This window comes from Pseudomaricurvus alkylphenolicus, from assembly GCF_011683955.1.
Classification (GTDB): domain Bacteria; phylum Pseudomonadota; class Gammaproteobacteria; order Pseudomonadales; family Cellvibrionaceae; genus Pseudomaricurvus; species Pseudomaricurvus alkylphenolicus.
On record NZ_JAAQPI010000012.1, the window covers coordinates 57,672 to 173,014 of the forward strand.

Annotated in this window: 92 protein-coding genes and 1 tRNA gene (2 of these 93 cut by a window edge); 41 read left to right on the forward strand and 52 right to left on the reverse strand. The window is 53.8% G+C overall.

Features of this window, described 5'->3' with window-relative positions:
• Positions 1-1,144, forward strand: partial view of an elongation factor G gene (fusA, locus tag HBA55_RS25660; protein WP_166997343.1) — the 3' portion only. The gene continues 944 nt to the left of window position 1, outside the view; only the last 1,144 of its 2,088 coding nucleotides appear in the window; its start codon lies off the left edge, out of view; the stop codon is at positions 1,142-1,144.
• A gap of 296 nt (positions 1,145-1,440) precedes the next feature.
• On the opposite strand, the gene HBA55_RS25665 is transcribed toward fusA, so the two are convergent.
• The 3 genes from HBA55_RS25665 to HBA55_RS25675 all read right to left on the reverse strand — a co-directional run bounded on the left by HBA55_RS25665 (position 1,441) and on the right by HBA55_RS25675 (position 5,767).
• The gene (locus HBA55_RS25665) at positions 1,441-3,576 is read right to left on the reverse strand and encodes a molybdopterin-dependent oxidoreductase (protein ID WP_166997345.1); all 2,136 of its coding nucleotides are present in this window, start codon (positions 3,574-3,576) and stop codon (positions 1,441-1,443) included.
• Between the two features lie 138 nt (positions 3,577-3,714).
• On the reverse strand, positions 3,715-4,446 hold the full coding sequence (locus HBA55_RS25670; RefSeq protein ID WP_240946294.1) for a crotonase/enoyl-CoA hydratase family protein: 732 nt from the start codon (positions 4,444-4,446) through the stop codon (positions 3,715-3,717).
• A gap of 172 nt (positions 4,447-4,618) precedes the next feature.
• A complete protein-coding gene (locus HBA55_RS25675; protein WP_166997347.1) occupies positions 4,619-5,767 on the reverse strand; it encodes an acyl-CoA dehydrogenase family protein in 1,149 nt (382 codons plus the stop codon).
• A gap of 179 nt (positions 5,768-5,946) precedes the next feature.
• On the opposite strand from HBA55_RS25675, the gene HBA55_RS25680 reads away from it, so the two are divergent.
• On the forward strand, positions 5,947-6,972 hold the full coding sequence (locus HBA55_RS25680) for an AraC family transcriptional regulator (RefSeq protein WP_166997349.1): 1,026 nt from the start codon (positions 5,947-5,949) through the stop codon (positions 6,970-6,972).
• 11 nt (positions 6,973-6,983) lie between these two features.
• On the opposite strand, the gene HBA55_RS25685 is transcribed toward HBA55_RS25680, so the two are convergent.
• From HBA55_RS25685 to HBA55_RS25705, 5 genes are all read right to left on the reverse strand, one after another.
• Positions 6,984-8,981, reverse strand: coding sequence for an alkyl/aryl-sulfatase (locus tag HBA55_RS25685; RefSeq protein ID WP_166997351.1), 1,998 nt, complete (start codon positions 8,979-8,981; stop codon positions 6,984-6,986).
• A gap of 504 nt (positions 8,982-9,485) precedes the next feature.
• Positions 9,486-10,802, reverse strand: coding sequence for a sodium ion-translocating decarboxylase subunit beta (locus HBA55_RS25690; protein ID WP_166997353.1), 1,317 nt, complete (start codon positions 10,800-10,802; stop codon positions 9,486-9,488).
• An 18-nt stretch (positions 10,803-10,820) separates the two neighbouring features.
• Positions 10,821-12,611 (reverse strand): sodium-extruding oxaloacetate decarboxylase subunit alpha, encoded by a 1,791-nt coding sequence (gene oadA, locus HBA55_RS25695; RefSeq protein WP_166997355.1) that lies wholly within the window; start codon positions 12,609-12,611, stop codon positions 10,821-10,823.
• Between the two features lie 65 nt (positions 12,612-12,676).
• Complete coding sequence (locus tag HBA55_RS25700) at positions 12,677-12,928, reverse strand: OadG family protein (RefSeq protein WP_166997357.1); 252 nt, start codon at positions 12,926-12,928, stop codon at positions 12,677-12,679.
• 350 nt (positions 12,929-13,278) lie between these two features.
• Positions 13,279-13,671, reverse strand: a complete 393-nt coding sequence (locus tag HBA55_RS25705) for a response regulator (protein ID WP_166997359.1) — start codon at positions 13,669-13,671, stop codon at positions 13,279-13,281.
• Between the two features lie 214 nt (positions 13,672-13,885).
• Here HBA55_RS25705 and HBA55_RS25710 point away from each other — a divergent pair, with 214 nt between their 5' ends.
• The 3 genes from HBA55_RS25710 (at position 13,886) to HBA55_RS25720 (ending at position 17,488) form a co-directional block, all read left to right on the forward strand.
• Entirely contained in the window at positions 13,886-14,854 is a 969-nt protein-coding gene (locus HBA55_RS25710; RefSeq protein WP_166997361.1) for a tRNA-dihydrouridine synthase, read from the forward strand.
• Positions 14,855-14,918: 64 nt separating this feature from the next.
• A complete protein-coding gene (locus HBA55_RS25715) occupies positions 14,919-15,437 on the forward strand; it encodes a YfiR family protein (RefSeq protein WP_166997363.1) in 519 nt (172 codons plus the stop codon).
• Positions 15,437-17,488: a putative bifunctional diguanylate cyclase/phosphodiesterase gene (locus HBA55_RS25720; RefSeq protein WP_166997365.1), complete on the forward strand. Its 2,052-nt coding sequence runs from the start codon at positions 15,437-15,439 to the stop codon at positions 17,486-17,488. The genes HBA55_RS25715 and HBA55_RS25720 overlap by 1 nt, the downstream gene beginning before the upstream one ends.
• A 734-nt stretch (positions 17,489-18,222) precedes the next feature.
• Here the strand turns inward: HBA55_RS25720 and HBA55_RS37900 are convergent.
• Positions 18,223-18,945, reverse strand: coding sequence for an acyltransferase (locus tag HBA55_RS37900; RefSeq protein ID WP_338109457.1), 723 nt, complete (start codon positions 18,943-18,945; stop codon positions 18,223-18,225).
• A 139-nt stretch (positions 18,946-19,084) separates the two neighbouring features.
• On the opposite strand from HBA55_RS37900, the gene HBA55_RS25730 reads away from it, so the two are divergent.
• Positions 19,085-19,723: a class I SAM-dependent methyltransferase gene (locus HBA55_RS25730; protein WP_166997634.1), complete on the forward strand. Its 639-nt coding sequence runs from the start codon at positions 19,085-19,087 to the stop codon at positions 19,721-19,723.
• A 33-nt stretch (positions 19,724-19,756) separates the two neighbouring features.
• Here the strand turns inward: HBA55_RS25730 and HBA55_RS25735 are convergent, their stop codons facing one another.
• Genes HBA55_RS25735 through HBA55_RS25745 form a run of 3 tightly spaced genes read right to left on the reverse strand, consistent with a single transcriptional unit; the run spans position 19,757 to position 22,930 of the window.
• Positions 19,757-20,845 (reverse strand): prenyltransferase/squalene oxidase repeat-containing protein, encoded by a 1,089-nt coding sequence (locus tag HBA55_RS25735; protein ID WP_166997367.1) that lies wholly within the window; start codon positions 20,843-20,845, stop codon positions 19,757-19,759.
• Positions 20,838-21,593, reverse strand: coding sequence for a class I SAM-dependent methyltransferase (locus tag HBA55_RS25740; protein WP_166997369.1), 756 nt, complete (start codon positions 21,591-21,593; stop codon positions 20,838-20,840). The genes HBA55_RS25735 and HBA55_RS25740 overlap by 8 nt, the downstream gene beginning before the upstream one ends.
• Positions 21,594-21,601: 8 nt before the next feature.
• Positions 21,602-22,930: a glycosyltransferase family 4 protein gene (locus HBA55_RS25745; RefSeq protein WP_338109458.1), complete on the reverse strand. Its 1,329-nt coding sequence runs from the start codon at positions 22,928-22,930 to the stop codon at positions 21,602-21,604.
• A 59-nt stretch (positions 22,931-22,989) separates the two neighbouring features.
• On the opposite strand from HBA55_RS25745, the gene HBA55_RS25750 reads away from it, so the two are divergent.
• Positions 22,990-23,832: a helix-turn-helix domain-containing protein gene (locus HBA55_RS25750; RefSeq protein ID WP_166997371.1), complete on the forward strand. Its 843-nt coding sequence runs from the start codon at positions 22,990-22,992 to the stop codon at positions 23,830-23,832.
• Positions 23,833-24,832: 1,000 nt separating this feature from the next.
• Here the strand turns inward: HBA55_RS25750 and pyk are convergent.
• From pyk to zwf, 6 genes are all read right to left on the reverse strand, one after another.
• Positions 24,833-26,278: a pyruvate kinase gene (pyk, locus tag HBA55_RS25755; protein WP_166997373.1), complete on the reverse strand. Its 1,446-nt coding sequence runs from the start codon at positions 26,276-26,278 to the stop codon at positions 24,833-24,835.
• 48 nt (positions 26,279-26,326) lie between these two features.
• A complete protein-coding gene (gene gap / locus HBA55_RS25760; protein ID WP_166997375.1) occupies positions 26,327-27,337 on the reverse strand; it encodes a type I glyceraldehyde-3-phosphate dehydrogenase in 1,011 nt (336 codons plus the stop codon).
• 229 nt (positions 27,338-27,566) lie between these two features.
• Positions 27,567-28,196 (reverse strand): bifunctional 4-hydroxy-2-oxoglutarate aldolase/2-dehydro-3-deoxy-phosphogluconate aldolase, encoded by a 630-nt coding sequence (locus HBA55_RS25765; RefSeq protein WP_166997377.1) that lies wholly within the window; start codon positions 28,194-28,196, stop codon positions 27,567-27,569.
• 133 nt (positions 28,197-28,329) lie between these two features.
• On the reverse strand, positions 28,330-30,159 hold the full coding sequence (gene edd, locus HBA55_RS25770; RefSeq protein WP_166997380.1) for a phosphogluconate dehydratase: 1,830 nt from the start codon (positions 30,157-30,159) through the stop codon (positions 28,330-28,332).
• A gap of 28 nt (positions 30,160-30,187) precedes the next feature.
• Positions 30,188-30,895 (reverse strand): 6-phosphogluconolactonase, encoded by a 708-nt coding sequence (pgl, locus tag HBA55_RS25775; RefSeq protein ID WP_166997382.1) that lies wholly within the window; start codon positions 30,893-30,895, stop codon positions 30,188-30,190.
• Complete coding sequence (zwf, locus tag HBA55_RS25780; protein WP_166997384.1) at positions 30,892-32,373, reverse strand: glucose-6-phosphate dehydrogenase; 1,482 nt, start codon at positions 32,371-32,373, stop codon at positions 30,892-30,894. The genes pgl and zwf overlap by 4 nt, the downstream gene beginning before the upstream one ends.
• Before the next feature lie 364 nt (positions 32,374-32,737).
• Between zwf and hexR the strand changes: the two genes are divergently transcribed.
• The gene (hexR, locus tag HBA55_RS25785; RefSeq protein WP_166997386.1) at positions 32,738-33,583 is read left to right on the forward strand and encodes a transcriptional regulator HexR; all 846 of its coding nucleotides are present in this window, start codon (positions 32,738-32,740) and stop codon (positions 33,581-33,583) included.
• Between the two features lie 601 nt (positions 33,584-34,184).
• Here hexR and panP read toward each other — a convergent pair.
• The 3 genes from panP to HBA55_RS25800 all read right to left on the reverse strand — a co-directional run bounded on the left by panP (position 34,185) and on the right by HBA55_RS25800 (position 37,873).
• Positions 34,185-35,816 (reverse strand): pyridoxal-dependent aspartate 1-decarboxylase PanP, encoded by a 1,632-nt coding sequence (gene panP / locus HBA55_RS25790; RefSeq protein ID WP_240946296.1) that lies wholly within the window; start codon positions 35,814-35,816, stop codon positions 34,185-34,187.
• Positions 35,817-35,900: 84 nt separating this feature from the next.
• The gene (fghA, locus tag HBA55_RS25795) at positions 35,901-36,749 is read right to left on the reverse strand and encodes an S-formylglutathione hydrolase (protein ID WP_206019973.1); all 849 of its coding nucleotides are present in this window, start codon (positions 36,747-36,749) and stop codon (positions 35,901-35,903) included.
• 17 nt (positions 36,750-36,766) lie between these two features.
• A complete protein-coding gene (locus tag HBA55_RS25800) occupies positions 36,767-37,873 on the reverse strand; it encodes an S-(hydroxymethyl)glutathione dehydrogenase/class III alcohol dehydrogenase (protein WP_166997390.1) in 1,107 nt (368 codons plus the stop codon).
• Between the two features lie 267 nt (positions 37,874-38,140).
• Here HBA55_RS25800 and HBA55_RS25805 point away from each other — a divergent pair, with 267 nt between their 5' ends.
• The 3 genes from HBA55_RS25805 to HBA55_RS25815 all read left to right on the forward strand — a co-directional run bounded on the left by HBA55_RS25805 (position 38,141) and on the right by HBA55_RS25815 (position 40,765).
• The gene (locus HBA55_RS25805) at positions 38,141-39,028 is read left to right on the forward strand and encodes a LysR substrate-binding domain-containing protein (protein WP_166997392.1); all 888 of its coding nucleotides are present in this window, start codon (positions 38,141-38,143) and stop codon (positions 39,026-39,028) included.
• Positions 39,029-39,050: 22 nt separating this feature from the next.
• Complete coding sequence (locus tag HBA55_RS25810; protein ID WP_166997394.1) at positions 39,051-40,055, forward strand: CobW family GTP-binding protein; 1,005 nt, start codon at positions 39,051-39,053, stop codon at positions 40,053-40,055.
• A gap of 119 nt (positions 40,056-40,174) precedes the next feature.
• Positions 40,175-40,765: a DUF4124 domain-containing protein gene (locus HBA55_RS25815; protein ID WP_166997396.1), complete on the forward strand. Its 591-nt coding sequence runs from the start codon at positions 40,175-40,177 to the stop codon at positions 40,763-40,765.
• Between the two features lie 21 nt (positions 40,766-40,786).
• Here the strand turns inward: HBA55_RS25815 and gcvH are convergent, their stop codons facing one another.
• From gcvH to HBA55_RS25860, 9 genes are all read right to left on the reverse strand, one after another.
• Positions 40,787-41,182: a glycine cleavage system protein GcvH gene (gcvH, locus tag HBA55_RS25820; protein ID WP_166997398.1), complete on the reverse strand. Its 396-nt coding sequence runs from the start codon at positions 41,180-41,182 to the stop codon at positions 40,787-40,789.
• 47 nt (positions 41,183-41,229) lie between these two features.
• Positions 41,230-42,630, reverse strand: a complete 1,401-nt coding sequence (locus HBA55_RS25825) for an L-serine ammonia-lyase (RefSeq protein WP_166997400.1) — start codon at positions 42,628-42,630, stop codon at positions 41,230-41,232.
• Positions 42,631-42,706: 76 nt separating this feature from the next.
• Positions 42,707-43,471, reverse strand: coding sequence for a hypothetical protein (locus tag HBA55_RS25830; RefSeq protein ID WP_166997402.1), 765 nt, complete (start codon positions 43,469-43,471; stop codon positions 42,707-42,709).
• Complete coding sequence (locus HBA55_RS25835) at positions 43,449-43,991, reverse strand: DUF2878 domain-containing protein (protein ID WP_166997404.1); 543 nt, start codon at positions 43,989-43,991, stop codon at positions 43,449-43,451. Before HBA55_RS25835 ends, HBA55_RS25830 begins: the two co-directional genes overlap by 23 nt.
• Positions 43,951-45,240 carry an SAM-dependent methyltransferase gene (locus HBA55_RS25840; protein WP_166997406.1) on the reverse strand — a complete coding sequence of 430 codons (1,290 nt, stop codon included), beginning with the start codon at positions 45,238-45,240 and terminating at the stop codon, positions 43,951-43,953. The genes HBA55_RS25835 and HBA55_RS25840 overlap by 41 nt, the downstream gene beginning before the upstream one ends.
• Before the next feature lie 30 nt (positions 45,241-45,270).
• A complete protein-coding gene (locus HBA55_RS25845) occupies positions 45,271-46,047 on the reverse strand; it encodes a DUF1365 domain-containing protein (protein ID WP_338109459.1) in 777 nt (258 codons plus the stop codon).
• The gene (locus tag HBA55_RS25850; protein ID WP_166997408.1) at positions 46,044-47,294 is read right to left on the reverse strand and encodes an NAD(P)/FAD-dependent oxidoreductase; all 1,251 of its coding nucleotides are present in this window, start codon (positions 47,292-47,294) and stop codon (positions 46,044-46,046) included. The genes HBA55_RS25845 and HBA55_RS25850 overlap by 4 nt, the downstream gene beginning before the upstream one ends.
• Positions 47,291-48,085, reverse strand: coding sequence for an SDR family NAD(P)-dependent oxidoreductase (locus HBA55_RS25855; RefSeq protein ID WP_166997410.1), 795 nt, complete (start codon positions 48,083-48,085; stop codon positions 47,291-47,293). Before HBA55_RS25855 ends, HBA55_RS25850 begins: the two co-directional genes overlap by 4 nt.
• Positions 48,086-48,098: 13 nt before the next feature.
• Positions 48,099-48,590 carry a nuclear transport factor 2 family protein gene (locus tag HBA55_RS25860; RefSeq protein ID WP_206019974.1) on the reverse strand — a complete coding sequence of 164 codons (492 nt, stop codon included), beginning with the start codon at positions 48,588-48,590 and terminating at the stop codon, positions 48,099-48,101.
• 109 nt (positions 48,591-48,699) lie between these two features.
• Between HBA55_RS25860 and HBA55_RS25865 the strand changes: the two genes are divergently transcribed.
• Both HBA55_RS25865 and HBA55_RS25870 read left to right on the forward strand, forming a co-directional pair.
• A complete protein-coding gene (locus tag HBA55_RS25865) occupies positions 48,700-49,284 on the forward strand; it encodes a sigma-70 family RNA polymerase sigma factor (RefSeq protein WP_166997412.1) in 585 nt (194 codons plus the stop codon).
• The gene (locus tag HBA55_RS25870) at positions 49,281-49,949 is read left to right on the forward strand and encodes a ChrR family anti-sigma-E factor (RefSeq protein WP_166997414.1); all 669 of its coding nucleotides are present in this window, start codon (positions 49,281-49,283) and stop codon (positions 49,947-49,949) included. Before HBA55_RS25865 ends, HBA55_RS25870 begins: the two co-directional genes overlap by 4 nt.
• 39 nt (positions 49,950-49,988) lie before the next feature.
• On the opposite strand, the gene HBA55_RS25875 is transcribed toward HBA55_RS25870, so the two are convergent.
• The 5 genes from HBA55_RS25875 to HBA55_RS25895 all read right to left on the reverse strand — a co-directional run bounded on the left by HBA55_RS25875 (position 49,989) and on the right by HBA55_RS25895 (position 57,662).
• Positions 49,989-51,647 carry a class I adenylate-forming enzyme family protein gene (locus HBA55_RS25875; protein ID WP_166997416.1) on the reverse strand — a complete coding sequence of 553 codons (1,659 nt, stop codon included), beginning with the start codon at positions 51,645-51,647 and terminating at the stop codon, positions 49,989-49,991.
• An 11-nt stretch (positions 51,648-51,658) separates the two neighbouring features.
• A complete protein-coding gene (locus HBA55_RS25880) occupies positions 51,659-53,899 on the reverse strand; it encodes a TonB-dependent receptor (protein WP_166997418.1) in 2,241 nt (746 codons plus the stop codon).
• A gap of 155 nt (positions 53,900-54,054) precedes the next feature.
• Complete coding sequence (locus tag HBA55_RS25885; RefSeq protein WP_166997421.1) at positions 54,055-54,699, reverse strand: hypothetical protein; 645 nt, start codon at positions 54,697-54,699, stop codon at positions 54,055-54,057.
• 5 nt (positions 54,700-54,704) lie between these two features.
• Positions 54,705-56,327 (reverse strand): carboxypeptidase regulatory-like domain-containing protein, encoded by a 1,623-nt coding sequence (locus HBA55_RS25890; RefSeq protein ID WP_166997423.1) that lies wholly within the window; start codon positions 56,325-56,327, stop codon positions 54,705-54,707.
• A 102-nt stretch (positions 56,328-56,429) separates the two neighbouring features.
• Positions 56,430-57,662 (reverse strand): FAD-dependent monooxygenase, encoded by a 1,233-nt coding sequence (locus HBA55_RS25895; protein WP_166997425.1) that lies wholly within the window; start codon positions 57,660-57,662, stop codon positions 56,430-56,432.
• A 254-nt stretch (positions 57,663-57,916) separates the two neighbouring features.
• Between HBA55_RS25895 and HBA55_RS25900 the strand changes: the two genes are divergently transcribed.
• On the forward strand, positions 57,917-58,543 hold the full coding sequence (locus HBA55_RS25900) for a TetR/AcrR family transcriptional regulator (RefSeq protein ID WP_166997428.1): 627 nt from the start codon (positions 57,917-57,919) through the stop codon (positions 58,541-58,543).
• 10 nt (positions 58,544-58,553) lie between these two features.
• On the opposite strand, the gene oxlT is transcribed toward HBA55_RS25900, so the two are convergent.
• Both oxlT and HBA55_RS25910 read right to left on the reverse strand, forming a co-directional pair.
• Positions 58,554-59,855 carry an oxalate/formate MFS antiporter gene (gene oxlT / locus HBA55_RS25905; protein WP_166997430.1) on the reverse strand — a complete coding sequence of 434 codons (1,302 nt, stop codon included), beginning with the start codon at positions 59,853-59,855 and terminating at the stop codon, positions 58,554-58,556.
• Positions 59,856-59,863: 8 nt separating this feature from the next.
• Complete coding sequence (locus HBA55_RS25910; protein ID WP_166997432.1) at positions 59,864-60,955, reverse strand: LLM class flavin-dependent oxidoreductase; 1,092 nt, start codon at positions 60,953-60,955, stop codon at positions 59,864-59,866.
• A 209-nt stretch (positions 60,956-61,164) separates the two neighbouring features.
• Between HBA55_RS25910 and HBA55_RS25915 the strand changes: the two genes are divergently transcribed.
• The gene (locus tag HBA55_RS25915; RefSeq protein ID WP_166997434.1) at positions 61,165-62,400 is read left to right on the forward strand and encodes an amidohydrolase family protein; all 1,236 of its coding nucleotides are present in this window, start codon (positions 61,165-61,167) and stop codon (positions 62,398-62,400) included.
• 9 nt (positions 62,401-62,409) lie between these two features.
• Here HBA55_RS25915 and HBA55_RS25920 read toward each other — a convergent pair whose 3' ends face one another.
• On the reverse strand, positions 62,410-63,321 hold the full coding sequence (locus HBA55_RS25920; RefSeq protein ID WP_166997436.1) for a LysR family transcriptional regulator: 912 nt from the start codon (positions 63,319-63,321) through the stop codon (positions 62,410-62,412).
• A gap of 112 nt (positions 63,322-63,433) precedes the next feature.
• On the opposite strand from HBA55_RS25920, the gene HBA55_RS25925 reads away from it, so the two are divergent.
• Genes HBA55_RS25925 through HBA55_RS25935 form a run of 3 tightly spaced genes read left to right on the forward strand, consistent with a single transcriptional unit; the run spans position 63,434 to position 65,363 of the window.
• Positions 63,434-63,940: a flavin reductase family protein gene (locus tag HBA55_RS25925; RefSeq protein ID WP_166997439.1), complete on the forward strand. Its 507-nt coding sequence runs from the start codon at positions 63,434-63,436 to the stop codon at positions 63,938-63,940.
• 24 nt (positions 63,941-63,964) lie between these two features.
• Entirely contained in the window at positions 63,965-64,750 is a 786-nt protein-coding gene (locus HBA55_RS25930; RefSeq protein ID WP_166997444.1) for an alpha/beta fold hydrolase, read from the forward strand.
• Positions 64,743-65,363: a carboxymuconolactone decarboxylase family protein gene (locus tag HBA55_RS25935; RefSeq protein ID WP_166997446.1), complete on the forward strand. Its 621-nt coding sequence runs from the start codon at positions 64,743-64,745 to the stop codon at positions 65,361-65,363. Before HBA55_RS25930 ends, HBA55_RS25935 begins: the two co-directional genes overlap by 8 nt.
• Here HBA55_RS25935 and HBA55_RS25940 read toward each other — a convergent pair.
• Complete coding sequence (locus tag HBA55_RS25940; protein ID WP_166997448.1) at positions 65,360-66,256, reverse strand: LysR substrate-binding domain-containing protein; 897 nt, start codon at positions 66,254-66,256, stop codon at positions 65,360-65,362. The two genes, HBA55_RS25935 and HBA55_RS25940, sit on opposite strands and share 4 nt — an antisense overlap.
• A 123-nt stretch (positions 66,257-66,379) precedes the next feature.
• Between HBA55_RS25940 and gorA the strand changes: the two genes are divergently transcribed.
• From gorA to HBA55_RS25975, 7 genes are all read left to right on the forward strand, one after another.
• Positions 66,380-67,747 carry a glutathione-disulfide reductase gene (gene gorA / locus HBA55_RS25945; RefSeq protein WP_166997450.1) on the forward strand — a complete coding sequence of 456 codons (1,368 nt, stop codon included), beginning with the start codon at positions 66,380-66,382 and terminating at the stop codon, positions 67,745-67,747.
• A gap of 15 nt (positions 67,748-67,762) precedes the next feature.
• Complete coding sequence (locus HBA55_RS25950) at positions 67,763-68,161, forward strand: hypothetical protein (protein WP_166997453.1); 399 nt, start codon at positions 67,763-67,765, stop codon at positions 68,159-68,161.
• 278 nt (positions 68,162-68,439) lie between these two features.
• The gene (locus tag HBA55_RS25955) at positions 68,440-69,945 is read left to right on the forward strand and encodes a circularly permuted type 2 ATP-grasp protein (protein ID WP_476704293.1); all 1,506 of its coding nucleotides are present in this window, start codon (positions 68,440-68,442) and stop codon (positions 69,943-69,945) included.
• Positions 69,946-69,947: 2 nt separating this feature from the next.
• Entirely contained in the window at positions 69,948-70,883 is a 936-nt protein-coding gene (locus tag HBA55_RS25960; protein ID WP_166997455.1) for an alpha-E domain-containing protein, read from the forward strand.
• Positions 70,884-70,952: 69 nt separating this feature from the next.
• The gene (locus tag HBA55_RS25965; protein WP_166997456.1) at positions 70,953-74,432 is read left to right on the forward strand and encodes a transglutaminase family protein; all 3,480 of its coding nucleotides are present in this window, start codon (positions 70,953-70,955) and stop codon (positions 74,430-74,432) included.
• 125 nt (positions 74,433-74,557) lie between these two features.
• On the forward strand, positions 74,558-77,125 hold the full coding sequence (locus tag HBA55_RS25970) for a circularly permuted type 2 ATP-grasp protein (RefSeq protein WP_166997458.1): 2,568 nt from the start codon (positions 74,558-74,560) through the stop codon (positions 77,123-77,125).
• 4 nt (positions 77,126-77,129) lie between these two features.
• Positions 77,130-78,008: a transglutaminase family protein gene (locus HBA55_RS25975; RefSeq protein WP_166997460.1), complete on the forward strand. Its 879-nt coding sequence runs from the start codon at positions 77,130-77,132 to the stop codon at positions 78,006-78,008.
• Positions 78,009-78,038: 30 nt separating this feature from the next.
• Here the strand turns inward: HBA55_RS25975 and HBA55_RS25980 are convergent, their stop codons facing one another.
• Positions 78,039-79,397: a UDP-glucose dehydrogenase family protein gene (locus HBA55_RS25980; protein WP_166997462.1), complete on the reverse strand. Its 1,359-nt coding sequence runs from the start codon at positions 79,395-79,397 to the stop codon at positions 78,039-78,041.
• Positions 79,398-79,439: 42 nt separating this feature from the next.
• The gene (locus HBA55_RS25985; RefSeq protein WP_166997464.1) at positions 79,440-80,336 is read right to left on the reverse strand and encodes a LysR family transcriptional regulator; all 897 of its coding nucleotides are present in this window, start codon (positions 80,334-80,336) and stop codon (positions 79,440-79,442) included.
• A 178-nt stretch (positions 80,337-80,514) separates the two neighbouring features.
• On the opposite strand from HBA55_RS25985, the gene HBA55_RS25990 reads away from it, so the two are divergent.
• From HBA55_RS25990 to HBA55_RS26035, 10 genes are all read left to right on the forward strand, one after another.
• Positions 80,515-81,738 carry an acyl-CoA dehydrogenase family protein gene (locus tag HBA55_RS25990; RefSeq protein WP_166997466.1) on the forward strand — a complete coding sequence of 408 codons (1,224 nt, stop codon included), beginning with the start codon at positions 80,515-80,517 and terminating at the stop codon, positions 81,736-81,738.
• 14 nt (positions 81,739-81,752) lie between these two features.
• Positions 81,753-82,781 carry a phosphotransferase family protein gene (locus HBA55_RS25995; RefSeq protein WP_166997468.1) on the forward strand — a complete coding sequence of 343 codons (1,029 nt, stop codon included), beginning with the start codon at positions 81,753-81,755 and terminating at the stop codon, positions 82,779-82,781.
• A gap of 77 nt (positions 82,782-82,858) precedes the next feature.
• A complete protein-coding gene (locus HBA55_RS26000; protein WP_166997470.1) occupies positions 82,859-83,623 on the forward strand; it encodes a glucose 1-dehydrogenase in 765 nt (254 codons plus the stop codon).
• Positions 83,624-83,705: 82 nt separating this feature from the next.
• On the forward strand, positions 83,706-85,445 hold the full coding sequence (locus HBA55_RS26005) for an SLC13 family permease (RefSeq protein ID WP_166997472.1): 1,740 nt from the start codon (positions 83,706-83,708) through the stop codon (positions 85,443-85,445).
• 105 nt (positions 85,446-85,550) lie between these two features.
• Positions 85,551-87,257, forward strand: a complete 1,707-nt coding sequence (locus HBA55_RS26010) for a bifunctional sulfate adenylyltransferase/adenylylsulfate kinase (protein WP_166997474.1) — start codon at positions 85,551-85,553, stop codon at positions 87,255-87,257.
• A 110-nt stretch (positions 87,258-87,367) separates the two neighbouring features.
• Positions 87,368-88,945: an AMP-binding protein gene (locus HBA55_RS26015; RefSeq protein WP_166997476.1), complete on the forward strand. Its 1,578-nt coding sequence runs from the start codon at positions 87,368-87,370 to the stop codon at positions 88,943-88,945.
• Positions 88,935-90,863: a methylaspartate mutase subunit E gene (locus HBA55_RS26020; RefSeq protein ID WP_166997478.1), complete on the forward strand. Its 1,929-nt coding sequence runs from the start codon at positions 88,935-88,937 to the stop codon at positions 90,861-90,863. The genes HBA55_RS26015 and HBA55_RS26020 overlap by 11 nt, the downstream gene beginning before the upstream one ends.
• A 24-nt stretch (positions 90,864-90,887) precedes the next feature.
• Entirely contained in the window at positions 90,888-91,136 is a 249-nt protein-coding gene (locus HBA55_RS26025; RefSeq protein WP_166997480.1) for an acyl carrier protein, read from the forward strand.
• A complete protein-coding gene (locus HBA55_RS26030; protein WP_166997482.1) occupies positions 91,133-92,005 on the forward strand; it encodes a hydrolase 2, exosortase A system-associated in 873 nt (290 codons plus the stop codon). Before HBA55_RS26025 ends, HBA55_RS26030 begins: the two co-directional genes overlap by 4 nt.
• The gene (locus tag HBA55_RS26035; RefSeq protein WP_166997484.1) at positions 92,002-92,886 is read left to right on the forward strand and encodes a hydrolase 1, exosortase A system-associated; all 885 of its coding nucleotides are present in this window, start codon (positions 92,002-92,004) and stop codon (positions 92,884-92,886) included. The genes HBA55_RS26030 and HBA55_RS26035 overlap by 4 nt, the downstream gene beginning before the upstream one ends.
• Before the next feature lie 183 nt (positions 92,887-93,069).
• Here HBA55_RS26035 and HBA55_RS26040 read toward each other — a convergent pair whose 3' ends face one another.
• On the reverse strand, positions 93,070-93,762 hold the full coding sequence (locus HBA55_RS26040) for a hypothetical protein (RefSeq protein WP_166997486.1): 693 nt from the start codon (positions 93,760-93,762) through the stop codon (positions 93,070-93,072).
• Between the two features lie 1,224 nt (positions 93,763-94,986).
• Here HBA55_RS26040 and HBA55_RS26045 point away from each other — a divergent pair.
• The 5 genes from HBA55_RS26045 (at position 94,987) to HBA55_RS26070 (ending at position 102,177) form a co-directional block, all read left to right on the forward strand.
• Complete coding sequence (locus tag HBA55_RS26045; RefSeq protein ID WP_166997488.1) at positions 94,987-96,228, forward strand: site-specific integrase; 1,242 nt, start codon at positions 94,987-94,989, stop codon at positions 96,226-96,228.
• 352 nt (positions 96,229-96,580) lie between these two features.
• The gene (locus HBA55_RS26050) at positions 96,581-97,432 is read left to right on the forward strand and encodes a hypothetical protein (RefSeq protein WP_166997490.1); all 852 of its coding nucleotides are present in this window, start codon (positions 96,581-96,583) and stop codon (positions 97,430-97,432) included.
• Between the two features lie 104 nt (positions 97,433-97,536).
• Positions 97,537-99,378, forward strand: coding sequence for a DUF927 domain-containing protein (locus tag HBA55_RS26055; RefSeq protein ID WP_166997492.1), 1,842 nt, complete (start codon positions 97,537-97,539; stop codon positions 99,376-99,378).
• 215 nt (positions 99,379-99,593) lie between these two features.
• Positions 99,594-99,836 carry a hypothetical protein gene (locus HBA55_RS26060; RefSeq protein WP_166997494.1) on the forward strand — a complete coding sequence of 81 codons (243 nt, stop codon included), beginning with the start codon at positions 99,594-99,596 and terminating at the stop codon, positions 99,834-99,836.
• A gap of 1,315 nt (positions 99,837-101,151) precedes the next feature.
• Positions 101,152-102,177 carry a DNA (cytosine-5-)-methyltransferase gene (locus tag HBA55_RS26070; RefSeq protein WP_166997498.1) on the forward strand — a complete coding sequence of 342 codons (1,026 nt, stop codon included), beginning with the start codon at positions 101,152-101,154 and terminating at the stop codon, positions 102,175-102,177.
• Here the strand turns inward: HBA55_RS26070 and HBA55_RS26075 are convergent.
• The 10 genes from HBA55_RS26075 to HBA55_RS26120 all read right to left on the reverse strand — a co-directional run bounded on the left by HBA55_RS26075 (position 102,167) and on the right by HBA55_RS26120 (position 114,342).
• On the reverse strand, positions 102,167-102,838 hold the full coding sequence (locus HBA55_RS26075) for an MAE_28990/MAE_18760 family HEPN-like nuclease (RefSeq protein WP_166997500.1): 672 nt from the start codon (positions 102,836-102,838) through the stop codon (positions 102,167-102,169). The genes HBA55_RS26070 and HBA55_RS26075 overlap by 11 nt on opposite strands.
• 4 nt (positions 102,839-102,842) lie before the next feature.
• A complete protein-coding gene (locus tag HBA55_RS26080) occupies positions 102,843-103,994 on the reverse strand; it encodes a DUF262 domain-containing protein (protein ID WP_166997502.1) in 1,152 nt (383 codons plus the stop codon).
• Between the two features lie 598 nt (positions 103,995-104,592).
• Positions 104,593-104,668 (reverse strand) — tRNA-Ala (locus tag HBA55_RS26085).
• A 135-nt stretch (positions 104,669-104,803) separates the two neighbouring features.
• On the reverse strand, positions 104,804-105,781 hold the full coding sequence (locus tag HBA55_RS26090) for a hypothetical protein (protein WP_166997504.1): 978 nt from the start codon (positions 105,779-105,781) through the stop codon (positions 104,804-104,806).
• A gap of 331 nt (positions 105,782-106,112) precedes the next feature.
• Positions 106,113-106,922 carry a hypothetical protein gene (locus HBA55_RS26095; protein WP_166997506.1) on the reverse strand — a complete coding sequence of 270 codons (810 nt, stop codon included), beginning with the start codon at positions 106,920-106,922 and terminating at the stop codon, positions 106,113-106,115.
• A 404-nt stretch (positions 106,923-107,326) separates the two neighbouring features.
• Positions 107,327-108,820 (reverse strand): glutamate--tRNA ligase, encoded by a 1,494-nt coding sequence (gene gltX, locus HBA55_RS26100; RefSeq protein WP_166997508.1) that lies wholly within the window; start codon positions 108,818-108,820, stop codon positions 107,327-107,329.
• A gap of 150 nt (positions 108,821-108,970) precedes the next feature.
• Entirely contained in the window at positions 108,971-109,252 is a 282-nt protein-coding gene (locus HBA55_RS26105; protein ID WP_206019976.1) for a holo-ACP synthase, read from the reverse strand.
• A 57-nt stretch (positions 109,253-109,309) separates the two neighbouring features.
• Positions 109,310-109,573 (reverse strand): hypothetical protein, encoded by a 264-nt coding sequence (locus HBA55_RS26110; protein ID WP_166997510.1) that lies wholly within the window; start codon positions 109,571-109,573, stop codon positions 109,310-109,312.
• A gap of 186 nt (positions 109,574-109,759) precedes the next feature.
• On the reverse strand, positions 109,760-111,211 hold the full coding sequence (locus HBA55_RS26115; RefSeq protein WP_166997512.1) for a hypothetical protein: 1,452 nt from the start codon (positions 111,209-111,211) through the stop codon (positions 109,760-109,762).
• A 26-nt stretch (positions 111,212-111,237) separates the two neighbouring features.
• Positions 111,238-114,342 carry a right-handed parallel beta-helix repeat-containing protein gene (locus HBA55_RS26120; protein ID WP_166997514.1) on the reverse strand — a complete coding sequence of 1,035 codons (3,105 nt, stop codon included), beginning with the start codon at positions 114,340-114,342 and terminating at the stop codon, positions 111,238-111,240.
• Between the two features lie 295 nt (positions 114,343-114,637).
• On the opposite strand from HBA55_RS26120, the gene HBA55_RS26125 reads away from it, so the two are divergent.
• Positions 114,638-115,343: the beginning of an acyl-CoA ligase (AMP-forming), exosortase A system-associated gene (locus HBA55_RS26125; RefSeq protein ID WP_166997516.1), read on the forward strand. It continues 896 nt past the right edge of the window; only the first 706 of its 1,602 coding nucleotides appear in the window; it begins with the start codon at positions 114,638-114,640; the stop codon falls past the right edge of the window.

Below are 115,343 nucleotides of genomic sequence, written 5' to 3' on the forward strand. Positions count from 1 at the left end.
CATGGACGACCGTTTCGGCGCCCTGACCTTTATCCGTATTTACTCTGGTGTTCTGGAAAAAGGCATGACCATCCTGAACTCCTACACCGGCAAGACCGAGCGCGTTGGCCGTATGGTTGAGATGCATGCGGACGAGCGTACCGAACTGGATCGCGCCCAGGCCGGTGACATCATCGCCGTGGTTGGCATGAAGAACGTTCAAACCGGTCACACCCTGTGTGATCCGAACAACCCATGTACTCTGGAACCCATGATCTTCCCAGAGCCAGTGATCTCCATCGCTGTGTCTCCGAAAGACAAAGGCTCCACCGAGAAGATGGGTGTTGCCATCGGTAAGATGGTTGCCGAAGATCCTTCTTTCGTCGTTGAAACTGACGAAGACTCCGGTGAAACCATCCTCAAAGGTATGGGTGAACTGCACCTGGACATTAAAGTCGACATTCTCAAGCGTACCTACGGCGTTGAGCTGGAAGTGGGCGAGCCTCAGGTAGCCTACCGCGAGACCATCACCCAGCCTCTGGAAGACAGCTACACCCACAAGAAGCAGTCCGGTGGTTCCGGTCAGTTCGGTAAGATCGACTACCGCATCCGTCCGAATGAGCCTGGTACCGGCTTCACCTTCGAGTCCACCGTTGTGGGCGGTAACGTTCCCAAGGAATTCTTCCCAGCTATTGAGAAGGGCTTCAAGAACATGATGGACGAAGGTCCTCTGGCCGGCTTCCCGATGCTGGACGTTCACGTTGAGCTGTACGACGGTGGCTACCACGCCGTTGACTCCTCTGCGGTAGCCTTCGAAATCGCTGCCAAAGGCGCTTACCGTCAGTCTATGCCTAAGGCCGGTCCTCAGCTGATCGAACCCATCATGAAGGTTGACGTGTTCACTCCGGAAGACAACGTGGGTGACGTCATCGGTGACCTGAACCGTCGTCGTGGCATGATCAAAGATCAGGAAGCCGGCACCACTGGTGTTCGCATCAAGGCCGACGTACCTCTTTCCGAGATGTTCGGCTACATTGGTCACCTGCGTACCATCACTTCCGGTCGTGGTCAGTTCTCCATGGAGTTCAGCCACTACCTGCCGTGCCCGCAGACTGTCGCCGAGAAGGTTATCGAAGAAGCCAAAGAGCGCAAGGCTGCCAAGTAAGCCTTTAGCGACTTAACTTCTAAAAAACCCGGTTGCGCAAGCAACCGGGTTTTTTTATGCCTCAACTCAAACCTAACAATGAGGCAGAAAACTCAGTGTACCGCGGAGCTAGCGGAGGCTGGGGGTGCCGTTTTCCGGGCATAAAAGAGGGCGCCGAAGGAGTAAAAAAGACAGGCGCTTTTTGCTTGGCTTTTTTGGGACTGAGGGAAGGCCGGAGGGCCGCCCGACAGCTCGGAAAACGGCACCCCCAGCCTCCACTTGAGGCACGAAACTAGAAGCCCCTGAACTAAACCAACTCAGGCCGCCCCAACGGTAACAACGACACCATTCAAAGCCGCATTACCGGTAACCCGATCATAAAACTTCTCATCGGTAATATCGTTACAACTGACACCCGCCTGCTCAGACGCAATGCCCAATTGAACGCCATCACGCTGATGCCCCCAGCCATGAGGCAGACTCACCACTCCAGGCATCATCTCATCTGTGGCGACCACCGTGGTAACCACCTCACCAACCCGAGACTGAACCCGAACCTCAGACTGATCCTCCAACCCACGCGCTCGCAGATCATCCGGGTGCATCAACAACTGCCAGCGGGGTTTACCCTTCACCAGACGCTGATAATTGTGCATCCATGAATTACAACTGCGCACATGACGGCGTCCGATCAACAACAACTCCCGCTCATCGAGATCCACCCTGCTGGCCTGCAAACGCTCCACATCCGCCAGCACAAAATCCACCGCCAGATGAATCTTGCCATCCTCCGTACACAACCGCGCAGCCATTCCCGGCTGCAAAGGGCCAAGATCCAGGCCGTGAGGGTGCTCCCTGATCTTATCCAAAGTCAGCGCCAACTCGTGATCACCCTGACTGCCGTAATGACCATATTGAATTCCCATATCCAACATCTGTGCAGGCGCAGGCAATGGCTTTAACTCACGATCCTTCAAGTGGGCAATCTCCACCGACAACTGATTGAGAATCTGCCAATCGTGAAGCGAATCTTCGGCCGGCTCAAATACCGGCTCGTTGTAGCGAGCCGTGTTGTGAACCGCCAGCCGATGAAAAGCGATATCGTAATGGTCGTGCTCCAAAGGCCCCGTGGGCGGCAAAATAATATCCGCATGGCGAGTGGTCTCATTGATATAAATATCAATCGCCACCATAAACTCCAGGCCGTCCAGTGCCTGATCCAATTGGCGGCCATTGGGCGCCGACAACACCGGATTGCCGGCGATCGTCATCAAACCGCGAATCTGCCCTTCGCCTTCGGTCAACATCTCTTCGGCCATCACCGAGGTTGGCAACTCACCGCTGAATTCCGGCAACCCACTCACACGGCTTTGCCAGCGGCCAAAGTTTCCAGCGCCGGTCTCGCCCGGTTTTACATAACCCATCGCCGGCGACGTCAACAGCCCCCCCCCGCGGGAATCAGTCGCACCGATCAATACATTAATAACCTGAATCGCCCACTGGCACAGAGTGCCAAACGACTGCACCGAAACACCCATGCGCCCATAGCAAACCGCTCTCTGAGTATTCGCCAACTCGCGGGCCAATTCACGAATACGATCCGCATCGATACCGGTCTGCTGCTGGGCCAGCTCCGGAGTGAAGCTCGCACAAGCTTTTTGGACGTCGTCCAAACCATCAACTACAGATGTCAGGTGACCCGGATTGACAAGATCCTCTTCAAACAAAGTCTGAATAACTGCCATCAACAAAAACGCATCAGTACCCGGACGGATAAACAGATGCTCGTCGGCAATCTCCGCCGTCTCGCTGCGACGGGGATCAATCACTAAAAAGCGGCCGCCCCGCTTCTGAATAGCCTTCAAGCGTTTGGTCACATCAGGCACAGTCATCAGACTGCCATTGGAGGCCAGGGGATTACCGCCGATGATCACCATAAAATCCGTGTGATCGATGTCGGGGATTGGAATCATAAACTGGTGGCCATACATGGCCATGCCCATCAGCTGGTGAGGCAACTGATCCAGAGAAGTGGCGGAAAAGTTGTTCTTACTGCCCACCGCTTTGCGGATAATACCGGCGTGCGTCATTGTGCCGTAGTTATGCACGCCGGGGTTACCACCATAAACAGCCACGGCATCATTGCCATGCTCCAGCTGGATAGCCGCAATCCGCTCAGACACCTCACTCAGGGCTTCATCCCAGCCTATGGCCTGCCATTCGCCATCCACCTTTTTCACCGGTTGGCGCAGCCGATCCGGGTCCTCATGCAAGTCCTGTAAGGCGGTTGCCTTGGGGCAGATATGGCCCCGGCTCAGGGGGTCACTCTTGTCCCCTTTGATCGAAAGGATCTGTTCGCCCCGGGTCTTGATCTCCAGACCACAAATGGCTTCGCACAGATGGCAGGCTCGGTAGTGGATTTTGGTAGGTTCGTCTATTTGTTGTTCGGACATGGCTAATCACTCGTCTTTGTTATGACTTTATGTAACCACAATCACAAATCGGCAACGAGTTTATTTGCGTGATTGCGCTGTATCACGCCCGATGATAGGGCTCATAGAGGTATCTGCTCTTGTGTCGTCTCGATCAGCTTATCCAGCCAACGCCTCCAAGGCTTCCATTTGAGTCTTGTAGTCTTCCTCAATGGCCCAATCCAGCCTCTCCAGCCATTGTGCCCGCGCCTTCAGCTTTGTCGCCAGGTGAGCTGGCATATTGAGGCCCTTCAGGCGAGTTGCCTCAGCAGTTGCCGCCTGCATGATCTCTTGCGCCGGAACCACTTTATCGAGGAAGCCAGCGACCACCGCAGTAGCGGGATCATACATTTCACCATTGACGACTGAGCGATTGAAAAATGCGGGCGTCAATCGGCCACGGGGCAGTTCAATACCAACATGGTGCATGGTCATACCGATTTGGACCTCATTAAGGCCCAGGTTAAAAGGTCCGTCCACACCAATGCGATAGTCACAGGCCATCAGGGTAAAGCAGCCCTGGGCAATGGAGTGGCCGGTGCAGACACCGACAACCGGATACGGGAATGCCAACAGTCGACGACACAGCCGTGAACCGGCGGTCACCATCTCCACGCCCTCGCGTGCGTCCCTCTGAAACACCTTCAGGTCAAAACCGCCGGAGAAGATACCCGGTTGACCTACCAGCATGACGACCGCTTTATCGGCCTCAGCCTTATCCAAGGCACCATTGATCGCCTGAATATGTTCCGGCGACATCGCATTCACCTTACCGTTTTGCATGGTAATGGTGGCGATACCGTCATTTAATTCGTAGTTCACCAAATCGGTCATGGGTTGTTCATCTCTCATTGTTCTGATTCAGTTCCATTATTGTACAGGCGGATGGGCTCTGACAGTGGCCAAAAACAGCAACCTGACTAACGAAAAAATCCACACCCAAAACGACAAAACCGGATCGATGCCTGCACCTCGATCCGGTTTGTTGCAATATTCAGGTTTTTTAAAGAGCCCTAAATAACCCTTAACGCCCCAGAATCCCCCGGGAAATCACTTCTTTCATAATCTCAGAAGTACCTGCATAGATTGTCTGAATACGGGCATCCACATAGAAACGGGAAATCGGGTATTCCGTGGTGTAGCCGTAGCCGCCAAACAATTGCAGACATTCGTTCACCGCACGCAGCTGCATCTCAGTCGTCGTCAGCTTGAGAATCGCGGCATCCTCCACCGTCATGGTGCCCTGCTTGAATTTGGCCATATTTTGGTCCAGAAGCGCCTTGCTCAAGGCGATGTCGGACTTGACCTCGGCCAGCTTAAAGCGGGTATTCTGGAACTGAGAAATGGGCTGACCAAAGGCCTTGCGTTCTTGGACATAGGCCACCGCCAGATCCAGAGCCCCCTGAGCCTGAGCCACCGCCTGAGTCGCACAACCAAGGCGCTCGCGGGGCAACTCCTCCATCAGGTGCACAAAGCCCTTGTTCTCCCCGCCCAGCAGGGCTGAGGCAGGCACTCTCAGGTTATCGAAAAACAGCTCAGCGGTATCGCTGGTGTGCTGCCCGATTTTCTCGATCTTCTGCCCCTTGGAGAAACCGGGCAAGGATGCATCTACCAGGAACAGGGAGATTCCCTTGGAACCGGCATTGGGGTCAGTCTTTGCACAGACGATCACCACATCAGCGTGAATACCGTTGGTGATAAACACCTTGGAACCGTTGATTATGTAATCATCACCGTCACGTACCGCACTGGTGCGCATGCCGGCCAAGTCACTGCCGGCACCGGGTTCGGTCATGGCAATGGCACCTACAGCTTCACCCGTGACCATTTTAGGCAGCCATTCGTCTTTCTGAGACTCAGTACCGAGATTAAAGATATAAGGCGCCACAATGTTGGCATGAATGTTATAACCACTGCCCAGGCCACCGTAACCCAGACGTGACAATTCCCACTCAATCATCTGGTTGACTTCAAAAGAGGCACCGGCCGAACCGTACTGTTCCGGCATGTCGACACACAGAAGACCAGCGGCACCCATGGTGTTCCACAGCTCCCGTGGCACCATATGGTCCTTCTCCCACTGCTCGAAGTGAGGTTCTACTTCCTGCTCAAAGAAACGCAGGACCATATCGCGGAACAATTCCAGTTCTTCAAAATTTTCGGCAGCCGTCATCGCCAGACCTCATAAATGTGGGCGGTTTAGAGAAGGCATAATTCTTGGTCAAAATTCACTGCTGGACAATGATCAATGCTGCCATATAATTAGCATTTTCGGACAGCGACTTTTTGAGAAATGGCTGTCTACCTACAGATATAGCACTAATAGCAAAGATTATTACCAGAATCGGACACATGACAAACACTCATGACTTTAACCACACGGTGGCCAGCTACTTTGCCAGAGCCCACCTCGCCGCCGGGGTACGGATCGGTCTGGACGAGTCTGAACTGCTGCAGTTTGCCGCCATATCACCGAAGCTGCTGAATCAGCCAGCCTCACGCCTGGCCCCCAAGCAGCTGGCCCGTTTGATGGTAAAGATCATGCAACAGGCCGACGATGAATTTCTGGGGCTGACCCGCCAACCTGCTCGCTTTGGACTCTTCATACTGCTTGCCGAACGACTGATCTTGAGCAACAACCTTAGAGACGCCATGCTGGAAACCAAGCGTTTTTATGACTTGGTGAGCCCCGCACTGAGTTTTGAAATCCAAGAGCAAGGTGACGAAGTCAGCATCACCATAAAATTAACTGATCCGGAACTGGATCCTGACAACACTCTGATCGAATTCCTGCTGTTGGTGTGGCACCGCTTCCCCTCCTGGCTGATCGGTCAGGTCATCCCCATGAAAAAAGTGCAATTTATGCACGCACCACCCGGTCACGTAGAGGAGTACCGCCTGCTGTATCCGTCCGCCCGGGAATTCCACCAGCCACGCTATGCACTGGTGTGGCCCCGTGAGGTTCTGGACCTGCCCATTCATCGTAACGCCGATCAACTGCGGCGCTATATCTCCCAGGTGCCCCTGCAGTGGTTTCGCAAGCCCCGCTTTGCCGACTTTCAGACTGAGCGGGTCATGCAGATCCTCGAACAGTCCTCCAACCCGCATCTCACCACGCTGGAAGATGTCGCCGAACAGCTGCATATGACATCCCGAACCTTGAGGCGCAAACTGACTGCCGAAGGCAGCCGGTTCCAACAAATGAAAGACGACCTGCGTCGGGATCAGGCCATCTACTGGTTAAGCCAGGACAATGTGTCCATCAACGAAGCTGGCGAGCGGGTCGGCTACACCGAAACCGCTTCCTTTATTCGCGCCTTTAAGAGCTGGACGGGCATGTCACCTGGTCAATACAAAAAGGGATTGCATGAACGTTGATGCAGGTGACCTTAAGGAGTGACAATATTGAAGTTGCCAACAGTCGGGTCAAACATCGAGAAAAACGACAACAACTCCATCTTACTGCCGTTCACAGACAGCTGATCGCTAAACAGCGTATCTTTCATCCCCGCCTGCCCCGTTACCAGCTGCAAAAACAATTCACGTGTAATCTCAATGCCCGCATCAGCAGCCGGATCCAACTCCCGCTGCTTGTGGTGCAGCACGGCATTCTCGATCCAGAGCACGTAATTTTCGTCCGTATCTGTCATGCGGACATTGATTACATGGTCCGCGCCATCGGCTTTTTCACCATTAAGACTGGCAGCCATATTGTCAAAAAACAGCGGTGTTGGCACTTCGGCAATCAACTCCTCGGCATCCGACAGATCCACCCCGCTTTGCGGAGCGCCGTGTCGCAATTCGTAGGCGGCCGTCAAATACACATCCCGCCAGGGACCGGATTCCGCCTGATAACCCAATTGATCATAGGTCTTGGCAAGCAGCGCTTTCGCCTGACGATTGTCCGGCTCCGCAAACACCAGGTGATTAAGCACTTCAGCCACCCAGCGGTAATCACCGTCATCGAACGACGCCTGAGCCTTTTGCAACAGCGCCTCAGCACCACCCATAAATTCCACATAACGCCTGCCTGACTCACTGGGCGTGTGAGGATTTAGATTAGCGGGATTGCCGTCGTACCAGCCAAAATACCACTGATAAACCGCCTTGGCGTTATGGCTCAAAGTGCCATAGTAACCGCGATTGCCAAAAGAATTGCGAAGACTGCTCGGCAACTCCAGCTGCTCGGAGATCTCTCTTGGTGTATAACCCTGATTGGCAAGACGCAACGTCTGATCATGAATAAACTTATAGGTATCCCGCTGCTTTTTCAGGTAATCGACAATTTCATCGGTGCCCCACAAAGGCCAATGGTGACTGGCGAAATAAACATCTGCCTGACGCCCAAACAGATCAATCGCCTCATCAATATACCCACTCCAGGCCAAGGCGTTACGCACCTTGGCGCCTCGCAGGGTATACACATTATGCATATTGCGGGACATTACCTCCGCCCCACAGAACGCCCGATGCTTTGGCAGATAGAAAGTAAACTCGGCCGGCGCCTCGGAGCCCGGCGCGTACTGAAACACCATCTCGACACCATCAACAATCAAGGTATCACCCGTGTTCCCCACAATATGCGTCGGTTCCAAAATCCCGATGCGCCCGCCTTTGGCAGGCTCCTTACCCAGTCCGGTATCGACATGACCGCGCTCGGAAATCGGCAGATTGCGTCCATACATAAACGTGGCGCGACGCTGCATCGCCACTCCTGCCATCAGGTTTTCACTCACCGCTTCTTCCATAAAACCCTTGGGCGCGATGACCTGAAGATCGTCCAGCTCGGATTCCCGCAGCGCCCCCAACACCCCACCAAAGTGATCCACATGGCTGTGAGTAAATACTACTGCTTTAACAAGCTTGTCACCCAGGTGCTCCCGGGCAAACGCCATGGCGCGACGAGCAGTATCTTCAGTGGTCAACGGATCGACCAGAATCCAGCCGTTGTCAGTGTCTATCAATGTGACGTTGGCCAGATCAAAGCCCCGTAGCTGATAAATACCCTTGGAGACTTCAAACAGCCCGTGAATACCGTTGAGCTGCGCCTGACGCCAGAGACTTGGATTGACAGACTGGGGTGCCTCGCCTTCGATAAAATCGTAAGCATTTTGATCCCAGGCCAGATCACCTTCCGGCGTCTGCACCCGCAGGGACGAAGGACGAGCGATCAGCCCCCGGCGCGCCAGCTCAAAATCCATCTGATCAGACAAGGGTAAACTGCCGGCAACATTCTGATTATGCTTGCCGGTTAACTCTGAAGGCGCCGTAAACCCGTTGTCATCGGCGCCAGGAGCCAATGTCAGGGAGTCAGTGCGGTCGCAGCCCGAGAGCGCCAGTAACAACGAACCCGCTAACAAGGAAGAAAGAAAAAGCCGTGTATTCATCTGAAATTCGCCGAAGTTTGGATACCTTTAGTTATACAGCAGCAGACGGAGAACAACTTGTCTTTGAACGACAATCACCGTGGTAAGGTGGCAAAAACGGCTTCGTGCCATAACCGGAAGTTCATAATCCTGGTTCAGGGCACCATGGGCGTTCGATAATGTCTGCAACGACCGCACGACGTAGGGTGGATTAGAAGCGCTTTGCGCTTCGTAATCCACCGATCCGCCGAAGGTTTAAATTGGCGGCGGCCGTGTACAAATCACCTGTTGCAGGCACATTCAAGGGTGTTAAAAACCGGGCCGAAGCCAACGAACATCTCCGGCAGAACCGGCGGATTACGGCGCAAGCGCCTAATCCGCCCTACGCATAAACAACGCCGTCAGAGTACCAATCCTGCGAATTTCTAAGACCGGTTATGGCACTTCAGCGACTTTCAGAACCACAAACAAAAACCCCCCGACGTTTCCGCCGAGGGGTTTTCAAAGCACTTTCGCGATTGGCGATTAACCACCCATAGACTGCACCATAGAGATCATCACGCCCGCCGCAACCGCAGAACCAATCACACCGGCCACGTTCGGCCCCATCGCATGCATCAACAGGAAGTTCTGGGGATTGGCCTCCAGACCGACCTTGTTAGAAACACGGGCAGCCATAGGCACCGCAGACACTCCAGCGGAACCAATCAGTGGGTTGATCTTCTGCTCACTGAACTTATTCATGATCTTGGCCATCACCACACCCATGGCAGTACCAATTCCAAAGGCCACAATACCCAGTGCCAGAATACCCAGCGTCTTGGGGTCCAGGAACTTGTCAGCGGCCAGCTTGGAGCCCACAGACAGACCCAGGAAAATCGTGGTCACATTGATCAGCGCATTCTGGGCGGTATCCGACAGACGATCCACCACTCCACACTCTTTCATCAGGTTGCCGAAGCAGAACATACCCAACAGCGGCGCAGCCGAAGGCAGGAACAGGGCCACCGCAATCAGCACAATCACGGGAAAGGCAATCTTCTCACGCTTGGACACAGGACGCAGCTGAGTCATGGTGATCTTGCGCTCTTCCTCGGTGGTCAATGCCTTCATGATCGGGGGTTGGATCATAGGTACCAGCGCCATGTAAGAGTACGCAGCAACCGCAATCGCACCCAACAACTCAGGCGCCAGCAGAGAAGACACATAGATCGCCGTAGGACCATCCGCACCACCGATAATGCCAATAGCGGCTGCATCAGCGATGGTAAAGTCCATAATACCCATGGCACTCAGACCGACAGCACCCAAGACGGTGGCAAAGATACCAAACTGTGCCGCCGCACCCAGGAACATGGTCTTGGGGTTCGCCAGCAGCGGACCGAAGTCGGTCATGGCACCCACGCCCATAAAGATCACCAGCGGCGCGATGGTCGAACCAATGGCCACCGAGTAAAACTTATAGAGCATGCCACTGTCGTAGCCGGCATTGGCCGCCACCTGATTGGCCGCGAACAACTGTTCCGCCGAGGCATTGGGCAACGCCGCCTTGATATCCGCATAGGTCTCGTAGGCAGCAAGGTTAAGCGCCTTGGCCATAGCCGACAACACCTCTGGCCCGCCGGAAAGCAGTGCGTTTTCCACCGCCGAATAAGCCAGGCCAGCGCCGGGAATATTCGCCAGAATGCCACCGAAGCCGATGGGTACCAGCAACAGGGGTTCAAAGTTTTTGTTGATCGCCAGATACAATAGACCCAAACCGATCAGGATCATCGATATCTGACCCGGACCAGTAAACTGGGCCAGACCAGAGTCGTTCCAAAGTCCGATTAAACTTTCCATTTAGATAAGCCTCCGGACTCAAGCGATAGTCAGCAGAGTGTCGCCAACGGCAACGGAGTCGCCCTCTTTGACGTTGACGCTACCGATAGTGCCGGTCTTGGGTGAGCGCACTTCGGTTTCCATCTTCATGGCTTCCAGCACGATGATCAGGTCGCCTTCCTGTACCGCCTGGCCGGGAGCCGCGTGTACCTTGAAGATGTTACCGGCCAAAGGCGCAGGCAGAGGCTCACCGCCCGTTACAGGAGCAGCCCCGCCAGCGGCAGGAGCCGCAGCTGCTGCACCACCCACCGGTGCGATACCGGTCAGGTCGCCACCGTCGGAAACGGTTACAGTGTAAGAAGCACCCTCAACGGTCACCGTGTAGACCTCTTCACCGGCATCGTTGGTAACCTTGGAGCTTTCTTTGCCAGTTGGCACGGGCTCAAAGGCGTCTGGGTTACCGCGGTTCTGCAGGAACTTCAGGCCGATCTGTGGGAACAGTGCGTAAGTCAGAACATCGTCGATTTCCTGCTCACCGGCAGCCAGCTTGATGCCCTTCTCCGCGGCCAGCTTCTTCAGCTCCTCGGCCAACTTGTCCATTTCCGGCTCAATCAGATCGGCCGGACGACAGGTAATGGCTTCAGCACCGTCAAGTACGCGAGCCTGCAGCTCTTTATTGCAAGGCGCAGGCGCCGCACCGTACTCTCCCTTGAGCACACCCTGGGTCTCTTTGGAGATAGACTTGTAACGCTCGCCGGTCAGTACGTTCAAAACTGCCTGGGTTCCAACAATCTGAGAGGTTGGAGTTACCAGAGGGATAAAGCCCAGGTCTTCACGAACGCGAGGGATCTCAGCCAAAACCTCACCGAACTTGTCTTCGGCGCCCTGGTCACGCAACTGGTTTTCCATATTGGTGAGCATGCCACCAGGCACCTGAGCGGTCAGGATACGGCCGTCGATACCGCGCAGAGAACCTTCAAACTTGGCGTATTTCTTACGCACTTCACGGAAGTAGTTGGCGATCTCTTCCAGCTTCTCCAGATCCAGACCGGTATCGCGGTCGGTGTCCTGCAGAATGGCAACCACGGATTCGGTGGGGCTGTGACCATAGGTCATGGACATGGAAGAGATAGCGGTGTCGATATTGTCGATACCGGCCTCGACACACTTCAGCGCGGTGGCGGTAGACAGGCCCGTAGTGGCGTGACACTGCATATGAATGGGGATATCACAAGCGGCTTTCAGCTTGGTGACCAGCTCGTAGCCGGTGTAAGGCTTCAACAGACCCGCCATGTCTTTAATGGCGATGGAGTCGGCACCCATATCTTCGATGCGCTTGCCCTGCTCTACCCACATATCAATGGTGTGCACCGGGCTTAGAGTATAGGAGATAGTACCCTGGGCGTGTTTGCCCTGCTTTTTAACAGCCTTAAGAGCCGTGTCAATATTGCGCATGTCGTTCATGGCGTCGAACACGCGGAAGACGTCAACACCGTTGGTGGCGCAACGCTCTACAAACTTTTCAACCACGTCATCAGCATAGTGACGGTAGCCGAGGATATTCTGGCCACGGAACAGCATCTGCATCTGAGTCTTGGGCATGGCCTTTTTCAGTTCGCGAATGCGATCCCAGGGATCTTCACCCAGGTAACGGATACAGGCGTCAAAGGTGGCTCCACCCCAGGTCTCCAACGACCAGAAACCAATCTCGTCAAGTTGGGCGGCGATGGGCAGCATATCGTCGATACGCAGGCGGGTGGCAAACAGGGACTGGTGCGCGTCGCGCAGCACAACGTCGGTAATACCTAATGGTTTTTTGTTCTCAGTCATGAGAAACCCCTTGGATTGTCAAATCGGTAATTCTGAAAGCTCAATGGCTTGGCGTTATCAACAGCTTATTTGTGCTTGGCACGGTGTTGGTCCACCGCGGCCTTGATAATGGCCAACAGCTTCGGGTCGGTGACACCGGTGGGCGCAGCTGCAGCGGGTGCGGCAGTGGGCTCGGGTGCCGGCGCTTCGGGGAGGAAACGCTGTACGAACGAAGACATGATCGTGGTAGCGATCACCAGTACGGTCAGGAACACAAATACAGTGCCCATTCCGAAGAGCATCAGATCGACGCCCTGTGACATGATATCTTGTTGCATGGGTAGTCTAGCCTCCTAGTCCAGGCCACGGGGTCTCCGTGGCGCCTGTTCTCGTCAATTGCACGTCGACGGGCCGGTAAGCCCTGACACCTCTATTTATTTCACCAGTAGTTAAACCTTTTTATCAGCCAACTCTTTTTTACTATCAAACTGGCCGATCTGGCTTGAAACTCAACCAAATTGCCGTCAAAAGCCCGGTTATTGGCTGGTTCAATGGGTGTTTTACGCACTGCCCCCGTATAGGGGACGTGCAATGTAACTGGAACTTTTTTTGTAGGCAAATTTTCTTCACTACTACAAAATTAGTTGCAAGAGCCACAAATACTTATAGCTTTCAAGCACTTACAAGACTACAACTGCTCTAAACGAGCACTCAGCTCTGACAAATCCGGAAGTGGCTTATAGATGACGCTCTGCTCGCCCACACCCAAAGCCAGCAGATCCACCGATGGAAGGTACTCCAACGAGCCCGTATGTATGAGGAACTTCAGGGTCGGATAACACCGGGACGATTGGCGGATAAATTCTTCTCCCCCCATGCCCGGCAGACGCATATCGACAATCACGGCATGATAATCCGGCATTCCGGTGTCGTCCCCAATGGCGGCATCCAGCAATTTCTTGCCCTCTTCCGCCGACGCCGCTGCGTCCACCAGATAACCTTCGTCCTCAAGATAGGCTCTCAGGTTCTGGCGTACGGCCAATTCATCATCAACCAGTAAAACCCTGCGCTGGGGCGTCATAAACGATCTCCTCGGTCAGACTGAGCCTTGAGATCCTCCTACCGACGCCCTCGTGCTTACCTCCTGCAAGCTCAAATTTTCCATGACCTGGAATACTAGGCCCCGGAGCGCCGATTTTCCAGCAAAAGCTATCCGCGGCCCTCACGCCCCGCACTCGAAACAAAATCGTTTCTTTTTGTTACAATGCGCCCCCTTTTCTTACCCGACTGACCTTATGCGATTGTTCCTGGCCCCGATGGAGGGTGTCGTTGATCATCACGTTCGCGCCATGCTGTCCGCCGTTGGCGGCATTGATGTATGTGTCACCGAATTTGTGCGTGTCAGCTGCCATCAACGACTGCCGGAACGGGTGTTCAAACGTCTCTGCCCGGAGCTGGACAGCGCCAGCCGGACCCCTACGGGTACTGAGGTGCGACTGCAGCTGTTGGGTGGGCATCCCGGCTCGCTCGCTTTTAATGCCCGCAAAGCCGCAGCCCTCGGCGCGGCAGCCATTGATTTGAATTTCGGCTGCCCGGCCAAGACCGTCAACAAGAACGACGGCGGCGCCAGCCTCCTGCGCGAACCCGAACGTCTGCACGCCATCGTCGCCGCAGTACGTGAGGCTGTGCCCGTCGAGGTGCCGGTAACTGCCAAGATCCGGCTTGGATTTGAGGATCGCAGCCTTTATATGGACAACGCATTGGCAGCCTGCGAAGCCGGCGCCAATGAGCTGGTGGTACACGCCCGCTCCAAAACCGATGGCTACAAACCCCCGGCCTATTGGGACTACATCGGCCGCATCCGCGAACACATCGACATTCCACTTATTGCCAATGGCGAGGTCTGGTCCTGGCAGGATTATCTGGAATGTCGCCGTCAGTCTGGATGTGATGATGTCATGCTCGGTCGCGGCCTGCTGGCACAACCGGATCTGGCCCGGGAAATCAAGGCCCGACTGGCCGGGGACGAGTATCTGCCCCTGAGCTGGCCCCAGGTAGCTGCCCTTCTGTTCGACTACTACCTGATCACCAAAGACCTTTACCCCAGCCGCTTTCTCGGCAACCGGGTCAAGCAATGGCTCGCCTACATGCGCCTGCGCTACCCTGAAGCCGGGCTGATGTTTGAGCAGATCAAGCGACTCACCGCAGCGTCAGATCTGGAGCGGGCCTTCTCGCAGCATATGGCGTTCGCTGAAACCGCCTGATGTGCCCATCGACCGCGCTGGTCTATACTCTGAGTTGAATTGTCACTGGAATCAACCATCAGCGATGCCCCTGTCCTTTAGTCGTGCGTCTTTTTACTGCTCACCGCTGGTGCTGCTGGCGCTACTGATGTGGCCGGCTATTGGCGCGGCCAACGATCTGAGCCGCATAAATGCCCTCAAAATTGCCTATGTGTACAACTTCACCAAATTCATTAGCTGGAAAAATCCGCGTGCCGAGACCTTTAACATCTGCCTGTTAAGCCAGAATCGCGCCATGCGGGCTGGATTTTTGGCACTGGCCCGCAAATCGGTCCAGGAAATCCCCGTCAATATTCTGAATGTTGACCCATCAGCGCACGTTGACAGCTGCCAGGTACTGTTTGTTGGAGACCGCACAGCCGATCTATCCGGGCTCGACACCACGGGCGCACTGGTTATCACCGACCAGGATCATATCGATGCCCAGATACACTTCAAGATCATCAGCAATAAACTGAGGTTTAATATCCACCGCGCCGAGATGGAAGCCAAGGGGTTGGGTATTTCCTCAAAGCTGTTGCGACTGGCCTATGAGGTGTACTGATGTTTTCGCGCCTCAACACAATTAAGCAGAAGATCATCGCCGTCTCCATGGTCAGCACCAGCAGCGCGATTCTGCTGGCAACTCTGGCCTTTGCCTACGAATACATTAACACCCTGCACGACGACCTGGAACGCCGCATCGAGATCGAGACCGCAGCCCTGGCGCAAAACATCAGCGCATCACTGGTGTTCGATGACACTGACGCGGCGCGGGAAATACTCTCGTCATTTTCTGTTGACGAGGCAGTCCTGGCTGCTACCGTCAGAGATACTGACAAGCAAGTGTTTGTGGAATACTACGCAAGCAAACTCGGCGAGGAAGGTAGAGCCCTCGGCGAACAGGGCATTGCCTTCATCAGCCGCAAAATTGTTTTGGATAAGGAAGAACTCGGCGAAGTCACCGTCTTGATCACTCATGAGCAATTAAACCGCAAGATTCAAAGGGTGTTCGGCTTGGCGGCGTTGATTTTTGCGCTGGCGGTGGTCACCGCTTTTATTATTTCCAGCCGTCTGCAACGGGCCATTTCACAACCGATATTAAGTCTCAGCAATCTGGCCAACCTGATCGCCGCCCACAGCAACTATAGCTCTCGCGTCGACATACACAGCCGCGACGAAATCGGAGAATTGGCCAAGGCCTTCAATCACATGCTGGAACAGATCGAGCACCGCGACAGCCACCTGGAAAAGCAGGTTCGCCAGCGAACTGCGGAACTGGAAAAACTGGCGGAAGAGTTTCGGCATCGGGCTTTCCACGATGCATTAACAGGCTTACCCAATCGCGCCCAATTAAACGAGCGCTTCTCTTCATTTACCTCCCACGCCAGACGAACGAAAACCTCAGTTGGTCTTCTGCTGCTGGATCTCGATAATTTCAAAACCATAAACGATACTCTGGGACACGACTTTGGCGACGAACTGCTAAAACTGATTGCCCACCGAGTACAGGCGGTCATTCGTGGCGAAGACATTGTCAGCCGTGTTGGCGGCGACGAATTCGTAATAATGGTGCAGGACATCGATTCAGATCAGGACCTGAACGCCATCGCGGACAATGTATTGGAAGTGCTCCGCGACGACATCGTGCTACTCAACCAGCGCATCAAGAGTTCCGTCAGTATTGGCGGCGCACTCTACCCCAAAGACGGTGGCGACTTACTGACCCTGAAACGCAACGCCGACCTGGCCATGTACAGTGCCAAAGAAGCCGGCAAGAATCAGTATCGCTTGTTCAACCAGAACATGACCGACAGCTCCACACAGCGCCTGATTGTGCAGAACGACCTGCAAACCGCTATCGAGCGGGGAGAGCTGGAAATCTACTATCAGCCCAAGATCAACCTGCGTACGGGGCTGGCGAATGGCAGCGAAGCGCTGATTCGCTGGCATCACCCGCAGGAAGGCTTTCTCAACCCCAACGAATTTATTCCCTTCGCGGAAGAAAACGGTTTGATCCTGCCCATGGATCACTTTGTAATTCGTTCCGTTTGCTACCAGATCGCCCTTTGGAAACAAAAGGGCAACACGAGCCTGCCGGTCGCGATCAACCTCTCCGGACTGCACTTTCAAAGCGAGGAAATCTTGCGTGTTCTGCGTGGCGCACTCAAGGATTCGGGCATTGCCAGCCATTTGCTGGAAGTAGAGCTCACAGAAGCGTTTCTGATCGAAGACCCGGATCGGGCATTATCCATTCTCAAGAAGATCCGCCGCCTCGGCATCAAGGTCAATCTGGATGACTTCGGCACCGGCTATTCCTCCCTGAGCTATTTACGTTCACTACCGATCGATATCGTTAAGCTGGACAAATCGTTTATCGACCGGATCTGCCACGATCCGCAGGACAAAGCCATCACCCAGGGCATTATTACACTTGCCCGGGACTTAAAACTGGGCATTGTTGCCGAGGGCGTCGAATTGCAGGAACAAATCGACCTACTTACCGCCATGGGCTGCGAAACGGTGCAGGGATATTTCTATAAGCCGCCCTGCCCGGCGCCTGAGTTCGAAAGCTGGCTCGAAACCTTCAATCAGCAAGTGGTTATTGATCGTTAAAGCATTTGGGTCTGCAGGAAAAATTGTGAGCTTTTTGGGTTCAGACAATGTCGGTAGAGTGCCAAAAGCTGCCGTTCGAGACAACAGGATTTTCTTCCCGCGTAGGTCGGATTAGCTCCGCTTCGCGGAGCGTAATCCGACGGTTCCGCTGGAGCTGTTCGTTGGCTGCGGTCCGGTTTTTAACACTTTGGGGGGTTGCTGCAACAGGTGGTTTATAAACGGCCGCCGCCAATTGAAACCTTTGGTGGAACGGCGGATTACGGCTTCGCCTAATCCGCCCTACATTCGTGCGGCCGTTGCAGACAGTTGCGGCACCCCATTATCAACGCTTTGAAGTTGCGATGATAGGACGATGAAGTCGGGGTACCTCGATCTAAAGGGTGGCTGGGTGTCCGTTGTGGCACAAAATCACCAGCCCCTTTCGCCCTATCCGCAAAGTAAAGACCTGGGGAAAACACCTACTTCCAATGGCCGGTTATGATGCAAAGAGACGGTGCCAATCCGGTCGCGCTCGGAGCGCGCTGCTACACACGAAGATAAATTGCGCCACGCCGAAGGTCAGCTTCTGGCAATTGCTGCCCATCCGATCACGCCCAATGCTTGTTGCAAGTCGTGTTCAAATAGAAAAGTTCGATCTTCAACATGACAGCAGAAATTTTGGTCAGCCATCATTCCAGGCAAATTAAACCCGCGATTTCTGCAGAGCAAGCAAACGTTTTTTCAACGAAGTGGATTCAGTCACTGCGGGTGGGGAACAGCTTTGAGCGAACCCAGCCCCACAGTGTATTTTGACTCAACACATAGCGATCCAGATCGCGCTGATTCTGCAGATAAAACTCCCCCTGTTCGAACAGCTTCTCGCGTTTGAGCATACGGCGACTGGGATTAATAGACTTTATGACTTTCGCCGGGTTGCCACCAACAACCACATTGTCCGGCACGTCTTTAACCACCACCGCACCCGCAGCAACCACACTGTTTTCTCCGATGGTGACGCCCTTGCCCACCTTGGCGCCGTGACCGATCCAGACATTGTCTTTCAATACAATCGGCTTGGTACAGCGAAACGGCCGGGTACGATTGTAAAGACCATGCCAATCACTATCCGCAATATAACAACTGGCAGCAAACATACAGTTATCACCAATAGTAATCGAATCGGCGGCGGTAATAGTGGTACCCGGCGACATCAAACAATAATTGCCGACGGAGATTTTTCCATCCATGCCTTTTCCACTCCAGGTGGTCAGGCGCACTGGATTGTCTCGAGAACTGATCAAGTGCAGATAACTGCCCACCTCAATATTACGACCAAAAACCTCGGCGCTCATCGGACTGACCACCATAGGATTTTCTCCCAGACCATCAAAATTTTTTACAAAAAAATGATTGACCAGAAAGTCATTCCAATAGCCCTGAAGCCGTTTAATAAAATAGGGACTGTGGTTTTTTCTCACAAAAAAATCCTGCTTTGTGGCATTACCCGTTAACCAGAGTTGAGCCGCTTTTTTGGCTTGCGTTTCGCGCAGTCGACCGATACTGTGTCAGCCTGTTTGCACAAAAATGTTCACTCCGAGAATCCTCATGTCCAATGCTATGAACGATCAAAACACCCTCCCCTCCCCCGAACTGCCTCTCGACATCGACAGCATCAAAGGGTTTCTGGCAGCTGATGAAGGCGCAACGCTCTATCACTATGCCCTGGAGGCATCGAAGCTTGGACCCTGCCTGGAAATCGGCAGCTACTGCGGCAAATCCACCGTTTATCTGGGCAGCGCCTGTCAACAAAACCAATCCACCCTGTTTGCTCTGGACCATCACCGCGGCTCCGAGGAGCATCAGCTGGGTGAGGAATATCACGATCCAGACCTCTACGACAGCGGAATTGCGTTGATGGACAGCTTTCGCACCTTCCGCACCACCATGCGCGAAGCCAATCTCGACAACACCGTTGTGCCTGTAGTCTCTTCCTCCGCCACGGCTTCCCGCCACTGGGCCACACCTTTGGGTATGGTATTTATCGATGGCGGACACAGTGAAGAAGCCGCACAAACCGACTACCGCAGCTGGTCCACATTTATCAGACCCGGCGGCATTCTGGCCATTCACGATATTTTTCCGAACCCGGAAGACGGCGGCCAGGCGCCCTACAACATCTGGAAGCTGGCCAAGGCCTCTGGCCTTTTCGACGAACTGCCCACCGTTAACACACTGGGTTTATTCCGACGTCGATGATGGTTCTACGTTAGCAATGAGAGGCAGTTTGTATTAAACGACTGCCTCGGCTTCCTCAATTTCCGTCCACTTTTCTTCGTGATCGGGCAACAACGCGTTTTCCAGAAACAACCTGCTCGCTGGTGTGTGTTCGGTAATCGCATCCGCCGCTAACATAATGGCTCCAGCCGTCCAGGTGGTTTTCTCCTCAGGCCAGATCACATCTTCGACATATTGGTACCCGGTCCAGTAACCGCCGTCTTCACCGTCGCGCCACTGATGCAACCAGCCGTAAAGCATAATCGCCTTGGCGTGCTCACCGGCCGCCAGCAGCGCCATGGTCAGTTCGCAAGACTCCGCCACTGTTACCCAGGGTTCGTCACTGACACAAACGCAACCCATATCCTTTCGGACAAAGGTTTCCCAACGCTCCTGAATTCTGGCCTTGGCATCACCGCCTCGATAAACGCCTGCAAGAATCGGATAAAACCAATCCATAGAATAGCGCTCTTTGCTTTCCCAGGTGCGATCAAAACACTCTGGATGAAAACGCAGAGCTTCACCCAGGCGATGATAAGCCCGACGCCAGTGACTGCAATCATGCTCCAAAGTGGTGGCAATATTAATCGCACACTCCAGACTTTTATAAATGGAAGAACAGCCCGTTATCAGTGCGTCCTTCATGGGTTCACCATCTTCGCTGACAGCCCAATAAATTTCGCCGGAAGGTGACTGCTGACGCAGTACGAATTCAATCGCCCGCTCCACCATCGGAAAACAATCAGCCAGAAACGCCCTATTGGAGGTAATCAGATAATGGTGCCAGACGCCGGTTGCCACATAAGCCACGAAATTAGTTTCACGCTTATCACAATACAATGGCTTGCCATCCTGATAGTTGGCATACCAGCTGCCATCGGCTAGCTGCTCCTGAAGCAACCACTGGTAGGCGCTCTCCGCCGCCGTGTACTCCCCGGCGATACTCAAACCCATAGCCGCTTCAGTGTGATCCCAGGGATCGGCCTTACCGCCAGCAAACCAGGGAATGCAGCCATCCTCCTGTTGAACCGATAAAATATAATCGACGGTTTTACTTAAAAACGCCTGCGGGTAAATACCTTTGCTCAGCAACAAACTATCCATGGGCGGGGCTCTCCTTATCGACGTCTGCCGCAATTTTGTGGGCAGGCTCGCGCTGAAAATACATCACCACGCTTTTACCCATAATGGGGTCGAGTAACTTCTCCAAGGTGCGGGTTATCCAGGGTTGTTGCATCAGATCCCAGACTAAAAAGCGGTGGTACTGTTTGACCAGCCAGGCGTCGTCATTGCCCCAGTTCCAACACTTCAACCACCAGAAAGGCGAGTGCAGCGCATGAGCCCAGTGGCGAGCGTAACGGCGCCAGCCAATGTCCTCCACATCGTGTCGCAATTGCGTCGCGTTAAAGATACGAATATGGCCGCCTTCCACCTGGCGATAAGGCCTGCTCAGCCTCCAGCAGATCTCCTCGGGCCAGGCGCGGGGCACACTTACGGCCAACAACCCGTTGGGCTTGAGAACCCGATCTATTTCCTGCAAAACCCCCTTGTAGTCGGGGATATGTTCCAGCACCTCGGAACACACAACCTTATCGAAACTGTTATCGTCAAAGGGCAATTTCAGTGCATTGGCCCTTTGAAACTGCACGCTCTTGCGTGGATTGTCTTTTTCCTCAAAGTCGTCGAAGCGTTCTTGAGCGGTCTGCAGATCGTTTTCACTGAGGTCGATGCCAATGGCTTCCACCTCAGCGCTAAGATAAGCGCCAATAGTGTGTCTGCCCTCGCCACAGCCCACGTCCAGAATACGATCGCCATTACGAAGTTGAAGGCGTTTAAAATCGATGGTTTGCATAACGTTGACTAGCGCCCTAACACTTGATTGTAGTAGTGAGTAAATTCCCGGGCGGCCACCTTCCAGCAGAAACGTTCCAAAATACGCTGACGACCTTTACGACCCAACTCACGACGCTGTTCGGGATCCCCCAGCAGTTTTTGCAAAGCCCGCTGTAGAGCATGGCTGTCCCCAGCAGGCACCACCACACCGGCATCGCCCACCACCTCTGGAAGCGCACCACCATCCGATGAAATCACAGCGCAACCACACGCCATCGCTTCTCCGGCGGGCAAACCAAAACCTTCGTAGAGTGAAGGAGATACCACCACCGCGGCCTCATTGTAAAAATCAACGAGTTCGTCAGTACTGATACCCGACACAAAACGCACACTGTCTTGCAATTGTAACTTCTGCAACTGGCGTTCCGTTTGTCCGCCCTCTTTCAGCTTGCCAACCACCAACAGCTCAATCTCGGGGTATTCGGGTTTGAGCGCCGCAATCGCCTGCAACAGATACCTCAACCCCTTAAGCGGCTGATCGGCCGACGCGGTAGTCATCACACGAAAAGGTTTTGTGGCAATATGAGGCCGGGGAATAAAGGTTTCTGTATCAATACCGTTGTAAACCAGGCTGATGTCATTTTCATCACGGTCAAACGCTTCAGAGATATCCTTGCGTGACTGTTCAGAGACCGTCACCACATGATTTAACTGTTGGGCGACCTTCTTTTGCATTCCCAAAAACGAATGCCAGCGTCGCACCAACAGACGGTGTTTCCAATTTGGTGCCGCATCCAGGGCCAGCTGGCGGTCCCGGGTAATCGGGTGATGAATGGTGGCAACAGTCGGCAAGCCACGCTTTTGCAGCGTCAGCAAACCCCAGCCCAGGCACTGATTATCGTGCACCAAATCGTACTTATGGCCATTGGTCTTCAGATATTTTGCGACGCGTCGACTGAAGGTGTACGGCTCGGCGAAACCGCCGGTTAACATGCTCCACCATTCAAAAAAATCAGACCAACTGGTCAAGTGCCGCGGGCGCAGCGCCGTGACATGATTATCCACCGCAAACAAATCCAGACTGGGCTGCCTAATCAGCGTGACTCTCGGGTCAAGCTCTGGATAGGGAGGGCCGGAAATCACATCCACCGTATGGCCGGCATCGACCAACGCTTTACTCAAATACTTGAGATACACCCCTTGTCCACCGACAAACGGATGACTGCGATAACCCAGCAGACAAATCCGCAGGGGATCGGCGGCCGTGAACATCAACGGATCTGGAAATTTTTCCTGTGCGGTCATAGTGCGACGATTGAACCATAGCCAGCTTACAATTGAGCCTGAGTCTGACACAGCCTATAATCCACCTCAATTACCTCACAGGGAATGCCAAAGGCACACCCCCGACGTCTATGTCAAACTCGAAACACACCTCCCCCAGCTCATTTGGCCAACTGCTGCGATTTTGGCGCAACGCACTCAAACTCAGCCAGGCGCAACTGGCCGAACGCGTCGAAGCGGCACCCAGGCACCTCAGTTTTCTCGAGACCGGTCGATCCAACCCAACGCGTGAAATGGTGCTGCGTCTCGCACACGAATTGGACCTGGGGCAGCGGGAAACCGGCATCCTGTTAATGTCGGCGGGTTTCACACGGCTGGCCGAACAACTGGACGTGCACTCGCCGGTCAATGGCGTGTTAAAAAACACGCTGGTCATGCAGCTGAAAAAGAACGAACCCTACCCCTCGGTGCTGATCAACAGCATCGGCGATATCCAGATGTGTAACCGGGGCTGGCTGGCGATGATGCACAGCCTGGGATTGCAGGAGCAATACCAGCGCCCTGTGGTCAATCTGTTCGACCTGTATTTCTCCCAGGAAGGCATGAAGGAACGAATGGAAAACTGGTCTGGTCTGGCCTGCTTTCTGCTCCTTAACATCAAGGAGCAACAATTGCTGGGCAATAATGAAAAGCTCAAAGAGCTCACCGACTGGCTCGAAGCCTACCCCGGTTTGCCCGAAGACTGGGCCATACGCGCCAGAGGCACTCGCGTCGCTTCTTGTTATGACATCGGCTTCGACCACCCCTTGGGCTCATTGAAGAGCCGCGGACTGGTCACCGGTATCGAGCCGGAACGATATGACATTGCCTCAAGATTGGAACTGCACAGCTTCTTCCCCCTCGATGAAGCCACTGAGGAGGCCTGGGCCAAGCTTCAGGAATTCACACTGGACGCTCATCCGCTGCTTTATTAGAAAACGAAGGGCTTCGCGAAGGAAACACGATTGTGCTCAGGAGTTCTGCAACTTCTCTTTTGTGCCATAACCGGTCTTAGAAATTCGCAGGATTGGTACTCTGACGGCGTTGTTTATGCGTAGGGCGGATTAGGCGCTTGCGCCGTAATCCGCCGGTTCTGCCGGTTCTGCCGGAGATGTTCGTTGGCTTCGGCCCGGTTTTTAACACCCTTGAATGTGCCTGCAACAGGTGATTTGTACACGGCCGCCGCCAATTTAAACCTTCGGCGGATCGGTGGATTACGAAGCGCAAAGCGCTTCTAATCCACCCTACGTCGTGCGGCCGTTGCGGACATTATCGAACGCCCATGGTGCCCTGAACCAGGATTATGAACTTCCGGTTATGGCACTAATCTGACCATCAACACTGCACGGCACCTCGATTCACGGGGCCCAGAATAGAAAAAGGCCGATCAGGTTACCCCAACCGGCCTTTTCAGACAGTTTTCAAGATGTCAGCAATCAGAACCAGTAGCTACCGGACCGCTCGCCCTCCACATCCATAAAACCAATCAACTTACCTTTGGATACTACACGGTGATTCAAAACCACCAATTTAACCAGTCGACGCATAAGAGCCCCCTGTAATACTAGAATCAGGTACTACTGCCCTACAACTGCACCTGTTTGCACTCCCCACAATCACGTGCAATTCAGGCGTATCCGTGGCTGAACACGATAATTCTGTTTCCCCAACGTACATTTTTCGTACATAAAAAAAGCCCATCGATAAAATCGACGAGCTTTTTATTATTCGTACCGCTAAATCAGGCCTCAACGTGTCAACAGCGCTAATCGTTCGCCGCGACCCCGTGTCAACTGGATATCTGTATGAAAATCAACCAGTTACTGCCTGCTTTACGGTCACATTCATTGTTCAGCCGAGCGGCATCATACAGCATTTGGCATCAAAATCAAATTTCAGCCAGAGCGATCAGTTAACACCCAATCAAATCAAAGGTTAACGAATATCCTCCCCAACGCGGACAATCTTCATGGTATTGGTACCCCCATGGACATTCATAAAATCGCCCTTGGAGATAATCACCAGATCCCCCGTCTGCAGCACCTCACGGCGGACCAACTCCTCCACCACAGCCTGATTCATCTCCTCGGGTGAGTACTGGGAAGTATCAAACGTCACCGGCACAACACCACGATACAGGGCCACACGGTCTTCCGTGCGCTTGTGATCCGTGAACGCAAACACCGGCAGGCCGGAGTCGATGCGAGTCATGTAGAGCGGCGTGCGGCCGGTTTCCGTAAAGCTGATGATCGCCTTCACGCCCCCCAAATGGTTGGCAGTGTACATGGTCGCCATGGCAATAGACTCATCCACACTCTCAAAATTCTCGTGCAGACGATGGCTGGAGATCATGGACTGGGGCTGACGCTCCGCCCCCATGATAATGCGATTCATAGCCTCGACCGCCTCCACCGGGAAGCTTCCCGCCGCCGTTTCGGCACTGAGCATGACCGCATCGGTACCATCCAATACCGCATTGGCCACATCGAACACCTCCGCCCGGGTGGGCAGTGGACTTTCGATCATGGACTCCATCATCTGAGTCGCCGTGATCACCGGCTTGTTCAGCGACTGGGCGCGGGAAATCATCAGCTTCTGCACAGCAATCAGCTCGGCATCACCGATCTCCACACCCAGATCACCACGGGCCACCATCACCGCGTCTGAGGCCCGGATAATATCGTCCAGCACCTCAGGCTCAACCGCTTCAGCTCGTTCCACTTTGGCCACCAGGCCCGCATCGCCACCGGCCTGCTTCAGCAAATCACGGGCCTGTTGCAGATCCTTGCCGGACCGTACAAAAGATACCGCCAGGTAATCCACGCCGATCTCCGCAGCCAGCTCAATATCGCGAAAATCCTTCTGCGTCAGCGCATCGGCGGACAGTCCGCCGCCCTGGCGATTGATGCCCTTATTGTTGGACAGACGCCCGCCAACCACCACCTCAGTGGCAATACGGGGGCCCTCAACGGCGGTCACTTCCAAAACAACGCGACCGTCATCCAGCAACAGCTTATCGCCCGCGCTTACGTCTTCGGGTAATTGCGGATAATCGATACCCACTTCAAGTTGGTTTCCGGCATCTCTTTCCAGAGAGGCGTCCAGGAAAAACTCATCACCCACGGCTAACTGAATCGGGCCGTCGGCAAATCGGGACACACGAATTTTGGGACCCTGCAGATCGCCCAAAATTGCCACACTGCACTGGTTTTTAGCCGCCAGCTCCCGCACCAGTCGGGCGCGATTGATGTGGTCTTCCGGACTACCGTGTGAAAAATTCAATCGAACCACATTCACACCCGTGTGAATAAGGCGCTCGACCACCTCGGGAGAATCCGTTGCCGGCCCCAGGGTTGCAACAATTTTGGTACGTCTAATCAAAACAATTCCTTATCAGCTCATGCTGATGGATAAAAAGTTGGATGACAATCAGCTGGCCTTCATCAGGGCCAGAGTGTTGTCCAGCATGCGATTGGAGAAACCCCACTCATTGTCGTACCAGGCCATCACTTTAACCATGCGGCCATTGACGCGGGTCTGGGTGGCATCGAAGCTGGATGAAGCCGGGTGGTGGTTAAAGTCCACACTCACCAGAGGCTCTTCGCTGTAGTGCAGAACACCCTGCAGCGGTGCCTTGGAGGCCGCTTCGCAAATCAACTCGTTAACCTCTTCGACGCTGGTCTCGCGAGAGGCGATAAAGTGAAAATCCACCAAAGACACATTGGCCGTTGGGATACGTACCGCCATACCGTCCAGCTTACCGTCGAGTTCCGGCAGTACCAGACCTACCGCCTGAGCAGCACCAGTCTTGGTTGGAATCACAGACTGAGTGGCGGCGCGGGCACGGTATATATCGGAATGATAAACATCGTGCAGCTTCTGGTCGTTGGTATAGGCGTGCACGGTGGTCATGGCGCCCTGCTCAATACCCAGACCGTCGTTCAGCACTTTGGCCACCGGTGCAAGGCAGTTAGTGGTACAGGAGGCGTTGGAAATCACCTGACTGTCGGCTGTCAGCACATCGTGGTTGACGCCATAAACAACAGTGGCGTCAACGTCCTTGGCAGGCGCCGAAACGATCACTTTCTTGGCGCCGGCTTCCAGATGGGCAGCGGCTTTTTCGCGACAGGTAAACAGACCGGTACACTCATACACCACGTCCACGTCGAGATTTCCCCAAGGCAGTTGACGGGGGTCGCGCTCGCTGACGGTCAGAATGCGGTCTCCGTTAATCACCAGGGCATCGTTATCAACGCTTACCTCGGCGGCAAAGCGACCGTGCACGGAATCGTACTTGGTCAGGTGTGCATTGAATTCTGTATCACCCAGATCATTGATGGCGACGATCTTGATGTGCTCTCGCTGGCCGGACTCGTAAAGTGCCCGAAGTACATTGCGACCGATACGGCCATACCCGTTAATTGCTACTCGAATTGTCATAGTCATCACCCTATTACAGTTATCAGTGAGTTTGTCTCTTGCACCTTGTCCTAGGGCGAGCCGTTATATTCAGCTCTTTTTATAATGCAGATTCGGGAACAGCCTGTCCCCGGCACTGTTTGCCTGCTCGACTTTCTTTACTACGGGAATCGATGCGACGAATGCCGGTTTTAACCGGCGGCACCACCCTCCTGGCGGTGCCTTGGATTTTCTACGAGATGGGGGCGAATTACCCCTTGAGCGCGGCAGCTTCAGCGGCGCGCTTTTCAATTTCTTCCCAGTTGCCTGCCGTTACCAGATCGGCCGGCGCCATCCAGGAGCCACCCACACAGGCAACGTTTTTCAGCGCCAGATAATCAGCAGCGTTGCCAGGGTTCACACCACCGGTGGGGCAGAAGGTAATTTGCGGAAGTGGACCGGCAATGGACTTCAGCATGGGGATACCCCCTGCCGCTTCAGCCGGGAAAAATTTCATGGCCGTGATGCCTTTTTCCAGCAGTGCCATGGCTTCACTTGGGGTATTGATACCGGGCAGAAGAGGCACACCGCTTTCAAGTGCGGCGTCCACCAGTGTGGGAGTGGTACCCGGAGTCACTATAAATTCTGAGCCTGCGTCAATCGCATCTTTCAAATTCTGTGGATTAATCACTGTACCGGCACCCACAATCGCATCGGGCACCGCTTCTTTGATAGCGCTGATCGCCGCCAGTCCTGCTTCGGTGCGAAGTGTAATTTCCAGTACTTTCAGGCCGCCCTTTACCAACGCATCGGCCAGAGGCACAGCATCGGCGATATTCTCAATCACCATCACCGGGACAACCGGAGAGGTTTGCATAATTTCTTTAATCGTTACGGTCATATTGGCTTCCGTTAAATTCAGTTTTTTGGACGGTATGTTTTCGTTTTTAGTCTGCAGTCTGCACCCGTCTCAATCGGCTGTTGATACAGCCAATCATGATTATCTTCTTTATCAAGCGACACTCTTATGGGCATCACTCGTCATTAAACAGTGAGCAGGCGCCATTTTCGGACGAAGACGCTGCGCTTCGAAACACGCCGAACAACTCGCGACCCATGCCGTGGTGGTGATCACCAGCGGTGGATGCCAGCGGAATACGGCTGCCAAATTCGGCTTCGTCCACCAGCACTTTCAGTTCGCCGGTGTTGGCATTCAGGCGAACCAGGTCGCCGGTTTTGACGCGCGCCAGTGGGCCGCCAGACGCACACTCAGGGCTCAAGTGGATCGCCGCCGGTACTTTGCCGGAAGCACCGGACATACGCCCGTCAGTTACCAGCGCCACTTTAAAACCACGGTCCTGCAACACACCCAGTGGCGGAGTCAGTTTATGCAGCTCTGGCATTCCGTTGGCCTTGGGGCCCTGGTAGCGTACCACTGCGACGAAATCCTGCTCGAGTTTGCCGGCTTTAAACGCGGCAACCAGATCGTTCTGGTCATCAAACACGATCGCAGGCGCTTCCACGATACGGTGTTCTTCAGCAACGGCAGATACCTTGATCACGCCTCGGCCCAGATTGCCGTCCAACACATGCAGACCGCCGCTGGCGGAGAAAGGTTCGTCACAGCCTCTCAGCACATCGGCATCCAGAGATTCTGTGGGGCAGTCCTGCCACACCAGTTCGCCGTCACGCAGAGCCGGCTCGCGATTATAGGAGGTCATGCCACGATCATCCGCAACTGTCAGGATATCGGCATGCAACAGCCCGGCCTGCAGCAGCTTGTCGATCAACACGCCCATACCACCGGCGGCCTGGAAGTGATTGATGTCCGCCTGGCCATTGGGGTAGATACGGGTCAGCAACGGAACGACTTTTGAAAGCTCATCAAAATCGTCCCAGTTGATCTTCACGCCCGCCGCTCGTGCAATGGCAATCAAGTGAATGGTGTGATTGGTGGAACCACCGGTTGCCAGCAAACCCACAATCGCGTTCACAATCGCCTTTTCGTTAATGGCGTGGCCAATGGGGCGGAAGTCCTCGCCCTGTGCAGTAAATTTCAATACCTGCTTGGCCGCAGCTTTGGTCAGTTCGTCACGCAGCGGCGTATAAGGATTAATAAAGGAGCTGCCTGGCAGGTGCAGCCCCATAATTTCAACCATCATTTGATTGCTGTTGGCAGTACCGTAGAAAGTACAGGTGCCGGGGCTGTGATAAGAAGCGGACTCAGCTTCAAGCAGCTCGTCGCGACCGATCTTGCCCTCAGCGTAAAGCTGACGGATACGTACCTTTTCTTTGTTCGACATGCCGGTGGTCATTGGGCCTGCCGGTACAAATACGGCCGGTAAATGCCCAAACGTCAGCGCACCGATCAGCAACCCCGGAACAATCTTATCGCAGACACCCAGGTACAGGGCACCGTCAAACATATTATGGCTAAGGGCCACCGCGGTGGCCTGGGCAATCACGTCGCGACTGAACAGCGACAGCTCCATACCCGGCTGCCCCTGGGTCACACCGTCACACATTGCCGGGACACCACCGGCAAACTGAGCCACACCGCCGGCTTCGCTGACGGCCTGTTTGATCATCTGTGGAGCGTGCTCAAAGGGTTGGTGCGCGGAGAGCATATCGTTGTAGGAAGAAACGATCGCGATATTGGCTTTGACATCGCCGGCGAGGTCTTTTTTCTCCTCGGCGCTACAAGCGGCGAATCCGTGAGCAAGGTTGCCACAGGCCAGCTGGCCGCGGTGCGGGCCTTTGGTGAGCGCCTCATCCACCCGCTGCATATACTGCTGACGAGTGTCGCGACTGCGTTCGATGATGCGCTCGGTGACTCTTTGGAGTTCTGTATTTAAGCTGCTCATGGTTGTTCTCAATACCTCAATTGTTATCTCAGGGTGCCCAGTAAACTTCTACCGGCACCTGCTCCTGCTGCAGAAACAGGCTCACCGGCGTGTCTTCTACAGAGGTGTTATTCTTGGCTTCCTGGTACACCTGCCATTTATCCTCTCCGGTGATCAGCAACACCAGCGCCTGACTTTGCAACAAGCTCCAAGGCGTCATGGTCATGCGTTCGGTATAGTCTCCCGTCACTTTGGAAGGGATGGCAGTAATAGCCGCACAATGTTGCTGAGCATCCAATGCGCGGGCCAGACCTTGGGCGTGAGGGAACAGAGAGGCTGTGTGGCCATCGGGTCCCATTCCCAGGAGGCTCAGGCTGTAGGGCGCGGGTAAGGTGGCGCACTGAGCATTACACTCAACCTCACCCGCTAAAGCAGTTTCGGCAGGATTCTTCATGCCGCTGAAGCCAACATCGCTGGCACGGTTTTGCACCAGTGTTTCACGCAGCAGCCGCTCGTTACTGGCCTGGTGATCACTCTCAACCCAGCGCTCGTCAACCAGACCCACGCTGATGTTGTGCCAGGGCAGATCCGCTTGTGACAGCTGACGATACAAAGGCCCCGGTGTGGAGCCACCGGATAGCAACAGGCTGGCCTTGCCGCTTTGCTGCAGATCGTTTTCCAGCGCTGCACTGATACGATCAAACAGACTGGCCAGCAGTGCTTGGCGATCTTCGAAACGATGCTCAATGATCGTCATAGTTTACGACCTCGCTGACTGCCACCGTTGTTATGCCAGGCACGCTTGTCGCTGTGCAACAGCGCGGCCGATGCGTCTGGGCCCCAACTGCCGGCCTCGTAGGCCTGCACCGGCGTACCGCACTCTTTCCAGGCGCTAATAATGGGATCCACCCAGGCCCAGGCCAGATCCGCCTCATCGCGGTGGGCAAACAGGCTCAGGTCATTTTGGATCACGTTCAGCAACAGACGCTGGTAGGCGTCACTGTGAATATTGGAGAAGGTCTCAGCGAAGTTCAGATTCAACGGTACCTGCTGCAGGCGCATATCAAACTGGTTCAGCTCTTTGGCCATGACCGTCAACTGGATACCTTCGTCCGGCTGCAAACGCATCACCAGCCGGTTGGCTGACAAGTGGCCGGTGCTGTTGTCGAACACATTGTGGCTCAGCGGCTTAAACTGAATCACAATTTCAGCGCAACGCTGGCGCAGACGCTTACCGGTGCGGAAGTAGAAAGGCACACCGCTCCAGCGCCAGTTGTCGATGTGAGCCTTGATAGCGACAAATGTTTCCGTTTGACTGTCGCGACCCAGCTCATCCAGATAACCGGGTACCGACTCGCCCTTCATCATGCCTTCGACGTATTGGCCACGTACCGTGTGGCTCTGCACCTCATAACCGGTAATGGGTCGCATTGCTTGCAATACTTTGAGTTTTTCCGTGCGAATACTGTCCGCCTGCATTTTGTGTGGCGGCTCCATGGCCACCAGACACAACAACTGCAACAAGTGATTCTGAATCATATCGCGCATGGCGCCGGCCTGATCATAAAACGCCGTGCGCCCTTCCAGACCCACCTCTTCAGACAGACTGATCTGCACGTGATCGATGTACTTGCCATTCCAGAGAGGCTCGAACAGGATGTTGGCAAATCGCAGCGCCAACAGGTTCTGAACCGTCTCTTTACCCAGGTAATGATCGATTCGGAAAATGTGGTCTTCCGGGAAGTATTGAGCCACCAGTGCGTTGATCTCGTCGGCGGACTCACGGTCATAACCGAGCGGCTTTTCCAGCACCACGCGGGAGTTATCCGAAATCAACCCAAAGCCACTCAACTGCTCACAGGTGGCACCGTAGAGACTGGGCGGCATCGCCAGATAAAAGACCCGGTCACGCTCTGGGCATTCGCTCAATGGATTCGCCAACTGCTCCCAGGCCTGGTCCGCCTGAGTCACGTCCAGGGCAACCACACTGATACGCTTACTGAACACCTGCCAGTGGGACTCGGCACTTTCGCCGTCCTTTAGCTGGTTGTGGAGCCAATCGTGAATTTTGGCCTTCTCCAACTCTTCAACTTCGGCGGAGCGGGCGGTTAAAAAGATACGTGCGGATTCGGGAAGATGGCCGGCGACTTCTGAACGATACAACGCCGGCAGCAATTTGCGGAGGGACAGGTCTCCCAGACCGCCAAAGATGACAATGTCGAAATCCTGAGTCATACGAAAGTTCTCACTGTCTTATTGGGCTTCGAACAGCAGCACTCTGTTCACCGATTACTACATCTATATTCAATAATAGCTGTTCAATTTTTGATCATACGCCAGACTGTGTGGATGCTGGCGCCCTTCTGTCGAGGGGAATCAAATGGCTATTACAGCGTGCTTCTGAAGCCTCATATTTAATTGAGTTAAATTATAACCCCCTAAATCCGACAAAAACAACGGTGTAATTTTAATTTAATTAAATTTTTTGCTAAATTTCATGTTACTGAACGCCGATGGTAAAGTTTCGGCATATTTTGGCCGGATTAGGCGCATCCCCAGGGTGCAACCTGGCCAATAACACTTATATATAAGGCTATATATGCTTTTAACCCGTCTGAAACACGAACTGGACAGCCTCAGTAAATCCGAACGCCGCATCGCCGAGGTGATTCTGGCCGACCCGGAAGCCGCAGTGCATGCCACCACCGCCGAAATCGCCCGCCAGGCCCAGGTCAGCGACCCCATGATCTCCCGCCTGTGCAGGGGCCTGGGCTGTAAGGGATTCCCTGAATTTAAGGTACAACTGGCCCAGAGCCTGGCCAAAGACACCTCCTATGTGACCCGATCAGTGTCGATTAACGACAATGCCGATACCTACGTGAATAAATTGATCAGCGCCAACCAGGGGGCTTTGGAGTACCTGCGCAAGGAGCTGGATACGGAGAGCATCGAAGCAGCGGTTGACGTCCTCGATGCCGCCAAGCGGATTGAGATCTTTGGCATGGGAGGCTGTTCCTCTATTGCCCAGGATGCCCAGCACAAATTATTTCGCCTCGGCACCCCCTGCATCGCCTACGAAGACAATCTGAAACAGCGTATGGCCGCTGCTGCTGCCGATACCGATACCGTGGTTCTGTTTATCTCCTTTACCGGCCGCACCCACGCCACAGTGGAAACCGCCGAGACCGCCAAAGCCGCCGGTGCCAAGGTGGTGGCCATTACAGACCCAAAATCGCCACTGGCCAATATTTGCGATCTGGTCATTACCTCCGGCAGTGAACTGGAAGACACCACCATCTATGTGCCAATGACCACCCGGATCATGATTCTGACCATCGTCGATATCCTGGCAACGGGACTGGCCCTGCGCCGCAGCCCGGAGATTGATGAACACCTTAAGAAGATTAAGGAAAGCCTGGATAACACCAAGGCTGAGAAGAAATAACCCCCCACCAAAGCGTTTTGGCTTCAAATTAACATTGAGGCAAATAACTCCGTATACCGCGGTGTTGGCGGTGGTCGGGGCCTTGTTTTCGGAGCATCAAAGAGGAGCGCCGAAAGAGCCCAAAAGACCGGCGTTTTTTGCCGGGCTTTTGGGTGACTGAGGGAACCCCGGAGGGGCGCCCGACAGCTCCGAAAACAAGGCCCCGGCCGCCGCATGTGGCACCGACCCCTTCGACAACTTCAAGAATATCGACCAGCCCAGCTAGTCCAAGACTCATAAATCACAAACAAAAAAAAGGCGCCTCCCCAAAGGGCGGCGCCGGAAGCCACAAATTTACAGGACTGTAAACAGTGCAGAGACAAGAACATCGGTTGCGTCGCCCGCCCAAGCCGTGAATCCCGGGCCGACGAACTGGTGGATCGTCACTACCCACCGCAATTCGCTCAGTTAAATCAAGCCAGATAAGCAAGCAATCACAATTTAACTGAGTTAAATACTACCCCACGACAAACCCTTTTGTCACCCCCTAAATTTAATTTAATTAAATATTCACAAAGAAAAGTGCGACCCCGACAAAGCATCGGGTCACAACAGATCAAACTCAGAGACTATCGATATCCGCCAGCAAGGCCTGAATTTCCGGGTGTTCAGCCAACTCCAGCTGCTGCTCCAGCACCTGATCCAACACCTCATGGTCCGTCAACGGGTTCGCCAACACCACCCGAAACACAGTGATCACCTCATCACCATAACGATGGCAGTCCACCCGCGTACGAGACACAAATGTCTTACCCGCCGCACGCTGAGCTTTCTGGATACGACTGGTTATGCGATCCAGCACCGCATTGATCTTCTGCTTCACCTCAGGGAGCTCAGCCTGCAAGCGCTGCTGCAAAGACGCGGGGCAATAGCGATACCCCAGGATGTTCAACCTGGGTTCCACCACCAACTCGAAATCCGGATGGGCATCAATCGCTGCCGCAAAATACGCCGCCTTGTCCATCCCCTGGTCTATCAGCAGCTCATAACCCTTGCGGCCAATAATATTGAGCCCCGCATGCACCAACAGCGCCATACCGGGGCGCGAACCCTCCAGCGTATGACTGCCCAGATCCTTGGAGCCCTTACGGATAATGTACTCCGCATGATGCTCAATACTGTTGAGCGTGCCCGGCTCCTTGAACAGCACCATGCCGGCACCCATGGGAACATAAAACTGCTTGTGTGCGTCGATGGTGACAGAATCAGCCCGTTCGATCCCCTTCAGCAATGACCGGTGCTTATCCGAAAACAGCGTCGCACCACCCCAGGCCGCGTCCACATGAAAATGCGCTCCGAGCTCTTCACTCAAATCGGCCAGCTCATCCAGAGGGTCGACACTGCCGGTTTCCGTAGCGCCGGCAAGACCGACAACCGACAGAATACCCATCCCCTCTTCCTGCAGCTGCGCAGCGCGTTCCCTCATCGCCAGCATGTTGACTCGATAATCCCCATCGGTATCGATGGCGATCAAGTTATCCCGACCAACACCCAGCAGATCCGCGGCTTTGGCGAGCGAATAATGTCCACGGCGGGATACCAGAATAGCCAGCCCCTTGAGGTTGGCCTGCTGCAAAGCACCAAAGAGCCCTTTGCGGGCGATGTTACCTTCGCCCAGCAAGCGGTTACGGGCCGACCAAAGTGCCGTGATATTGGCCACAGTACCACCGGAACAAAAGGCCCCTAACGCGTATTCTGAATCATGCAACCACTGCTGATAAAAGCCGTCTTCGGCCTGAAAAATCAGGCGATGCAGCATACCCAGCACCTGGCGTTCCAGCGGCGTAAACGCCTTTGAGGTTTCCACCTTTACCAGGTTCTGGTTAAGGGCCGTCACAATCTTCGACAGCGGCAACATAAAGTACGGCAGCGCCGAGGTCATATGGCCCACAAATCCTGGCGAGGAGGTATGCACCGACTGGGACACCAGATCCTTGAGGATAAAGTCCGTGTAATCAGAGACGTAATAAGGCTGCTCGGGGATGACGGCACTGTTGAACGCCGTCTCGATCTCAGACAGATCTTTCTCTATCGCCACAATATGCTGACGCAGAAAGCCGTCAAGATTATTGGAGATGGCCGCATCGATCTGGGCCAGGGTGGCACCGCTGGATTCGGGAATGGTGAAGATACGCTGCAGGCTTTCCAGATTGGCCTGCGCCTGAGCCATGGTCGGCCCTGATTGTTCTGCCATGGGTGCACTCGCCCTTCACATCGGGTCGGGCATAATACTGACTTGTCGGTGGGCGGTGCAACCACTGACTGATCCCCGCGGGAATCAGCCGGCTAAATGAGAGGCATGAAACTCAATGTGTTCGCCGATAAAACTGGCCATAAAGAAATAGCTGTGGTCGTAACCCGGCTGCATTCTCAAGGTCAGTTCGTATTCAGCCAAGGCACAGGCCTGCTGCAGCAGTTCCGGTTTCAGCTGCTCCTGCAGAAACTGGTCCGCATCCCCCTGATCTACCAGAATCGGCTGTTGACGAGTGGCATTTTTACGGATCAATTCACAGGTATCATACTGACGCCAGTTTTCTTGATCATCCCCCAGGTAATTGGACAGCGCCTTTTCTCCCCAGGGACAGTTCATAGGCGACACAATCGGCGCAAACGCGGAAATGGTCTTGAACTTGTCCTGATTCTTGAGACCGATTGTCAGCGCACCATGGCCACCCATGGAATGCCCAAAGATACCACAACGATCCGAGTCCACGGGGAACTCAGCCTCCACCAGCGCCGGCAGCTCCTCGCGAATGTAGTCGTACATGCGATAGTGTTCGCTCCAGGGCGCCTGGGTGGCATTGACGTAGAATCCCGCCCCCAGACCAAAATCGTAGGCACCTTCAGGGTCGTCAGGCACACCCTCGCCCCGGGGGCTGGTGTCCGGAGCCACAATAGCGACACCGTGTTTGGCGGCATACTGCTGAGCGCCAGCCTTCTGCACAAAGTTTTCGTCGGTACAGGTCAACCCGGACAACCAATAGAGCACCGGCACTTTTGTCCCTTCTCCCGCCGCCTGAGGCGGCAGGAAGATGGAAAAGCGCATATCACAGCCCAGACTGGTAGAGGCATGGCTGTACTGCAGCTGGCGGCCCCCAAAGCACTTGTTTTCGGCAAGTAATTCCATGTTCATTCTCACCCGGATCAGTACAGAACCACTGAGCGAATGCTCTCGCCCGAGTGCATCAGATCAAAGCCCTTGTTGATGTCTTCCAGCGGCATGGTGTGGGTGATCAAGTCATCGATATTGATCTTGCCATCCATGTACCAATCGACGATCTTGGGTACATCGGTACGGCCACGGGCACCACCGAAGGCGGTTCCGCGCCAAACGCGACCAGTCACCAGCTGGAACGGACGGGTAGAGATTTCCTGACCGGCACCGGCGACACCGATAATCACGGATTCACCCCAGCCCTTGTGGCAGCACTCCAGTGCCTGGCGCATGGTATTGACGTTACCAATACACTCGAAGCTGTAATCGGCGCCGCCGTCTGTCATGTCAACCAGAGCTTCAACCACATCATCGACGTCTTTCGGGTTGAGGAAATGGGTCATGCCAAACTTCTTGGCCAGTTCCACCTTGCTGGGGTTCAGATCAACACCAATGATCTTGTTGGCTCCCGCCAGGCGAGCCCCCTGGATAACATTGAGACCAATGCCGCCGAGACCAAATACCACCACGTTTGAACCAGGCTCGACCTTGGCATCGAAAACGACCGCGCCGATACCCGTAGTCACGCCACAGCCGATGTAGCAGACCTTGTCAAAGGGTGCGTCCTCGCGAATCTTGGCCACCGCGATCTCGGGCAGCACGGTGTAATTGGAGAAAGTGGAGCAACCCATATAGTGCTTGATGGGTTTGCCGTCCAGCGAGAAGCGGCTGGTGCCATCGGGCATGACGCCTGCACCCTGGGTGCTACGAATCGCCTGACAGAGGTTGGTCTTGGGATTGAGGCAGTATTCACACTGGCGACACTCTGGCGTATACAGGGGAATCACTGTGTCACCGGGTTTCACCGAAGTGACACCGGCGCCTACTTCCACCACAATGCCGGCGCCTTCGTGGCCGAGAATCGCAGGGAATTCACCTTCGGGGTCGTCCCCGGACAGGGTAAAAGCATCGGTATGACAGATACCGGTGGCCTTAAGCTCGATCATGACTTCACCGGCTTTGGGACCTTCCAGGTCCACATCCACCACTTCCAAAGGTTTTCCGGCGCCAAAGGCCACCGCTGCGCGAGTTTTCATGTTGAGACTCCTGGGTCGTCACTCATTGTTGGGGTTTTATCGCCGTCCCGGACAATGCAGCAGACGGCGCGAAGCAATTATGGTTTAGCAATGAGGGAGAACTATATATTGTTCCCTGAAAAATGATAACCGCATAAAAAGGCAACTCATTGTTGCACACAGAAAACAATAACCTTGCTAAACTGGAGCTCTGAACGGGCACCCCTTTCCCTTTACTTGAGAAGTTCTGATTAACCCCAGGAACTCGATAATGCGCCAGGAACCGAGATGAACCGCTGGGATAGTACCGAAATACTGGTCAAGGTCGTCGACAGCGGCAGTTTTTCTGCTGCCGCAGAGCAGTTGGGGCTATCCAAATCCCATGTCAGTCGCCAGATCAGTCAATTGGAAAACCGCCTGGGCGTGCAGCTACTCAACCGCACCACCCGGCGCCTGTCGCTCACGGAAACCGGCCAGGCATACTACCAGCGCTGTCGCAGCATCCTGAGTCAGTTGGAAGAGGCCGAGCAGGCAGTGCTCGACCTTCAGGCCAAACCCCGGGGTACCCTGCGATTAACCGTGGCCGGCGCTTTTGGCGAACGATATATCGCTCCCGCGGCCGCAGAGTTTATGCAGAAGCACCCCCACGTTCACATTCATCTGGACTTTACCAGCCGTAATGTGGACTTACTGGAAGAAGGCTATGACCTGGCTATTCGGGCCGGAACGCTCAAGGATTCGTCTCTGATCGCCAGGCGCATAGCTTCACGCAAACTGATTATCTGTGGCAGCCGGGATTATCTGGATCGATACGGCCGACCTGAAACCATCCAGAGCCTGAAAAAACACAATTGCCTGGTGGGTTCAGTGGCCACCTGGCGCTTTCGAGAGGCGAACGGCCATCACGCCGATGTCAAAGTGGAAGGCAGCTGGCATAGCAACAATGGCCATGCTCTGCTGGCCGCTGCCGAAGCCGGCCTGGGTCTGGTGCAGCTGCCGAGATTTTATGTGCATCGTGAGCTGGAAGCGGGTCGCCTGATAGAGGTGATGAACGACTTTCAGCCAACCGATACCGCCGTTTGGGCGGTTTATCCAAGCAATCGCCATTTGTCACCGAAAGTGCGCTTGTTTGTCGAACACATGGTGGAACGATTTGCCGCCATCGATTATTTGTAACCCGATAGAAGCTGTCAGACTGATGATATCCATTCTTAATTCTATTCCCACCAACATCATTACCGGCTTTCTGGGCGCCGGCAAAACCACAGCAATCCGCCACCTGCTGAAAACCAAACCCAACGATGAAAAATGGGCGGTGCTGGTGAACGAATTCGGTGAGGTTGGAATCGATGGAGCGCTGCTGAGTGCTGACGGCATTGCTGTCAAAGAAGTGCCCGGTGGATGTATGTGCTGTGCCGTGGGGCTGCCCTCAAAGGCGGCCTTGAACGAGCTGATTCAAACCCACCATCCGGATCGTATTCTGATTGAACCCACCGGACTGGCTCACCCTCAGCAGGTAGTGAAACAGTTCTCCGGTCCCGAATACCAATCCCTGCTCGATATGCAGGCGGTGATTTGTCTGATCGACCCCTGGAGCCTGAGTCAGGAAAAATTTCTGGAATTGCCGGCGTTTCACAGCCAGATCGAACTGGCGGATATTCTTATTGCGACCAAGGCCGATATGGCCACTGAGGAGCAGCTGGCTCGATTTGAAAGCTTTTGCCAGCAATTGCAACCTGCAAAAGCACACACCGGGGTCGTGAGCCACGGTCAGCTCGACTGGCGCTGGTTGAGTCGGCCGCACAATGGTGTGCAACCCAGCGGCCAACCCACAAAACGCTCGCATGCTCACACCGGGGTTGTCCAGAGCCCAGAGCCTGATCAATCCCCTGTATCCAAGTTGGAGCGGCGGGAAAACCAGGCGGAGTTCGGATATAGCTGCGGCTGGCTCATGCCGGAACACTATGTGTTTGATCACCAGGCCCTGATCTCACTGCTGGAGTGCCTGCCCGTACCCCGGATTAAAGGGGTTCTACGTACCCAGAATGGCTGGCATATTGTCAATCGCATGCGCGCCACGGTCTCGGTGGAGCGGCTAGAGAATGGCAGAGATTCGGACGCTCGCCTGGAAATGATTCACACCGAACCCTGTCACTGGGAACAAATTGAGGCTCAGTTACTGCAGGTTTTGCAAACTGCGTAACGCCATCACCTGATTCCATGGGCTAAACTCTGTTGCGGGAGTGGCGTTCCAATTATTCGCATTTGCGGTATAGTCTGGAAAGCTGAGTAACTGATGTTCGGGGAATCAGGCGATCACCTATGAGTAAACTGCGGCGCGGCAGCTATCACCAAGCCATGGCGGCTGTGGCAATAACGGCGTTTCTGTTTGCTGGCAGCGTTGATGCCAGAATTTATCGCTGGGTGGACGAAAACGGCAAAGTCCAGTTCAGTGACAAGCCTCCTCCCGGCGCTACCATGAAGCAGGACGACGTTATCAGCGACCTGCAGCCGGCGGCGACCGAGACCGGCCAAACCGTTGAAACACCTCAGCCAGCCGCAACCGTTACGGATCAAACCAGCACAGAACAAGTGCCCGAAGCGCCTGCCTCTGAGCCGCAGCAAGCGCCCCAGACTCAGGCCACTCAACCCACGGCCGCGGGGACCGACAAGGTGGTCGAGAACGACGTCCTCCCCAGTACTGGCAACAATGCTGACACTTCTGCTTCCCTGCAAAGAGCCAAGAAGCTCCAACGCAAGCATGAACGCTGTGCCAAAGCCCGTAATCGACTGGATCAAACCGTAATAAAGTGGAACAAGCGACAACAGCGGGCAACGCCGGAGGAAACCCGGCGCTATTACCTGCAGCTGATCGAAAAACGCCAGGCAGACGTTAACGCCAGTTGCGGTTAAGCCCTGCTGATCGGCTCTGCACTATTCTGCGTGTGACTGGTATTCACCTTCACTCATCAGCCCCTCGAGCTGCTCCAGCGATGACACCTTAAGCTTAAAAATCCAACCGGCACCCAGCGCATCTTCATTCACGGTTTCCGGAGATTCCGCCAGGGGTTCATTGACCTCAATCACCTCACCGTCAATCGGGCTGTTGATTTCCCCAGCAGCCTTAACGGATTCGATTACCGCCACTTCGTCGCCTTTACTGATGTTTTCTCCGACTTCCGGCAACTCCAGGTAAACCACATCCCCCAGTGACTGCTGTGCAAAATCCGTGATACCCACGGTAATGACGTAGCCGCCCTCAGCCGGGGCAACTGCCAGCCATTCGTGGGATTCGGTGTATTTGTATTCAGACGGGTTCAGACCAGACATAGGCGCTCCTTCCAGTTAATCAGGAATCAAAAAAACAAATGGGAATATCAACACTCGATAATATTGACCGGGACTTCGATCACGTTGACAGCGAGGCCACCGCGGGCGGTTTCTTTGTACTTGTCCTGCATGTCACGGCCGGTTTCACGCATGGTGCGAATCACTTTATCGAGCGAGACAAAATGAGAGCCATCGCCCCGCAAGGCCATCCGAGCGGCCGTGATCGCTTTGACTGCCGCCATGGCATTACGCTCAATGCAGGGCACCTGCACCAACCCCCCAATGGGGTCGCAGGTTAAGCCGAGATTATGTTCCATGGCGATTTCCGCCGCGTTTTCCACTTGCTGGGGCGAACCACCCAGAACCTCGGTCAATCCTGCTGCGGCCATAGAACAGGCCGAACCCACCTCTCCCTGACAACCCACTTCCGCACCGCTGATAGATGCATTGCGCTTGTAGAGGATGCCGATGGCAGCGGCTGCGAGCAGGAATCGCACCACGCCATCTTCGTTGGCACCGGGAACAAAGTGATGGTAGTAATGCAGTACAGCGGGAACAATGCCGGCGGCGCCATTGGTGGGAGCGGTGACAATGCGACCACCTCCGGCATTTTCTTCGTTGACGGCCAGAGCGTAGAGCGTGACCCAGTCCATCGCCGTCAGCGGATCCGATTTTGAGGCATCCGGCACCGCTAACAGCTTGCGGTGCAGCTGTGCTGCCCGGCGTTTGACCTTGAGCCCCCCCGGCAAGATACCTTCAGCACGGATGCCCTTATCGACACAATCGCGCATCACCTTCCAGATTGCCAACAGGCCATCGCGAGTCTCAGCCTCCGGGCGCCAGGCCGACTCATTTTGCAGCATAACGGTTGAAATACTGAGGCCAGTGTCCTGACAGATTTTTAACAGCTGCGCTCCGCTGTCGAAATCCCTGAGCAGCTGTCGGGGATCTTCAACCAACCGGTTCTCGCCGGCCTCGGTCTCATTGAGAACAAAACCCCCACCAACGGAATAGTAAATTCGGGAAACCAGCTCAACGCCATCATGGCCCAAAGCACTGAATTTCATACCGTTGGGATGCAGGGGCAACTCTTCCTGACGGTGCAGCACCAGATCCCGCTGCCGTACAAACTCGACGGATTTTTGCCCCAGCAGGTTAAGGCTCTGCTGCTGCCCGATGGCTTCCACCCTGGCCGCCATATAGTCGATATCCACCGTTTCGGGCAGCGCACCTTCCAGGCCCAGCAACACGGCCTTAGGCGTACCATGGCCAATGCCTGTGGCGCCCAGAGAACCAAACATCTCGGCTCTGACGCCACCAACGTCTCCCCAGCAGGGTTGCTCCCGCAGCCAATTGGCAAATTGGCAGGCCGCCAGCATAGGGCCCACGGTGTGTGAGCTGGAGGGGCCGATCCCCACCTTGAACAAATCAAACGCGCTGATGGCCATGGACGCAGTCGCTCTCCCAACCCGGTTAACTTAAGGATAAGGGAGCATGCTAGAGCGGGCGGGCAAATATGTTAAATTAATAGTTGCTATGCGTGGATAAGAAATTATTATGCAGATTTTCAGACGCGCCTTGATAGCGATAGGTGATATCCACCTCCAACGCCCTCCCCTTTGCATCGCTGATGTTGCTCACTCCGGTAAAACGCTGCAGCTGCTTGTCCCTGTACTCCAGGTTGATCGGCTCCAGTAGCAGCCTGAGCAATGGATTAGCCGCCTTGACCTGCAGGCAAAGCATGGATCCATCGTTCCGCCCCGGGCAGGGTTGTCGCTGCATTTTCAAAGGCACCCATTGCTGCCGAGTCAGCGCCAGGAAGTCAAAGTCCAGGGTTTTTCCTGCCAGTAACGGCTGCCAATGCTGACGCACAAATTCATCAAACCCCGCATCGATGACACTGTCCCGGCTCATCACCAATCTGGCCTCGCGCAGTGGACGCTGAGCGTCGGGTCGATAACTCATGGCCAGGCTGTCTCGATCACGTCTGACCTCGATCTCCCGACCGGAGACCCAATTGCGTTGTTGCAGTGATGGCTGGGTCGAGGCGCCGTTATAGTCAAGTTGTTTTTGCGCCAGGAGGCCCCCATCGGGCAGGCGGTATTCAACCCTTCGTCGAGTGTTTTCTATAAAGTGCAATTCCCTGTACAGCAACCTGCCATCGTCAAGGGCGTAGGCCTCACCGATGACCTGTGGCGCCCGCGCTTCAGCGTGTAAAGCCAACAACAGGCCGCAAATCACCAATATAAACTTGCGCGACGGTGCGTCACGCTGACTGTTTGAAAACACAACCCGCACTCCACACTAGCAATGGCATCAATAACGCCCAGATTCCGGCGAAAACCAACAGGCTGATCCAGACTGAAAAACCGAAGGCCATGGAACCCAGCTGCACGCCGCTCCAATAGGACAAAGGCGCAAAAACAGCACCCAACAGCGACGCCCAAAAGAGACGCTCGTGCAGCCAGGAAAACACATGACTCAGACAGGAGGCGAACATCAGCCATATGCAGGCTAACCAGAGTGGCAGATAGGCATTGCCGTTGGCATTGACCAATACACCCGCCGCTATAAGCAAGCTGTCAATGACTATCCCTATTGCCGCGGCAGCCAGCAAAAATAGCCAACCCCTGGCATCGCGGCAAAACCACCACCCGTAGCAGATCAACATCGGCATCAATGCCATCAAGCCTGGCAGGTCTCCGCCCAACACCGCAGCCAGCCAACCGAGCTGGAACAGAGTTGCATATACCAATTTGGCAATGACGCTAGCCTCTGACCGGCAATTGGCGCGCTTGTGGTTTGGCAAAGACCATCTGCACCGTACTGATAGCCCGCTCACGAAACCCTCCTTCGCAATAGGCGAGGTAGAAATCCCACATGCGGCAGAACACATCGTCAAAGCCCTGCCGCTGCACTTCACACATACGGCGGTGAAAACGCTGTCGCCATTCAAACAACGTATAGGCATAATCGAGGCCGATATCGTGAAGATCGACGGCCACCATATCCGTTACACGCCGCAGGCTGGTGGCCATGCGTTCCACAGAAGGTAACCCGCCGCCGGGGAAGATGTACTTTTGAATAAAGTCCACGGAACTGCGAGCGGCGTCATAACGTTGATCGGGAATGGTGATCGCCTGGATCAGCATCAGGCCATCACTTTTGAGCAGCTCACTGCAACGGTGAAAATAAGTGTCGTAATATTCGTGCCCCACCGCCTCGATCATTTCGATGGATACCAGCTTGTCGTATTGCCCCTCAAGCTCGCGATAATCCTGCAACAGTACCGTGATTCGATCTTCCAGACCTTCGCGAATTACCGCTTCGCGTGCGTGCTGCCACTGCTGCTTGGACAGTGTCGTTGTGGTCACGCGACAACCGTAGTGACGAGCCGCGTGCAGTGCCAGCCCCCCCCAGCCGGTACCGATTTCCAGAAGATGATCACCCGGTGTTAAACACAGTTTTGTACAGACTTGCTCAAGCTTGTGTCGCGAAGCCTGCTCCAGGGTCGCGGAGGGATCTGGATAGATGGCCGCCGAATACATCAGCTGCGGATCCAGAAACAATTGAAAAAAGTCGTTACCCAGATCGTAGTGAGCGGCGATATTTTTGCGAGATCCACTCAAACTGTTGGCATTAAAACGATGCAGGATTTTATTGAGTAAACGCCTGAACAAAGGCCATTGACGATCCATGCGATTGAGCAGGGCGATATTGCGGGCCATCACCTGCACCACGCTCACCAGGCAGGGACTGCCCCAGTCGCCGTGCATAAAACTCTCACCCGCCCCGATGGAGCCGCCCATCAGGATCTGCCGATAGGCCCTTGAGCGATGCACAACCATGTGCCCCAGTAATTCAGCGTCGGCGTCGCCAAAAGTGAATACCCCATCAGCATCTTCGATGACCAGGCGACCTTCGCGCAAGTGTTTAAGACTGGCAAACAGAATCCGTCGCGACAGAACATCCAACGCTTTTGCAGGTGCGTCTACAACTGGTAAATGGCCCACTGCCGCACCTGTCGTCTTGCCGTTGTTGATACTGGTTTCCTTCATGGGTATGGGTCCTGTTCCTGTGGTGGGATCTTAAACGGGTTTTGATAGTCCATTGTTGGGGTAAAAAGGCACTCGTTTCAGCCACAGCCTGGCGGCGTTCCAATAGATCGCCAGCGCAATTTGCAGCGTCATCAGCGGGTAGCGCCACAGCACCCTGCGCAGTACCCTGGCCGATACTGGCTCACGCTCCAACGTCAATGTCGCATCAAACACTTTGCACTGGTGCTGCTTCGATTCTCTGTCCTGGTTCCAATTCTCGAGATGCAAGGTCAAGCGCTCGCCGGGAACATTGCTGCACCAGTGGTATTTCATATCCATCGGATGGAACGGTGACACGTGCATTACCTTGTTAAACTGTATACGTTGCAATTTCCGATCAGGCTCACATTTCAATGCATACGCGTGGCGCTCCCCCCAGGGTGTATTGGTCACTTCGGCGACGATGGCCTGCAACTGATCGCCGTGGTCGAAACAGTAGTAGCAGCTGATGGGATTGATCAGGTAGCCGAAATACCGCAGGTTTGTCAGTAGCCGTATGGCACCATCGGGACGAAATCCCAGCCGTTGCTGCACCAGATCGCGTACCGATTGGTCCAGTGGTTGATGCTTGGAACCGAGAAAGTCCTCGCGACAAAAACGGGCTGGTGCCCGGCTATTTTGTGACCAGGTTCGCGTTAAAGCAAAAACCTCGTCGGTTTCAGCAAGGTCGAGGTAGAGCATAAACACAGGGTAATTGAGCTCGTGCGAACGGGGAGAAAAACGCCGGTGGCGCACTTGCCCGTGGTAAATGGCACTGTGTTTAATCACCAGTCGGCCCCCAACTTTTGGGCCACCCGAATGCCGCTGCTGCAACCATCCTCGTGAAAACCATTGGCCCAGTAGGCGCCACAAAACCAGGTGCGATTGACCCCATTGATTTCCTCCCAACGCTCGCTGGCGGCTACCGATTCCAGACTGAAAACCGGATGACTGTAGTTGTATTTCCCGAGGATTGACTCTGGGTCGATCTGTTCACTGTCATTTAGCGTCACGCAGAACGTCTCCGCTGCTTCCAGGCCTTGAAGTATGTTCATATTGTAGGTCAAGACCGCACTCTGCTGGTTTTGTTCGCGTATTCGATAATTCCAGCTGGCCCATGCCCTGCGTCGCGCCGGCAGATGGCGCGCGTCGGTGTGTAACACCACCTCATTGCGCTGGTACGGCATGGCGCCCAATACTGAGCGTTCCCCGGCACTGGGATCGCAGAGCAATGCCAGTGCCTGATCACTGTGGCAAGCCAATACCACTTGATCAAAACTCTGTCTGTCGCCGTTTTTAAATACCAGTTCCACCGAATTCGGGAAGCGCTCAACACGCTCGATAACACTGCCGGTTTCAATTTGATTGGAAAAACCCTGAGTCAGCGGTTTCAGATAACTTTTGGAGCCTCCCTTGATCACCCGCCACTGTGGCCGATTGTTGACACTCAGCAGGCCGTGATTTCGGAAAAACCGCACGAAAAACTGCAGTGGAAAATTCATCATCGTATCCGTGGAGGCGGACCAGATGGCACTCCCCATAGGCACAAGATATTTCTCCGCGAATGCCCGGCCATAACCCTTTTCGCCAAGATACTGCCCCAGACTGGTGCCCGGACCGATCACACCGTTATCGAGGTCTTCCACGGCCTCACGATTGAAGCGGATGATGTCCCGAAGCATATTCCAGAACTTGGGGCGTAAGAGATTGCTCCTTTGCGCGAACAAGGTGTTCAAATTACTGCCGCTGTATTCCAGTCCACTCAGCTCACAACTGACACTGAAACTCATTTCGGTGGGCTGTGATTCCACCTGCAGCTTATCAAGCAAGCGAATGAAATTGGGGTAGGTCCAATCATTGAAAACGATAAATCCGGTGTCGATATCATAGTTCTGCCCGTACAGATTGACCCGCTTTGTGGCGGTGTGCCCGCCGATCTCATCAGCCGCTTCGAACACCGTAATCTCAGCTGTGTCCTGCAGCAAGTAAGCGCAGGTCAAACCGGAAATACCTGCACCAATGATGGCAACTTTCATACTTGAGTCCTTGCTCGTTGTTGTTCTTCCTGTGCACGACTCAATCGAGGTGCAATATAACGGTACCACAGACCGGGCATTTTTTGCCCCAGGCTGATCATCCAACTCAGCCTTCTGGGAAAACGAATCAATCGGGGCCGCTGTGACAACTGCCGCAACAATTGATCCGCCGCCGCTTCAGCAGACATTAAGAACGGCATGGGAAAATCGTTGTCTGCGGTCATGGGGGTATCCACAAAGCCCAACTGCACCACGGTCACATCAATACCCTTCGAGTGTAAATCCACTCCCAGGGATTCCAGCAGATAGGTCAACGCAGCCTTGGATGCACCATAAGCCTGGGCCCGAGGAAACGGAACACGGCTTGCCTGAGAGGCCATCGCGACAATGTGGCCGTTGGCGCCCATCAAAGGCAGAGCTGCGGCAATGCTGTTCACTGCACCGAAGTAATTGACGGACATGACCCGCTCCATCATCTGCCAGTCAGGCCGGTCAACATCAAAGTATTCACAACACCCGGCACTGAGAATGATACGATCAAGCCGCGGCGTCAGTTGCGCAAGCCGCCTGCAGGCGTTTTCTTTTGCGCCCGGTGCGGCGACATCCACAGCCAGAGGGATTAACCCCTCATGCTCAGACGCCATATCCTCCAGAGCCTGCCGGTTGCGAGCACTGATGATCACTCGATGACCCAAGTTCGCCAATTTGATGGCCAGATGTCTGCCGATGCCGCTGCTGGCACCGGTAATCCAGATATGCTCGCAATGTGTTTGTCGCCGCTGGTTGGCCATTATGCTTTCTCCCTCATGCCACTGTCAGGCGGCGCTTCAACCAGCGCGTCACAGCACCGACCAGTGGCACTTTTTCGTACAGCATCTCGCCCATGTCATAGACATCCTCGTGGTAAAACACCCGCTCTCGAAATTGAATATGGGTCATGCCCCGCACACGGTGAGTGGCCTCGCCAAAAGAGGGATGCACAAAATGCATGTCCCATTTGATATAGGCGGTATCGTCAAATACCAGTTGGTCCAGATATTCGAATCGGCCAAATGTCAGCCGTTGGCACTGGTGCTCCATATACGCCATCAGCTCCGCGCAACTGTTGAGTTGATGGACCGGGTCACGAAAGATCAGATCATCGGTATATACCCGCGAGAATTCCCCCATAGGGAGCTGGGTAAGGTCCAGATAGAGTCCTTTGAATTGGTTGATCAGGGGTGGCACCGGGTCCTCCTGCCGTGTTTCTGTCCGCAATACGCTGTCCATGCACTTGAATACGGTCCCGGCGGTCATCGAGATCATCATGTCATTGAATTTTTTGTGAAATTCAGGTGATCCGAATGCCTGGTTGCGACGTAGCCATCATTAACCGCTAGAATACGGATACAGTGAAATTGCCAATATGAGCGCCGTGAACGCCATCATCGACGTTAAGGAATTACAGCAGCTGATCGAGCTGGTGGCCCGTGACCGGGACCAGCAGGCCTTCAGCCAGCTGTTTGAGCACTACGCACCCCTGATCCGCGCCTACAGTCTCGCGCGAGAGCCTGGTGCCTATCTGGTGGCCGACGAATTGGTACAGGAGGTGCTGGTAAAACTGTGGAACAAGGCCCACCTGTACAACAGCGCCAAGGCCAATGCCAACACCTGGATATTTACCCTGGCGAGGAACTGCCGCATCGATTACCTGCGTCGCAATGGCCGCTACGCCACTGAAGTTGACCCCGAAGATCTCTACGACAGCCTCGAGGACGACAGCGCTGATCCGTTCGAAGCCACACAGCAGAAAAAGACCGCACAAAAGGTACGTGAAGGTTTGAAACAATTACCCGTTGAACAATCCCAGGTACTGGCCAAGGTCTATTTGGAGGGCAAAACCCAACAGGAAACCGCCGGTGAGTTAAACCTGCCTCTGGGCACGGTCAAATCCCGTGTGCGCCTGGCCCTGCAAAAGCTGGAAATTCTGATTCGGGGGTATGGCCAATGATTCAGCACCACCCCAGCATTGACCGTCTGATCGCATTCTCCGCCGGCAGCCTGCCCCTGAGCCAGTCGCTGTGCATCAGCGCCCATATCGAGCACTGCCAACAATGCCGGCAAGATATCAGGCGCCTTAATCATATTGGGTCTACACTCATAGAAGAGTTACCCCCAAGCCCTGTTCCCGATGCGCTCAAACAGGCTGTCATGGAGCGTATCAACCAGATTGGCCCCCGGAACAGCGAGGACACAGCGGCACCGCCGGGCTCCGGCGATGTACCCCGCTGCCTGCGATCGCTGCTGCCGGCGGGCCTCTATAACATTCCCTGGAAACGTCTCAGCCCCTCGATCTTTGGTGCAAAGCTCTGTACCGATGTAAATGGCAGTAAGATCGAAATGCTAAAGATCAAGGCGGGCGGCCAGGTGGCGAATCATAATCACACCGGCGAAGAGATCACCCTGGTGCTGGAGGGCAGTTTTTCGGACGCCGATGGCGTCTACCGCAAGGGGGACATTATTTTCCGTAACTGCGAAGACAAGAACCACCGCCCTATTGCCAGCCAGAATGCCGATTGCATCTGCCTGACGGCGGTGGAAGCGCCGATTCAGTTCACAGGGTTCTTTGCGCGCTTGCTCAACCCCCTGATACGACGCAGCCACTATTCGAGCTGAATATTGCCCATCAATAGTGGCTGCAGCAGAAGCATTGCGCTATGCGCGCAGCGCTTTTTTGTCGATTTTCCCAACTGCGGTCAATGGAATCTGATCGATAAAGTGGATTTCTTTGGGCACCTTATAGGGTGCCATATTGGCCTTGCAGTAATCGGTAATGATTGACTTCAGGTCTTCCTCCGACAGGCGGGCGAAATCCGGATTGCGCTCAACATACAGGGTGACGATTTCATTGCCGGGACGCTTCGGATCAGACTTGCCGATAACTGCCGACATCGCCACTTGGGGTAGCGATTGCAGTTTGTCTTCAATCTCCACCGAGAACACCTTGTAACCACCCACGATCAACATATCCTTGGCGCGGTCACAGAGGTACAGATAGCCTTCCTCATCCAGAAACCCGATATCCCCCGTGCGCAGCCAGGTCTTGCCATCAATCTCACGCAAGCTGTTGGCGGTCTCCCTGGGCAGGTGCAGATAGCCCTTCATGATCTGCGGCCCGCAGGCCAGAATTTCCCCCGCTTCGCCCGTCGGCATGGTTTTTTCAACATCTTCTGTATCGACGATGCGCACTTCCGAACCCGGCACCGGAATACCCACCGAGCCGGGTTTGTACCTTTTCGGCGGATGCATGACATAAGCAGGACTGCTCTCCGTCATGCCAAACAGATCTGACAACTTTTGTTCGCCGATAACGGCCACCAGGTCTTCAACAGTCTGGGCGGGAAGCGGAGCTGCTCCGGTATAAGCCACTCTCAGACGGGTAAAGTCCACCTGATGGAAAGCCGGCGTCTTTAACAGCATGTCGTACAGCGCCGGTACCGCAGCGATAACGGTGGGGGGATGCGTCAACATCTGACGACAGAAAAATTCAGTGTCCCTCGGATCAGGAATCAACAACATGGTTGCCGCCGCTCGAGCGGAGTACAACACCATCGCCAGACCGGCAACATGAAACATCGGGAAGGCGCAGGCAACCACCTCCTCGCCCAGGGTCCAGGGCTCTGCCACGGCTGCCTGTGCGGGGTTGTGCATAAGGTTGCGTATACTCAACTCGGTGCCCTTGGGCTTGCCCGTGGTTCCCCCGGTGTACTGGATCATAAAGGTGTCGTTCCAGTGCACCGCCACCTGCTGATGGGTTTGTGGTTGCGCGTGGACCAGATCAAGGTAAGACACCGTATCCACTCCTGCGATGGCGGGCAGTTCCGGCGTCGCCTCCACAACCAAATCCGTTGCGGAACAGGCTACCAGCACCTTCAGACATTGAGGCAGTTGCTCCCGAGCCGAGTAGAGGTTGACAAAGTCAGTCAGGGTCAGCATCACCTTGATGTTGGCGTTGTCTATTTGAAACTCGATCTCTGAAGGTGTCAGCAACGGCGAGACGCCGGATCCAATGCAGCCCAGCTTACTGATGGCGGCCAGTGCGATCGGGTAGTGAGCGATATTGGGCAGATGAATGCCCACCACATCCCCTTTCTTGAGCCCGAGACTGGCCAATCCATTGGCAAGCTTATTGGCATGGCGTTCATAGTCCCGAAAGCTGATTTGGATATCACCAAACTGCATCGCCATGGAATCGCCACGTTCACGTGCATGGCAAGCAATCTGCTCACCCAGCGTGCGGTCGTCGAACTCCGGTGTTTCGATGCCCAACTCCCTGTAGGATGAAAGATGTGGCAAATGAGGTGTCTGATTCATTGTAATACTCACTACATTGCAAACTTGACCTGGATGGCCAGGGTTCTTGGAGCGCCGGTAAAGGCAAAGAAAGCACCGTTCTGAAAACCTGCGTCGCTGGCGAAGGTAAAGTACTCTTCATCAGTCAGGTTTTTTCCGAGCAGGGCCACTTCCCACCCGGCGTTCGCAGCACTCAATGCCAGGCGCGCATTCACCAACGTATAGGCATCCTGAAGTGAACGCTCATCGCGATCCGCGGCCAGATAATGTTCATCGGAGTAGCTAAAATCGATATGACTGTGTAAGTTCAATTCGTCGCTCAGCGACCACAGGTGATCGAATGCCAGGTTGGCGCTCCACTCAGGCGCCTGCGACAGCGTCTCACCACCCAGGTCCTGGGTACACAGGGGATTACCTCCCGACTGGGCGGCGGTACAGGTGGCATTGTCAAATTCATCGTAGGTCGCGTCCAGATAAGCCAGCGAACCACTCACCGTCAGGGATTCTGTCAAGCGAACCACGCCGTCCACTTCCAGCCCTTGGCTGATCGCCTTCGCGGCGTTACCCACCACAAAACTCACACCATCATAGCTACTGACCTGCAGATCGTCGTATTCCGTACGGAACAGGGCAAAATTCAGAGTCGCACGCCCATTCAACAGGGTCGTTTTGCCCCCGACCTCCAGTGCCAGCGCCTCCTCCTCATCAAAATCAAATGTGGTTGGAATTCCGCCGTGCTCGCCAACATCATCACCAGTGGTGCCGTTTTCGCTGAATCCGCCGGACTTGAAGGCTTTGCTCAAGCTGGCATAAAGCATAACGTCACTATTCAAGTCATACTGAAACTTAAGGGAAGGCGAAACATTTTCGCTGCTTCGATCACCGTTGATTTCGTGACTATAGGCACCGGCAAAATTGAGCGGAAAGATGATCGCCGGATTAGCGGTTGGCGTCTTGGTCATATACTCTGTGAGAACCAATGAGCGCTCACCGTCTTTCTCCTCTTTGGTATAACGCACTCCCAGCGTCCAGTGCATATCGTCGGCAGGATGCCAGCTTAAAGAACCGAAGGCCGCATAAGTGGTAGAGTCTTGGAGAAAATGACTGTTAAATCCGCCATTAACAGGGGCCAGACCAAAAACACGATCCGTCTCAAACTCACTGTTCTGATAATAGAGACCCACAATGTAATCAAATTTCCCTCCCACATCCGAGGTTAAACGAAATTCCTGGCTGGTCTGCTCAAACTCCTGATTCAGGGTGACACTGACAACAGTGGCAGGAGAGAAATCCGCATCGAAGACATCGTCCGCCGAATAGGTTGAATAGGCAGAGATAGATGTCAGCTGGTGAGATCCCCATTGATAGTTGACGTTCAGAGTATAACTTTCACTGTCCACTTCCATGGTCTCAGCATCAGATGTGGAGCGTTGGTATTCGTGCAAGGCAAAATCAGGATCAACGAGCTGGTAAAGGGGCATAAAGGGTCCGGCGTCAATCAACCGATTCGATCTGCCACTGGTTTCAGTGCTCGCACTTTCGTACTTGAAATACACATCCAGGTCGGCGGTGGGCATCCACAAGAGACTCGCGCGGCCGGCCAGGGCGTCGGTACCCATCTCATCGGTGTCCTGGAAAGTATTGTCCATAAAGCCGTCGGTTTCGTTGTATCTCAGTGCGATGCGGCCGGACAACTCTTCTGCCAGCGGTCCGGAGATAACCGCTTCGGTTGATCGGCCGCCGTAATTGAATTCATAGTCGTGCTTCAGACTGGCTTCAAGATCCTCTGTCGGTCTGGCCGAGGTAATCGTAATCGAACCCGCAATCGTGTTCTTGCCATACAGGGTGCCCTGCGGACCTCTCAAAACCTCGACAGAGCCGACGTCCAGAAATGGAGCCTGGAACTGACGGGCCTTGCCCGCGTAGACGCCATCAATAAACATGCCGACTGACTGCTCAAAGCCCACGTTCTCACCAGACCCCAGGCCCCGGATATAAATGCCATGTTCGGTGGGTCCTTCATGGATCTTCAGATTGGGGACATAGGCCGACATGTTTTCCAGATTTTCGATGCCTGAATTTGCGATATTGTCGCCACTGACAGCACTTACGGAAACAGGGACCTCCTGCAGGCTCTGCTCTCGTTTTTGTGCAGTAACGATAACCTCCTCGAGCACGAAACCGGTATCTGCATAAGCCGAAACACCAGTTGCCAGGGATACCGCAAACGCCAGGGTTGTTTTTTGAATGGTTTTGGAATTTATGATTTTCATTTGACTTTCCGCATTAGACACACCCTGAAAGGGCTCTTTGGATTTGATTATTGTTTTACCCAGTGACACGACTCCACGGCTTTTTCATTTTGTCGTATCTTGAAAATTACCAATAAATGAGACTATCGTCAATTTTGACCTTATCACCATTTATTCTAAGTAGGCTTTTTGCTAAGACCGGCAAAATACCTGTTGGAAACGGTGATAATCCCGCTGCACACAATCACCAGCCACACGACGGCATGGCTGCCATACTTAACGCCGTCCAGTATCGGCAGCAAGAATCGGAGTGCCGATAACAACCCGCTTTGCTCTGGAAAATTGAGCATATAAACAGGCATAAGGGCATTGGCGAGTAACACCGAAATAAAATAAACGCTGACAAGAACGGTCAACCCGCGTCTGACTCTCTCGTAGGGCACGATAGAGCGCCCGACATTCAGCATAAACCCGGCAAAAGCCGGAGGCGCAAGAGTATCCAGGCCCAGCTGAAAGACGGCGTATCTCCACCGCCCCTGCTCTCCCAGCGCGATCGCGAAATCGTCGATATGGGACGCGTTGTATCCAATATGTCCATCCAGCGTCGCTACGCCGCCTGCCAATTGGGTCAGCGCGCTGACCTCGGCGGCAACGGCTGGAACAGCGATATACGCAGCTGGTAAAGTTGCGAGCAAGAACCACCCGCTGGAACTGACTTCTACACCACTCTTCGTGTACAGCAGATAGAAAATAACGACAGACCAGGCTGCACCCAGTAGTGTTTCCGGCGAATAAAGATTCAGGTTAAAAAGTACCTCCATAGCCACTACTCCGTAACCTCGGCATCAATGCAAAACAGGCCCGCCGTAAAGTCTTCCAGCGCGGCATTGGGTATGGGACTGTTGGCGGTACAGGCGAGACCGCTGTCTGTAAAACTGAAATCGCGAGTGTAAGTGCCACGCAGAGGCAAGGGGTAGGCGATAAATTTTCCGGTATCCGGCTGCAACCGATACACGTGGTCAGTCATCACCTCATTGATCCAGACCTCCTGAGTCTGCGGGTGTATACCCAGTGCATAGGGCGCCGGCCTGAAGCCAGGCTCAAACTCGGGCATGGGGTAAATACGACTTTCCATGGTATCGGTATTGATCCGGGCGATCATGCCTTCGCTATAGCCCGTCAACCACATCTGGCCTTTGCCATCAAATCGCAATCGGCGCGGCGCCTTAACCGGTGAATCAAATTCGTGCACCTTGAGGGTCATCGGATCGACGTAACCGATTCGATCCGCATACAGGCGTGCATACCAGACCTTACCATCGTTGGGATTCACATCGATTCCGTAGGGCACTGTCGAAGCAGAAATACCTTTGGCTTTTTGCTTTGGCAAATTGATGATATTGATGTCATCCGTCTCCGGATCAATACGACCGATCTGTTGCGAACCCGCCAGGGTAAACCACACTACATTCTGCTTATCCACACGGATGGTATGTGGATAGTGGGCGGCTGCGGGCAGTTCATACTCCTTTACCCAGGCAGCCTGCTTGGCATCGAACACGCCAATGGTCACAGAGGTGGCATTGGTCACGTACCAGAGCCCGTTCTTCCCCAGGGCCAGCGAATGGGGTCCCGGTTTGTTGGAACGGCCACTATAGCCATTCCCGGCGTTAGCCAAGGGCGTTTTGGAGTACGGCTGGTCAATATACTTGGAGGTGCCGGCCGTGAGGTCGGTAACGATCATTTTGTAGCCGTGACGATCCACGGTATAAACCAGCCCATCGTCCCGACTGACCTCCGCGTCGTGAGGGAAGATAATGCCAGGCCATGCGTATTCATAGATCTTAGCGTGTTGCAGCTCGCTATCCACCTTGAATTCATGTCGGGTGGTCACGGGTTTGCCGTCGTAGCCTCTTGCCAGCAACTCAGCACGCCTGGCAATCATGGCCTCATCTCGGTTGCCCATATACCCGTGCATGCGTCGCACTGTCGGAATCCATTGTTCCGCTGTGCGGGGCCAACGGGTAAACGCGTTACCAAACTGATGACAGCCTGCGCAGTCGCGCTGAAAGTCATTGCGATGAAACTCTGCGCCTTCACCTTTATCAAACGGCAGTTTGCTGAAGTGAAATATGGCCGGCAGGCTGTCAGAAATTTCCTGCTCACCGGTCATTTTTTCGAGAGTGATCTTCTGTTCGAGCGGGTTGTTTGCTTCTAACGCCACCAGACCTTTCTGATCGCGGAAGTAGGGTGCCCTCACCCGCAGCTCCAGATTGCCGCCTTCCATTTCCGTGTGCAGCAGGAACCTTCCCTTTGTGTTGCTGTACACTGTCTCTGCGAGGTTTTTCTCTGCGTCTTTGAGGCGCACCATTGCGCCATGAATGGGTTTACCATCGTTGTCGGTTATCGTCCCCGTCAATAGCGCCGCAGACACGGAGCTGGAAACCATCAGACCAACCACCGATAAAGATAGAAACTTTATGGTTTGAAACACGACTCACCTCGCCACTGTTCACTGTGTTGACAACTGTACATATCAAAGCTGGCTCGCCTAGCCCCACCAAATCGGACCGAGCCGCTTGGAACGGCGAAGCGCCTCCGCATAACTCATGGTCGAGCTCTTTACAAAGGTCATTGCGTCCAACTTAAAAATATTCAGCGCCATGGCTCGGAGAGTGTGCCAACGGTTGGATTGATTGTGCTTTTTCCCCATCCATGCCACGGCCTGGGTTTCCGGCAACCAGCTGGCGTTGTAATCGAACAGGGCTCGTTTGATGGCGACCTTCATCTCGATACCACTTTTGCTGTGACGAATCAGTGCTTCATCGAGCACTTTTGCAGACTCCATGGCCCCGTTGATTCCCTGCCCTATGGGCGGATAGGAAATGGCGGCGTCGCCCAGGAACACCACCCTGCCAGCGTAAAGCTGGGAAGACTTGGTAATGCGGCCAATGTTCTGTGCCGGCAAATCGGCAAACGCACTCAAGGCATCGTCGCTGCTGTATTTTAAGGCGTCCGGGCAACGCTTTTTCAGGTCTTTCTTGACGGCCGCCAGAGACTCGTAGCGATGATCACAGGAATAAGGAACGGCACTGAACCACAGAGGATCGCCCTTCCCCCCCGGGCCGTTAATCGCACCGGCGACCATTAACATACTTTTGGACAGGATCTGTAAGTAACTGGCATCCAGGTTGTCCGTATTCCTGTCCATTGCCAGCATTTTAAAGTAGAAGCCAATATCTTCCCGGGTAAGCTGGTAGGCGGGCTCCTGTGCCGCTGCTTGTTCCCTGATCTTTGAGCCTCCACCATCTGCGGCCACAACCAGATCAAACGGTCCAAAGTGTTCGCTGTTCTTTTCTCCAGATTTGCAAATATCAAAACTGCCCGCGTCGACGTCTATATTCTGCAGCTGGCACTGAAAGTGAATATCAATAAGATCTGAATATCGCTCTTGGGCTATGTTGGTGAGCACACTGACGATATCCCCACGCGAAGCAATCCAACCGGACTCGTCCCAGTTTGTCACTGTTTTGCCATTCAGCTTCATTCCGTTAAAGGGAATTAGCGCCTTATCAAAGTCTTCAACGGCATCGATATAGCGAATCGCCTTAAGGCCATGTCCCGTCATATCAATAGCGTAAGAGCGGCTCGGGTTGTACTTCCGAATATTCAGAGGATTTTCCATCGCTTCGAAAATAATACTGGAGACGCCCCTGCGAGCGAGACTGATCGCAAACACAAGGCCGGCTGGGCCGCCACCGATAATAGCTACACTGGGATTCACGCTTGCACCTCAAAATTTACCTGTTTATTTAAACTTACTTATCCAAATTTACCCATCAATCAAATTTGAGATATCTCTCATTTATGGATTAATGCTACACCCGACCCGCAGAAGCTGCAAGTGAATATTTTCCCAAACTACACAAGCGCCCACTTATGAGAGATGGCTCATTATTGGATGGCAATGCACCCAACCCGGTGCTAAGATAAACCTATCTATATTTTCAAAACGTTACGTTATAACTGAGAGTTATTATGGTAGATCGGTATTTCAGCAATAAATCACTCAAACTGGGCAAACGTGAGCGAACTCGCTCCGCCCTGATTGACAGTGCAATCAAGGTCATTGCGGAAAAGGGCTTTGAAAGCGCCTCTATCAAAGAAATCACCCAGGCAGCCGGGCTCGCCAACGGTACTTTTTACAACCACTTCACCGACCGGGAGTCCCTCGCCAGCGAGGCGGCCGGCGTGGCCATCTTTGAAATCGCTCTCGAGATCAAAGAAGAAGTCAAAGACATTGAGGACGGACTGGATAAGGTCATTGTCTCCTCCGATAAAGTGGTTGATCGAACGATAAACGCGCCAACCTGGGGCAAAATCATTATCGGTGCCTGGCACCATCTGGACGATTTCCAGCAGGATGTCGCCCAGATCATGCGCAGCGATCTCAACCTGGCAAAACGACAGGGGCTCACCAGCCTGCCAATCAACAAACTGCTGGAATACCAGATCTGCTCTTTGATTGTCCTGTCGATCTCCCTGCAACTGAAAAATGGCCGTAACAAAGCCACCCGCCTGGAAACCGCGGAAGCCATTTTGCGTCTGCTGGGCATAGCACCGGCGGAAGCCAAACAAAGAGCGCAGAAGGCACTGTTTGGCTGACTGGAAGAAATTAAACCGCTGTTGCGTCTGATATTGCAGAGGCATCCCCGCCCTCCATGCCGCTGCGAACACGCATCGGCTTCAGAACAAAGATCGCCAGGCCAGCGGCCAGCAGATCGAGGCCGCTGACGATAACAAATACGGGCGTCCATGACCCTGTTGCCTCATAGATCAACCCTGCCAAGGGGCCACCAAACACGGATGCCACGGCAATGGATATCAACAAAAAGCCCAGGTTATTTGCCTGGTGCCTGGGCCCGAACATATCGGCCTGGGTCGCCGGAAACAGTGAGAAAATCTCACCCCAGCCAAGAAACACGATAGCAGTCAGAACAACAAACCACACCGGATCATGACCCCAGATCAACAGCGCGTAGATGGATAGCCCTTCCATCGCAAAAGCAAACGCCATGGTGTTTTCACGGCCCAAATGATCCGAGATCCAGCCGAACAATGGACGAGTGATGCCATTGGCAAACCGGTCGACAGTCAACGCCAACGGCAGCGCGGCAACGCCCCACACCATAACATCCGGCGTGATTCCGAATGACGGGGCGAAATGGCCCATCTGGGCGATAACCATCATGCCGCCGGTGGCCACCAGGGTCATCATCAGAAACAAGAGCCAGTAGGAAGGCGTTCGCAACATTTCCCCCGGGGTAAAACTGCGGGTAGAAACCTGGGCAACGGCAGGTGCGGCAGGCACCCAATCATGATCCCTGCGCTTGCGCATACCCAAAGCGGCAGCAACAATCACAGTCCCCACGACGATGCCACCCGCCACAAGCGTTCCAACCAACCCCTTTTCTGCCAGGGAAATCGTGATGGGGAATGTACTCATCATAGCGCCAAAACTGTAGCCCGCGGAGGTGACACCCAACGCCAGACCACGGCGATCCGGGAACCATTGCGCAGCCAGATCCATGCCCGCGATATAGACCATGCCGATTCCCACCCCACAGATAACCCCATAAGTGAGATACAGCGTCAGGAGGTTGGTGGCGAACGCGGATAAGGACCAGCCAAGCCCAACCAGCAGCCCCCCAATGGCCACATAAACCCTGACATCCATGCGCTGTAGCAGGTATCCATGTATGGGCCCCAGACCGAGCATGCAGACGCTGAAGATGGTCATGGTTATCGACAGCTCCGAAACCTTCACGTCCAGAATGTCGATAAAGGACGTCGAAAAAACCGCCCAGGTATAATGTGGGCTGGAGATCGCCAGCATCACAACCAAAGACAAGAGTAATTGCCATTGGCGCTTGCTCGCGCTTGACGTCGGAATTGTCGCGGTGTGCTTGCTCACCATGGCACCTCTCAGTGATTACCAATCGCCGCATTGATACGAGGCATAACCTGCTCGGCCATCAGCACCATCGATCGACGACCAAGATCGGGGTCGGCCCAATCGTGTCCGGCATACACCAACTGACCGAAATCGCCAACATTTTCGCGCAACGCCAGCACCTGATCGGTGACGCTCTCGACATCACCATAAATCACCAGTTTATCGAGCACATAGTCCAGGGTGACGTCACTGTCGGGCATGTCCGGGTCCTCTTTAAACAGATTGAGACGACCACCGGCCCGGAGCTTGGTTAACAGTTGCTCGTAATAAAAGACATAGGGACTGCCCGGATCACAGGCATAACGCCGCGCCGTGTTCAGGTCATCGGCGACACAGATATTCTTGGCCACACGCCAGTTGGCGCTATCGATTTCACGACCAACCCGCTCACACCCTTCCACGTACTTTGCCCAGTGTGTTTTGACCCATTTCGGCAACAGGAAATTGGCGGAAATAGGGTCCCAGCCGCGCGCCGCCATCTCCGTCACCCCCTGGGAAAAAGGTGCAACAGCGGTTCCGATGATCGGCGGACAGGGCTTCTGGTAGGGTTTGATAATACTGCCCTGGCCAATCTCGGGCATCATGGTTTTTTCTGTGCTGACTTCGTAGTACTTGCCCTTGAGATTATAGGGCGCCTCGCCTTCCCAGATGGCCAACACCATATTGATGCACTCCAGGAACATCTCATTGCGGTCCTTCTCCAGATTGCCAAAGACTTCGGCATCGGACATCAGGCCACCGGGAGAAATACCGAAGTTAAAGCGCCCCTCCAGCATATGATCCAGCATGGCCACCTCCGCGGCAATGCGAGCGGGATGAGAGTTGGGCATATTGATCGTGCCGGTACCAAGGCGAATGTGTTTTGTCTCGTAGGCCAGACTGGCCATAAAGGCAACGGTAGAGGGAATCACTTCGGCCAGGTCGGTGGTGTGTTCTCCACAGTAACCCTCTTTAAATCCCAACCGGTCGGCCAGGAGAAAAGCTTCGCGGTCTTCCCGCAGACTTTGCGAGACCGGTTTACCCACCGGATGAATGGGCATGGTGAAGAACGATAGATCCATAATTTTCTGCCTTTGCCGTCAAGAGTGCGTGCATAAATCCTGCGACAATTCAGGCAGAAGAAAAAATTATCTTTTCTTATGCGAGACATCAAAAACCATGATGCCCATCGCCCGACAGCAATAAATGCCAAAGACCAAATTTGACACAACTCTCATATTTGAATAGCTTTATACTCTGAAGAAATCGAGACTGCAACCGGAGCAACCTAATGAGCATTACCCGAAGAAACATATTGAAATCCGCAGCCTGGCTATCCGCTGCACTTGGCACGGGTATCCCCGCTGTTGCGGCACGCTCATCCGATGCTGAAGAACACGCACCCCGAGACTTCAGGCGTATTGCCACTGAAGAAGCCTTCTCGACCAAAGCCGTGTTTGGTGCACACCTCGAACTGCTGGCCAATCATCCGGAGACGGAGCCCGGCTTCTCACATTTCTGGGAATCGGCCCTGGGAACCCCAGGGGAATGGATCGCAGAGTTCTCCAATGTTATTGGCGGCAATGGGGTTGCCGGTCTGGCGGATTTTATCAGCTCTACGGTAGCGGCTACCGGAAGTGAGAGTTCGGTCACCTCTATTGCGAAACTGATGGACCTGGGCGAGGACCGTATCCGCATCATGGATGAAACCGGTGTCGCCATGCAGGTTATTTCCCTGGCCTCCCCCGGCGTTCAGGTCTTCGAGGCCGACCAAGCGACTGAACTGGCAAGTTCCTCCAACGACGAACTGTCCAGAGCCATTCAAAGGCACCCAAGCCGCTTTGCCGGACTGGCGGCCATAGCGCCACAATCCCCCGAACAGGCCGCAAAAGAGCTGGAGCGCGCCGTGCGCCAGCTCGGCCTGAAAGGAGCGATTATCAACTCCCACACTAAAGGCGAATACCTGGATGAAGAGAAATTCCGCCCGATATTGGCAAAAGCCAACGAGTTGCGGGTGCCCCTTTACCTGCACCCGAGAACACCTTCACCACAAATGCTGGAGCCATTTACCAAATATCCGGGACTGGCTGCGGCAACCTTTGGATTCAATGTGGAAACGGGCTTACATGCTTTGAGATTGATACTCAGCGGTGTTTTTGACGATTACCCCGACTTGACCATAGTACTGGGGCATATGGGTGAGGGCCTGCCCTTCTGGATAGACAGAGTCGACAATCGCACCGCTTTTATTCATTCCGGCCCGGGACCCAAACCTCGCAAACTCAAGAAAAAGCCCAGCGACTATTTGCGGGAGAATTTCTATATCACCACCAGCGGCATGGATTTTGAGCCGGCCTTGATGTTGGCTTACCAGGTTGTGGGGCCGGAACGCATGATGTTTGCGATCGACCATCCCATGGAAGACGGCAGAAATCCAGTGCGCGTCCTGGATAATGCGCCGCTGAAAGACGACGACAAGGAAAAGATTTACCACCGCAATGCGGAACGCTTATTTGGTTTATCCTGACAGAGCCACTCAGATGTTCTGATGCCAGACCAATTGCCGGTCCAGTTCCTGTTGCAACTTCTCGGCAAAGATCTGTGCCGCCGGAGACAGGCTGGCGGCCTTGGGCTCAATCATCACGTAATCAACGTGCGAAGGTCCGCCAACAATGGGGTTCAATTGTCGAACCTCGCCGCCTTTGTCTGCACTGCACAGAATCCCCGGCAATATCGTCTTCCAATCCGAATGGGCCACCAACTCCAGGGTACCCAGCATGGCATCCAACTCCAGTATGGCCGCAACCTCGATACTGTGAGTCTGCAGATAAGCATCGATTTTGGCCCGGCGGGCATTGTCGGGACCGGGTAAAACCAGCTTCAAAGGACCGATTTTGGCGAGATCCACAGGCGTTAAATGCTCGCCACCCGGTGCCGACACCAAAAACTCCGGATCGGAGCCCATCAAGTGGTAACGGATGCGGGTGTCTTCGCCACTGGCTGGCGCCGGTACTACGGCGAAATCAAGCAACCCCTGGACTACGTCCCTGGTCAGTTGCGCACTATAGGCTTCGAGCACCGAGGTTTGCACCAGTGGGTACTCGTCGGAAAACTGAATCAAGGCCGGAGGCAACACAGAACGGGTGAATGTCGGCATCAAACCGGCTTTCACGCTACCGCTGATCTCACCCTGCATGGCTTTCATGGCTTGAGTCGCTTCAGATACCCCTCGCAGAATCTGAGTCGCATAGCCATAGAAGCGTCGGCCCATTTCCGTAGGCACCACGCCTTTGGCAGAGCGTTCAAACAGTGGGCCGCCAAACTGTTCCTCCAGGTCCTTTATCTGCATGGAAAGGCCTGACTGGGTGGCATGGGCCCGAGTGGCACCGCTGGTGACAGACCCTTCTTCATAGACAGCGACAAAGTACCGCAACTGTTGCAGCTTCATGGCAGCTCCTTATGGGCATCAGAAAACCTGAAAGAAATTATAAATTAATATAATTTGTTCTGATGCCAAAAGCCACAGTAAGGTAGCCCTTCCATTCACGGAGGGCACCAATATGGCCAACAACACGTCACCGTCTGCGGACAACACTATCTCACCTGCCGTACTACGCGACGCACTGGGTTGCTTCCCAACCGGCGTTGCCATTGTGACCACGCTGGGAGACGACGGCGCACCGGTTGGCCTGACCATCAATTCCTTCAGCTCGGTTTCGCTGCAACCTGCACTGGTTCTCTGGAGCCTGATGCTGTCCTCTCCAAGTATCGAGGCTTTCCGCAAACACAGGGCATTTGCCATTAATATTCTTACCCTGGACCAGGGGGACTTGTGTATGCAGTTTGCCCGCCCCGCCGATGATAAATTCGCCAATGTGCCCTGGAGCAAAGGTTACAAAGGTGTTCCGGTCTTAGACGGAGCGCTTGTCACCCTGGAGTGCGAGATGCACAACATCATCGAGGGCGGCGACCACGAAGTGTATATGGGTGAAGTCAAACGGATTCATAAGACAGAAAATCCGCCACTGGTGTTCCACCGTGGTCAATTGTCAGAACTCGCCTGTTAATTCACAAAACGGATTGGTATCACTGTGGAATTTTCCAAGTTGAACTATCGCATCGACGGGCCCGCCGATGCCCCTTGGCTGACACTCGCCCACTCACTCGCCACCGATATGCGCATGTGGGAGCCGCAAATTGCCGCGCTTAGCCAACACTTTCGGGTTTTACGTTTCGACGCCCGCGGGCACGGCGCCAGTGATCACCAGACGGATACAACGTCAATGTCAGATCTGGTCGACGATGTATTGCGGTTATGGCACTCACTGAACATCGCGCAAAGCCATTTTGTCGGCCTGTCGATGGGCGGAATGACCGGTGTGGGGGTTGCCTTAAAAGCCCCCGAAAAAGTGTTGTCTCTGGTCGCTTGTGACTGTCGGCTGGATGCGCCGCCCTTTTTCCGAGACATGTGGGACCAGCGTATCAGCGCTGTCAGACAACAGGGTATGGAGGGGGTTCTCGAACAAACACTTTCAACCTGGTTTACGCCCGAAAAACGTGCGCAAAACGATCGACTCATTCAGCAAGTCAGCCGGATGATTCTTGAAACTCCTGTAAGAGGTTACCTGGCCTGTGCGGATGCACTCAAAGGACTGGACTACAAAGGGCACCTGTCGGAGCTAAGTGTGCCCACATTGTTTATGGTTGGCGAGCAGGACGGACCACACCCGGAAGAAATGAAAACTCTCGCTGAAATGACCCCGAACGCTCAGTTTCAAGTCTTGGAAAACGCGGCCCATCTCAGCAATATGGAACAACCCGACGCGTTTAATCGTGCGGTGTTAACTTTTTTACATAAGGACCCCTCCAGTGCCTGATGACAACCACCGCCTCTCCCCACTCGATCCCAAATACTGGCATGCCGATCTTGAGCCCATAGTGGACGACATGAACGGCGCTCCCATACATGTTCATCAACTGATGGCTCACAATCCGGCCCTGCTTAAAGCCTGGTGGAATTTTCGCAATCACTCAGTCAACGGCGGCACCCTGGGCAAACGCAGCGGAGAGCTGGTGATTCTGCGCGTTGCCGTTCATATGCAGGCGTGGTACGAATGGGCCTCCCATGTGGATCGCAGCCTCACCTGTGGAATAACGGCAAAAGAAATTCAATGCATTCTGACGTTCCCGCTGGACTCGCATTGGCAAACTGCCGACGCAGCGCTCTTGACGGCTGTGGATGAACTCATTCAACGCCACCGCATAACGCCCGCAACCCTGGCCAGACTTGAGGACCATTTCACCACAGAGCAAGTGATGGACATCATCGCCATACAGGGGATGTACGTCATCCTGGCGGGAATGATTAATACTTGGGGCTTAGAACTGGATCCCAACGTACACCAACGGATAGAGAAACATACCTGCGAACACGACTTCAGGACCGCTGCCGCTGAATTTGCCGCCGTCGCCGGCGCCGGGGAGGACTAATCCATACACCGCATGGGCAGATGCTCCAACAGAAAATCGATAAAAACCCGCACCTTCGACGGCAGGTGTTCCCGGTGGGGATAAACGGCGTGAACCTCCTGTACCTCCTGATTGCAGCGTTCCAGCACCGGCACCAGGCGCCCGGCCGCAATGTCCGCCTCCACCGTAAACTCCGCCAGCCGTACCAAGCCCCCTCCCTGCAGGGCGTGCTGGTGCAGCATATCCACCTTGTCGGCGATAAAGTCGCCATCAACCTGAATCGTTTCGCGCCCTTTTGAGGTCTTCAGCGTCCATTGATTAAACGTTGGCGCACCACTCATGGTCAGGCAATTGTGATCCCTGAGATCCGCCGCCTTTTTAGGCTCACCATAAATCGCCAGATAATCCGGGCTGGCACAGATAATTCGCCGACTTTCACAAAGCTTGCGAGCCACCAGCGACGAATCCTTCAACTCCCCCATGCGCAAAGCCACATCCACCCCCTCTGCCACCAGATCCACCATCACCGGCGTGATCTGCAGACTGAATTTGAGCTGCGGGAACTGCGCGCGAAACAACGGCATCACTGGCACCAGGCAATACTTGGCAAAATCCGCCGTACTATTCACCGTTAACAACCCACGAGGCTCGCGGCCAAAACCCGCCAGCAACTCCTCGGCGTCATCAATCTGATCCAGTATGGAGACGCAACGCTGCAGATACGCCTCCCCCGCTTCCGTCAACTTGACCTGCCGAGTGGTGCGATTAAACAACCGAGTACCCAGACGATGCTCCAGACGCGTGACAAGCTTACTCACCGCTGAAGGCGACAACTTAAGCACCCTCGCGGCGGCAGAAAAACTGCCCGCACGGGCCACCTCCACAAATACGGACATCTCCGTCAGCTTATCCACAAGAGCTCCCACACCATTAATGAATATATTTCACAAGTCCTTACACATTATTGCCGGTTATCACACCAATAAAAAGCCCCTAAAATCGCTCTCCAATACAGATTCAAACCGACCGAGGTCACCATGAACAACAGCAACTACGACTACGATCTATTCGTCATTGGCGCCGGCTCCGGCGGGGTACGCGCCAGCCGCATTGCCGCCAGCCTGGGAGCCAAAGTCGCCGTTGCCGAAGACCGCTATATGGGCGGCACCTGCGTCAACGTGGGCTGCGTCCCTAAAAAGCTCTACGTCTACGCCAGCCAATTCAGCGAAAACTACCGGGATGCCGTCAATTTCGGCTGGGACAAGGTCACCCCCGGCTTTGACTGGAATACCCTGCGTGATAACAAAACCAAGGAAATCCAACGCCTCAACGGTATCTACGAAAACCTGCTCGACGGCAACGATGTCGACATCGTCCAGGGCCGCGGCCGCATCACCGGCCCTCACCAGGTCGACGTCAACGGCAAGACCTACACCGCCAAACACATCCTGATCGCCACCGGCGGCTGGCCCTATGTGCCGGACTTCCAGGGCAGTGAACACGTCACCACCTCCAACGACGTCTTCGACCTGGAACAATTCCCCCAACGCGTCATCGTCGTGGGCGGCGGCTACATCGCGGTGGAATTTGCCGGCATCTTTAACGGCCTCGGCGCCGACACCCGCCTCCTCTACCGCGGCGAACAAATCCTGCGCGGCTTCGACCAGGAAGTGAGAGACTTCGCCGCCCATGAAATCGCTGCAAAAGGCGTCGACATCCGCGTTAAGTCCAACATCGAACGCGTCGAAAAACTCGACGACGGCAGCCTCCGCGCCACCCTCATCAGTGGCGAACAGCTCGATGCTGACCTAATCCTCTACGCCACCGGCCGGGTTCCCAACACCCAGGGCCTGGGCCTCGAAAACGTCGCCGTCAACACCAACGACAAAGGTCAGATTCTCGTCGACGACCACTTCCAGACCGACCAGCCCGGCATCTACGCCCTCGGCGACGTCACCGGTGGCATGGAACTCACCCCCGTCGCCCTGGCCGAAGGCATGGCCCTGGCCAAACACCTCTGCGGTAACCAACCCGTGAACATGGACTACGACAACATCGCGACTGCGGTATTCTGCCAACCCAACATCGCCACCGTGGGCCTGACCGAAGAACAGGCCAGGGATCGCCATGACAACGTCGACGTCTACCGCAGCGCCTTCCGCCCCCTGAAAAATACCATCAGTGGCAGCCCTGAGCGCACGCTTATGAAACTGCTGGTAGACCGGGACAGCGACCGCGTTCTCGGCGTGCACATGGTGGGCCCCGAGGCCGGCGAAATCATCCAGGGCATTGCCATCGCCATCAAAGCCGGCGCCACCAAAGCCATCTTTGACAGCACCATTGGCATCCACCCCACCGCCGCCGAAGAATTCGTCACCATGCGCACGCCGGTCACTGCGGACTAGAAGGAACCGGGCCCCATGTTGATACGCTACCTCGGACAACTGCCACTCGCCAAACAGATCCTCTGGTGTTACCTGATCTGGTACCTGTGCATAGCGGCCCTGTACCTCGACACCAGCGCCTCGCTGTGGCTCAACTCCCTGGGCATCTCACTGCTGGTGGGCTACGCGCTGTTTCTGAGCACCGGCCCCGGCACCCTGCAACGAATCAAACAGCAGTTTTGGCAATCTCTGCGCCTGTTCCTTTGCCCGTTTCTGGTGTCGAGCTTTTCGTCACTGGTAAAGGGCAAAGGATTTTTTTTGCTGTTCTCCCCTCACCTGTTCGACAACCTGACGGGTTTTGCCGCCTGTCTGACCTTCCTGATCACTGTCCAGGGCGCCACGCTGCTGCATCGAAACAAGGCTCCCGCCTCCTGATTCCTGTCGCGCTCAGAGCGCGCTGCTACGGGTGGGGTGATCTGTAGCAGCCCCACCAAATAAGGCTGTACAAGCCCAAATTTGTTGGTACAGTAGCTGCATACTCAGTGTGGTTAAGATTCAAAGCAAACTGCATTCATATAAGGATGATGAACAGAGATGTGGACACCCCTACATCCTCCGCTGAAGATAATAAACTTTGCGAATTCTCTTGCAGCTACACCCCCTCCCCCCATCGTCCCCCCAGACGAATACATCGATGTCCCCAGCAGTAAGGTATGACTATGGTTCCAAAAGAAAAAACCTCGTCCAACGCCTGGAACGACTACCAACCCGGCGACTTCTACGACGAACTTATCAGCAGCCCCGGCAACGCCCGCAAACCCGCACAAAAACTCTACTCCTACCTTAAATCACTCAGCCCCGACGACATCGCCTCGCGCAAACAAGCCGCCGAATCGGCCATCCGCGAAATGGGCATCAGCTTCACCGTCTACACCGATGAGGGCAACATCGACCGAGCCTGGCCCTTCGACATCATCCCCAGAATCATCACCAAGAAACAATGGGACAAAACCGACGCCGGCCTCAAACAGCGCCTCCAGGCCCTTAACATGTTTATCGATGACCTCTACCACGACCAGAAGATCATCAAAGACGGCATCATCCCCGAATACGTACTCAAACAGTCCGCCAACTACCGTCCCGAATGTGAGGGCATCTCGCCCGCTTTTGGCGTCTGGGCACATATCTGCGGCACCGATTTGGTGCGTGACAAAGACGGCGAGTTCTACGTCCTGGAAGACAATCTCAGGGTTCCCTCCGGCGTCTCTTACATGCTGGAAAACCGCTCCATCATGAAACGGGTGCTGCCCGAAGTCTTCGAAAAGATCCATATTGCCCCTGTGGGTGACTACACTTCGCGACTGTTCGAAACCCTGACGAGCCTGTCACCTCGAAAAATCAAAAAACCCGTGGTAGCGGTACTGACTCCAGGCATCTTTAACTCGGCCTACTTTGAACATGCCTTTCTGGCTCAGAAAATGGGCGCCGAACTGGTGGAAGGCAGCGACCTGGTGGTACAGGATGACGACTGCGTCTATATGAAAACCATTGGCGGCCTGGAACGGGTCGATGTCATCTACCGCCGCATCGACGACCTCTTTATCGACCCCGAAGTCTTCCACAAAGACTCCGTTCTCGGTGTGGCCGGACTGATACGCGCCTGGCGGGCGGGTAATGTGGCACTGGCCAATGCCCCGGGCGCCGGTGTCGCGGACGACAAAGTGGTCTATGCCTACGTACCGCAGGTGATCAAATACTACCTGGACCAGGACCCACTGATATCCAATGTTGAGACCTACCTTTGCTATGACGACAAGCAGCGCCAACATGTGCTGGCCAACCTGGACAAACTGGTGGTCAAACCCGCCAACGAATCCGGTGGTTATGGCATGCTGATCGGCCCCCACTCCACCAAAAAAGAGCGCGACACCTTCGCTGATCTGATCAAGGCCAATCCCCGCAACTATATCGCCCAACCGACCCTGGCCTTATCCACCGCGCCGGCATTTATCGGCAAGAATAATGTACCGGAACCCAGGCACCTGGATCTGCGCCCGTTTGTATTGCAGGGCAAAGACAGCTACGCCACCACCGGTGGTCTGACTCGGGTGGCCATGAAAAAGGGCTCCCTGGTGGTCAATTCCTCCCAAGGCGGGGGCAGTAAAGATACCTGGATTGTGGACACCAGTTCCTCGACCAATGTTTCGGAGGGCCAGTAATCATGTTGTCACGAGTCGCCGAACGCGTTTATTGGGCCGCCCGTTATCTGGAGCGCGCCAGCAGCACCGCGCGCCTGGTCAGCAGCTACGAAAACCTGCTCTACGACCTGCCCGTGGACTACAAGATGAGCTGGTACAACCTGATTGTTATCAACGATCTGGAGGAAGCGTTTAACGAGCGCTACAGTAACCGTACCGAACGCAATGTCATTAAATTCCTGCTGGCGGACGAAGAAAACTTCTCCTCACTGGTAAATTCGCTCAAGGCCGTCAAGGAAAACGTTCGCACCACCCGCGACGTGGTACCCGAAGAAGCCTGGGAGTTGATCTGCGAACTCAGCCTGTTCGCCAAAGAAAACCTGGAGCAGGGGCTCAAACGCCGCAGTCGCCATGAGTTTCTCGACGAGATTATGAAGGGCTGCCTGCAGATTACCGGGCTGCTTGGCGCCAGCATGCCCCGGGATGCTGCTTGGGAATTTCTGCAGCTGGGTTTGAATATTGAACGGGCCGACATGACCACCCGTTACCTGGAGGCCGGTCTCACCGCCATCCTGGCCCTGGAAGAAGACCAGAAGATGGTCAACGCCCAGCAGATCATCTGGGGCAGTGTGCTGCGTTCGCTGGGTGCCACCCAGTACTATCTGCGCACGACCCGCACGCCGGTAAAAGGGCATGAGGTGCTTCCTTATTTATTACAGGACCCGCACTTTCCAAAGTCCATTGCCCACTGTCTGCGGGCCATCGTCAGCGCTTGCGAAAAATTGCCTCAATCCGAGCAGGCTGTCACTAAATTGAAAGCGGTTGAGCGCAAGCTGGCCACCGAAGTGGATTATGAAAACCCTGGTGAAGTGGTGCTGGAACATCTGAACCAACTCCAGATACAGCTGACCGGCAGCCACTTTGTGATCAGCGAAGCCTGGTTTCCCGCTGAGGTCTGAACACCCGGCTTAACGATAACGCCCGGCCCCGAGCAGGTTTAATCTACGACGTACGGACACACCACGAACATGACGATTCGCGTTGCCCTTAACCACAATACCTATTACGAATTCGACCGGCCGGTAAGCCTGTCGCCCCATACCATTCGCCTGCGACCGGCACCCCACAGCCGCACCCCCATCCACAGCTACAGCCTGAAGGTGGAACCGGCCAACCACTTTATCAACTGGCAACAGGATGCCTTTGGCAACTTCCTGGCGCGGCTGGTGTTCCCGGAAAAAACCACCAAGTTCTCCGTGGAAGTGGAAGTCCAGGCGGATATGACCGTCATCAACCCCTTTGACTTTTTTGCCGAAGACTACGCTGAACACTTCCCCTATAAGTACCCGGCCCAGTTAAAGAAAGAACTGGGACCCTACCTGGAAAAGGGCAAGCACGGCGAGCGATTTAAAAAACTGCTCAAGTCCATCGAAGAACCCTTGAAAAAGCTTCAAAAGGACGAGAAAGCCGCTGCCAAAAAGGCCAAGGACAACAAGGAGGAGCGGGAAGAAACCCTGCTGCCACGCACCATCGATTTCTTCGTCCAGGTCAACCAGCAGCTGGAACAAATGATCGAATATTGCGTGCGCCTGGAACCCGGCGTACAAACCCCCGAGGAAACCCTGACACTGGCCAAGGGTTCCTGTCGGGACAGCGCCTGGCTGCTGGTGCAGCTGTTCCGACACCTGGGGCTTGCCGCCCGCTTTGCCTCCGGCTATCTGGTGCAGCTTAAACCCGACGAAAAGTCACTCGACGGTCCCTCCGGTGCCGAACAGGACTTTACCGATCTACACGCCTGGTGCGAAGTGTTTCTCCCCGGCGCCGGCTGGGTCGGCCTCGACCCCACCTCGGGTCTGTTTGCCAGTGAGGGCCACATCCCCCTGGCGTGCACGCCTGACCCGGTTTCCGCAGCACCGATCGAAGGATTCACGGACAAGTGTGAAGTCACCTTCGAACATGAAAACGAAGTCTCCCGCATCCTGGAGGACCCCCGGGTTACCAAACCCTATAGCGACGACCAGTGGGCAGAGGTGATCGAGCTTGGCGATCGGGTTGACCGGGAACTGGACGAGATGGATGTGCGCCTGACCATGGGCGGCGAACCCACTTTCGTGTCTATCGACGATATGGAATCGGAACAGTGGAACACCGGCGCCCTGGGTGAAGACAAACTGAGCCTGTCCAAAACCCTGCTGTTGCGACTGCGGGACCACTTTGCCCCCAATGGTCTGCTCCATTACGGCCAGGGTAAGTGGTACCCGGGTGAAGAAGTCCCCCGCTGGGCCCTGGGCGTTTTTTGGCGCAAGGATGAAGAACCCTTTTGGCAAAACCCCAGCTTGTTGGCTCGGGTCGATACCAACTACGGCCACAACATCAAAACCGCACAGAAATTTGCCTGCGAACTGATCAGCCTTCTGGGTGTAAAAAAGAAGTTTGTGCAGGCGGCTTACGAAGACGCCATGCATTACCTGATGCAGGAGCGCAAGTTGCCCACCAATATCGATAAGGCGATTGCCAACGCCAAGGACGATATGGAACGGGCCCGGCTGGCGCAAATTCTGGAACGCGGTTTAAAAGTCCCGACCGGCTACCTCCTGCCCCTGGAGTGGAATTCCGTCGCCGAAGTCTGGAACACCTGTAAATGGGAAACCCGCCGCGACCGTATCACCTTGATCCCCGGGGATTCCCCCATGGGGCTGCGTCTGCCCCTGGGCGACCTGCCGGTATCGGCGGAATCGGAATTGCCCCCCGAGCGCGACCCCTTTGACGAGCGCGAGCCCCTGCAGAAACGCAGCAACATGCACTTCCCGGTCTCCGCGTTTGAGGAAGCCAAGCTCTATAAGAAAGTCCAAGTCACTAGCGACCAGCGCGACGACGACGGCAAAAAGATCAAAAAGAAAGAAAAGGTGCTGCAGCGCCCGGTGATTCGCACTTGCCTGTGTATAGAGCCGCGCGACGGTCGTCTGCACGTATTTATGCCACCGGTCTACAGCCTCGACAACTATGTGGAGCTGATTGCCGCCATTGAGGAAACCGCCAAAAAGCTGGGCGCCCCGGTCATTATTGAGGGCTACGAGCCGCCCAAAGATCCGCGCCTGCAAAAACTGTTGGTGACACCGGACCCGGGCGTGATCGAAGTCAATATCCATCCGGCCGGCAGCTGGCGGGAGTTGGTGTCCAATATGACCGAACTCTACGCCGCAGCCCGCGAGAGTCGCCTGGGCACCGAGAAATTCATGCTCGATGGTCGTCACACCGGCACCGGCGGCGGTAACCACATCACTCTGGGTGGCAAAACCCCGGCCGACAGCCCGCTGCTGAGACGCCCCGATCTGCTGCGCAGCCTGGTGACCTTCTGGCAACATCACCCCAGCCTCTCCTATGTGTTCTCCGGCGCTTTTGTGGGGCCCACCAGTCAGGCGCCCCGCGCCGATGAAGGCCGGGATGAAATGCTCTACGAAATGGAGACCGCCTTCCAGCAAATGCCCGAAGGTCTGGCGGACCAGCCCTGGCTGATTGATCGCATTATGCGCAACCTGCTGATCGACATCACCGGTAATACGCACCGGGCGGAATTCTGCATCGACAAACTCTATGCCCCGGGCAGCTCCAGTGGACGCCTGGGTATTCTGGAATTCCGCGGCTTTGAAATGCCGCCCCACAGCCGTATGGCACTGGTCCAGGCGCTGCTGATCCGCACCATGATTGCCCGCTTCTGGAAACAGCCCTATAACAAACCTCTGGTGCGCTGGGGCACCCAGTTGCACGACAAGTTTATGCTGCCCCACTATCTATGGGCGGATATGCAGGAGGTGGTGCAGGACCTCAATGACCACGGTTTCCCCTTTCAACTGGAGTGGCTGCTGCCATTCGAGGAGTTCCGCTTCCCCCATTACGGTCGCACGGAACTGCGCAATATGGAAATCGAGCTGCGCTGGGCGGTGGAACCCTGGCACGTGCTGGGCGAAGAGGCCGGCAGCTTTGGCACCGCCCGCTATGTGGACAGCTCCGTCGAGCGCCTGCAGGTACGGGTTAGCGGCATGACCGAGGGCCGCTATGTGCTGGCCTGCAACGGCCGCCGGGTTCCCCTGACCAATACCGGCCGCCAGGGCGAGAGTGTGGCCGGCGTGCGCTATAAAGCCTGGGCACCGCCCTCGGGCCTGCATCCCACCATCGATGTACACACGCCACTGGTGTTCGATCTGATTGACACCTGGAATGGGCGCTCTATTGGTGGCTGCACCTACCATGTGTCGCATCCCGGCGGACGCAGTTATGAGACCTTCCCGGTCAATGCCTTTGAGGCGGAGTCCCGGCGGGGTAATCGCTTTGACACCCTGAGTCATACCAGCGGCCCCTATACGCCGAGGCCCGAGGTCGACGCCCTGAGGGAGTTTTTCCCGATCGGTAATCCGCCACGGCCGATGGAGCCACCACCGGAGGAATCGCCGGATGAATATCCGCATACGCTGGATTTACGCCGCAAGGTCAATTGGGCAGGAGGATAGAAACTGTTACGGGGTGATGCTACATATAGATAGAAAAACCAGGGTGGTGGACGCCGCGCGTCCCGCCCTGACATAATGTCGCCCCTTTTTCCGCGCCGTCGACAAAAGACACAGGTAAATCCGTGATGCAGTCACAGTCCGCCAGCCAGTTTCAGCTTGTCGAGCCCTCTGAGCTGACCTACCAGCACAGCGATACCGCTCGTGACGAAGTCTTTGACGCCGACGGCAACCCCAAACCCCATTGGGACAAGCTGCTGGGCAGCCTCAAAACCATGGGGCCGCGGGCCTTTAACGACCGTATCACCAAAGCGCGCCGGATCCTGCGAGACGACGGCGCCACCTACAATATCTACAGCAACAAAGCCTCCCCCAGCCACACCTGGGGTCTGGATCTGGTGCCCTCGCTGATCAGCAGCGAAGAGTGGGCGCAGATCGAGGCGGGGCTGCTGGAACGAGCCGAACTGTTCAACCTGATGCTAAGGGACCTCTACGGCCCCCGCGACCTGATTCGCCAGCGCGTGATTCCCCCCGAGGCGCTGTTCTGCCACCAGGGCTTCCTGCGCGCCTGCCAGGGCATACAGGTACCCGGTGAACACGAGCTGATCCTGCACGCCGTCGATCTGATGCGCGGTGAAGACGGCGAAATGTGCGTGTTGACCGACCGCACCCAGTCGCCCAGTGGCGCAGGTTATGCCCTGGAAAACCGCACCGTGATGTCGAGGGTGCTGCCAAGCCTGTTTCGCAACAGCCAGGTGCACCGATTGGCCAGCTTCTTCCAGCAAATGCGGGCGAAACTGACCTCCCTCTCCCCCAACCAGGACCAGCCAAGGGTGGTGGTGCTGACTCCGGGCGCCCACAACGAGACCTACTTCGAGCACGCCTACTTCGCCAACTACCTGGGCTTTCATTTGGTCCAGAGTGGCGACCTGGTCGTGCGCAACGGCTATGTCTGGATGAAAGCACTGGACGGACTCAGCCGGGTAGACGTAATCCTGCGCCGGGTGGATGACCTGTTCTGTGATCCTGTGGAACTGCGCAGTGATTCCCAGCTTGGGGTCGCCAATCTGCTGGAAGTGGCCCGCGCCGGTCGCGTCGTTATTGCCAATCCCCTGGGGTCCGGTCTGTTGGAGAATCCGATCTTCCTGAAGTATCTACCGGAAATTTCCAAAGAGCTGCTGGGCCGCGAACTGCGCTTAAAGTCCGTGGAAAACTGGTGGTGCGGCGACCCCAAAGATCTCCAATATGTGCTCGCACACCTGGACTCCCTGGTAATCAAACCCATCTTCCGGGCGCCGGGACGCACCAGTGTCTATGGCGGAACCCTGACCAAGGAAGAGCTGGGCGAACTGCGCCAGCGGATTCTGCAGCGCCCCATGCAGTACGTGGCGCAACCGTCACTGGAGGCCGGCCTGCTGCCCAGCTATTGCCACCAGCAGTTAGCCCCCAGGCCCTCTATATTGCGCAGCTTCGCCGTGGCCGGTTCCGGCTCCTATACGGTAATGCCGGGTGGGCTTACACGGGTGGGCGTCGAAGAAAGCTCCTTTGTGATTTCCAACCAGGTGGGCAGTCAAAGTAAGGACACCTGGATCATCAGCTCCGAACCCATGGACCCGGCCTACCAGACCGACATCAGCGATGCGGCGGCGCCGACTCGCGATGCTGACCTGATCAGTCTGCCCAGCCGGGTGGTGGAAAACCTGTTCTGGATGGGCCGCTACGCCGAACGTGCCGAAGCCTCGCTGCGCCTGCTGCGCACCGTGTTTATGATGCTCAATGGCGAGGAACCCATCTCCCGCGCCTGTCAGCGCCAATTGCTGGAGACGGTCACCAGTGTCACCGCCACTCGGCCGGGGTTTTTGAATGCCAGCGAGGAACTGATCGCCAATCCAGACGAACAACTGTTGCGAGTGGTGGAGGACGCCGACCTCAGCGGCAGCGTGCGCTCCAACCTCAACGCCATGCTCTATTGCGCCGACGAATCCAAGGAGCTGCTGTCTTCCGATACCTTGCGGGTCATCAACGACGTGCGAGATGCGCTCTCGGAACTCGAAGCCTCCCTGTCCGGTGGCCTGGCCGCTGCTCCGGAGGAAGCCCTGGACCCATTGGTTACCGCCCTGATGGCGCTATCAGGCCTGGCCCACGAAAGTATGGTACGAGACTTCGGTTGGCGTTTTATGGATATCGGCAGACGTCTGGAACGCTCGCTGCAAACCACCAATATCATCAATAACCTGGTAGTACCCGAAGCGGCGCCTGCCGACCAGCACATCTTGCTGGAAAGCCTGCTGTTGTCTGTCGAAGGCCTGATCAGCTATCGCCGCCGCTACCGCGCTCGCATTGGCGTGCAATCGACGCTGGATCTGGTGATGATGGACACCACCAATCCCCGCTCCCTGCTGCACCAGCTGGAACGACTGCATCAGCACATTGACAAGTTGCCGCGGGCGCCGGAGGCCCGCCACGAACTGTCACCGGAAGAGCGCACCATCCTGCAGGCGGAAACCCAGGTGAAACTGTCACTGCTCACCGAACTTAATGCCCGCGAAGATGGCCAGCGTACCCAGTTGCAGCAGACGCTGGCCAATGTCTCCCAGGCACTGGGCGGACTCAGCGAGCTGATCAGCGACAAGTACTTCAACCACAGAGAAACCTCGCGCCAGCTGGTCAGCAACAGCAACTGGGAGAACAATTAGTACTATGCGATACCGGGTTAAACACATCACCGAGTACCTGTACAGCGACAGCGTCTCCCACTGCTACAACCTGGCCCATATGATCCCTCGCAGCAGTCTGCGCCAGACCTGTCTCCACAGTGATGTCAAAATCTCTCCCATGGCCGCCCACTCCTCCCGCCGTGAGGATTATTTCGGCAATCAGGCCTACCACTTTGAGATCCAGCGCCCTCACAAAAAGCTGGTAATCACCGCCACCAGTGATGTAGAGACCCAGGAACAAAGTGCCTCCGTGGACCTGGACCTGGGCATCACCTGCGCAGAAGCCCGCGAGCAGTTAGCCCAGTCCACCCGCCCGGACCTGTTGCTGTCCAAGGAGTTTATACTCGACTCCTCCATGATCCGGGTCAACGACGAGCTGCGTGACTTTGCCACCCCCAGTTTTGAGGATGATCGCCCCCTGCTGTCAGCCACTATGGAGCTGACGCGACGAATCTTTAAGGAATTCACCTACTGTCCCGAGTCCACAACCATCGCCACCCCCCTGGCCGATGTGCTGAAGAATCGCAAGGGAGTTTGCCAGGATTTTGCCCACCTGCAGATTGGCTGCTTAAGAGCGCTGGGGTTTCCGGCCAAGTATGTGTCCGGCTATCTGGAAACACTGCCGCCGCCGGGAAAAGAGAAGCTGGTGGGTGCCGACGCCAGTCACGCCTGGTTGTCGGTCTATTCGCCTACGGAAGGCTGGTTTGAATTTGATCCGACCAATAATTGCCTGGCATCCGAGCAGCATATTATTACGGCCTGGGGACGGGATTTTTATGATGTGACGCCGCTGAAAGGGGTCATTTTCGGCGGCGGTGAGAGCCCGGTGTTGAATGTCTCGGTTGATGTTGCCCGGGTATAAAAAGCGGGCTTCTAGAGCGGAAGCGGAAGCCTAAGCTTCCACCGCCGCCACAGAGTGACCTCGCCCTATGGCGTAATAGGTAATTCCCTTGCTCTCCAGACGATCCGGTTCATAAAGATTGCGACCGTCGAAAATCACGGGCTGGGTTAAAGTGCTTTTGATCAGTTCAAAATCCGGCGCTCTGAAATTTTGCCATTCGGTACAGATGACCAGCGCATCGGCCCCCTGCAGAGCAGCCTCCTTGGTCCCCATCAGCACCAGATCGTCTCGTGTGCCATAAATTCTCTGGCATTCCTCCATCGCTTCGGGATCAAAGGCCTGCACTTTTGCGCCCCTGGACCAAAGCGCTTCCATGACTGAACGACTGGGCGCCTCACGCATGTCGTCCGTTTTCGGTTTAAACGACAGCCCCCAGAGTGCAAAGGTTTTGCCCGACAGATCGTCGCCAAAATGGCTGTTGATATAGTCTGCCAATTTCTGTTTCTGGCGCTTGTTAATCGCTTCGACCGCCAATAACAACTCTGGCTCATAGCCAATCACTTCTGCGGTACGCCCCAGCGCCTGCACATCTTTTGGAAAACAGGAACCGCCGTAACCGCACCCCGGATAAATAAAGTGGTAACCAATCCGCTCATCCGAACCGATTCCCTTACGCACCATTTCGATGTCCGCACCAACCCGTTCGGCGATATTGGCCATCTCATTCATAAAGCTGATTTTGGTGGCCAGCATGCAGTTAGCCGCATACTTGGTGAGTTCCGCACTGCGGGCATCCATAAACACCATGCGATCACGGTTACGGTTAAACGGTGCATAGAGATCGGTAAATTGTTCCCGGATTCTGGCATCGTCGTCCTGGGTACGGACACCAATGATAATTCGGTCGGGGCGCATGCAATCGTTCACCGCGGCGCCTTCTTTCAGGAACTCCGGATTCGAGACCACCGCATACTCCAGGTCGGAACCTCTGCTTTCCAGGCAGGCAGAGATCGCTTTGGCGACGCGGTCGGCACTGCCCACAGGTACCGTGGATTTGTTAACCACGATTTTGGGCACCTGCATATGAGTCGCAATGGATTCGGCAACCGACAGCACATATTTAAGATCGGCGGAGCCATCCTCGTCCGGAGGCGTGCCCACCGCAATAAACAGAATCTCGCCGAATTCCACCCCTTCCTCGGCGGAGGTGGTGAAAACAATCCGACCCGCTTCAGTATTGGATTGAACCAGGGGGGTCAAGCCGGGCTCAAAAATTGGAATATGGCCTTCCTTCAATCTGGCGATTTTATCTGCGTCCACATCCACGCAACACACATCGTGGCCGACTTCAGCCAACACCGCCGCCTGCACCAAACCAACGTAGCCAATACCAAATACGGTAACCTTCATTTAATCCTGCTCCCTGGGTTCAGAGGGCAAACCATAATGTGCTCAGCCGTCGCTGTCGAGTACTTGTTTGATCAGAGTTCGCATCCACTGATTGGCCGGATCATCACCCGCGCTTTTGCTCCAAAACAGATTCCAACTCAAGGGTTCCATATCAAAAGGCACCTGCTTGATCGACAGCCCCGTACGCTCCGCCATGACCCTGGGTACCGTCCAGACCAGGTCGTTGTGTAAGGCAATATCAGCGGCCACCAGGTAGTTATGTACCCGTACGGTGATATCGCGTTTCTCCCCCCGTGCGTGGAGGGCGACATCAGCCTGCCCCCGCCCTTTTTTGCGGCTTGATACGTGCAGATGCTGCGCCTGCACGTAGTCTTGAAGCGTGATGTCCCGACCCGCCAGGGGGTGATCGGGACGCATCGCCAGTACATAAGGCAGGCTGATCAAACGCCGGGTCGACAACTCCCGGGCATTAAACTCCGGCGCGTCCAACAGCAGATCCAGCGCCCCCGATTTAAGATCCTCTGCGGCGCTTTGCCGGTCGACGTAGTAGCTGTGGATGCCAACCCCCGGCGCGTCGAGCGCGATCTGCTGGCGCAGCCTTGGCAGCAGTAGTGACTGGGCCAGATCATTCATTCCCAGACGGAAAGTCTTTTCCGAGGTGGCCGGATCAAAGCGGGCATTCACCCCCACGCTCTTGCTCAGTAAAGCAAGCGCCTTGCGAACATCACCAATAACATTGTCGGCGACCGGGGTCGGAACCATACCCTCGGGGGTACGAACAAACAGCTGGTCGTCGAAGGTCTGTCGCAACCGACTCAAGGCGTTGCTGACCGCCGGTTGAGTCAAGTGCAGCAGCTGCGCGACCTTGGTCACGCCTCGCTCGCGATAGATAGCATCGAAGACCACAAACAAGTTCAGATCCACCTTATCCAGTCGCATGACCCGACCCCTGTATAACATTGATTAAATCAATGCTAACACATCACTTAAATAAATTAGGATGATCAATTCCTGAATTTTACAATTGCCCTGTGCAGCTGGCCGTGAGTTCGGAGAATCAAAACCCGTGACCCTCTCATAGCCGTATTTCAACAGAGTTACAGCGCCGGAGTACCACATGTTCGAATTCAGCGACAAATCGAAACAACTGCAGACACAACTGCTCGCCTTTATGGACGAGCACATCTACCCCAATGAACACAACTACGCCCAACAGCTGGCCGACGCCGAGAACCGTTTTGCCCCCCTGCCACTGATGGACGAACTCAAACAGAAGGCCAGGGCCGCCGGCCTCTGGAACCTGTTTGTGCCGGAAGACCACGCCGAATACTGCGATCACGGCGGGTTGTCGTTCTTTGACTATGCCCCCCTGGCGGAAATCATGGGCCGGGTAATCTGGTCGCCCGAGGTGTTTAACTGTAACGCCCCGGATACCGGCAATATGGAAGTGTTTATGAACTACGCCACCAAGGCCCAGCAGGAACAATGGCTCAAGCCACTGCTGGCCGGCGAGATCCGCTCCTCCTACGCCATGACCGAACCCCAGGTAGCCTCCAGCGACGCCACCAACATTGAACTGCTTATCGAGAAAGACGGCGATGAGTGGGTACTCAATGGTCGCAAGTGGTTCATTACCGGCGCCATGTACGAGCGCACCAAGATCTTTATCGTTATGGGCAAGTCCGACCCGGACAACCCCAGCCGCCACCTGCAGCAGACCCAGGTGCTGGTGCCGCGAGACACCCCGGGCATTCAGATAATTCGCCCGCTCACCACCCTCGGTTACGACGACGCCCCCATTGGCCACGCTGAAATCGTGTTCGACAATGTGCGCGTGCCTCTCGACAACGTGCTGCTGGGTGAAGGTCGCGGTTTTGAAATCGCTCAGGGCCGCCTGGGGCCAGGCCGTATGCACCACTGCATGCGCCTGATTGGCAGCGCCCAGCGCTCCCTGGAACTGGCCTGTAAACGCGCCAATTCCCGCACCACCTTCGGTCGCCTGATCAGCAAACACCAGTCCGTGCGTGAAGACATTTCCAAGAGCTTCTCCGAGATCGAAATGGCGCGCCTGCTGGTGCTAAAGACCAGCAACAAGATCGACACCGAGGGTGTGCCCGCCTCTGTGGATATGATCGCGGCCACCAAGACCACCGTGCCCCTATTGGTTCAGAATGTCATAGATCGCTGCATGCAGATGCACGGTGCCGGCGGCCTGACGGAAGATTATTTTATGGCCGAGGCCTTTAACTACGCACGCTGGTGCCGCCAGGCGGACGGTCCGGACCAGGTGCATCAGATGGCGCTGGGCAAGAAGATCATCGACCGTTACAGTGCCGAATAAACAGGACTCGCCCCATGTCGGATACCAAACAGAGCTTTGACTTTGATGCCGCCGCACTGGCGGCCTACCTGGAACAACAGGTGGAGGGGTTCAAGGGGCCGCTGACGGCGGAAAAATTTGCCGGCGGCCAATCCAACCCCACCTTTTTGATCGTAGCGGCCAGCGGCAAGTATGTCCTGCGTCGCAAACCCCCCGGCGAGTTGCTTAAATCCGCCCACGCCGTGGATCGGGAGTTTCGGGTCATGGCCGCCCTGGCCAATACCGATGTACCTGTGGCTCGCGCTTACCATCTGTGTGAGAACGACAGCATCATCGGCAGCATGTTCTACCTGATGGAATTTATCGACGGTCGGGTGATGTGGGATCCGGCCCTGCCTGAAGCCAGCAACGAAGAACGCACTGCCATCTACGACGAAATGAACCGTGTGCTGGCCGCCCTGCACTCAGTGAATATCGACGCAGTGGGACTCAGTGATTACGGCAAACCCGGCAACTATTTCGAACGCCAGGTGGGTCGTTGGACCAAGCAATACCGTGCCGCACAAACCGAGGCCATTCCCGAGATGGAGAAGCTGATGGAATGGCTGCCCGCCAATATGCCCGACGACGACGGACGGGTGGCTCTGGCTCATGGGGATTTCCGGCTCGACAATATGATGTTCCACCCCAACGAGCCAAGAGTATTGGCCCTGGTGGACTGGGAACTGTCGACTCTGGGGCACCCGTTTGCCGATCTGGCCTATCAATGCATGCAGCTGCGCATGGCCCACGGTGGTGTTATGTCCGGCCTCGGCGGCGTCGATCGCAGCGCCCTGGGCATCCCCTCGGAACAGCAATACGTGGCGCAATACTGCCAACGCATGGGACTGACCGAGATCCCTCATTGGCACTTCTATCTGGCCTTCAGCTTTTTCCGCTTTGCCGCCATCTTACAAGGGGTGAAAAAACGCGCTCTGGATGGCAATGCCTCCAGTGAAAAAGCCCTGCAGATGGGTGCACTGGTGGAGCCGCTGGCAAAAATGGCCGCGGAACTGATCGATTAAGTCCTACTATGCACTATTCATAGGGGTAAACACCTATTACCATGCAGAGCAACCAACAGAGATAACGCGAGGCAGTCATGCAAGAACACAATCTCCAGGGCAAAGTCGCCCTCGTTACGGGCGCTTCCAGTGGTCTGGGCGCGCATTTCGCCAAGACCCTGGCAACCGCAGGTGCCAATGTTATTGTCGCTGCCCGCCGCGCCGATCGCCTGCAAAGCCTGGTTGACGACATTCAGACCGCTGGCGGTAAAGCCCATGCGGTATCCATGGATGTCACCAACAGCGACAGCGTCAAGGCGGCGGTCGACGAGGGAGAAGCCACCTTTGGCACTATTGAAGTCTTGGTCAACAATGCCGGCGTGGCGGATTCCAGACGTTTTATCAACGTCGATGAAGACAGCTGGGACTTTGTCATGGAGGCCAACCTCAAAGGCGCCTGGCGCGTGGCCAACGAGGTAGCCCGCCGCATGATCAGCAACGATATCGCCGGTGCCATCGTCAATATCGCCTCGATTCTGGGACTGCGACAGGGCTTTGGCGAAAGCACCTATGCGGTATCCAAGGCCGGGGTTGTGCAGATGACCAAGTCCATGGCACTGGAGCTGGCCAGCAAGGGCATTCGAGTCAACGCCATTTGCCCCGGCTACTTCAAAACCGAAATGAACGCCGACTACTTCGATTCGGACAAGGGCCAGACCTTTATCAAAGGCACCCCCTCCCGTCGCCTCGGCGAACTGCAAGAGCTGGAAGGGCCGCTGCTGCTGCTGTGCGGTGACGCCGGCACCTTTATCAATGGCGCCGCGATACCGGTAGACGGTGGGCACCTGGTCAGCTCACTGTAACGGACATCTGGCGCGCGATAGCGCTTACGGGATCTCTGGGGTAGACTGGCGAGCATAATAAGGAGACGCTTGTAGGATACTAGTGACCTCAGAACTCGCCGCCGCTTGGGTAGCTATCAATTTAATCGGCATATTGGGGCTGCTGGTGTTTACCCGGCTCAAACCCTGGGTGGTGTTTATCTCCTCCAGCGCCCTGCTGTACCTGACCGGCATCCTGCCTCTGGAAAAGGTGGCCGCCGGTTATACCAATCCCTCCCTGCTGGTACTGATACTGCTGTATTTTGTCTCCATCCCACTGGAAAGGACGACATTGGTCAGGCGTACCGTCAGCGCCATCGTCAACAGCGGCAGACGGCGCTCCATTCTGCGGCTGGGAATGTTCAGTGCCTGCATCTCCTCGATCATTAACAACACGGCAGTGGTTGCCGCCATGCTGGCCCCGCTCAAGAAACAGCAATACATAGCACCTTCCAAGCTTCTGCTGCCTCTCTCCTATGCTTCCATCGTTGGCGGCACGGTGACACTGATCGGCACCTCCACCAACCTCATTGTCAACGGCTTTGTGCAGCAGGCCGGGTACCCCTCTCTCAACTTCTTTGAGTTTTCGGCCATTGGCATACCGGTGATGCTGGGGTGCCTGATCACCATGGTATTGATCGCCCCCCGTCTGCTCCCCGACCGGGAAACCCAGGTCAGCAGCGCCACCCAGGAATATTTTCTGGAACGGCAAATCCTCAATGATTCACCGCTGATCGGCCGTTCCGTTCAGGAAAATGGGCTGCGGCAACTGGAAAAAATCTTCCTGGTGGAAATCATCCGCAGCCACCACACCATGGCTCCGGTCAGCCCTCAAATGACCCTGGAGGAAGGCGATATCCTGGTGTTTTCCGGAGATGTTTCCGCCTTCGAACTGCTCGATGACTTTCAGGGTCTGGCGTCACCCGAACACTTTGATCAAACCGTGCGCGAAAACCTGGTGGAAGTCATCGTCTCGCCAACCTCCGGTGTCGTGGGGCGTACCATTAAAGCAGTGGACTTTCGCTCCAAATGCGACGCCGCCGTTGTCGCCGTCAGACGCGGCAGCGAGCGCCTGCAGGGCGGGCTCGGCAACCTCGCCCTCAAGGCCGGTGACTCGTTGATCCTCGCCGCGGGCCACGACTTCTCCCGCCGCAACGAAGCCGCGGCGGATTTTATTGTGGTCGGCGGCATAGAAACCAACCGCTCCCTCAGCAGCACCCGCGAAAAGGCAGTGTTTGCTGGCTTTGGCGTGATCGTGGCGCTGGGTGCAACCGGATTTGTACCCCTGCTCAAGGGCCTGGTGGTGCTCACGGGCATCCTGCTGGTCACCAGAATCCTGACCGTGGACGACCTCAGGGCCCGCTTCCCCTACCAGCTGTTGATCGTGATCGGCAGCGCCCTGGGTCTGTCCCAGGCGATGTTTGATACCGGCCTGAGCCAGTGGATCGGGGATTTCGCTTCCACCTACCTGAGCGGCCTGCCACTGCTGGGCGCCCTTATCGGTGTCTTCGCCCTGACCTGGCTACTGACCGAACTGGTGACCAACAATGCCGCTGCGGCCATTATGTTTCCTCTGGCGATGTCTATTTCGGCTCAGTGGGGGGGCGACTACCTGCCCTTTGTCATGGCCGTCGCCTTTGGTGCCAGCGCCAGCTTTATGTCGCCCTACGGTTACCAGACCAACCTGATGGTCTACAGTGCCGGCAATTATCGTATTACCGATTACTGGCGCTTTGGCCTGCCTGTGCTGGTGGTCTACAGCATTACCGCCCTTACCATGATTACCTGGGTTTACGGGCTCTAGTGAGTGACCTGTGCAGATGGCACGCAATGCTGCACAAAGTGGATATTCACCGTTATACTGCGGGCTGGGAATAACAATCACGACACCTTTTGGGATCTCTGAAGTATGGATACAAGCTCGGCCCACGGCGGCTCTCTGATCGACCTGTATGTTACCGGCGATGCACTTCAGGAGGCGAAAAAGCGGGCGGAACACAATCGCTCCTGGGACCTCAATGACAAGCAGCTGCTGGACTTGGAGTTGCTGCTCAATGGGGCATTCTCTCCCCTGACCGGCTTTCTCAACCAGGAAAACTACCAATCCGTACTGCAAACCATGCGCCTGCAGGACGGTACCCTCTGGCCCATGCCCATCACCCTGGATGTGTCCCGGGAATTTGCCGACGCCACCAGCATCGGAGAAGAAATCACCCTGCGCGACGCCGAGGGCGTGGTCATTGCCAACCTGCGAGTCAATGACAAGTGGGAGCCAGATCGCCAGAAGGAAGCCCAACAACTGTTTGCCACCCTCGACGAAAGTCACCCGGGCGTCAACAGAGTCCTCAATATCAACCACCCGGTGTGCCTGGGCGGCACCCTGGAAGGCGTCACTCCCCCGCTTCACTACGACTTCAGTCAATACCGCAAGAGCCCAAAGCAACTGCGCCAGCACTTCGCGGAAAGAAACTGGGAGCGGGTCATCGCCTTCCAGACCCGCAATCCGATTCACAAAGCCCACGTCATCATGATGAAACGCCTGATGGCCCGCAACCAGGCAAACCTGGTCATACACACCGCGGTCGGCAAAACCAAACCGGGCGATATCGACCACTTCTGCCGGGTGCGCTGCTACGAAAAAGTGCTGTCACATTTCCCGGCCGACAGTGCCGAAATCGAAATCCTGCCACTGGCCATGCGCATGGCCGGCCCCAGAGAGGCGCTGTGGCAAGCCATCATTCGTCAAAACTACGGATTCAGCCACTTTATTGTCGGCCGCGACCACGCCGGCCCCGGCCGCAACAATAGGGGCGGCCTTTTCTATGGCGCTGTCGACGCCCAGGAACTGGTGTCATCATTTCAAAACGAACTCAATATTAAAATTCTCAAGGCACCCTTTCTGCGCTACGTGGAAAGTCGCGGCGAGTTTGTGGAAGAACACGAACTGCTGTCTGGCGAAGCCGGGCTCTATATCTCCGGCGCGGAGCTGAAACAGCTGCTGCTGAAGGGAGAGGAAGTTCCATCCTGGTTTGCCTTTCCGGAAGTGGTGGAAGAACTCAATCGCACGCTGCCCCCTCGCCACAAACAGGGCTTTACGGTATTTTTTACCGGCCTCTCCGGTTCGGGCAAATCCACCCTGGCCAACGGTGTGCGAGTCAAGCTGGAAGAACTGGGTGGCCGGCATGTTTCGCTGCTGGACGGCGACGTGGTGCGCAAGAACCTGAGCAGCGAGCTGGGGTTCTCAAAAGAACACCGCGACCTGAACATTCAGCGCATTGGCTATGTGGCCAGTGAGATTGCCAAGAACGGTGGTATTGCCATCTGCGCGCCGATTGCCCCCTACGCCCAGACCCGGCGTAAAGTGCGGGACCTGATTGAGGAAGTGGGGGCGTTTGTGGAGATTCATGTGGCTACCCCCATTGAGGTGTGTGAGGCGCGGGATCGTAAGGGGTTGTATGCTATGGCGCGAGCCGGGAAGATTAAGGGCTTTACCGGGATTGATGATCCTTATGAAACGCCGGAGACGCCGGAGATGCGGATTGATACTTCGGAGCTGTCGATGACGGAGGCGGTGGAGGCTGTGGTTGAGCGGTTGGGGGAGATGGGGTTGATATAGCCAATTCCAACCATCTAAAATGCCGCGCACCGATGCTGAATTGAGCACAACAGGGTCATCCCTATTTGCGAAGTTAAATGGAATAACAGTAGATTCCTGAGAGAAAAAAAATGAAAAATATTGCTGAAATGTTACGCTGGCGTGCCCTGCAGACACCGGACAAAGCAGCTGTAAAGTTTTTGCAAACTGAACTTACCTGGAAAGAGGTTTACCAGCAGGCTTTCGAGCTGAGCCAACGCCTTGGCGATGCAGGTGTAAGACGAGGTGACGTTGTCGGTATCTATCTAGATCACAGCCTGGGGCAAGTGATTTCTATTTTTGCCATTGCGCTGCGTGATGCGGTTTTTACAATCGTCAACCCTCAGTTGGTACACGACCAGGTCAAGCACCAGGTTCAGGACGCCTCTATGACGGCGATCCTAGGCTCCGATGAGATGCTGCGTCCTCTGCAGGACTTCTTTGCAAACCGAATGATGCACGTGGAATACATTTCCTCAGCTGGACTTGAAGTACGGGATGGGGAAAACCCTGTCGACCTGACAGTCGACACCACCGGCAACATTCCCGCCGATGTGTCTAATTACATCTATACGTCGGGCTCGACAGGCCTGGCTAAAGGCGTGGTAGTGCCCCACCGCACACTGCTGGACGGTGCCCGCATCGTTAGCCAGTATCTGAAAATAAACGCCGAAGACAATATTCTCAGCATTCTTCCATTCAGCTTCGACTACGGCTTAAACCAGCTGATGAGTGCGGTCCACGCCGGTGCAAAGATCACACTGCATCATTTTATTTTCCCCAAAGAGCTGGTGGAGATTCTGCAGTCCGAGGAAATAACCGCGCTTGCCGTGGTCCCTTCCGTATGGCCAAAAATTCTCAAACCCAAACTGCTGGGCAATGTAACGTTTCCTCGGTTACGCTACATCACCACCGCGGGCGGCTTTCATTCCCCGGAATTATTGCACGACGCCTCCAGCTATTTTCCGAACACCGAGATCATCGTGATGTACGGATTAACCGAATCTTTCCGTTCCACTTACCTGCCATTTTCAGAAATATTCAACCGCCCCGGTTCAATAGGTCGGGCGGTGCCAGAGGTGGAGATTCTAGTGCTGAATGAGCAGGGTCAACCCTGTGCACCCGGCGAGAAAGGGGAACTGGTTCACCGCGGCGCCTTTGTGACCTATGGCTATCTCAATAATGCAGAGCTGAATGAAAAGAAGTTTATCCGGCTCAATCACAGTAACGAGTCACGCCTGCCTGAGTTGGCGGTACGGTCTGGCGACCAGGTATCGCTGGACAAAGACGGCTTTATATATTTTCACGGCCGTATGGACCAACAGATCAAGAGCAGTGGCTTTCGCATCAGCCCCGACGAAGTGGCGCAGGCTGTGCTGACTACGCCCGGCATCGGCCAGGCAGTGGTGTTCGGCATGCCAGACAAAGCCCTGGGTGAAGCTATCCACGTGGCTTACGAGAGCTTTAACAACGAACCGGTCGACATTCTTGAAATCAAGCGGCATGCTAAAAATTCGCTGGCGACTTACGCCATCCCGCACCACTACCATTATTACCCTCAAATCCCACTAAATCACAATGGTAAGACGGACTTTACCCGCTTGAAAAACAATGTAATTGCGCAGGCTGCATCTCGCGAAGGACAGGATAAACGCAGCCATGGCCGATAATCCAAAGCAGACTATTCTGCTGGGAGGCATCGGCGGAGACTCCCACTCGGTCGGCCTGAGCATTCTCCGACAGGCACTGGCCGAGCGCTATCAGGTCTTTTATCTTGGCACCCAGAATGCATTGGAGACATTTTTTGAGCACGCGCCACTCTGCAACGCAGTGATGATCTCCTGCATGGACGGGCATGCAAAACGTTACCTGACAAAGTTTCCTGAAATGCTGCTGGCAAATCAGACGCTGGAATGCCGCTGGTATCTTGGTGGCAACCTTACCATTGATGAGGGTATCGGCTATGAAGAACAGTTTCTGCAAATGGGATTTAGCGGAGCCTTCCCAAAGTATGTGGACCTGCAGATCGTAATTGAGCTGCTGGAGCGTGATCTCTTCGGCCTCGATCCAATCCGAAACAACACCAAGATATGGGAACGCGCTCGCGCGATCAATATCAGCGCCTTCAAAGAACAATCTGAGGAGCCTATTCGGCGGGAAGACTTCGACCACATGCGCAAGAGCGTGTTGACCAGCTGGAAAACTGGCCACGCCGCCTCACAAATGCAGGCCAACGCCGATTTCCTTCGAGAGCAGCCTTCGTTCCCTGCGCTGCAACGTGAGGTCCTTGAGGGTGAACGGAAAATGCTGTTGCAGCCACGCTGTGGTGTTGCGTTGGTCGACCAACAAATCGAGTACTTTAAAGCCTTTAATGCTCTAGGGGCACCAGTATTGTCCTATCAGGTGGACTCCTACACCCGCAACAATAATTATGTGGCAGCGGAAGAAGAAATCCGCCACAGTAGCCTGTTTGAGTGCACAATCAACGGTTTCCCCGTAATTAATCACGGTGTAGAGGCTCTTCGAAGAACAATCAGTGAGAGCAAGGTACCTCTTCAGACCCGTCACAGCACGCGCGAGCCCAGACTGCTTGCAGAGGTATCTTACGCCGGCGGTGTCACCAGCTTCGAAGGCGGAGCGATCTGCTATAACATCCCCTACTACAACGACTACCAATTGACCGAATCGATACCCGTGTGGCAGTACGTCGATCGCCTGACAGGACTGTACTATGAGGAGTTCGGAATCGTGCTTGATCGGGAGTTTTTCGGAACCCTGACAGCTACGCTGATACCACCCTGCCTCGCTATCGCTACGGGCATTCTCGAGGCCTTGCTGGCAGTGCAGCAGGGCGTTCGCTGCGTCAGTATCGGCTATGCGGAACAAGGCCACCGATCCCAAGATATCGCAGCAATACGCACCATCCACAAAATAGCTAAGATTGTGCTTGAGAACGCGGGATTTAGCGGCATCCAGGTTAACTCCATTTTTCATCAATACATGGCTGCGTTCCCACCAACGCCGCATATGGCAGAGCAATTGATTCGCGAATCCGCAGTTACCGCTGCCCTCTCGGGAGCGACACGCATGCTCACTAAGACCCCCGTGGAAGCCTATAAGATTCCCACTATGCGAGACAATATCGAGGGACTGCAGCTCAATTTTATCGGCATTCGCGAGGCGCAAAATCATTTGGTCGACGAAAAAGCAGTAGCCATGGAGTGCGAGCAGATAGAACGGGAAGTGTGGTCGATTATTGAGGGCGTCATTCAAGCAGGCCATGGCAACATCGCATCGGGCATAGTAAAGGCGTTTCTCAATGGGACACTGGATATCCCCTTCGCCCCCAGCATTCATAACAGAGGGGAAGTGATGACTGCCCGAGACTGCGACGGAGCGGTTCGCTTTCTCCGCACCGGCAATTTGCCATTCGACAACCTGTCGCGCGAGTTTCATCGCGACAAGATGAACGATCGCAGACGGCAGGAAGGGTTCATGACCGAGGGTAAAAATGATAACGCCCTGGTGGAGCGAGATGTGTTACGCATTGCGCGCGGACAATACGAACAGTGGCCGCTATTTAAATAGCAATCGAGATAAGGGGAAAATACTATGGCCTTGGTTGACGACATTAGAGACCTTCTTTGCAACACTTTGGTGTTAGAGGCAGAAACAGCAACCATGGGTTCGGACTCACCGCTTTTAGGGGCGGTTCGGGAACTCGACTCTGTTGGTGTAATGGCCGTTGTGACAGCACTGGAAGATCAGTTCGACATTGAAATTGATGACGATGAAATCTCCACCGAGGTATTCAAGACCTTGGGCAGCCTGACCTCATTCGTCGCGGAAAAAGTGGGATGAATACAGACGGCTTAAGCCCGATACAGGAATCCATTCACGAGACTACCGCGTCAGCTTCCGACACTCTAATGGAACCCGGCTTTATTGGTCCGCCTGGACAGCAACTGTTCACGCTGGATTTTAAACCAGCCGGCGTGGTGCGCGGCCACATTATCTATATTCCACCATTTGGCGAGGAGATGAACCGCAGCCGTACACTGGCAGCGGAACAGGCTCGCAGATTTGCCCGGAATGGTTACCACTGCACGGTGCTGGATCTCTTCGGCACAGGTGACAGCGATGGAGAGCTGGTTGATGCGACCATTTCCACGTGGCTGGAGAATATCGAAGGGGCGGCTGCAAATTCGGAAACAGAAGGGCTGCCGAAAATTTTATGGGGTTTGCGGCTGGGGGCCCTGCTGGCAATGCACGCGGCTGCCGCAAACCCGGGGCGTTTTCAGCGTTTGGTTCTGTGGCAGCCTGTAACCTCAGGAAAGCGTTTTATGACACAATTGCTGCGCTTGCGAGTGGCGTCCCTGGCGAGTCGTGGTCTTCCTGCGGAATCAACACAGGACATTCGACGTAATTTGGATAACGGCGAAACCGTTGACGTCGCGGGGTACCCACTTGTCGATGCGCTGGTCAGTGATATAGAAAAAATGGATGCAGGGAGTGTACAAGGTTTGGATTCCATAAAGCTGGATTGGTTTGAATATCTGCCTGAGGAAGGGGCGAAACCAGCAATCGGCGTGCAGAAGGCACTGGACGCACTGCGTGAACAGTGCGAGACCGTGCGACTTCACAGTTTCTCTTCACCACCTGTCTGGCAACTTCAGAAACGCTATTTTTCTCATGAGCTGGTCGCTAAGACCACGGGACTGCTGCAATGAATTCTGCGTGCCTACAGAAAGCAGTGACCTTCGACTGCGAAGGTGATCGACTGGTTGGCGTGCTCCATTTGCCTCAAGAGGCCAAAGATTGGGGTGTTATTACTGTGGTCGCGGGAGGACCTCAGTATCGGGCCGGTTGCGGACGACAGCTGTTGCTGATGGGACGAGAACTGGCGGCTCAAGGAATCCCGGTCATGCGCTTCGACCAGCGCGGCGTGGGCGATAGCGAGGGAGACTTCCTTGGATTTCACCGCATGACAGAAGAGTATCGCGCGGCGGTGAAGGCCTTCAAGGAACACGCCCCATCAGTGCGCCATATCGCGTTATGGGGAGGCTGTGACGCAGCGGCGAGCGCCCTGATCCACGGTTGGAAAATCGATGGAATAGACGGCTTAATGCTGGCAAACCCCTTTCTCACCTATCCCTCCAGCAGGGCTAACCTCCAAAGAAAACACTACCTGAAACGACTGGGAGAGCGTTCATTTTGGAAAAAAGTGCTGACCCTACAATACAACCCACTCGAATATGCGGGTGCTCTGCTTGGCCGCCCTACCGCAAAGCCTAAATCCGTAACATCACCCGCCGGCGATGGCGACCAGCAGCTTGTTCATGTTCCGGAGGACTTTGGGGATCACATGTTGAAGGGCTTGAACCAATTTCAAGGTCAAGTGCTGTTTGTGATGAGTGAACACAGCCCCACTCGCCGAGAATTCGACGAGATTATTGCGGATCATCCCGGCTGGGGCAAAGCTTACCGGGATTGCAATGCCAAACGGGTAGACCTACCAGAAGCCGATCAGACTTTTTCCACAGAGGGCTCTCGTGCAGCGGCGAGCGAGGCGGCACTGGAGTGGTTAAATCTGCTTTGTGCGAAGCAGTAACTGACAAATAGCAATCTCTGCTTTCCGGCTCTGCAAGCCCAATGCGGGGAAATTAAGAGTTAGTGAGAATTTGGGGCGGCCATTCAAACGAACCTGAACGACTTACTGTCTCGTTGGACATGTATCATTCCTTTTGAACTGTAAATATAGGCTTTCTAAACAGTCACCAGCCCCCCAATTGGACTAGTCACCAGCCAAGGTTATTTCCAAGTATTCCCATTGACTCACAATATATTCTGACAGTGCATAAATAAAAATAGCGACCCCAAGCATCTCTAAAAGCTCTTCACATGTATAGAAAATAGCATAGAGGAGCCCTTTGGAGCCTTCAGTCTCAGCTCGCCACCCTCCTAGCATTTCGAATCCTACCGCACCCGATACAAATATAAATCCAGAAACTAGAAACAGGACTCTCGTTTTCCCTGGCAACTCCCGCAAAAACTTTAAATACCCAATCAAAAAAAACATCAACGCCACTCCATAAGGAATGACCCAGGCATAGTAAAAAAGCCCTGAAGTGGCTACCACACTTTTAGTGGGTCCCGAAAATTGTTCATGAATTGATGACGCTTCATCAATGGACAAAAACAGAAATATGAAGGCCAGCAACCCCCACAAACGAAAAGTCTGCTGCGAGCTCCTATGCATAAGAGTAATGATTACCAACAAGACGCTCGCGAACATCAATGCTATCGACGAGTAAAGCGTTGGGATATTCTTTTCGGCCCTAAAGTCAAACAAACGAACAAGCCCGAAAACGTGATCGTGGTCAAAATAAAATCTGGATATCAATCCCACAACGTTAGCAACGAGCAGAAAGAGAATGACCACCAGGAACACAGTCAACAATTTCTTGGGACTAAACACTAGCCTCATCGGCACCCTCTCCTTGTGCAGCTCAAACAAGCCTGTAGGTTTTCATTCGACCAAAAGAACCTTCACATACTCAAAAAAGTCATTCAGCGCAGGCGCCAGCGGTCTCATGCCCAAACATAAAGCAACCAGCGAAGATAGCGAAGCGTGAAGTAAACCTCATCCTCTACTTTCCAGTCAAGGCGCAAGGCGGTCGGGTTTGGAACACGGAAATCGTTATCGGCATTAAACCTGGCTGGAAGGCACGCATTTCGAGCGATATTGAACCAAGAGTCAGCCAGGAAGACACTCTGGGATGGCTTTGGATGAAATACTAACACGGGGCCTGCGTCATTCTCCATAGCGACAACACTCTAGCGCTCGATATTCAACCAACTTGCTCTGAAGAGTACGTCAGTGCATTCCCCGCTTCTCGATCTCCTTTTCTCCGCAACAGTAATCCTCAAAGATCTCTTCACCTAACTTATGCTTTTTGCACCAAAAGGCGATCACGCCTGCCCTGGCTGCTGGAGCGAGCTGGACGAACTTGTAAACCCTTACTCAGTGCGACACACAATAGCAAAGAGGCTGAGAACTTGCGGCGTGCAGCCGGGGCGTATATCCAGTCTACTGGGGCACAAACGACAAGACAGTGAGATCACAGAGATCTATGCCTCATTCGACCCCGAATATCTCGCCGATACGCTCGAAGCAATTGAAGCGTACTTCGCAACAATTTACGACCGATACTCAAGGCTGAGAAGCGTTGATTGGCTGAGCGAATATCAGCCTCGTTGCGATCTCATTGCGAAATTTGAAAGGTGTGCACGGTGAGCACGGAAATTATGCGCACCCCAAAACGACGAAACCCCCGCAGCATGTGGCTTGCGAGGGTTTCATATTTGGTGGGCCTAGCGGGATCGAACCGCTGACCTCAACACTGCCAGTGCGCTTCCGGCTCAAGCACCATACACCTGAATACCCGCTAATACACCAAAATAGGCCTTTAAAATCAATGAGTTGTGATGAGCTGCAATTCACTTTGAGTTAAAGAGGTGTATTGAAGTGTATCTCAGTGTATGAATTTGGGACTTAATAGGGACTTAAGCTGAAATTGCCCGGGAGCCCCTATTAGCACCATCCCCTATGGTTCAGTTAATCCTGAATACCAGGAATTAACCGTACCGCATATTCCCCTTCTGCTCTTTAGCCTCTCTTCCCATTATCCACAACGAAGAGATGCTCATCATGCAACTTAAATTCACCGAAAAAGCTCTTAAATCGCTACAAGTCAATAGTAAACCCTACGAAGTGGTCGACCTTGCGCTTCCAGGTTTTCGCCTCAGAGTACAACCGACAGGTGTAAAGACTTTCGTCTATTGCTACAAGGACCGAACTGGCACTAAGGAGCGCTACACCATTGGACGCTTTGGAGTCCTGACTCTGAGTCAAGCCAGAGAAAAGGCAACTGTGCTAGCAGGGCAGGTCGCCGACGGACGATCTCCTCAACAGGAGAAGCGGGAGTCCGTTCAGAAGGCCAAAACAGAACAGGGCCTAACCCTGCAGTCATTTGTGGACAAGCACTATAAACCATGGGTATTAAAAAACATGAAAAGCGGCGAAAACACTCTTAAATTGCTTGAACGCCACTTTTCTGAATTTGTTGATAAACCCATGGCCAAGATTAGCCCAACACAGCTGGAGAAATGGCAGCTTAAAGAGATGGACCGTGACATCAAGCCTGTCACGATCAATCGAAACTTGGCGGCACTGCGTAGCGTCTTTTCCAAAGCACTCTCGCTGCACCTTATCGACAGCAACCCATTAAAATCTATTAAAAATATCACCGAGATAAAGGAAGACTATAACCGCTATCTCGATTCCGCTGAGATGTCTCGCTTAATGGCCGCCCTTGCAGACAGAGATGGTGAGCTGCGTGAAAAACGCAGCCGAGGTAATCAGTGGCGCAAGGACAGGGGCTATAACCTTAGGGTGCAAATAGGGGGTGAGGAATACCCAGATCACATTTCACCAATGGTGCTATTGGCCATGTATACCGGCCTACGTAAAGGCGAAATCTTCCGCCTTGAATGGAGCGATGTGGATTTTGACGGTAATTTAATCACCGTCCGGGGCGTCAATGCAAAGTCTAAAAGAGTTCGGCGGGTACCAATGCACCCCAAGGTGCAACGCATGCTTGAGTCATGGCACCGACAACGCCAAACCCAATATGCACTGGTGTTTCCCAATCGCAATGGAAACCGTTTCAAGGACATCAAAAAGGCATGGTATAGCCTCCTAGAACGAGCCCAGATCAGTAATTTCAGGTTTCATGATCTTAGGCATCACTTTGCAAGCCATCTGGTAATGAAAGGGACACCAATCAACACCGTTCGCGAATTACTAGGTCACGCAGATATTGGCACTACCTTGAGGTACGCGCATTTGGCTGATGAACACAAATCTGATGCGATATTGGCCTTAGACTGACCTTCAGGAGGGGTAGACCAGTTAATTCTTCCAGCGGGAATTTAACTGGCCCTACCTCCTGCTTGCACATCCCTACCATGGCCACTCAATTCATTAATTGGAAACAACCATGGAACAGTTCAATACCCCCCTATTTAGCACATCAGTAGCCGCTCTATATCTAGATGTGAGCACTGAATGGTTAAAACGTAAACGAATAACCGGAAACGTCGGTGGGAATACAGCAGGCCCCAAATACATTAAGATCGGCAGACTAGTGAAGTACCGAAAGGTCGATCTAGATCAATATATCGCCGACATGCCTAGTTACTGTCATGTCGCCGAGGAAACAATGATGTAATGGAGTCCAACCATGAATGACGCTATCAAGGGTTTTTCAGATGACAGTTTGAGAGAGTTCATGGATATCGCCTCAATGGGCAAGCTCGACTCGGACTTGCCCGATTTCAGCATCTTCCCCAACCAGGATATTCTCTATGCCTATCCAAGGAAGGACCCGGTATTTCCTCTCATAAAGCCTCAACAGTATTTCAGCGACTGGAAGCCTCAGATGGCACGAGCCAAGAGGCACTTCATCTATGAAGCCCTATTTGCAGCCCCTGAAATCCAAGAAACTGTAGAAAGGTATCTTCTTCTGTTTCCAACCTACCAACATTCTTTGCTCGATGAATTTGAAAAGGGTGCCTATCTTGAGTACGGGAAGCTACAGACCTTTGCGGAGCTGACCTACTATTACCGGTTACACACTCGAGATGTTTCGGTGGCCAGCGGGAATTTTGACAGTAGCTTCCAACCTAAGGTCAAAAGAGCCCGTGAAAATATTGAGGAACTTGAAGACGCAGTTGAATCGCTGCAAGAGAGCCTCTCGGGGGTAGATTTTTCCCTGCTGCAGATGAAAGATGAGGAGGAAGTGTTCCTTCAGCAACTTATGACCTTCCGATCAACTTTCAAATCGCGAAAAAATGACCTCGGGATTGTCCGCCGCACCTCAAATAAGACTCACCCAGACCGGTTGCTTGTTGCCCGGGTTGGATACAGCTTAACCAGAGGCTACGGTAAAGAGATTCCAGATTTTACTGATCTTGTGCACAACCTCTGCAAACCTGCGCTTGAGAACGCCAAGATAAAACCGGGGAAAATCGAAGAATACCTAGAAACAATTCCGGTGCTGGTCAGTCAGGCAGAATCCAACAAGAACAGATAATCTCGTCATTTAGATTTTAACTGAACCTGGAAAAACCTCCTCCTCCCATATTCTCCTTTCTAGCGGCAATGGTGCCGTGAATTTAAAATTTTTTAGGAGAATAGATGATGAATAATCCTACTATTTCGCTGCCAGATGGCAGCACTATTAACATCCCACAGTCAGAGGGCTATATTGCCGACACTACTGGCATTTATGAAGGCTACTCCGTGATGGAGTCCCGTATTTGCGACCCGATCTGGCTGGATTGCAATATTCGCTACCTTGAAGACCGCTTGACCCTAGCTCGCATCAAGTTCATCGACACGGCAACTGGTGAAGTTCAAGTTCACGATTGTCCGAGATCCCAGCTGATCCCGGACTACGCTGTGGGCCTGATCAAGACTTTGGCTGATTACGGTTTCAATATTGAACCTGGCAAGCAGCAGAAAGTCCTGAAGTACCTTCTAGCCCAATCAAGTGTCAACCTAAAGATGGCCGTTAAGAAAACTGGATGGTACGAAACACCAGAGGGCCTGCGTGGCTTTGTCTTGCCGGGTAAAACCTTCAGTCCTGACACCACACCTCCCCTATTTGTCCCTGACTGCCCGAGCCCAGTACACCGAAACATGGGGGCTAATGGGGCTCTGGCTGATGAGGTGAGGCACATTAACACCATCATTAAGGGAAACCCCTATTTGATATTTCTTCGCGGAATTGGCTTGGCCGCCCCCTTTATGGAACCCATGGAAGTAGAAGCTGGAGGATTCCACCTGTACAACCATAGCTCACGTGGCAAAACCACTATGGCTCAGCTTGCAGCATCGGTGTGGGGCAAAGGATCTGACCCGCAAATGGACTCCAGAGGTACGATCTTGCAGCGCTGGAATACCACTGCCAATGCGCTAGAGGGCACTGCCCAGTCCTTCAACGATTTGCTGTTACCGATGGACGAGATTGGTACCAACAACACTAAGAACTTCGGTGCAGCAATTTACAATCTGATTGGTGGAAAAGGAAAAGCCGCGATGACAGCTAACCGCACCATGAGACAGGAGTATACGTGGCGCAACCTGATTGTAAGTACAGGAGAATATTCCATTGCCGACCACGTGGCCGGTAGCAGTGGTTCCGAGCCTGCCACCGGTCAAAAAATACGCATGTTGGATATTCCTGTTCCAGATGACATATTCTTGCAGACTGGAGGTCTATCGAACAGAGATTTTGCCGACAAAATCAAGATGATCAGCTCCAACTACTATGGTGCTAGCGGAGAAGCCATTGCTGAGCATCTGGTGTCTGTAGTCAATGATCCGGAAAGGCTGTTTGAGCTGAAATTAGAATACCGCGACATCACCGAAAGACTTGTTGGTAGCATCCAACCCCCTGAGCAACAGAGAGCAATCAAGCGCTTTGCTCTAGTGCTGTTGGCTTTGGTCACTGCCGCCAAGCTCGGGATTGTTGATATCACCGAAGAGGAGGCTCACATGGCAGTAAAAATGATCCAAGACAGCTGGCTAGAAAACTCCCCTCTGCTTTCTGATGTCGATGCGGCGCTCTACAACTTGGCGAAAAGGCTGCGCACTGAGCGTGGTTTATTCGCTGACGCAGAAGATCCCAATCCAAGAACCACGGGCCGCATCGTAGGCTACTATGATCGCCGCACAAGACGACATATGATTCTGACTTCGGAGATTACTAGTCTGTTTGGGAATAAGGCAGGCAAGAACAAGGTTCTTCACAAGTTACGAGACCTCGGCTATCTGCACCAGAACAATACTGACCGAGGCAAACCACGCCTCACTAGCAAGCATAATATTGGGAGCGTAGGAACCATAAGTGCGTATTGTATAGAGCCAACCTTCTTGGAGCACTTTGAGGTGGAAGCAGCACCAATAGAAGAAGTGACTGCATACAAGCCTACAGCTGCAAACGACGACCTTCCTTCGGAAGCGTTTGCGGGATAGCTTAACTTTCACTCCCACATAACAAGAACGGGAATAGCGGGAATAGCGGGAATTCGTCCCGCCCTTCCCGTAGATCCCGCTTTTTTGAAACCACCCTCGCTACACAGGTCAGTGTGTGCTAATGGCACGTAGGGATATACGAGAATATTCCAACGCTCTCCTTCAGGAGGGCTATGCTTGCTCACATAGCTTGCCCCCCCTATTAGGAGACTATAATGGCTATTGCCGCATTATTATCCACCCCCGCTGCGGCGGCATTATTGTCGAATCCACCAGCAGCAATGGTGGGACTTCTCGCATACGGCTTTTATGCCGCATCTAGAGCTAATATTGAGCGCTGTGCGGCAGAGAATGTAATGGCCATCATACAAACTGCAAGTAAAGCAGGAGCGAAGCCAAAACGATTATCAATGCGCGTAACAAGTGAAGAGACTCACATTGAAATTGAATTCGATTAAATTTACTGCTGATTAAGAACTGAAAAAGAGGCTTGATTTGTATAGCCTTGCTCGCTTTATAAAAAATTTGGCTGTACGGGTCCTCTAGACCAAATATAAATGCCCTCTTGAACGTGCATTTTTGTATATATCACATATTGACGGCCTTCTATTAACATTCCGGTAGAACAATCTGCTTTCTCATTGGGGTCCTTGCACCTTGGAGAGCTTTACCTGCCCTCCAGGTGTAACCCTAGCCCTTAGCCTATTAACGGGGTAGGGTCTTGAAATTGCCCCCTGGTTGTAAATCTACACAGGGATTTCTAATCAACCGATGATTGGAGTTGCCTGCATATTGATATTGACCTCTTTATTCCCCTATTAGCCCATGATTCGAAGGTTCAACGCCAAAAGAACATACCATCTCCGTACTGATAATGTGCCGTCACAACATCTACCTTCGGTTTTCACAATATTGCCATAACCCTATGGAGGTGCTTCCCCCAAAATTTGGCTTGCTAAAAAACATCTGTGAAATCATTCCCTCTGATGACGATCTTGGACCTTGCTGCATCGCCTCCTGATATCTACGAACGGCGGAAGAATACGCGTGATAGGTTTCTCAGTGTCTCTGAGAGGCCTTTACAATAGGTCTGATTAGCAGCAGTGGAACAAGAACCCCTGACGCCGGTTGTAGGCAAATAGGAGGAGGTACTTCACCTCTAGCATTGCCCTCTGCAACATCGTCTCCTCTGTCTCGTCCTGAGGCGCCTACAACCGCCCTCAGCGGTTTGCAGTAAACCCCGCCACCCTTTTGAATACTATTCACAATCTGGAGGACATCATGAAAGTTTATAGCCCCTTGCAATTCCTTTGGCTACTGATCAAAAGCAAAGCCCTGTCATCCAGCCTGTGGGACTGGATTCTACTACTCCTAATTTCCCTATTAGCGGTCTGGATCTTCGATATTGTTATTCAGATCCTGATCTCGGTGACTGTATTGGTATTAGCATTCAGTGTCTTCAAGAAGGCCTTGATCTGGATAATGGGTCAATATTCCACCTCAGGTCGTCATGCAGAGCTGTATAGCGGCCTATATTCACAGAATTCAGTAATATGACCTACCTTCTCAGTTGCACCCGCCCACAAAGGGCAAATCTCGACCACCCTGGTTAATCGTTGACCACCTCCTATGCATTCTTAATAAAACCTAAGAATCCGTCTTTGAGACACCCAGTCTTGTTTTAGGGTGAACGGCAAATAATAGTGGATCTTCTCTAGATCTCGACTTCTCCATGTTAGAATGTTGCACTGATTGAAGAGGAAGGTAACAAGAGTGACCATATCAGCCGTTGACCTATTTTGTGGAGTTGGAGGCCTAACCCATGGACTTCAGCAGAGCGGCGTAAAAGTGACTGCGGGTTATGACACCGATGCATATTGCCAACTGCCCTATGAAGCTAATAACGAAGCTCAGTTCCTCAATCAAGATGTTTCTGAATTGTCCGCTGAAGATCTGAATAAACATTACGATGAAACGAAAATACGGCTTCTTGCTGGATGCGCCCCATGTCAACCTTTCTCAAAATACACTCAAGCTCTCCCGAGAGATGAACGATGGGGCTTGCTTTACCATTTTGGTCGCTTAGCAATTGAACTTCGTCCAGAACTCATAACAATGGAAAATGTCCCCGAGCTAGATCGGCATGAAGTCTTTGCCGAATTTGTAAAGACCCTCACTGACCAAGGATATAGAGTTTGGCACCGAGTTGTTTTTTGTCCAGATTATGGTGTTCCCCAAAATAGGAAAAGACTGGTCTTACTAGCATCCTTGCTCGGAGAAGTAGAGCTTATACCAGCGACTCATTCCAAGGATGAGTATGTCACATTGAAAGAAGCCATTGGTTCACTGCCTCGCCTCCAAGCGGGCAAGACCAACAAAGATGATCCATTACATCGCTGCGCCAACCTTTCAGATATCAATTTAAAACGAATCAAAGCCTCCAAACCAGGAGGCACTTGGAAAGACTGGCCTACAGAACTCCAAGCAGCCTGCCACAAAAGAGACAGCGGAAAGAAATATACCAGCGTTTACGGTAGATTGAAGTGGAGCGAACCAAGCCCAACCATCACAACACAATTCTATAATTATGGAAGCGGGCGATACGGCCACCCGACACAGGCTCGTGCACTGAGCCTTCGAGAAGCCGCTGTCTTACAATCTTTCCCTAAGGATTACAAATTTACGGAAGCTGGTGAGGATTATTCGATCACAAACATCTCACGAATGATAGGCAATGCAGTGCCTGTAGCGCTAGGAAAAGCCATTGGTGACAGCCTCCTGAAGCACATCAAGGCCTAAGATACGTCCGACTTTCTAGGCTGTCGACAATATTGTCTGATATTTCGTAGATGTAAGAAATGACCTCATCGCTGAGCTCACGCAACTCTTCAATTGTGGTCCCACTACCAACTACTGAAAATGTTTTATTGCCGTGAGCCAAGTCATTTCTATTCTGCTTAACTGCTGAGAGGTGTCTTCCATGCCCTGTAGCCGGAAAATGAGTATTACTCGAAAAACCGTAGACCTCTGCTACTTTTTTTATTTCACCCCCGTCAATATTTCCCGAAAACAAGTCCTTACTATTCAGAGTAGCCTCATGTAGATTGAGAGCGAGATCACCTCTTGTCCCTGAGATTATAGACTTAATACTAATTTTGTCCCGCTTTGCTCGATACAAAATCTTCGACTGGAGCGTCTCCCTGAGATCATTGAAGGTCGCGCCTGATGAACTAATGTTGTCATGTATAGCGACAACCGCCCCTCTCATTGTAGCCTCAACCAAATTGTATAAAAGCAGATAGACAGAACCTTTCGTGGTTTTCACCAATAAGGAAGAAACCTCCAACTCTGCTCCCTGGTCATTTGAAAGAGATCTACTAGCATTCAGAAATTCGATTAAGCGCAGATACTCATCTAGCTCGCTTTTTCGATCATCCAGATCTTCTATAATCTGATCCAAACTCTTAATCTCCTGACAGCAGCTGATCTCTTACATACTCTATCCTTGCCTTAACTCTTGGCCTGCTGTTTGCTGCATCAGCAGTAGTGTGCTGCTTGAACTCTTCTGAAAACAACCAATCCGAAATATTTGTTGGCTGAAGATCAGGCTTTTCCATTAGGGCTAGTGCTATTCCAACCGCCAGCGCCTCAAATCTAACCCTTGGAGTGGTTTTCGATCCTTTTGTCTTTTTGAACCCATAAGGAAAGTACTGTTTGGCAAAGAGCATTGTCTTATTGAAAATCTCAAGCATGTCGCCGATTTCCGCATCTTCCAGATCTGCGTTGTTTTCCAAGTATTCATTCAGGAACTCGCGGACCGAATGCTCAAAGCCCTGATAATTTGAGAGATAAGCAAAAAAACGAAGTGAGAACTCTAGGTCTTCTCCTCTCTTCAATTTCGTCGGACTCAGAGGGACAACCTCTTTGAAGTCAGCATTATCTGCACAAACCGCTATAACTTTAGAATAGAGCTTGGAACTGCCATACGCTGAACCCTTGCGAACCTCCATGTCCTTCAACTCGTCCGTACCAGTATTAATTCGCTCAAATAGGTCACGACGCGTAGCCTCAGTACAATCACTCAACTCAATGATTCGAATTGAGATTCTATTGAATCGACGCTGCCGTGAAGCAGGTAAATCGCTGAACCTGAACCCATTAAGTTCAGGGATCAGCTTTAGGCCTTCGAGTTCAAGGTCATTAGACAGAAATGCATGGAGAGTTCTAATTCGTTGAGAGCCATCAACAATTTCTATGCGGCCATCTAGATCAGGGTCTTGAGACTGCACATCTGCAATAAAAATATAGGGTATCGGAAGACCAATAAGCAGGCTTTCAATCAGTCTACTTTGATTATCCTCCTTCCAGACGAAATCCCGCTGATAGTCTGGAACAAAAAGCTCGTTGGTATCATCGGCCAACCCCTTAGAGTATTTGTTGACCACCATTTCAACTGTAAACTCTTTGGTATCGTAATCAACAACCCTTTGATGCTGGCGTATAGCATTATCGGCCTCTGTTTGGTATTGCTCAATCTGACTTTTGAGCTCAACTTTTACCGCATCACTATTTGCAGCATTAAGCTCCTGCTTCAACTGAGATATCGTTTTCGTCATTCCAAGGGGCCTTATCCAGTAAGATCACAAAAATCAACAAATAGAAGCTTACATAGATTAATAGCCAAAAGCCACGCGACACCGTGCATTGATATACAAAGTCATACTAGAGACTCCTACAGCCTCCTCTGAAACGGTGCCTGCTGCACCTTGAATACGCCTGAAACGCGCACTCGTGCCGGATCAGACTTGGTTATCCAGAATGCCATAGGGAATGACTGATGGGCTTCGGCTGGAACATGCACAGGAATAATATTTGCCATGGCGAGTACGTTAACCATGCCGTAAGCGGCTACCTTTGTAGCAACCTCAACCAATAGGAGTTATCCATGACCACCTACAACATCGATTGACGAAAAAATAGTAAGCACCAACTCAAACGCCCCACCTCGAAAAGACAATACTGCAAATTGCTGTCCTGCATGTAGGAAGTGTCAAAGCCTATTGGATTTGCTACGAAGTGGGGTTAGGGTTAAACCCGAATCAAATCAAAAAGAGAGCTATGGAGACTGAAGGACTTAATAGGGACTTAAGGTGGAGAACACAAAAAAGCCCGCTGTTAGGCGGGCTTCTATGTCGTTGATTTAACAACGGTATTTGGTGGAGCCTAGCGGGATCGAACCGCTGACCTCAACACTGCCAGTGTTGCGCTCTCCCAGCTGAGCTAAGGCCCCATATTCGGGTGCTTTCCGTCGAAAGCGGGGCGCATTGTAGCACCCAGATTGAGAGTGTCAACCCATTATTTTTCAATGGCTTAGAATTTATGACATTTCCATGTCGGCGCTTTTGAGCGCCGATCTTCCATTGACTCAGCGGGGGGAGCTTCGCCCGCCCTGAATCTCGCGCAAACGGTCTTTCAGTGGCTTTTTGGCCTTGGACTGTGGTGAGTCAGTCTCCTGCTCCTCAAGTTCATCCGTCACAATATACCCATCATCCTCAGGCTCAGGTGGGCGATAGTTGCAGACCTTCTCCCGGATTCTCCGTTTGACCTCCTCATCATCGGCAGGAGCTCGCTCAAAGGGCAGGACATTATCCGTCTCGATCTTCAGCGTCCGATACTCCTCCGGCTGGCCTTGGGTGATCGGTGGCACTGCCAAATCGAACTGCGCATCAAATTCCTGCTGCATGCCTTCGAATTCACGGGTCATAGGGGCCAGGTACACACTGTTTGCAGTTGGGTAGCTCTGGTTCCGAGCAGGACTGGGGTCACTCACTCTGATGGTAAAGGATTGATTTGCCACCCCATTGGGCCGCAGTCGAATAATCAAACGGTTCCACCAGGATTTTGGCACCGCTCCGATGGCCAGTGCCAGTATCGCCGCAGCTGCCACCCACCAACCCCAGAGATTCGATTTTGAGACAACTCCTGCCTCCACTGCAGTAACTTCTCCCGGCCTTGTGATCGGCGCGCTAAAGTCCACCCGTTGCTGAGCCAGCGACCTAAGCTCCTTGATCTGCTGCCCCTGAAGTTCTACCAGCTCCTGCATATTGATCAAGTGCTGCGAGTTTTCCAAAGCCTTCAGTCGAGTTTGCAACTCCGTATTCTCCCGCCGCAGGCGATCCATTTGTTGTTGCGATGACTGCAGGTGCAACTCCAGCTGCGCCCTTGAAGCCTTACCGGGAGATCGAGTGTCCTCAGTTGGCAATGCCCCACCCGCACCAGGGGGAGGCAAGGCCTCAATGGTACCAACATCATCAAGATCGATAAGATTTACGGCCGCCAATTCAGCTCCATAGAGAAACAAAATCGGCAGAATGAACAGTTTTTTCCAGATTCGAGGTAACATGCGCTGGCTCTCTCTTGAACGTCACGTTATCCCTTCCATGGTGCCCGCAATAGTCCAGCAAGAGGGGTCGGCTCCTCCCTGAACGGCCGTGGGCCGGTCGGGTAACTCCTGCAGGAATTGGTTCCCATTTCTCCCGACGCTTACTAGAAAGATTAGCGCGCCATGATTGAGACGACAGTTTTTTTTGAGAATAAGCTGCTATTAAACGACTTCGGCTTAGTCGTTCTTTTCGACAACAGCCTGCCTGGCCCCTAAAGACCAATGACGGGCTGCTCAATTGGACGCCAGCAGGTTCACTCCCTGTGAAAGGCCTACCGGCTGGGATTAGACGTCAGTCCTGACTTTCATCCAGTTTGATTTTTGACAGATCTGGCAAGTCCAGCTCTACGTACAGATTCACATCATCGGTACCGTCGCTGACGATATAGGTCTCCTCTTCCTTAGCGGGTGGTGTGTAATTGGCTGTTTTGTCGCGGATGCTGCGTTTGACATCGTCATCATTGCGGCGAGGCCTGCCAAACGGAATTACATTGGAAGCCGCTTTGACCTGCGCAAAATGGGGATCCTGGCCGGTAACGCGGCACTGTGCATCGCCCCTCTGAATCTGCTGCTCGTCAACCTGAACATCCTGCACCACTTCTGGCTCCTGATGCCGCACAAGGCCTTCATTCCTGGTTGCCTCGGGCGCGTCATCAACCTTGGACTCATCACGTTCGGCGGGCACAGCGTTTTGGCGGGGGCCGTACTGCCAGTCCACCTTTTTGTGCAGCTTGAGATCCATACGCGCACGATAGGCGCGATGACGCTCTACTTTGGCCTGCAGGCGCTCCGTGCGTTCGTGCTCATGGCGCCCACGAATAACCCCTCCCAGAATGGCGGATAACATAGCAGCGAGAACAGAAGCCGCCAGAATAGCCTCAGGACTTGAGAGAAGACGTTTGGCATCAGCGATCAATAATTCGCGGGATTCAAATGCCAGGCGCGATTCCTGAGCAGCCTGAAGGCGCTGCAGGTCATTAAGGTTGTTCATAATCTGCGTGCGAGAATTGGCGGTCGCACCATCGGCAATCGTAAACGCCGACACAGACGAAATTTGAGCGAAGGAGGCGATCAAGCCACCCAGCCAAACAGCCAGGCACATGGCCCACCGCCTGTTCCTTTTACCAGCGAACATAACAACTATCCCAGCTTTCAGTTATACGGTGTTTCACTCTAAACAAGCCCTGGGCAATATTCTGTGAAGGGCTTCTCAAGGTTCAGATGTAAAATCGTCTGACACCTCTATATGTTGATTATAGTGCCACTGACGCCTCAATCCACGTAGAATCCGCTTAAAGCTTAAACAGATTGGTCATAAAAAATGAAAAAGGTGCCATTTTGGGAATATGACCGCCGGCTCAGTCCATGTAGTTATAAGAAATCGAGAATGGCCGTTTTGACCCTATAACCACTACTCGTTGGCAGGGATAGGCAGGATATGGTCAGGCAACCTTCCCCATTCACATGGAGAGGCTGCCCGATCATTTGAAGAAGATGAAGTCTGAGTCAGGAGCGACCCAGCGCTGCGTAGGCTTTTTCCAGCTTTTTAAGCTGCTTCTTTCCAAGTTCGCCGAAGCGCACCGTCAGGGCGTGGCGCAATCGGGCTCGGCTCATATCGGGCCCCATCAGTACCATCGAATCGAATACGGAGAAAGAGGCCGTGGTGCCGGCAATGGCAATAAACAGTGGCGCCAGAAAATCCTTGAGCTTGATATCCATCTCACCGGCCAACTGCTTGAGCGTATTAAAGACTTCGTCGCGGTTCCAGTGGCGTAGCTCCTCCAGGCGCCAGAGGGCAAACTGCAGCACCTGCTTGAGCTGCTCTTCTTCCAGTTTCACTTCGGCAAAGCTGCCCTCGCTCAGTGGCAACTGCCCGGAAGCAAGAAAGGCGGTCAAGGGCGCAAAGTCGCTCAAGGTCTGCATCCGGGTCTGCGCGTGTGGCAACACCGCCATCAGACTGTCACGGTTTAACATCCACTGCTGCAAGCGGTCGGCCAGCTGTTCCAGGTTAAGATCTTCGCGAATCCAGAGGCTGTTAAGCCAGGACAATTTCTCCACATCGAAAATAGGGCCACCCAGGGAAACCCGCTGTACATCAAAGTTGTCCATCATCTGCTGAAGAGAGAATTTCTCGCTCTCATCAGGCATGGACCAGCCCATACGACCCAAATAATTGACCAAGGCTTCTGGCAGATACCCCATCTTCTGATAATAAAGAATGGAGGTCGGGTTCTTGCGCTTACTGAGTTTGGATTTATCCGGGTTGCGCAACAGCGGCAGATGGCACAACTGCGGCATATCCCAGCCAAAGTACTCATACAGAAGTTTGTGCTTGGGCGCCGAGTTGATCCATTCCTCTCCGCGCAGCACGTGGGTGATTCCCATAAGATGATCATCCACTACGTTAGCCAGGTGGTAGGTGGGCATACCATCGGACTTGAGCAAGATTTGCGCATCCACCTGCCCCCAATCCAACTCGATAGTCCCGCGCAGCAGGTCATCCACCGGGCAGGGCCCTTCGCCTTCCGGTACGTTCATACGCACCACATAGGGCATACCTTCGGCCTGACGACGAGCCACTTCCTCTTCAGACAGTTTCAGTTCACTGGGTTTGAGGGCGGCAAATCCACCTGCCTCGCGTCGAGCCGCCCGCAGCTCATCCAGTTCCTCGGGTGTGCGATAGCAGTGAAACGCATGACCTTTCTCTACCAGCTCCTGCGCGTATTTGGCATAGATATCTTTGCGTTCACTCTGCCGGTAGGGGCCGAAATCACCACCCTTGTCCGGACCTTCATCCCAATCCAGCCCCAGCCAGCGCAGACTATCCAGAATCGCCTGCTCGGATTCCGGAGTAGAGCGTGCCTGGTCGGTGTCCTCAATTCGCAGGATAAACTGCCCGCCATGCTGGCGGGCAAAGCAGAGATTGAACAGGGCAATATAGGCGGTACCAACGTGAGGATCACCGGTGGGGGATGGAGCTATGCGGGTACGAACGGTCATTGAGGGCAAAGTCTCACTCAAGGGTTAAAATAGGTTTGTGATTCAATAGGATAGCTGAATCCGGAAAGGCGCCGATTATACGCCTATGCGAAGGGTACTGGAATACAGGAAGTGGAACCGGGCAGCCTGAAAACTGCCCGGTAGAGGCACTCAAGCGCCGTAGTAGTTAGTGGGGCCCGCTGTGGCTGCAGCCGCCACGGGGTCGTAGCCGTGATTCAGCCAATCTTCATCCCGGTAGTGAGGGTCCACCCAACATTTCGGCAGATGCTCGCCGGACAGGAAAGCCAATTCGGCTTTAAGAAAAGGTTCGGGGTCTTGCTGCTCCTCCCCCGCCAATCGGCTTGCCATTACCCTATGCTCATAAGGGTTCCAGAGCCCTTCCGGGTGACTCAACTCCACCAGCGCACCACTTTGTTTGATCATCATCAACATAAAACCACCTCCACCTCAGGTTTGGTTGTGGGTCTATGCAAGTATAGATCAGCGCTGCTAGTGAGCGTCGAAATCCCTCATATTCCTCTCACAGCGAAGTACCGAAAACACGGCCGCCGCTCGGGAAGTGGCCTCTTGACTGGCACAGTTGCTACCCAGTTTTCGAAAAGATCGCTCATACAGCGAACGTTGCTGTGGTGATATGACGCCATCGGATTCGACTTCGTTGAGAATGTCTCCCACTTCCAGGGGCCGATATTCCAACTGATTATCCGGCAGGTGAGTCAGAGCTGGCGAAAGATTGGTATCCGGTCTGTACATAATCCGTTCCCTCTTGGATGCATATTGCAGTTACCACCGTGGTGGCGCATTAATCTACATGCGAAAGCTGTTCCCAAATCGGAAACTTATTAAGAGTCAACAACTTACTGCTCACCAGAAGAAATGGCGCCAATTTCATTGTATGAAAAACTGACACTTAAATCATCTTGCACTCAGAATTATCGCCTATGCGGATGTTTGCTCAGTAGCAGCAAGACCATGCATAAACCAAGTAATGGAACGACGGACCACCCGAGAGTCCGTCATTCTTGACTGCCTTCCCAAACGATGAATCAAGCTCATATGGTGAGGGGACAAATAAAGCTTGGAAGACATAGAAAGCTCGGAGATTTGCTTGCCCTCCTGCGCTCTGAGAATGGCACGCAGCTGTTGATTATCCAGCTGCGCGGTTATGTCTTCCAGCTGATCCAGAATGCGAGCCAGGACGCCAGATTGGTCTGTTTCCATCTCCTGGGCGACTTCATCCAGGAAGGACACCTGCTCGACCGAAAGATTTGCCCTGACATAGGCCATATCGCCACGATCTTGATCATCAGATTGCGGCGCCGCCTTCTTAACTGGCGCCTTGACCTGACGCAGGAACAGGTAAACACCAAACGCCAGTAGTAACACTCCTGCAAATTGCAGCAGGCTCCACCTTAGCGCCAGTTCGGGCACCGAAACCAGCTCCGATCGATCGGGGCCCAGCAGGAAATCCACCCCCGAAAACTGGTAACCTTCTTTATAGATCACGTCGGCCATGGCGGCGTTTAAGAGCCACCAGGTAAATGGCACCCCGCCCACGAGGATAAGAGCGCTGTAACCTGCCCGGTGCAACCGGTTCTTGGCCCCGAGTCCGCCTGAATCCATGCCTGCGCAAATATAGGCCACACCGAACACCATGCAGGCCAATAGTGTTATCAACAGATACAGAGACAGAATGCCTCCCATACCCCCCAGGGATTCGTCGTCTATCAAGCCGCTGATATTGTCGGTGGAGGCCCAATGGTAGGTCAGAATATGGGACAGGATTATCCAGGGCAACGCATAGAGGCAATAGCGACCAACCCAGTATGAGAATGAGTGTGTCTCGTATTTAATCAGCGGTCGTGGGGACTGGAATCGGCGGTAATTGGCCGCTGAACCCACGCTAATCAACAAGAGCAGTGGTGCAATCAAGCTACCGACACGGATCATGGATTCAATGGGGTTGAGAATCAGCTTTAGATTATCTTCACCGGACTTGCCCAATCCACCGGCCGCAGCGATGTTCTCCGCCCATATTTGGGTGCCGGTAATGTCCTTCATGCTCTCTTCCGTGACGGAGAAGCTCAGTAGGGTAAACAGAACGATAGAGCAGGCACACGCAAGGACTGGAAAGACAATACCTGGATACATACTGCGCGCAGAGCGCCACCCCGCCCAGGCGGCGCCGAATCCAATCCAGAGAATAGCCAGTGAGAAAGTTAACAGGTCCAGAAAATTGCCGCCGGACCGAAACAGTTCCTGCACATTGGACGGCACCCCTGGCAGATTCAGCAGCAGGTACAAGAGTCCACTGGTGAAAAGACAAAAAGCCGCGGCCAATATCGCCGTGGAAGTCATCTCTGGAGAGACGGCAATCTTCTCCCTGTTCATTTTATCGCCTCCATGTGGTTTTATTATTAGTTGGCGTCAACCGATAGTGTTGGAATAGTGTCTTTTGGTAACTTATTGGGCATGGGATATTGACCTAGACGCGGAACGTTGGGCGCCACCTCCAGGCCTGCCTGCTCCCGACTTTCGAATACTGTATTGTAATCATCATCGATCCCCCAAATATTACCCACAACGACGTTGTTTTCAATTCGGGTCAGTTCCGGCTCATCTCCGGTTGACAAGAGATTGGCAACCGGTTTATCTGAAACAATGATATTGTTTTCGATGATCACGTCTCCAGTGTACTTGGATTTTTCCACCGACCAACTGAAGAGATCTGCATTCTGACTGGCTACCCCCTCCACAAATACATTATCACGCATGATCACATCCCCGCCATTGGGAATATCGACCAAGCGACTGTCGTCGCCGATCGAGGCCGCTATGACGGACCCTGTAATCTCGGTGTACTTGCTGCGGGATTTAATTTCGTGACCACCACCACGCTGATTGAGAAACACCGAATTCCTGACTATCAGTTTTGAACCGGAACTGTAAATAGCATGCGCATAGGGGTTATCTCCCAGATTCTCGAAGCGACTGTTTTCAACAACAAGCTCTCCAGCACCCGGAGTTTGCAGAACACCACTTTGGGCATGGTGAAAGTAGACTCGATTTAAACTCAAACTCCCCTTTTCCATGCGGATACAGGCGCCGTTTCTATCCGCGACCTTAACCGAATGACACTCTAGTCCGTCGATATAAATGTTACGTCCCTTCGTGACAATGGCCGCTTTCCCCTTGGCTGCTTTTCCAAAGATCACCGCTCCTGGCGATGCTATGAGCTTGACATTGTCTGCTTTGAGAACTGCAGCTTCATTGTAAGCCCCTGCACCAATCTGAATTAAACTGCCATCTTTAACCCCTCTAAAGGCTTCACGTAGGCTGTTAGCCTGCACACCATCCACCAGAATCGTTCCTGGAGCATGCGTTCCAGACACAAAAGCCGGTCCATGATCAAGTGACTGTGTTTCATCGGCAACGACACTGTTCCATGCCCACATCCAGTGCCGATGATGAACAAAGCGCTCTATGAATACGTACAAGATCAAGCCAATCACTGGAACAAGACACAGAAATATATAGATCCCATAAGGGTGGCTGCGAAGTCCGAATACCCTGGCCCGCGTTGTCTCGATGCACATTCGGATCTCTGCCATTGTCCAATTTTTCATTAATGTCGTCGTAGTTGGAGAAACAAGCAAGTTATAAGCCTGCGAGTTCAATGCAATCCAACATAGCAGGAAAAACAACAGTGTAATTTTGGGATCATCAAACAAACTATCAAAGAGGCCAACCATTAAACCACCCACCAGAGCAGAAGCGGCCGCACCTGCCAAGAAGTTACCTCGCGATATCTGAATCCACAACTTAGCTGTCAGCCCAAGTAATAAAAGCAAGAAGCTAGCCAAGCCTAGCCAGCCTCCTTCAAAATAAGCATCAACCCAGATGTTTTTCACATGCCACGCCAAGTGATCTCCTGAATACACACTCCAATGGTCCAAACCACTGGAAAAATCGGTATTGCTAAACAATTGCTTACCACCAGGGGTAAGCAATTGCACTTGTTTGATATCAATACCCTGTTTGATACCTCGGTTCAGAATGGCAATTTCAACCGGTCGAGTACCGTACCAGTAGGTTTTCCCCAGGCGATTTATATTTATATTGCGGCTGTGCTCTTCCCACGTAGTGTTATCCGCAGAAGTTTTAACTTTGTACCAACGACACTCTCGAAAAGCCTGAAAAACCAACCTTTCACAAACCTCCATTAGAAGGCTCTCTTTTCTGGCCTCTAAGGGTTTCAGCTGAATATGCAGGCGGTAAGGACCAGGCTCTGTGATGACGAAGCGCTGACGTAAAAACAGATTGCCAGCTGTTCCGCTTCTGGAAAGACGGACAAAAGTTTCATCATTGGTTATCTCGTGAGTCAGTTGAGGGTAGTGATCACCTTTTGGCCGATTCCAGTAGTAAGTAATAGGAAAGCGCCCCTTACCCATTCCAAACATTTGGGTGGAGACATCTGAATCCATGATGTTAGCTACATGTGACCAATGCTCAAAACGTGTATTGAGGTCATCAAACGTGGTAGTAAAACGGGACTGTATGTAGGGCGCTGAAAATATCGCCAACATGATAACGCCGCCTGACATTATCGCCCCTCCCATTAGCCAGGATTTTGATGGTCGCCAGCTGCGCCGGTTGGCGTATATCCAACTCAACACCAAAATTAGCAAACTGGCCAGGGCAGCTGGATAGTTTGCTCGGCTAAAAGTGATAAAACTGCCATACAAACCTGCAACAAGTATCAATGCTGCGAAGATGTATACCCAAATTCGCTTCCAGACAACTGGCAAAAGCAGAACAAATGGTAGTGTGAGCAATAAATGAGCATCAACCGCAGCCCCACCAATAGAAGTGCCGGAAAATAGTCCCGTGGCACGGTAAGGAGTAGAAAAGTTAAACAAGCCCGTAAATAATGCCCGCTCCCAAATTAGCGCCAGAGCACCTACGGCAAAGCTCCCTGCCATACCTGCCACGACCCATCTGTGCAACGCGGAATCACGTTCAAGTGCTTGGCCCAGGGGTACCAGCAACAACAGAGCTTCGAAATATCCCTTGGCAAGTCGCAGACCATTATAGGGACTATAAAAACTCGTAAAGCTATTGGAATCAATAGGTTGTAGCGGAAGCAGACCTCGGCATGTCACCACAAGCTGCCAACCAGTTACCAGTGCAATCAACAACCAGGCTCGCTTGCGAAGTTGCAATGCCCGTAGCCAGGGTTCAGCTCGGATAAGACTGACTGCCACGGTGGTCAGAATGAGAAAATCGAACTCTCCCCAATACACTCTCCCGGTCCAGAGGGTAAGATCCAATACTGGCAGAGCAGCAGGAATAACAAGCAACCAGACAGAGGGCAAAAAACAGAGAACCACGGCGTAGGCGCATAGCCAGAAAACCAGCATCTCAATATGTGAAGGGAATTGCACCAGGCTCCATCCGACAATCCCCAACAGAGTTAGCCCAAGACACCGCATCACGGCGGTTCCCAGCAGGCTCGTTTTCATAATGCAACACCACCCATAGTCAAGATATAAGAGTGAGAATAAATGAGCTACCGAAGCACAATCAATAGCGAAATATTTGCGCCCGTTCGGCCCCGAAAGTGATCAGAGTTCACCAGTTAATTCCACACCCGAACCAAACTTCGGCACAAGAATCTGTAAAATATCCTGACAGTCGAGCGGTGGCCTTTTATCCCGTAAAATGGCCACAAATGAATCACTCGTTATAAGTTATCATGGTTTGCCGTTCATATGTCGCGGAAAGACCTGATCGAATCTGCAAACACAGGATGTGGGGATGCCGGAACAGCTCCATCAGCTCATAGAAAACAGTGCAGCACGATACCCAGATTCTACCGCACTGGTTTCTAAAGCGACTCAGTTGAATTACCGTGAGCTTTGGCAAGCTGTCCAGGCAGCGGCTTTTGGTCTAGCGAACAGTGGACTGCAGGAAAACCAGCGCGTCGCACTTTACCTTCCCAAAGTTTCTGAGGCCGTTGTTGGCTGCTTCGGAACAAGCCTTGCCGGTGGTGTTTTCGTACCAATCAATCCATTACTAAAACCGGCACAGGTCAAACACATACTTCTCGACTGTAACGTCCATACGTTCATAACCTCTACTGATCGCCTGGTCAACTTACAAGATACGCTCTCGGGCTGTCCGGCTCTCAAAAACATCGTCTATATCGGCAGAAACCCAACTGATGAGAAAATCGAGCAACCGCATAGCTCAAAGTTCATTCCATGGGAAGAAATCGCAGGAACACAGCCTGACTCCTACCACAGCTCAGCCAGAATTGATACTGATATGGCGGCCATACTCTACACCTCTGGTAGCACAGGAAAACCAAAAGGCGTGGTCCTGAGTCATCGCAATATGCTATGTGGCGCTGACAGCGTGGTGCAATTTTTACAAAATACACGAGATGATCGTCTGCTAGCAGTAATGCCGTTCAGTTTTGACTATGGTTTTAGCCAGCTCACCACCGCGTTTCTGGTCGGCG

Excerpts from the sequence above, each read along its gene's own strand:
- HBA55_RS25665 (WP_166997345.1), bottom strand. The coding sequence starts at position 3,576 with ATGTCCGAACAACAAATAGACGAACCTACCAAAATCCACTACCGAGCC.
- HBA55_RS25670 (WP_240946294.1), bottom strand. The coding sequence starts at position 4,446 with ATGAGAGATGAACAACCCATGACCGATTTGGTGAACTACGAATTAAAT.
- HBA55_RS25675 (WP_166997347.1), bottom strand. The coding sequence starts at position 5,767 with ATGACGGCTGCCGAAAATTTTGAAGAACTGGAATTGTTCCGCGATATG.
- HBA55_RS25680 (WP_166997349.1), top strand. The coding sequence starts at position 5,947 with ATGACAAACACTCATGACTTTAACCACACGGTGGCCAGCTACTTTGCC.
- HBA55_RS25685 (WP_166997351.1), bottom strand. The coding sequence starts at position 8,981 with ATGAATACACGGCTTTTTCTTTCTTCCTTGTTAGCGGGTTCGTTGTTA.
- HBA55_RS25690 (WP_166997353.1), bottom strand. The coding sequence starts at position 10,802 with ATGGAAAGTTTAATCGGACTTTGGAACGACTCTGGTCTGGCCCAGTTT.
- oadA (WP_166997355.1), bottom strand. The coding sequence starts at position 12,611 with ATGACTGAGAACAAAAAACCATTAGGTATTACCGACGTTGTGCTGCGC.
- HBA55_RS25700 (WP_166997357.1), bottom strand. The coding sequence starts at position 12,928 with ATGCAACAAGATATCATGTCACAGGGCGTCGATCTGATGCTCTTCGGA.
- HBA55_RS25705 (WP_166997359.1), bottom strand. The coding sequence starts at position 13,671 with ATGACGCCCCAGCGCAGGGTTTTACTGGTTGATGATGAATTGGCCGTA.
- HBA55_RS25710 (WP_166997361.1), top strand. The coding sequence starts at position 13,886 with ATGCGATTGTTCCTGGCCCCGATGGAGGGTGTCGTTGATCATCACGTT.
- HBA55_RS25715 (WP_166997363.1), top strand. The coding sequence starts at position 14,919 with ATGCCCCTGTCCTTTAGTCGTGCGTCTTTTTACTGCTCACCGCTGGTG.
- HBA55_RS25720 (WP_166997365.1), top strand. The coding sequence starts at position 15,437 with ATGTTTTCGCGCCTCAACACAATTAAGCAGAAGATCATCGCCGTCTCC.
- HBA55_RS25730 (WP_166997634.1), top strand. The coding sequence starts at position 19,085 with ATGAACGATCAAAACACCCTCCCCTCCCCCGAACTGCCTCTCGACATC.
- HBA55_RS25735 (WP_166997367.1), bottom strand. The coding sequence starts at position 20,845 with ATGGATAGTTTGTTGCTGAGCAAAGGTATTTACCCGCAGGCGTTTTTA.
- HBA55_RS25740 (WP_166997369.1), bottom strand. The coding sequence starts at position 21,593 with ATGCAAACCATCGATTTTAAACGCCTTCAACTTCGTAATGGCGATCGT.
- HBA55_RS25750 (WP_166997371.1), top strand. The coding sequence starts at position 22,990 with ATGTCAAACTCGAAACACACCTCCCCCAGCTCATTTGGCCAACTGCTG.
- gap (WP_166997375.1), bottom strand. The coding sequence starts at position 27,337 with ATGACAATTCGAGTAGCAATTAACGGGTATGGCCGTATCGGTCGCAAT.
- HBA55_RS25765 (WP_166997377.1), bottom strand. The coding sequence starts at position 28,196 with ATGACCGTAACGATTAAAGAAATTATGCAAACCTCTCCGGTTGTCCCG.
- edd (WP_166997380.1), bottom strand. The coding sequence starts at position 30,159 with ATGAGCAGCTTAAATACAGAACTCCAAAGAGTCACCGAGCGCATCATC.
- pgl (WP_166997382.1), bottom strand. The coding sequence starts at position 30,895 with ATGACGATCATTGAGCATCGTTTCGAAGATCGCCAAGCACTGCTGGCC.
- zwf (WP_166997384.1), bottom strand. The coding sequence starts at position 32,373 with ATGACTCAGGATTTCGACATTGTCATCTTTGGCGGTCTGGGAGACCTG.
- hexR (WP_166997386.1), top strand. The coding sequence starts at position 32,738 with ATGCTTTTAACCCGTCTGAAACACGAACTGGACAGCCTCAGTAAATCC.
- panP (WP_240946296.1), bottom strand. The coding sequence starts at position 35,816 with ATGGCAGAACAATCAGGGCCGACCATGGCTCAGGCGCAGGCCAATCTG.
- fghA (WP_206019973.1), bottom strand. The coding sequence starts at position 36,749 with ATGGAATTACTTGCCGAAAACAAGTGCTTTGGGGGCCGCCAGCTGCAG.
- HBA55_RS25800 (WP_166997390.1), bottom strand. The coding sequence starts at position 37,873 with ATGAAAACTCGCGCAGCGGTGGCCTTTGGCGCCGGAAAACCTTTGGAA.
- HBA55_RS25805 (WP_166997392.1), top strand. The coding sequence starts at position 38,141 with ATGAACCGCTGGGATAGTACCGAAATACTGGTCAAGGTCGTCGACAGC.
- HBA55_RS25810 (WP_166997394.1), top strand. The coding sequence starts at position 39,051 with ATGATATCCATTCTTAATTCTATTCCCACCAACATCATTACCGGCTTT.
- HBA55_RS25815 (WP_166997396.1), top strand. The coding sequence starts at position 40,175 with ATGAGTAAACTGCGGCGCGGCAGCTATCACCAAGCCATGGCGGCTGTG.
- gcvH (WP_166997398.1), bottom strand. The coding sequence starts at position 41,182 with ATGTCTGGTCTGAACCCGTCTGAATACAAATACACCGAATCCCACGAA.
- HBA55_RS25825 (WP_166997400.1), bottom strand. The coding sequence starts at position 42,630 with ATGGCCATCAGCGCGTTTGATTTGTTCAAGGTGGGGATCGGCCCCTCC.
- HBA55_RS25840 (WP_166997406.1), bottom strand. The coding sequence starts at position 45,240 with ATGAAGGAAACCAGTATCAACAACGGCAAGACGACAGGTGCGGCAGTG.
- HBA55_RS25850 (WP_166997408.1), bottom strand. The coding sequence starts at position 47,294 with ATGAAAGTTGCCATCATTGGTGCAGGTATTTCCGGTTTGACCTGCGCT.
- HBA55_RS25855 (WP_166997410.1), bottom strand. The coding sequence starts at position 48,085 with ATGGCCAACCAGCGGCGACAAACACATTGCGAGCATATCTGGATTACC.
- HBA55_RS25860 (WP_206019974.1), bottom strand. The coding sequence starts at position 48,590 with ATGACCGCCGGGACCGTATTCAAGTGCATGGACAGCGTATTGCGGACA.
- HBA55_RS25865 (WP_166997412.1), top strand. The coding sequence starts at position 48,700 with ATGAGCGCCGTGAACGCCATCATCGACGTTAAGGAATTACAGCAGCTG.
- HBA55_RS25870 (WP_166997414.1), top strand. The coding sequence starts at position 49,281 with ATGATTCAGCACCACCCCAGCATTGACCGTCTGATCGCATTCTCCGCC.
- HBA55_RS25875 (WP_166997416.1), bottom strand. The coding sequence starts at position 51,647 with ATGAATCAGACACCTCATTTGCCACATCTTTCATCCTACAGGGAGTTG.
- HBA55_RS25880 (WP_166997418.1), bottom strand. The coding sequence starts at position 53,899 with ATGAAAATCATAAATTCCAAAACCATTCAAAAAACAACCCTGGCGTTT.
- HBA55_RS25885 (WP_166997421.1), bottom strand. The coding sequence starts at position 54,699 with ATGGAGGTACTTTTTAACCTGAATCTTTATTCGCCGGAAACACTACTG.
- HBA55_RS25890 (WP_166997423.1), bottom strand. The coding sequence starts at position 56,327 with ATGGTTTCCAGCTCCGTGTCTGCGGCGCTATTGACGGGGACGATAACC.
- HBA55_RS25900 (WP_166997428.1), top strand. The coding sequence starts at position 57,917 with ATGGTAGATCGGTATTTCAGCAATAAATCACTCAAACTGGGCAAACGT.
- oxlT (WP_166997430.1), bottom strand. The coding sequence starts at position 59,855 with ATGGTGAGCAAGCACACCGCGACAATTCCGACGTCAAGCGCGAGCAAG.
- HBA55_RS25910 (WP_166997432.1), bottom strand. The coding sequence starts at position 60,955 with ATGGATCTATCGTTCTTCACCATGCCCATTCATCCGGTGGGTAAACCG.
- HBA55_RS25915 (WP_166997434.1), top strand. The coding sequence starts at position 61,165 with ATGAGCATTACCCGAAGAAACATATTGAAATCCGCAGCCTGGCTATCC.
- HBA55_RS25920 (WP_166997436.1), bottom strand. The coding sequence starts at position 63,321 with ATGAAGCTGCAACAGTTGCGGTACTTTGTCGCTGTCTATGAAGAAGGG.
- HBA55_RS25925 (WP_166997439.1), top strand. The coding sequence starts at position 63,434 with ATGGCCAACAACACGTCACCGTCTGCGGACAACACTATCTCACCTGCC.
- gorA (WP_166997450.1), top strand. The coding sequence starts at position 66,380 with ATGAACAACAGCAACTACGACTACGATCTATTCGTCATTGGCGCCGGC.
- HBA55_RS25950 (WP_166997453.1), top strand. The coding sequence starts at position 67,763 with ATGTTGATACGCTACCTCGGACAACTGCCACTCGCCAAACAGATCCTC.
- HBA55_RS25955 (WP_476704293.1), top strand. The coding sequence starts at position 68,440 with ATGACTATGGTTCCAAAAGAAAAAACCTCGTCCAACGCCTGGAACGAC.
- HBA55_RS25960 (WP_166997455.1), top strand. The coding sequence starts at position 69,948 with ATGTTGTCACGAGTCGCCGAACGCGTTTATTGGGCCGCCCGTTATCTG.
- HBA55_RS25965 (WP_166997456.1), top strand. The coding sequence starts at position 70,953 with ATGACGATTCGCGTTGCCCTTAACCACAATACCTATTACGAATTCGAC.
- HBA55_RS25970 (WP_166997458.1), top strand. The coding sequence starts at position 74,558 with ATGCAGTCACAGTCCGCCAGCCAGTTTCAGCTTGTCGAGCCCTCTGAG.
- HBA55_RS25975 (WP_166997460.1), top strand. The coding sequence starts at position 77,130 with ATGCGATACCGGGTTAAACACATCACCGAGTACCTGTACAGCGACAGC.
- HBA55_RS25980 (WP_166997462.1), bottom strand. The coding sequence starts at position 79,397 with ATGAAGGTTACCGTATTTGGTATTGGCTACGTTGGTTTGGTGCAGGCG.
- HBA55_RS25985 (WP_166997464.1), bottom strand. The coding sequence starts at position 80,336 with ATGCGACTGGATAAGGTGGATCTGAACTTGTTTGTGGTCTTCGATGCT.
- HBA55_RS25990 (WP_166997466.1), top strand. The coding sequence starts at position 80,515 with ATGTTCGAATTCAGCGACAAATCGAAACAACTGCAGACACAACTGCTC.
- HBA55_RS25995 (WP_166997468.1), top strand. The coding sequence starts at position 81,753 with ATGTCGGATACCAAACAGAGCTTTGACTTTGATGCCGCCGCACTGGCG.
- HBA55_RS26000 (WP_166997470.1), top strand. The coding sequence starts at position 82,859 with ATGCAAGAACACAATCTCCAGGGCAAAGTCGCCCTCGTTACGGGCGCT.
- HBA55_RS26010 (WP_166997474.1), top strand. The coding sequence starts at position 85,551 with ATGGATACAAGCTCGGCCCACGGCGGCTCTCTGATCGACCTGTATGTT.
- HBA55_RS26015 (WP_166997476.1), top strand. The coding sequence starts at position 87,368 with ATGAAAAATATTGCTGAAATGTTACGCTGGCGTGCCCTGCAGACACCG.
- HBA55_RS26020 (WP_166997478.1), top strand. The coding sequence starts at position 88,935 with ATGGCCGATAATCCAAAGCAGACTATTCTGCTGGGAGGCATCGGCGGA.
- HBA55_RS26025 (WP_166997480.1), top strand. The coding sequence starts at position 90,888 with ATGGCCTTGGTTGACGACATTAGAGACCTTCTTTGCAACACTTTGGTG.
- HBA55_RS26030 (WP_166997482.1), top strand. The coding sequence starts at position 91,133 with ATGAATACAGACGGCTTAAGCCCGATACAGGAATCCATTCACGAGACT.
- HBA55_RS26035 (WP_166997484.1), top strand. The coding sequence starts at position 92,002 with ATGAATTCTGCGTGCCTACAGAAAGCAGTGACCTTCGACTGCGAAGGT.
- HBA55_RS26040 (WP_166997486.1), bottom strand. The coding sequence starts at position 93,762 with ATGAGGCTAGTGTTTAGTCCCAAGAAATTGTTGACTGTGTTCCTGGTG.
- HBA55_RS26045 (WP_166997488.1), top strand. The coding sequence starts at position 94,987 with ATGCAACTTAAATTCACCGAAAAAGCTCTTAAATCGCTACAAGTCAAT.
- HBA55_RS26050 (WP_166997490.1), top strand. The coding sequence starts at position 96,581 with ATGAATGACGCTATCAAGGGTTTTTCAGATGACAGTTTGAGAGAGTTC.
- HBA55_RS26055 (WP_166997492.1), top strand. The coding sequence starts at position 97,537 with ATGATGAATAATCCTACTATTTCGCTGCCAGATGGCAGCACTATTAAC.
- HBA55_RS26060 (WP_166997494.1), top strand. The coding sequence starts at position 99,594 with ATGGCTATTGCCGCATTATTATCCACCCCCGCTGCGGCGGCATTATTG.
- HBA55_RS26080 (WP_166997502.1), bottom strand. The coding sequence starts at position 103,994 with ATGACGAAAACGATATCTCAGTTGAAGCAGGAGCTTAATGCTGCAAAT.
- HBA55_RS26090 (WP_166997504.1), bottom strand. The coding sequence starts at position 105,781 with ATGTTACCTCGAATCTGGAAAAAACTGTTCATTCTGCCGATTTTGTTT.
- HBA55_RS26095 (WP_166997506.1), bottom strand. The coding sequence starts at position 106,922 with ATGTGCCTGGCTGTTTGGCTGGGTGGCTTGATCGCCTCCTTCGCTCAA.
- gltX (WP_166997508.1), bottom strand. The coding sequence starts at position 108,820 with ATGACCGTTCGTACCCGCATAGCTCCATCCCCCACCGGTGATCCTCAC.
- HBA55_RS26105 (WP_206019976.1), bottom strand. The coding sequence starts at position 109,252 with ATGTTGATGATGATCAAACAAAGTGGTGCGCTGGTGGAGTTGAGTCAC.
- HBA55_RS26110 (WP_166997510.1), bottom strand. The coding sequence starts at position 109,573 with ATGTACAGACCGGATACCAATCTTTCGCCAGCTCTGACTCACCTGCCG.
- HBA55_RS26115 (WP_166997512.1), bottom strand. The coding sequence starts at position 111,211 with ATGAACAGGGAGAAGATTGCCGTCTCTCCAGAGATGACTTCCACGGCG.
- HBA55_RS26120 (WP_166997514.1), bottom strand. The coding sequence starts at position 114,342 with ATGAAAACGAGCCTGCTGGGAACCGCCGTGATGCGGTGTCTTGGGCTA.